The sequence below is a fragment of the Rhizobium lentis genome, assembly GCF_014200175.1.
GTDB lineage: Bacteria > Pseudomonadota > Alphaproteobacteria > Rhizobiales > Rhizobiaceae > Rhizobium > Rhizobium mulingense.
The window spans coordinates 848,263-963,605 of record NZ_JACHBD010000001.1 but is presented as its reverse complement, the minus strand read 5'-3'; the positions used below and the strand labels follow the sequence as shown (position 1 = coordinate 963,605).

Here is a 115,343-nt window from a genome sequence, read left to right as displayed (position 1 = left end):
AGATTGGAAAACTTTCTTGCGTGCACCCGGCGTTCAATCCCATCGGGCCTGCAGACGATGCCAAGTGGGTATATCTCGATCGGAACAAGGCAGAATGGGGCGACGGCTACACCAGCCGTTTGACATGGCTTGCCCGGCAGAGCGCTACAACCCCACACCCACGATCCTATCGCGGTCTGCCAGAGCTCGACTATCCGTTCCCCGACCAGGCCGTTACCGTCACAACATGCGGCCGCATCTGCTACAAGCGAAAGAAGATCAATCTCAGCCTCGTCTTTGCCGGCCGGGCCGACGGCATCAAACAGCTCGAAGACATATCTGGCTCGCCAGCTTCATGGATTACGATCTCGGATACTTCGATGACCAGACATGCAGGCTCGAATCGCTGCCGAACCCTTTCAGCGCGAAAGTGTTACCTATGTCTCAGGAATAAACAGTAACCCATGTGTCCACAATGGACCCCACGAAGGAGTGGCGCACCCGACGCGATTCGAACCTGTGACCTTTGGAATCGGAATCCGACACTGTATCCAGCTGAGCTGCGCGTGTATGCCTTTGCCGGCCTCACAATCGGCGGCATTGTCCCACATATGAGTGACGGGGCGGTGACTTGGGTGCGGCACTGGCCAAAGATCAACTGAACCGTGTCGTGCGCTTTGGATAAAAAAAGCCCCGCCAAGACGGGGCAATTAGTTGAGGATGAAACCGCGCGTCGGAAGTCAGAGGCCCGCGAGCGCAGGCATCTTGCGCGGTCTCAATGCTATAACGTTTGGCGGCCATCCTAGTTCCTGTGCGATTTAGGACAGATAATTTGCTCTCGAAGCAACGATTCCGTCCGCACAAAAGAAACCCCGCAAGAGCGGGGATCAAGGAATGGGGGTGTTTGTGAGCACAACGCATTGTGGCGCCGCAACGACTACTTTGCACAAGCTGGAAATTTTTTCAATAATATTACTTTTAACAGTTCTACGTCCACAAATGTGTTTTTCAACTAATGGATCTATTTTTGGATTTCGCACGAAAACACAAATTGACTTCTACTTGCAGTAATAATTCGTATCATTGGGGAGGGCTGCTCAGCGATCACTTGCTCACCCCAAGCATTGTATCTCCTGTACGTTGGGCGGCCACTCTCGCTCTCACAGTCAGCCACACCAATCGTTGCGCTGCTTAGGGCTCCAGCTGCGAGCGAAGCCTTCAAACCGGCGGGCCGACAGCTTCCACTGAATGTACTCGACAGCACGACGACCGCGGCCGGCGCAGTTATCCTGCGCTATGAGCCGGTCAAGGCGCAAACTCCACCGGCCGCGGCAATGCCGCAGTCATCAGGCTTTGATTATTCCTTCGGCGGCCCGCTCCGCCGCTCCAGCGCCGTCTTGCGGATGGTCTCCGCGATCTCCGGACTACTGCTCGACAATATCTGGAAATCCACGGCATAGAGCGACAGCAGCGATACCTCGGTTGCTGCGCTGACCGTTGCTGAGCGAGGATCGCCACTGATCAGCGCCATCTCGCCAAAGAAGTTTCCGGCGCCGAGTTCCACTGGATGGTCGGGTGTCGCCACGGTGACCCGCCCCTCGACAATGAAGAACATCTGATCGCCAACATCGCCCTTGCGGCAAATCACGGCACCTGCGGGGACAATGCGCGGTCGCAAGGCCCGAACGATCTCGATCAGTGCAGCGGAACCAAGCTTCTGGAACAGGGGTACGGAAGCGACCAATTGCCAGTTGCGAACGAAGTCTTGCCGGCGAACCTCTTCGTAGAAGCCGGTGGCGAGGATGCCGGCCCAAAGAGCAAAAATACCGATCCCGCTCATCATCACCAATCCGGCCAGAACTCGACCTGCAAGGCTCTGCGGGATCTCGTCACCGTAGCCGGTCGTCGACAGCGTCACGACCGCCCACCACATCGCCTGCGGAATGCTGCCGAACCTATCGGGCTGGACGTCTCGCTCGATGATATAGCCGGCCAAAGCAGCGCCAAAAAGAACGATGCCGAACACCGATGTGACGCCAAGCAGATTGCGCGATTCATTCGCGACCACCTTTGCCAGCAGCCTGAAGAAGGTCGAGTCGCGCAACGGTTTGAGAAGCCAGACGGCGCAATAAAGGTCTCGATCACGGGACCCAATGAACAAGAATGCAGCAGCCGGAACCAGAACCGCGAGCAAATCGATCACGAGGGCCGTCATCCCCCCCGACAAGCGGCGTCGTCGTGAAAGCAATGTGCCGCCCAGTTGGAGAACATAGGCCAGCCAAATTGCCGCAAGTAGCAGCTCAAAGACAAGCCTCTCCTGTCCAGTAACGCCCTGCGTCGTCAGCGCCGCAACGACCAAGAGACCGATTGTAGCGAACAGCGCGTTGAGCGGCGTCGATATCTTTGAGAAAGGCACTGCCGACATTACATACATACTCCCAACGCTCGGCATTCGTGGACAATAGATACCTTCGGGCCACACGCATGGGAACGGGGGGACTGATGCAATGTGTCTTCGCACCAAGGAATTTGGCAGCCGGAATCGCGTTACAACGTTTCACAGGGAATGTAGATCATCCGAACAACGAACGGGAGCCTGTGGCCTTGCTGACTGTGCGACGCTAACGGGGCGGCGGCTGCATCAGGCCAAACCCAATGCTGCCATTCGCTCCGAACTTACCAGCAATCGAGACTGGCTGAATCCTATTCTGCCATGCTCACCTTCCGGCGTCGATGCCCAGGTCCGGCTATTGGATAACAAGCGTCCTCTGGGTGCAAGGAGAGCGGACCTCGTTCTAGGCTCCACTGCGGAGGCATATCAGGAACGCTTCCTGTCGATGGTTAACACATTGCGTCAGCACGGCGTGGAAGCACCCGTTTGCATTTCGATCGCATCGAAATGCCTGGAACCGAGCAATGGCGGTTTCAAAGAGCATATTCCAGATAATCCGGTCGTGCGGGCGCAACTGGCGCTGTCAAGAAGCGGCCAAGGTATCCGAGAGGGCGTGGATTCCGACGCGTTGCGGCCTGCAGTGGGAGGGTGGGCCGTTTATCCGAGTTCGTCAAACTCGCAATCACGAGATGAGGTGTTGAATGGCCCTTCCAACGAGCCGCAGTTCGTCGAACTGCGTCACAAATTCATAGGATATGACAAAGAAACCAGAGAAGAACAAACCTGGAAAGCGCTCCTCAACCGTTAGCACATGCGGCATCAATAGCTTCTGAAGAGGGCGCGCTACCAGAAGGGCTGCGCACACGCCTACAAAAGCGCCACCCAGGATGTCGGTCGCATAATGATAGCCAGCATAGATGCGCGGTAGGCAAATCACGAACGTCGACCAGATGAAGCAGGCCGCACCAAGCGGTCGGGATGCGCGCCACATCGTTGTCGATACCGCGAAGGTCAGCGCGGCATGGTCACTGGGGAAGGAACTCCAATGCTCAAGCGTTTTCGGATCAACGCCCAAAGGCAGCACGAAGTCGGGATTGCCTGAATGCAGCGGCCTGAGACGCTCGGGCAGAAACAGTTGTATGAGCCGAGATAAGCCAATTCCGAAGAACATATCGATGACGCATTCGACAACAACTGGCTTCCATTTATTTCGAAAAAACCATAGAAACCATAATAATATAAAAAGAGGCAGAAATTTTACAGTGTTCAAATCGAGAAAACGAATAATGAGCTTATTCGCTATAATCGACTTGGATGAATATTGACCCATCAGCTTCATCACGAAGGTGTCGAGACTATTCAGCATCGAGAAGCCAGCCAATTGTTTGGTTTGGATGATCCATGATGTTTACTTATGTCATCGTCCCCTTAAGACCACTTCGTGCCGCCGGCGACACAGCAATAGTGCTCGACGATCACGTTCGCTCCCGGCGCTGTCGAATGCCCTTCAATACTCATTGCGGAATGATCCCCTCGTTCCAAATGGTCACCGCCCGCCAGGCGTCCGCTTGGAACAGATCTTCCTAATGTACGTTTGTGGGAAGCCTGCCCCACGGAGGACGCCATGATCAGCATCTGGGACACGAACGTCGAATTGAAGATAGATGATCGTGTTCACGTCATCAGGAACGCTAGAGAGGCGATCGCATTCTTGAAGAAATACTGGCCCGACAAGAGAAGCGCGACCTATGCGAGAGTGTGGAAGATATGCCTGGACGCGGCGAGTGGCGTTGTTCCCGATGCGGAAGCGCGATCTGCGTTCGAGGCTGCGGCGAAGGAATCCGGCATCCTTCATCAGTGAGAAACTGGATCATGCCGCCACTCAGCCCACCCTGGAAGAGTGGCAAAGGATGAAAAAGATCGGAGTCTGAATTTTAGGATCGATCGGGTTCGCCACTAAGCCATGCGCTTTCTCTAAATTTTCGAAAGTGTCGGGCCGCGCGGAGAGTCGCTTGGGAGCGGACCGGAAAACTTGCCTCCGCACGACCCAACTCTTGGATGAGGTGGATCGCCAAGGAGAAAGGCACTATGCGATCCGAAAGTACTGACTTTCTCCCGCGATCCGGTGATTTAACTCTGCTGTCCCAATGCGGTTCCGGTACGATGCCGGACAGAAAAGCCCCTCACCTGGGGGCTTTGTCGAGTGTGTGTTGGAAATGTGGATAGGCCGCAGCTCCGCGGCACTTCCGGGCCCCGAACAAGGTAATTAAAAGAAAGTTACATTCGCCTCGGCGAATTCCGCTCGGGAGAAACCCCCGCCGGGGCGGGGAGTGCCCGGAGGGGGTGGTTTTCTAAGCAGAACAGCAACTGGTTGCATCATGATAAATCTATGAGGTTATTTTTGAAATTCAGATTAATTCGATGTTAAGTTTCCTTTCGCTCTTCAAAGGTAAAGCGGTCGATTTTCGATGTGTGCGGTTCGTGACAAAAGTCCTCGCCTGGGTAACAAAAGTAAAACTGTCCCCTATTCTTTGGTATTGAAGACAAGGCCGCTCAACGATCTGGTGCTGTCATCCCAGGCATCCAATTCTCCTGTGCGTTGGGCGGCCGCTTGATCTGGTCGTGCGTAACGGGATGAAAGCGTCCGTACTCGCAATGTATCAACCGTTATACTTGGCTCTAGGCTGGACCTGCGTTGGCCTTTCCCACTAACATAGGATGTTGCGATGTCGGCTCCCAGACAGCACCTTTTAAAGAACAAGCTTCTGAACATTTTGCCTGAGCAAGACTTCGTCCCTCTTGCACCGCATCTGGAACTGGTGGCCCTTCCACGGGGCTCGATAATTGTCAAAAGAGGTGAGAACTTCGAGCACGTCTATTTCCTGGAGAGCGGCATTGCCTCTCTTGTTGCAACCACTCCCGCGGGCAACCAGGCGGAGGCGGGCGTCTTCGGGTTCGAAGGTTATGTCCCGACCACAGCCATTGCCGGTGTTGACAGCAGCACCCATGACATCAGCATGCAATGGGATGGTGAAGCCCACCGCATGAGCTATGGAAACTTCCGGGTCGCGATGGAGGAGAACCGCAACCTTTGGAAGGTCATCATCCGCTCCATTGAGGTCTTCTCGGTCCAACTCGCCTACACCGCAGTCTGCAACGCAGTCCATGACGTCAACGAGCGCTTGGCGCGATGGCTGCTGATGTGCGACGACCGCATATCTGGCAATCGGTTGCCCGTTACCCATGAATTCCTGTCCATGATGTTGTCGGTCAGGCGCGCCAGCGTGACGACGGCATTACATGTGCTGGAAGGCAACGGCTTCATCCAATCCGAGCGCGGCATTGTCGTTATCAGAAACCGCGAGGCGTTGGAAGAATTCGCTCACGATGCTTACGGCATACCCGAGTCAGAGTACCGTCGGCTGATGACCGGGCTCTTCTGAAAGACCGAAGAAACGGCGTTACCTCAGTCGGCAAAAGGATCATCAGCTACATCGGTCATTCCGCCGCCGAGACGTCGGATTCGCAGTGTCGCAGTCGACGGCCGTCAGCGAGTGCAGAGGATCAATCCAGCAATCATCGGTCAACGTACCGGCGCTCGGCCGCCTCGAGCTTGCTCCTCAGCGCCTGTTCCTGCTCATAGGTTTTGTGCGGGAAATGCTCCCATCACCACCAGCGGACCGGAATTGCCTTGGTTGGACTGTGGCTGAATCCTCCGCACTCTCGGGAGCCTTCCTCCTCGCAATAGTGCTCAAAGTGTACATTGGCGCCGGGCGCGGTCGAATGGTTGGTAATGCTCATGGCGTCTATAGCAAACTTGTTTGCACCGGTTCCCCGGCGTTGCTGATGATGCTCGAGCCATAGGCCTCGCGCGATATCACCTTGATTGCGTCGTTCGGCAGCGGAAGAGCGAGCGCCTTTGCCTCTTCCCATGGCGCGCGCATGCAAACGTCGACTTCCTCTTGCGTCAGCAGCAGGACAGGCATTTGGATCGGCTTGACGACACCGTTGGGATCGGTCGTCAGGAAGGCGTAAAGATCGTCTCTCGTTAGACCGTCTTTGACTTTCCACCCTCTTCCTTGCTGGCCGGGTCCGGCTCGGCGAATCTGGTCACTGGCTACGAGAAGTCGACAGCATCGTCCGAATGCATCAGCCGTCTTCTGCTCGCCGCTCGCAGAGGTAGTGAGTTCGTCTTTGTCGGGGAGTGGGAACCGGCTTCATGAAGCGTTCCGCCGCCGAGCTCCGTGAGCAGATGGACAAGCTGTTTATCGGCAAGCCCGCAGTCGATACCAGCAGAAAGCGCAATACAGTCTACATGCGTCCGGAGCTTGTTGCTGAGATCGAATATCTAGGATGGACTCATGACGCGAAGCTGCGACATGCGTCGTATAAGGGCTGCGGGAGGCGCAGGATCACGCCGCGGTTTATGAGATGGAATGAGAATTACAGCCTCACGCAATTGAGGCAGCTTAGGCATCGCTGCACGAAAGGAAAAATAACGATGCTGCGGGCGCTTCTGAACACACGTATGCAAGTTTGCTTAAAAGCAATTTTTCTTCTGGCAGCTATTGGGTTGAAGCCAGCAGCCGCTAGCCTCCGTGTCCTCCGCGGAACGAATTACTGGCGAAGGCGACGGTCGTCGTTGAGGCACGCGTGAAGTCGCTGTCGATCGGAGAAGCAGGTTTGTTGCCGACGGACCCCAACGATTCGACCCGGATGATACGGATCAACTGGAAATCACGCGGGTTATCAAGGGCAAATACCCACGTATGGAAGCAACCGTGTACGGGGTCGCCTTTCCCCGCCTTTATGGAACTGGCCACGATGGCGTTGATTACCGGCCTCGGTGGTGACGACACGTTCGAATGGGAACTTTCACGGAACGAACTAGGTCCTGGTTTGGAACTCTATTCGATGAACAACTGCAGCTATTACAAGTTCCCGGATGATTTATTTTCCCGCTAGTCGTCGGGTTCGTCACATCGATATTAATGCTGTTCCATCCACATGGCCATCGTCGTCCAGCTCATGCACCGGCCGATAGGTGTTCTTCTCCAGTTCATGCTATATGTCCAGAATGGACCTGAGAAATATGGCGCACCCGACAGGATTCGAACCTGTGACCTTTGGAATCGGAATCCAACACTCTATCCAGCTGAGCTACGGGTGCATGCCTGAGGCGGTTTGAATCGCCTGCCCGATGGGTGGTTCTTAGCCTAGCTTGCGGCCGGCTTCAATGGTGAAATTCTCAGAAATACCGATGCTTGCGGTTTGGCACGTGTTTTTGTGTGTCAGCCTCTCGGTGCGTATAAAAAACTCCGCCGGCCTTGCGGGCGGCGGAGCGGTCCTCGGGCGATGAGAGCTTGCAGCGCTCAGATCTGCATGGCGCCGGGGCCGGGGATGGCTTTCGGCGGCACCTTGCCGAGGATGATCATGCCGAGCACCTCGTCCTTGGTCACATCCTCGGTGCGGGCGTGGCCCACCACCTGGCCGTTCTTCATCACCGAGACGCGGTCGGCGAGGTCGAAGACGTCGTGGATGTCATGGCTGATGAGGAAGATGCCGATGCCTTCCTTCTTCAGCTGTTTGATCAACTCGCCCACCTGTGCCGTCTCCTGCGGCCCGAGCGCTGCCGTCGGCTCGTCCATGATCAGGATGCGGGCGTTGAAGAGAATGGCGCGGGCAATCGCCACCGATTGCCGCTGGCCGCCCGAAAGCGCCTTCACCGGCTCCTTGAAGCGCTTGAAGTTTGGGTTGAGGCGCCCCATTACTTCGCGGGCGGAAGCCTCCATCGCCACGTCGTCGAGCGTACCCCAGCGGGTTTTCAGCTCGCGGCCGAGATAGAGGTTGGCGGCGGCGTCGACATTGTCGGCGACGGCGAGCGTCTGGTAGATCGTCTCGATCCCGTATTTCTTGGCATCGCGCGGGTTGCGGATGTCGGCCGGCTCGCCATTGATCAGGATCTCGCCGGAGTCGCGCTTGTAGGCGCCGGAGAGGATCTTGATCAGCGTCGATTTGCCGGCGCCGTTGTGGCCGAGCAGGGCGACGACTTCGCCGGGGTAAAGATCGACCGAGGCATTGTCCACGGCGTGGATGCCGCCGAAGGCGATCGAGATGTTTTTCAGTTCCACGAGGGGAGTGCGGTGATCAGTCATGTTTGAGGCTCCTCTCACTTGGCACGGGCGCGATAGACGGTGTCGAGCCAGACCGCCACGACGAGGACGGTGCCGACGACGACGCTCTGCAGCGGCGTGTCGACATGGGCGAGAACCATGCCGGATTGCAGCGATTGCATGACGAGCGCGCCGAGCATGGCCCCAGCGATGGTGCCGGTGCCGCCCGCCAGCGACGTTCCACCGATCACGGCGGCGGCGATGGTGTAGAGCTCGTCGAGCGTGCCCTGCGAGTTGGTTGCCGCATTGAGGCGGGCGGTGGAAATCGCAGCAGCGATCGCGGCCAGAATGCCCATCAGCGCGAAGATGCGCACCGTCACCCAGCGGGTCTTGATACCGGCCAGTTCGGCCGCTTCAGGGTTGCCGCCGATCGCGAAGACATAGCGGCCGAAGCGCAGCCGGGTGGCGATGAAGGTCATGATGATGCCGACGACGATGGCGATCAGCACCGGCACGGCGATGCCGTAGGGAATATCCAGGCCGGTTTCGGGCCAGGGGATGTTGTTGGCTTCGGCATATTTCTTTGCGATGTTGATCGGCCAATAATAGCTGTTGGCGATCCAGACGGCGCCGAGGATCAGCACGCAGCTCAGGATGGCGAGGAAATATTCCGCCCACATCGGCCGGCGCGGGAAGCCGAAGCGGCGGCGCTGGCGGCGCGAGCCGACAATGCTGGCGATGACGAAGAGGCAGGCGGCGATGCCGACGATCCAGCTCCAGGTGGCGCCGATTGAGCCCTCCGCCCCACCGCCCATGATGCGGAAGGTCTGGTCCATCGGGGCAACCGTCTGGCCGCTGGTGACGAGCCAGGTCGCGCCGCGCCAGACGAGCAGGCCGCCGAGGGTGACAATGAAGGAGGGAACGTTCAGGAAGGCGATGATCAAGCCCTGGAATGTGCCGATCAGGCCGCCGGCAATCAGGCCGATGACAAGCGTAATCACCCAGGTGAAGGGGCTGTCGAAGCCGATATACTCAGGCAGGATCTTCGCCTGCGTCACGCCCATGATCATGCCGCAGAGGCCGAGCACCGAACCGACCGAAAGGTCGATGTTGCGGGTGACGATGATCAGCACCATGCCGGTCGTCATGATCGCGATATCGGTCGTCTGAACCGAGAGGTTCCAGAGATTGCGCGGGGTCAGAAACAGGCCGCCAGTGATGATGTGGAAACCGATCCAGATGATGATGAGCGCGCCGATCATGCCGAGCAGGCGTGTGTCGATCTCGGTTGCGCGGAAGAAGCGGGTCACCGGGTTGGCTTCCGCCGTTCGCGGCCCGCTTGATGTGGTGGATTTTACCATTTCGGCCATGGGTTTTGCCGTTCCCCCATTGTGTTTGGACGGCTGCGCCGGCATGCCCGAGTTGTGGGCGGCGTCATCGTCTGTTCTTCAAATGACCATCGTGATGCTTCCGGAAACCGGTCGCCTGGCGTCGCGACACCCTTCCGGCAGGGAATGCAAATCCGCGATGGTGCGGCGGGCGGAGGAACTGCATCCTTGGAGTTCGCATCCGCATCCGGCGCCGCAACGGTCTCTCCGCTGCGGCGCCGGCATTTCGTTCGAAGCTTGCTTACTTGCAGGCGGCGACCGTGCCGGCCTTCACGCCCTGGCAGGCTTCAGCCTTGGAGATCCAGCCGGCGTCGATGACGACGTTCAGATTGTCCTTGGTGATGGCAAGCGGCTTCAGGAAGACCGACTGCATTTCAACACCCTTCGGGCCCCCCTTGAAGGCCTGTGCGCCTTCGATCTTGCTCATGTCCTTGCCGCCGGCGAGGTCGAGAGCGATTTCAGCGGCGCGCTTGCCGAGTTCGCGGCTGTCCTTCCAGACCGATACCGTCTGCGTGCCAAGCGCGATGCGGTTCAGCGCCGCCTTGTCGCCGTCCTGGCCGGAAACCGGAACGGAGCCGGCGAGGCCTTGGGCGTCGAGCGCTGCGATCGCGCCGCCGGCCGTGCCGTCGTTGGAGGCGACGACAGCATCAACCTTGTTGTTGTTGGCGGTCAGGAACTGCTCCATGTTGCGCTGGGCGTTCTCCGGCAGCCAGCCGTCCGTATAGGCCTCGCCGACATTCTTGATCTTGCCGGCGTCGATCGCGGCCTTCAGCACTTCCTGCTGGCCCGAGAAAAGGAAGTCTGCGTTCGGGTCGGAGGACGAGCCCTTGATGAAGACGTAGTTGCCTTCCGGCTTCGCCTTGAAGACGCCTTCGGCCTGCAGGCGGCCGACTTCCTTGTTGTCGAAGGTGATGTAGAAGGCGGCCGGGTTTTCGATCAGACGGTCGTAGCCGACAACCGGGATGCCTTCAGCGGCAGCCTTTTCGATGGCCGGACCGATGGCGTCGGAGTCCTGGGCAAGGATGATCAGCGCGTTGGCGCCCTGCGAGATCAGCGATTCGACGTCGGTCAGCTGCTTGGCGGCCGAAGACTGCGCGTCAGCGGAAATATACTTAGCACCCTTGGCTTCGAGAGCCTTCTTGATGGCGGCTTCGTCCGTCTTCCAGCGCTCTTCCTGGAAATTCGACCAGGAAACGCCGACGACGAGATCAGCAGCCATGGCAGCAGTATGCACGGAAACAAGGATGGCGGCGCCTGCCATCAATTTCAAAATAGACTTCATAATGTCCTCCCGAGTGAGTTGCGACCGGCCCAGCCCATGCTTCCTCCGGCCACCGCGATACGCCTGTCGAGGAAAGTTCGGATTATTTTCTCGACAGTCGAGAAATTTGATGTCAGAGATTTTTTCAGCTGTCAACACTGACTTTCGGCCTCAGCCTCTTGCGGAAGGGCGGCCGGACATGCAGTGGAAATCAGGGGCGGATAAGCAGGAGGAGAGGGCGGCATTCATGCTGACCAAGTCGAGCACGGAGCTGGTCCGTAAGAGAAACAGCGTGCTCGTGCTCTCCGTGCTGCGCCGTCACGGCGCGCTCGCTCATACCGAAATTTCCGATTTCACCGGTCTTTCCTCGGCCACCATCTCGGCGATCACAGCCGATCTGGAACGCGCCCAGATCATCGAAAAATCAGAGCAGCAGGCGGCGAGCGGCCGTGGCCGGCCGCGTGTGCTTTTGCGCCAGCGGCGCGATTGCGGCTATCTCATCGTCGTCATAATCTCCTCGGACGCCGTGCAATATTCGCTGGTCGATTATGCCGGCAAGCTGATCGACCGGTTCAGCGAGGAGCGTTCGCATGATCCCTCAGGCGCTGCCCGCTTCATGGAAGGCGTGCGCGCCGGCCTTTCGCGCATCCTCGATCGCTCCCGCATCTCCCAGGAAAAAGTGCTGCTGATCTCGATCAGCAGCAAGGGCCTGGTCGATTCCACCGAGCCGGTGCTCATCTGGTCGCCGATTTTCGGCAGCGATCAGATCGATTTCGAATCGGCGCTGCGGCCGGATTGGCAGACGAAGGTCATTCTCGACAACGAGACGCTGCTCGTCGCGGCCGCGCTCGGCGCCCGTGAGGAGATCGCCAAGGGCGTCGATTTCCGTTCGCTCGCCGCGCTGTCGCTCGGCCACAGCATCGGGCTCGGAATCGTCCGGCGCGGCGGCCAGACCGGCCAGGAGGTCTCGGCGCCGAATTTCGGCCACATGCTGCACATGGCGGGTGGCGGCCTCTGTCGCTGCGGCACCCGCGGCTGTATCGAGGCCTATGCCGGCTTCTACGCGATCCTGCGCAGCGCCTTTGAAGTGCCGCTCGACACGATCCCAGCCAAATTCGTCCCCGTCGCCGAGCTCGACAAGATCGCCGCAAAGGCCCGCCAGGGCCACCGCACCTCCGCCTTCGCCTTCCGCCAGGCGGGGCTCGCCCTCGGCAACGGGCTGTCGCGCATGCTCAGCCTTACCGAACGCATGCCCATCGCCATCACCGGCCCCGGCACCCGCTATTACGACCTGCTGCGCCAGGGCATCGAAGAGGGCCTCGGCCAGTCGCATATCGTGCGCATGGAAGGCATGCCGGAAATCCGCATCGTCCCCGAAGAATCCATCCTCGTCTTCGAAGGCCATCTCAACAGGGCACTGTCGGTGATCGATCAGGACATCGTGATCTCGGGCGTTCAGGGCGGGGATTAGCGCCGAGAACTGCAGCGACGGCTAGGTTTTTCTGGCGCAACGCAACCCTCACCCTCCGTCATTCCAGGCCTTGAGCCTGGAATCCACGGCCCCCACCCTCCATCCCGCTCAACCTTGAGCCGAGCATCTACACCGCATCCCCAACAACGGGCAAATCGCGCCTCCTCTTGCTCCCTCATGTCTGTGCTCGTTACAGGAATCCATCGCGTCCTTGGGCGCGGGTGACTCCCTTCAAGGCCTTATGGGGTTCATTCACCGCGCAGACGCGCGGTGGCTGGATTCCAGGCTCAAGGCCTGGAATGACGGAGGTTGGGGGCGGGTTACTGCTAAACGAGGGGTCGGCGTTTCGGCAGGCGGGTCGCGTCCGGTGCCCGGTATAGCCGCCTTCGACCAGCAACTGCGACGCCTCATCCGCTGCGCCGGCGGCGATTTTGTTGCAAACGCAACCCTCACTTTCCGTCATTCCAGGCCCTTAGCCTGGAATCCAGGGCCGCACCCTCCGCCCCGTTCGGCCTTGAGCTGGGCATTCACACCGCCGCCTTTACCAGGCAAACGCAAAATGGCCGGGCGTCTGCCCGGCCATCTCATGCATGGTTGCCGGTCGGGAGAGGGCCGTCAGCCAATCTTGATCAGCTTGCCTTCCTTGACCGACTGCACCGCCGCATCGGCAAGCGCCAGCGCTGCGAGACCATCGGCGCCGGACGGCGAAATCTTCGAGCCCTTCTCGATCGCGGCAATGAAGGCGGCGATCTCGTTGGCGTAGGCTTCGGTGTAGCGGGTCATGAAGAAATCATGCAGCGGCGGGCGGGTGTAGCCGTCGCCGTTCGCCACCTCGATCGAAACCGGGCGCTGGTTTTCGGCCGCTGCCATGCCCTTGGCGCCATGCACTTCGATGCGCTGGTCGTAGCCATAGGTGGCGCGGCGGGAGTTGGAGATGACGGCCTGCTTGCCCGAGGCGGTCTGCAGGATCACCGAGACGCTGTCGTAGTCGCCGGCTTCGCCGATCGCCCTGTCGACGAGCACGGCGGCGGTCGCCAGCACCGACACCGGCTCTTCGCCGAGCAGGAAGCGGGCCATGTCGAAATCGTGGATCGTCATGTCGCGGAAGATGCCGCCCGAGCGCTTGATATAATCGACCGGCGGGGCGCCGGGATCGCGCGAGGTGATCGTCACCATCTCGACGTCGCCGATCTTGCCGTCGTCGATGACCTTGCGCACCGCCATGAAATGCGGGTCGAAGCGGCGGTTGAATCCGACCATCAGCTTGGCGCCGGTCTCTTCCACCACCTTGATGCAGGCCTTGACGCGGGCGACGTCGAGATCGATCGGCTTTTCGCAGAAGATCGCCTTGCCGGCGCGGGCGAAGCGCTCGATCAGGTCGGCATGCGTGTCCGTCGGTGTGCAGATGACGACCGCGTCAATATCTTTGGCGGCCTCGATCACCTGGATGGTGCGGACCTCGCAGCCATAGGCCGAAGCGATGGCTTCGGCGGCCTGCGGAAAGGCGTCCGCCACCGCAACCAGCGTCGCATTGGCGTCGCCGCTGATGGCCTTGGCGTGAACCTTGCCGATGCGGCCGGCGCCGAGAAGACCGAATCTCACTGTCATAGGAACCTCCCTTGAATTCGGAACAAATAAACCGAATTACCCAAAAACTGGAATTTTCATTCCATCTTCTCTGCGTCGCGTCAAGCCCGCGGCTCTTTCACAATTGCAAGATTCGAACTAAAGACAAGCGCGGCACAGGCCGTGAGCGGTGCGACGCATGCCGGGGGCATGTGTGACATATTGGACTGTGGGGCGCAGATGCAACTGATCGATCCGAACCATCCGGCATACCGGCGCCTCTGGGTGCGGATTGCCATCGTTGCCGTCTGCTTCAGCTGGGCCACGGTCGAGATTATCGGCGGCGATCCCTTCTGGGCCGTGATCTCGGCTTCGGCGGGGGCCTATGCCTATTATATGCTGTTCTGGACCTTCAATCCCCAGCCGACCGCCGAACCCGACGCTGATGACGACGAAGAGCCCGCGGAGCCAGCCGCGGAAAAACCGTCGAAGGACGGGCAGGTAGACTAAGATGTGTCAGCGGCCGATTCGCCGCAGCGCCTCGTCGATCAAGAGATTGGCCAGCATCATCCGCTTCGTCGCATTGTCGCGAAAGGGCAGGGCGACGCCGTCGGGGTGATTGGCCCGCGCGAAGGCGCGGCGCTTTTCACTCAGCGTCAGCGGCGTATCGGCGGCCGAGATCCCCAGTTCGGCGGCAACTTCCTGCGGCGCCGTGCGGGTCAGATGCTCGGGCATGACAGGCTCGGGGTTCGGCCCAGGCTCCGGTTTCTCCGTGAGCCCGGCGGCCGCAGCGAGATCGAGATTGTCGAAATAGGCCTCACCGACCCGCTGCGAAGCGACGGAGACACCCTGCATCACATCGAAGGCAAGCCCGGTGCCGAGGCCGGAGACGCTATGAGCTGGCGATCCGGCCTCATCTTCGGCCGTCTCGTCTTCTGCCTTCAGCCGTTCGAGGACTGATTGAAATATCGACTGTCCGAACAGCATCCCGCTTCCTCAAGAGCATTCCGTCTTCGAGCGACGGACGTGCTCCATTTTTTCACGCAATTTCCGGACGCAAAAACTGGCTGAGCATTTTTTCCCGGAATTGCTCCGGCGCGCATTAAAGGTGCAGAAGATGGCGCAGGGCTTGCGGCCTTATCCCGCCTGCTTCCGGCTTTCCTCGAGGATGATGTCGTAAAGCAGCCTTGCGCTCGGCGGCAGCGCCCGCTCGCTTGCCGCGATCAGGCTGTAAGGTTTGACGTTGATGTCGAAATCGATCGGCAGCACGCGCACGTCCGAGGCCTTGGCGCCCTGGCTCGCGAGGAAGTGGGCAACATCAACAGCGACGGGGGCGATCGCGTCGGTCTCGCAGACGATGGCGCAGGTCAGCAACAGCGAGGAGGTGTTGACGATATTTTCTGGCAGCGCCACGCCTTGCGACAGGAAGATGTCCTCGATCGTGCGGCGCAGGAGCGTGCCCGGCGGCTGAAACACCCAGTCGTAACCCCTGACGTCGGCGAGGCTGCTCACCTTCTGCTTTAACAGCGGATGGCTCTTGCGCACGATCAGGCAGGCCCGCTCGATGCCGATCTCCGTCACCTCGAACAGGCGCGGGTTGAGGTCGTCGGGGATGCGGCCGATGATGAAGTCGTGGCGGGCGGCAAGCAGCTCGCGGGCGAGCACGTTGCTGGTTTCCACCTGGATGTTGATCTCGATGCCGGGGTAAGCCTTGCGCACCCTGTTGATCGCAGGGACCACGAGGCTCATAGCCGGCGCCGTCACCGCGCCGATGAAGACAGAACCGCCCTTGCCGCTCTTCAATTCGCCGATCTCGCGGCTCGCCTCGCGCAGCTCCAGAAGGATCTTTCTTGCCCGCCTGGCAAGGGCCGCGCCGAAGGTCGTCAGCACCACGCCGCGGGCCACCCGCTCATAGAGCTGCGTCTTGGTGATTGCCTCCATTTCGGACAGCATGCGCGATGCGGCGGGCTGCGAAATGTTGAGGACTTCCGCGGCTGCGGAAATCTGTCCGCTATCTTCGATTGCGACGATCATGCGCAGGTGATTCAGCTTAAGTCCTGCCCGTAAAAGGTTGTCATCACCGAAATTGTCGCTGTGGATATCGACGTGATCCATAGAAATGGGCTCTGAAACGATCGTCATGGTTGCAGCCTCCCCGCTGCGCTCCATCAAAAGTAATACTTTTTAACGATATACCAAAATTGTTATGCACTTTACCACTTATTCTATTTGACAGTTATAGGAATCCATACCAGTTTGCCGCCGTGTGCTGGTTGGCACTCAACACGTGTGAGATCGTGGAGGAGACCTACTTCGTTTCTCACCATCTGAAGTAACTATCCAATACGGAACCTGCCACAGTTTCGGGGCGGGCGATTTTTCGTCCGCTGCTCTATTAACAAGGGAGAGAGAAATGAAATCCATTATCTCATTGATGGCTGCGGCTGCCTTCGGCGTCGCTTCGTTCGTTGCACCGGCGATGGCCGCCGACAAGGGTACCGTCGGCATTGCAATGCCGACCAAGGCTTCGGCCCGCTGGATCGACGACGGCAACAACATCGTCAAGCAGCTGCAAGCTGCCGGTTACGGCACGGACCTGCAGTATGGCGACGACGACATTCCGAACCAGCTGTCGCAGATCGAAAACATGGTGACCAAGGGCGTCAAGGTCCTCGTCATCGCTTCGATCGACGGCACGACGCTTTCCGACGTTCTCCAGAAGGCACACGATGCCGGCATCAAGGTCATCGCTTATGACCGCCTGATCCGCGACTCGGCCAACGTCGACTACTACGCCACCTTCGACAACTTCCAGGTCGGCGTTCTGCAGGCTAACTCCATCGTTGACGGCCTCGGCCTCAAGGATGGCAAGGGCCCGTTCAACATCGAACTCTTCGGCGGTTCGCCGGACGACAACAACGCCTTCTTCTTCTATGATGGCGCCATGTCGGTTCTGCAGCCCTACATCGACTCGGGCAAGCTCGTCGTGAAGTCCGGCCAGACCGGCATGGACAAGGTCGGCACCCTGCGTTGGGATCCGGCAACGGCCCAGGCCCGCATGGACAACCTGCTCTCGGCCAACTACACCGACGCCAAGGTCGACGCCGTCCTGTCTCCCTATGACGGCCTCTCGATCGGCATCATCTCCTCGCTGAAGGGCGTAGGTTACGGTACGGCTGCTCAGCCGCTCCCGATCGTCACCGGTCAGGACGCTGAAATACCGTCGGTCAAGTCGATCATCGCTGGCGAACAGCACTCGACGATCTTCAAGGACACCCGCGAACTCGCCAAGGTCACGGTTGCCATGGTCGATGCCGTCATGTCCGGCAAGGAGCCTGAGGTCAACGACACCAAGACCTACGACAACGGCGTCAAGGTCGTTCCGTCCTATCTGCTGAAGCCGGTTGCCGTCGACAAGACCAACTACAAGCAGATCCTCGTCGACAGCGGTTACTACACCGAAGACAAGCTGAAGTAAGACATCAAGCAGGAGGCCGGAGCCCGCGCTTGCGGGTTCCGGTCTTCGATTTTATGATCGCCAGGCCGCTTGGCCGAAGGCGCTGGAACTTTTGACTATGGACAACACCATCCTCGAAATGCGGAGCATCACCAAGACGTTCCCGGGCGTCAAGGCGCTGGAGAACGTGAACCTCAAGGTTCGCAAGGGTGAAATTCACGCATTGGTCGGCGAAAACGGGGCCGGCAAATCGACCCTGATGAAGGTCCTATCGGGGGTCTATCCCACCGGAAGTTATGACGGCGACATCGTCTATGAAGGCGAGACGCGCAACTTCAAGGTCCTGAAGGATTCCGAAGAAATCGGCATCGTCATCATCCACCAGGAACTGGCGCTCGTGCCGTTGCTGTCGATCGGCGAGAACATCTTCCTCGGCAACGAAAATGCCAAGAGCGGCGTCATCAGCTGGGACGAGACGTTCAACCGCACCAAGCAGCTGCTCAAGAAAGTCGGCCTGTCGGAATCTCCGAATACGCTGGTGACCGACATCGGCGTCGGCAAACAGCAGCTCGTCGAGATCGCCAAGGCGCTGTCGAAGAGCGTCAAGCTGCTCATCCTCGACGAGCCCACCGCTTCGCTCAACGAAAGCGATTCCGACGCGCTGCTCAACCTCTTGATGGAATTCCGCAATCAGGGGATCACCTCGATCATCATCTCACACAAGCTGAACGAGATCCGCAAGGTTGCCGACCAGATCACCGTGCTGCGGGACGGCATGACGGTCAAGACGCTCGACTGTCATGCCGATGAGATCAGCGAAGACATCATCATCCGCAACATGGTCGGCCGCGATCTCGAGGACCGTTATCCCCCGCGTTCGGTGCCGATCGGCGAAACCATTCTCGAAGTGAAGAACTGGAACGCCTATCACCAGCAGCACCGCGACCGTCAGGTCCTGCACAATGTCAACGTCACCGTCCGCAAGGGCGAAGTGGTCGGCATCGCCGGTCTGATGGGGGCAGGGCGCACCGAATTCGCCATGAGCCTGTTCGGCAAGTCCTATGGCCACAAGGTGTCGGGCGAAGTGCTGATGCATGGCAAGCATGTCGATGTCAGCACCGTGCGCAAGGCGATCGACGCAGGTCTTGCCTATGTCACAGAAGACCGCAAGCAGCTCGGTCTCGTGCTCAACGATACGATCCTGCACAATACGACGCTCGTCAATCTGAAGGCGGTGTCGAATGCATCCGTCATCGACAGCGTCAAGGAATCCCGGGTGGCGACTGACTATCGGTCGAAATTGCGCATCCGCTCCTCCAGCATTTTCCAGGAGGCGGTCAATCTGTCCGGCGGCAACCAGCAGAAGGTGGTGCTGTCGAAGTGGCTGTTCTCCAATCCCGATGTTTTGATCCTCGACGAGCCGACGCGCGGCATCGACGTTGGCGCAAAATACGAAATCTATACTATCATCAACCAGCTCGCGGCTGACGGCAAAGCCGTTCTGATGATCTCGTCGGAAATGCCGGAACTGCTCGGCACCTGCGACCGCATCTACGTCATGAATGAAGGGCGTATCGTTGCGGAACTGCCGAAGGGAGAAGCGAGCCAGGAAACCATCATGCGCGCCATCATGCGCTCAGGAGAGAAGAAACAATGACGCCGATCAATCAACCCATCGCTGAGCAGGGGCGTGTCGTCTCCATCGGAGACTACGTTCGCGGCAACATCCGTGAATACGGCATGTTTATCGCGTTGATCGCGATCATGGTGTTCTTCCAGATTTCGACCGGCGGCGTTCTCTTCCGGCCGCTCAACCTGACGAACATCATCCTGCAGAACTCGTTCATTGTCATCATGGCGCTCGGCATGCTGCTCGTCATCGTCGCCGGCCATATCGATCTTTCGGTCGGCTCCGTCGTCGGCTTCATCGGCGCCATCGCCGGCGTGATGACAGTGCAATGGCACATGAATTACGTGCTGGCGGGTGTCGTCTGCCTGGCGCTCGGCGCGCTGGTCGGCGGCCTGCAGGGCTATTTCGTCGCCTATCACAAGATTCCGTCCTTCATTGTCACGCTGGCCGGCATGCTGGTTTTCCGCGGCCTGACGCTGTTCGTGATGACGGCATCGGGCACCGGCACCAGCATCGGTCCGTTCCCGCCGGAGTTCCAGCTCATCAGCATCGGCTTCCTGCCCAACCTCATCGATATGGGCGGCATCAACTCGACCTCGATCGTCCTGACCGTCGTCGGCGCCGTCACCCTCTTCTATCTGGCATGGCGCAAGCGCCTGTCGAACGAGAAGCATGGCAATGACGTCGAGCCGATGGGCTTCTTCCTCATCCAGAACCTGATTGTTGCGGCCGCCGTTCTCGCACTCGGCATTCAGCTGTCGGTCTATCGCGGCTTCCCGAACGTGCTTGTCGTCATGCTCGTTCTCGTCGCGGCCTATGCCTTCATTACCCGCCGCACGACGATCGGCCGCCGCATCTATGCCATGGGCGGCAACGAGAAGGCCACCAAGCTTTCCGGTATCAATACAGAGCGGCTAACCTTCCTGACCTTTGCAAATATGGGCCTGCTTGCCGGTCTCGCCGGCCTGATCGTGGCGCTGCGCCTCAACTCGGCGACGGCCAAGGGCGGCTTCGGTCTCGAGCTCGACGTCATCGCCGCGTGCTTCATCGGCGGCGCGTCGGCCCAGGGCGGCGTCGGCAAGGTGACGGGTGCGGTGATCGGCGCCTTGATCATGGGTATCATGAACAACGGCATGTCGATCCACGGACTCGGCACCGACTCACAGCAGATGGTCAAGGGCGCGGTGCTTCTCGCCGCCGTGTTCTTCGACGTTTACAACAAGAACAAGGGCTAAGCGCCTACAGGCGCCGGTCCAGGCATTCGCAGTCATATGAAAGATGGATTCCGGCTCCTGATGGAGCCGGACAGGCGGAGCTTTTTCTGTCTTCGCCGGAACGAGAAGGATCGAAGTCGTGCTTATTTCCCAGATCAAGGGTGCCAACGGAGAGATTGTCGTCGCCGTGCGCGAGCAGGGCGGCGCGGCAAGGTCGGTCAACAACGCCGGCAGCGTCTATGCGCTGGCGATGGAAGCTGCCGACGGCGGCAAGTCGCTGGCGGCAGTTATTGAGGCCCATGGCTACGGCGAGGCCGTCGATCTTGAGAAGGCCTATGCGGAAGGGCGCTTCCTGCCGCCGATTACCCATCCCGACGCCGCTCACCTGCATCTGACCGGAACCGGCCTCACCCATCTCGGCTCGGCCGCCACCCGCGATAGCATGCACAAGAAGACCACCGAGGCGGCCGAGGAAACGCTGACCGACTCGATGAAGATGTTCAAGATGGGCCTCGAGAACGGCAAGCCGAAAGCCGGCGAAAAGGGCGTGCAGCCCGAATGGTTCTATAAGGGCAACGGCCATGGCGCGGCGGCCCCCGGCGCGCCGCTTGTCTCGCCCTCCTTCGCGCTCGACGGCGGCGAAGAGCCGGAAATGGCCGGCATCTACGTCATCGCCAAGGACGGAACGCCGTTCCGCATTGGCTTTGCGCTGTCGAACGAGTTTTCCGACCACGTCACCGAGCGGATGAACTATCTCTTCCTTGCCCATTCGAAGCTGCGCCCGGCAAGCTTCGGCCCTGAGATCCGCATCGGCGCAGCACCGGAAGATATTCGCGGCACGTCGCGCATCAAGCGCGGCGACAAGGTGATCTTCGAAAAACCCTTCCTTTCGGGCGAGGCGAATATGTCGCACACGTTCGCCAATCTGGAATATCACCATTTCAAATATGGCCTCTTCCGGGTTCCGGGAGACGTTCATGTCCATATGTTCGGCACGGCGACACTTTCCTTTGCCGACGGCATCAAGACGGAAGAGGGCGACCTCTTCGAGATCGAAGTCGCCGAATTCGGCCTGCCGCTCAGGAATCCCCTGAAGGTAGCGGCCGAAGAAGAGATTTCCGTCAAGCAGCTCTGATTTTCGAGGCCGGGCTGCGTCCGCAGCCGGGCCGTGTTTGTAAACGGTAAAGGAGGCTTGTTGAGCCCATGACCATTTATCAAAACCTGATCGCCGGCGAATGGGTCGGCACGAACGCGACGAAGAACATCAACCCGTCGGACACCAACGAAGTCGTCGGTCTCTATGCCGACGGCAGCGCCGAAGACACCAAGAACGCCATCGCCGCTGCCAAGGCCGCCTTTCCGGCCTGGTCGCGCTCGGGCATCTGGGAACGCCATGTCATCCTGAAGAAGACGGGCGACGAGATCATGGCGCGCAAGGGCGAGCTCGGCGCGCTGCTCGCCCGTGAAGAGGGCAAGACCCTGCCGGAAGCGACCGGCGAGGTTATTCGTGCTTCGCAGATCTTCGAATTCTTCGCAGGTGAAGCGCTGCGGCTCGCCGGCGAGGTCATCCCATCGGTTCGCCCGAACATCGGCGTCGAGATCACCCGCGAAGCCCTCGGCGTCATCGGCATCATCACGCCCTGGAATTTCCCGATCGCCATCCCCGCCTGGAAGATCGCGCCGGCGCTCTGCTACGGCAACACCATCGTCTTCAAGCCGGCCGAACTGGTGCCGGCCTGCTCCTGGGCAATCGTCGATATCCTCAACCGCGCCGGCCTGCCGAAGGGCGTGTTGAACCTCGTCATGGGCAAGGGCTCGGTCGTCGGTCAGGCCATGCTCGAAAGCCCCGACGTTGCTGGCATCACCTTCACCGGCTCCACAGGTACCGGGCGGCGCGTCGCCGCCGCCTCGATCGAGCATAACCGCAAGTTCCAGCTCGAAATGGGCGGCAAGAATCCGATGGTGGTGCTCGACGACGCCGACCTTTCCGTCGCCGTCGAAGCTGCCGCCAATTCCGGCTTCTTCTCGACCGGCCAGCGCTGCACCGCGTCCTCGCGCCTGATCGTCACCGAAGGCATTCACGACAAGTTCGTCGCGGCGCTGACCGACAAGCTGAAGACGCTGGTCGTCGACAATGCTTTGAAGGCCGGCACTCATATCGGCCCCGTTGTCGACGAGCGGCAGCTGAAGACCGATACCGACTATATCGAGATCGGCAAAAAGGAAGGCGCCAAGCTCGCCTTCGGCGGCGAAGTCATTTCCCGCGAGACGCCCGGCTTCTACCTGCAGCCGACGCTGTTTACCGAAGCGACCAATCAGATGCGGATTTCGCGCGAAGAGATCTTCGGACCTGTCGTTTCGGTAATCCGTGCGAAGGATTACGACGAGGCGCTTGCCATCGCCAACGACACACCGTTCGGGCTTTCGGCCGGCATCGCCACGACCAGCCTGAAGCATGCGACGCACTTCAAGCGCAATTCCGAGGCCGGCATGGTCATGGTCAACCTACCGACGGCAGGCGTCGACTTCCATGTGCCGTTTGGCGGCCGCAAGGGTTCGTCCTACGGTCCGCGCGAGCAGGGCAAGTATGCGAGCGAATTCTTTACCGTGGTCAAGACGGCCTACACGCTGGCTTGAGACATATCCGCTGACCCGGGCCGTACGAGGCGGCCCGGCAATCACTGAAGGACAGAGAAAATGAAAAAGAAAGCGGAATGGCCGCGCAGGCTGAGGTCGCAGGAATGGTACGGCGGCACGAGCCGCGACGTGATCTATCATCGCGGCTGGCTTAAAAACCAGGGTTATCCGCACGACCTGTTCGACGGCCGGCCGGTGATCGGCATCCTCAACACCTGGTCGGATATGACCCCGTGCAACGGTCATCTGAGAGAGCTCGCCGAGAAGGTGAAGGCGGGCGTATGGGAGGCCGGCGGCTTCCCGCTCGAGGTGCCGGTGTTCTCGGCTTCGGAAAACACCTTCCGTCCGACTGCGATGATGTACCGCAACCTCGCGGCACTCGCAGTGGAAGAAGCGATCCGCGGTCAGCCGATGGATGGCTGCGTGCTGCTGGTCGGCTGCGACAAGACTACGCCGTCGCTTCTGATGGGTGCGGCCTCCTGCGATCTGCCGTCGATCGTCGTCACCGGCGGGCCGATGCTGAACGGCTATTTCCGCGGTGAACGCGTCGGCTCCGGCACGCATCTGTGGAAGTTCTCCGAAATGGTGAAGGCCGGCGAGATGACGCAGGCCGAGTTCCTCGAGGCGGAAGCCTCGATGAGCCGCTCGTCGGGCACCTGCAACACCATGGGCACCGCTTCCACCATGGCATCCATGGCCGAGGCGCTCGGCATGGCACTCTCCGGCAACGCCGCGATCCCGGGCGTCGATTCCCGCCGCAAGGTCATGGCGCAGCTGACCGGCCGGCGCATCGTGCAGATGGTCAAGGATGATCTGAAGCCGTCCGATATCATGACGAAACAGGCTTTCGAGAATGCCATCCGCACCAACGCGGCGATCGGCGGATCGACCAATGCCGTCATCCATCTGCTCGCCATCGCCGGCCGCGTCGGCATCGATCTGTCGCTCGACGACTGGGACCGCTGCGGCCGTGACGTGCCGACCATCGTCAACCTGATGCCGTCGGGCAAATACCTGATGGAGGAGTTTTTCTATGCAGGCGGCCTGCCTGTCGTGCTGAAGCGCCTCGGTGAGGCCGGCCTGCTGCACAAGGACGCACTGACGGTTTCCGGCGAAACCGTCTGGGACGAGGTCAAGGGCGTCGTCAACTGGAACGAAGACGTCATTCTGCCGGCCGAAAAAGCGCTGACCTCGTCGGGCGGCATCGTCGTTCTGCGCGGCAATCTCGCGCCGAAGGGCGCCGTATTGAAGCCTTCAGCCGCCTCGCCGCATCTCCTGGTCCATAAGGGCAGGGCGGTCGTGTTCGAGGATATCGACGATTACAAGGCCAAGATCAACGACGACAGCCTCGACATCGACGAGACCTGCGTCATGGTCATGAAGAATTGCGGACCGAAGGGCTACCCCGGCATGGCCGAAGTCGGCAACATGGGACTGCCGCCCAAGGTGCTGAAGAAGGGCATCCTCGACATGGTGCGCATCTCCGATGCCCGCATGTCCGGAACGGCCTACGGCACAGTTGTTCTGCACACCTCTCCGGAAGCGGCCGTCGGCGGCCCGCTCGCGGTCGTCAAGACCGGCGATATGATCGAGCTCGACGTGCCCAACCGTCGTCTGCATCTCGACATTTCCGACGAGGAGCTGGCGCGGCGGCTTGCCGAATGGCAGCCGAACCACGATCTACCGACCTCGGGCTATGCCTTCCTGCATCAGCAGCATGTTGAAGGTGCCGATACCGGAGCCGACCTCGACTTCCTCAAGGGATGTCGCGGCAATGCTGTCGGCAAGGACAGCCACTGACAGGGCATATTCGAAGCTGGAAAAAGGCGGGCATTTCATCCCGCCTTTTTCTTTGCGCTTGCTCCGAAAATGTCTATATTTCGGTACAGATGTACAGGAGATATAGTCATGTCGAAGGTGGTCGGCGCAGCTGAGTTCAAGGCGAAATGCCTGAACCTTATCGATCAGATGCAGAGCGATGACGAAACCATCGTGATCACCAAGCGCGGCAGGCCTGTTGCGGTGCTCTCACCGGCACGCGAGGCAAACGAGCGGAAAAGCATTATTGGCGCGATGAAGGGCAGCGTCCTACGCTATGACGATCCGCTATCCCCGGCAGGCGAGCCGGAGGATTGGCAAGCCGTCCGTTGATCGTCATTGACACCCATATCCTGATCTGGGCGATGCATGACGATGCGCGTCTCGGTTCACAGGCCCGGCGCATCATCGACGAGATGACGGAGAAAAGCCGGATCCTGATTTCGGCTATTACACCTTGGGAAATCGCGATGCTTGTGCAGAAAGGACGCTTGGCTCTCGGCGAAGATGTCGGGCGGTGGATCGATAGTGCGTTGGCTCTGCCGGGAATTGAACTTGCACCAATTGAGCCATCGATTGCGGTGGATAGCGCTCGGTTGCCCGGTGCTTTTCATGCCGATCCTGCTGACCGCCTCATCGTCGCTACAGCCCGTTTCCATCGCGTACCGTTAATGACGGCCGATCAAGCGATCCTCGGCTATGGCGGGCGTGGCCACCTCCAGGTTTTTGCAGCAGATTGATTGCTGCCTGGGTGTGGAGTTTAACGCGCCGGAGTATGTGTCGGAATGCCGGATGCGCCAGTCGCCGGCTCCCCGGCCGGGCCGCAGGGGGCATAGATTCACAGTTGCCGATGTCGCTCAGCTCTGGCTCTGGTTCTGCATCTGCCCACTATCTTTCACCTTGACGGTCACCGACAGCGTTTCGCCCGGCGTGCCGATGCGCATGCCGGAGATCGGCGCGGCGTCGCGGTAGCAGAGGCCGGAGGCGATCCTGACGTAGCGGGCATCCGGGCAGATCTCGTTGGCGGGATCGAAGCCGACCCAGCCGAGACCGGGAATATGGGCCTCGGCCCAGGCATGAGTCGCCGCCTGTTCGATCTTCTCCTCCATCATCAGATAGCCGGAGACGTAACGGGCTGGGACCTGCAGGGCGCGGGCGGCGGAGACGAAGATGTGCGCGTGGTCCTGGCAGACGCCGCTCCTCTTCTCCAGCGCCTGTTCGGCCGTCGTCGCGGCGTTGCTGGTGCCGGGCTTATAGTCGACCGTCTCATGGATTGCCGCCATCAGCGCATGCATGCGGGCAAGCTCGTTTTCGCCGCCGACGCTCCTGACGAGTTCCTTGATGAGCTTGCCGCCCTTTGTTAGCGGCGTCTCGCGCAGGAAGAGCCAAAGCGGGCAGAAGCCGGTGTGCGGGCCGGTGACGCCGTTATTGTCCGCCGTCTCGACCTCGCCCTCGGCCAAGATGCGCGTCACATGCTGCACGCCCTCCAGCGAGACCAGATTGACGTGGTTGCCGTATTGGTCGTCATACTCCACCTCGGGCGTGGCGCCCTCGACGTTCAGCGACCATCCGAGCACCTTCTGAGCAGCGGTTGTCGGCGGCGTCAGCCTGAGGCGTTGCAGCGAGAAGTGCGCCGGTTCGTCGTAGCGGTATTCTGTGAGGTGGCTGATCTTCAGTCTCATGGTCTGATCCGCTTAAACGTAGAACCGGTAGCCGTCGGAAATCTCCGCGCCGAGCTGGTTGTTGCGCGAGACGAAATCCTCCAGGAATTCGTGCAGGCCCTGATCCATGATGTCGCGGATCGCACGGGTCTGCAGCGTCGTGCGGATCGCGTCGGCGGTGTCGTGGGCAGGCAGCCGCGCCTCGTAATCCTGGGCGAGATAGCCGAGATTGCTGACGATCTTTTCGTAGCAATAGGCAAGCGAACGCGGCATCTGGACGTTCAGCGTTAGGAAGTCGGCAATGTTCATCGCCCGGTATTCGCCGTCATAGGCCCAGCTATAGGCGCGGTGGGCGGAGACCGAGCGCAGGATCGATTCCCACTGCACGTTGTCGAGGGAGGAGCCGACCGCCGAGACCGAGGGCAGCAGCACGTAATATTTCACGTCGAGGATGCGGCTGGTATTGTCGGCCCGCTCAATGAAGGTTCCGATGCGGGCGAAGTTATAGAGCTCGTTGCGCAGCGTCGAGCCGTGGAAGGCGCCGCGGATGAGGCCGGCCCGACGCTTGATGACGTCGATCACTTCAGGCAGGTCGGCGGCCTTCACACGCTTTTCAAGCAGCGCCTTCAGGTCGATCCAGCATTCGTTGGTCGCTTCCCAGGTCTCCCGCGTCAGCGCGGTGCGTACCATGCGGGCATTGTTGCGGCCGGACTCGATGCAGGACATTACGCTCGACGGGTTAGAGCGATCGCGCAGGAGATAATCGATCGCATCGGCATTCGTCAGCTTAGCGTGGCCTTCGTCATAAGCTTCGCGCACGCCGGCGCTTTGCAGCACGCCATCCCAGTTGTCGTCGCCGGCGCTGCTGCGGGTCAGCGACATGCGCAGCCCGGCGTCGACGAGGCGGGCGATATTTTCGGCGCGCTCGATGTAACGGAACATCCAGTAGAGGCCGTTTGCAGTTCTTCCGAGCATCAGTCCTCCAATACCCAGGTGTCTTTGGTGCCGCCGCCCTGGCTGGAATTGACCACGAGCGAGCCCTGTTTCAGCGCCACGCGGGTGAGCCCGCCCGGTATGATCTGAACCTTGTCCGACACGAGCACATAAGGGCGCAGATCGACATGGCGCGGCGCAATCCCCTTATTGACGAGGATCGGCACGGTGGAGAGCGACAGCGTCGGCTGGGCGATGTAGTTGTTCGGCTTGGCTTTCAGTTTTTCGGCGAAATCGGCACGCTCTTTCTTCGACGCCGTCGGTCCGACCAGCATGCCGTAGCCGCCGGAGCCGTGGACTTCCTTGACGACCAGTTCCTCCAGGTGCTCCAGCACGTATTTCAGGCTTGCTGCTTCCGAGCAGCGCCAGGTCGGCACGTTTTCGAGCAGCGCCTTGCTGCCAGTGTAGAATTCGACGATCTCCGGCATATAGGAATAGATCGCCTTGTCGTCGCAAATGCCGGTTCCGGGCGCGTTGGCAATGGTGATGTTGCCGGAGCGATAGACGTCCATGATGCCGGGGATGCCGAGCGCAGAATCGGCTCGGAAGGTGAGGGGATCGAGGAAGTCGTCGTCGACTCGGCGGTAAAGCACGTCGATCGCCTCGTAGCCGCGGGTCGTGCGCATTTTCACCTTGCCGTCGATGACGCGCAGATCAGAGCCCTCGACCAGTTCGACGCCCATCATGTCGGCGAGGAAGGAATGCTCGTAATAGGCCGAATTATAGATGCCCGGCGTCAGCACCGCGACGCGCGGCTTGCCGGTGCAGCCGGGAGGCGCAAGCGAAGCAAGACTCTGGCGCAGCAGATAGGGATAGTCTTCGACGCGCTGCACCTTGTTCTCATGGAAGAGTTCCGGGAACATCTGCATCATGGTTTCCCGATTTTCCAGCATGTAGCTGACGCCGGAAGGCGTGCGGGCATTATCCTCCAGCACGTAGAACTGATCCTCGCCGGTGCGCACGATGTCAGTGCCGACGATATGGGTGTAGACGCCGCCGGGCGGGCGGAAGCCGATCATCTCGGACAGAAAGGCGACATTGTGCTCGATCAACTCGCGCGGAACGCGGCCGGCACGGATGATCTCCTGCTTATGGTAGATATCGTCGAGAAAGGCGTTGAGCGCGATCACCCGTTGTTCGATGCCTTGGGCAAGCTTGCGCCATTCGCGGGCGGAGATGATGCGGGGAATGATATCGAAGGGAATGAGCTTTTCGGAACTGTCGGCATGGCCATAGACCGCGAAGGTGATGCCGGTCTTCCGGAAGATGTTTTCCGCATCGCGGGACTTGGCAATCAGATGCGACCGGTCTTGGCTATTGTACCACTCAAAATATTTTTCATAAGGCGGGCGAGGACTTTCGTCCCCGGTAATCATTTCGTCAAATGCCAAAGGTGCGGCTCCCCTTTTTTGTTCATTTGAATACAACGCAAATTGCAATGCAAGAACCATGCGCAGTTCGTGGAAAAGATTTTGCGTTGCGGGAAAGAGGCAGAATTCCGGCCATTTGAGGTGATGCAGCAAATGGGGTTTTGCAAAGATTGCGCAAAATTTGGGCAAGTGGTGGTTTTTTCGCTCGGCGGATATTTGGGGCATGGACTTCCGACACGCTCCCTCATCCTGTGCTTGTCACGGGAATCCAGCTACACGCGTCCGCGCCGTGAATGACTTCTAAAGTGAAGAGGGTCTATCGCGCCAAAGGACTCGGGCTCACTGGATTCCTGTGACGAGCACCGGAATGAGGTAGAGTGCGGGGAAGCGCCGAAAAATCCTCAATGCGGGAACATACTGGCGAGCTTCCGACATGACTCTTTGGTCACATTGAATTGTCCAGCCATCAACGGAATTTCAAATAAGCATCAACGCTTCGCCTTTGACCGCGGCCCTCGGGTGCAGCTATCAGCACGGCGAACTCCTTTCCGCTGAGCAGCCCCATGTCCCTCGACCGCTTCGCCCCCGCCGTCTTCGTCCTGCTCTGGTCCACTGGCTGGGTGGTGGCGAAATATGCGGCGCTGCATTCCGAGCCTTTTACCTTCCTTTCGATACGTTACGCGCTGTCGGCCCTGGCGTTCCTCGCCTTTTGCGTGGCGACCGGGGCGCAATGGCCGAAAAGCCGGGCGACGGCGCTGCGGGCTGTTTATTCCGGTTTCTTCCTGCACGGGTTTTATCTCGCCGGCCTGTGGTGGGCGATCGCCAATGGCGTGCCGGCCGGCATATCGGGCATCATCGCGGCGCTGCAGCCGTTGTTGACGGCGATGGCGGCTCCGTTTCTCGTCGGCGAGCGGTTGCAACAGGCGCAGAAGCTCGGCCTTGTCTTCGGCTTCATCGGCATTGCCATTGCCATTTCGCCGAAACTCCTCGATCCGGCGACCGCCGATCTCACGCATGCGGCCCTGCCGCTGGCGATCAACCTTATCGCCATGGGGGCCGTCACCTACGGCACGCTCTACCAGAAGAAGCACTTGCAATCCGGCGACCTCAGGTCGATTGCGACGCTGCAATATGTCGGGGCACTGATTCTCACCCTGCCGCTCTCGCTGATCTTCGAGCATCAGCAATTGGACGGCACCCCGCAGGCCTTTGCCGCGCTGATCTGGTCAGTCTTCGGACTGTCGATGGGCGGCGTCGGGCTGCTGCTTTATCTGATCCGCCGGGGACAGGTCTCTCGCGCCGCCTCGCTGATCTATCTGATGCCGCCAGCCGTCGCGTTCGAAGCCTTCATCGCCTTCGGGGAACCGCTGACCGTGCCGTTGATTCTCGGCACAGTGATCGTGGTCGTCGGCGTCCATCTGACCAACCGCAAGGTAGTCGAACGCCGCAAACCCGCGGAAGCATAAATAGCAAAAGGCCGGAGAATACCCCGGCCTTTGCACTTTCAATCAACCGCTGATCAGGCGCGTTCGCGGCGCTGGCCGCCGTTGCGCGAGCCGGAGCCGCCGCGGCGATTGCCGCCATTGCCCTCGCGGCGCGGTTCGCCGCCCTGGGCCTGGTGCTGGCCGCGGTCTTCGCCGTGCTTTCGGGCCGGGCGACCGTGCGCGTGACGGTTATTGCCGCGGTGATGTCCACTCGGTTCGCCATTGGCGTGAGCGCCTTGATGTGCGGGACGCTGCGGCTTTGCCGAAGGGCGGAAGTCGGAGGTCGAGACTAGATCATTGTCGGGGCCGAGATCCGGGGTCGCTTCGCCGCGGCGCTGGCCGCGGAAATCCTCGTTGCGGCTTGTGCGTTCGGGACGCGGGCGGCGTTCCTGACGGCTGCCGCGATGCTCCGAACGGTTCGCATCGCCACGGCCTTCGCCGCGACCTTGACCTTCGCGACCTTGGCCGCCACCGCGGTTGCGGTTGTTGCCATTTCCGTTGCCGCGGCGGGGGCCGCTATTGCCGATATTGGCCGGCGGTTCGCCGCTTGCTACTGCGATGTCGATGCCCATCAGGCGCTCGATGTCACGCAGCAGCTTGGCTTCGTCCGGGGCGCAGAAGGCAATCGCGATGCCGTCGCGGCCGGCGCGCGCCGTGCGGCCAATGCGATGGACATAGGCGTCGGGCACTTCCGGGAGGTCGTAGTTGTAGACGTGGCTGACGGCAGGGATGTCGATTCCGCGGGCGGCAACGTCGGTGGCGATCAGCGTCTTGATGCTGCCGTCACGGAAGGCCTTCAGCGCCCGCTCGCGCTGGCCCTGGCTCTTATTGCCGTGGATCGAGGCGACGGAATAGCCGATATTGTCGAGGTGCTTCATCAGCTTCTCCGCACCGTGCTTGGTGCGCAGGAAGACGATGGCGCGGCCGTCGGGATTTTCGGTCAGCGACTTGCGCAGCAGTTCCGTCTTGTCGTTCTTGCCGGCGACGAAATGGACATACTGCTCGACCTTGTCGGCAGCCTTGCCCGGAGGCGTGACTTCGACCTTGACGGGATCGACGAGATATTCCCCGGCGAGATCGGCGATCGTCTTCGGCATGGTGGCCGAAAACAGCATGGTCTGGCGCTTCTTCGGCACCAGCTTGGCGATCTTGCGCAGATCGTGCACGAAGCCGAGGTCGAGCATCTGGTCGGCCTCATCAAGCACGAGATAACGCACTGTGGTCAGGGTGATGGCGCGGCGATTGACGAGATCGAGCAGGCGGCCGGGCGTTGCGACCAGGACATCGGTGCCCTTTTCGAGCTGCAGCTGCTGCTTGTTGATCGAGACCCCACCGACGACGACGTTGACGCGCAGGTGCGACTTGCGGATGAACTTCTTCAGATTGTCGGCGATCTGGTTCACCAGTTCGCGGGTCGGCGCCAGGATCAGCGTCCGCGTCGTGCGGTTGTCAGGGCGGCGCTCGTCGGCAAGCAGCTTTTCGATGAGCGGCAGGCCGAAGGCGGCGGTCTTGCCGGTGCCGGTCTGGGCAAGGCCAATCAGGTCTCGGCCCTGGAGGAGGAGGGGGATGGCCTGTTCCTGGATCGGCGTCGGCGTTTCGATGCCGAGCTGGAACAAGGTGGCGACGATCGGCTTGGAGACACCAAGCGATTCAAAATTAGTCAAGGCATAACCTTTCGGGGCGCCACAATGACTATGGCCGGAACGCACCATGCGATCCGGTTTCATTCTGGCGTCAAGAACCCCGCGTGAAGTGGGAACTTGTGAGTTGGAAAAAGCTTTCCAGCGCTTCTGGCCGCTCTTGGGAGTGCGGCGCTCTATCGAAATGCGCTTTTGTCCCTTCTTCCTGCGTTTCGTATTTTTGAGCAGGGGCACGCTCACGCGGCGGCCGGAAGGGTGAAAGCTGAGCCGCATTTGGGCTATTTCGCGTGGAAAGTCAAGTGCGGTGCACAAAAAGCCTTAGCCCGGGTTGGACGACGGCATTTTCAGGATGAAGCTTTGCGACGCGCTTTCCGCACCGTTGACAAGGATGGCGATGCGATGCTGCCCGGGATAATAGCGTCGCGTCGTGATCGGCCGCATAGCGTGGCAGCGCTCGATCGCCTGGCTCTGCCCGGGCGCAAGCATGATCGTCTTGCACTTGAATACTTTCGGCGACAGCGAGCCATCAGCCTTCACATGGTGAATGGCGTAGTCAATCATCACCGATTGCGCGGCCTTGCTGCCATTGGTCACTCGGATTGCGAAATCCAACCCTTCGCCGAACATCACCTCCCCTTTAACCAGGCGCAGTTCGCATTGGAGCGACGCGGCAGCGGCGAACCCGAAATTGGCGAGCGCCTGCGTATGGCCCTTCTTCAGGAGCGTGCGCGAAGCGTGCTTCAGCAGGCGGCGCCGCTCGGAAGAGGCACCCTTAATATGGCAGGCAATGAAGGTGGCGACCAGATCTTGATGATCCTTGGCGATATCGTTGAGGCTGTTGGCGACCGAGCGGCGGACATAATCCTCCGGATCATCCATCAGGGCGGTCAGGATCGGCAGGATCGGCGCCGGGTCCTTGATGAGCTCCGGCAGGCGCATGGCCCAGGGCAGGCGCGGCCGCGTTCCCTCACTCGCCAGCCGGCGCACATGTTGGTCGGGATCGCCGATCCAGCCGGAGATGATGGCAAGCGCCCGCTGCTGGTCGCGATGGATGAAGGGACGGATACCGTATTCGGCGGTGAAATGCGGTGTCAGCGCCTTGAGGAGATCGAGGCTGAGTTCGAAATGATTGGGGCCGCGGGCGGCAATGAACTGGTTGACCGGCAGCAGCATCCAGCCGGTCAGACCGGGCCTGCCTGACGCAGGCAGGCTTGCCTTCAGGATGGCGGCTGCTTCAGGAAAATCCTCGGGAAGCGTGGCGAAAAGCGCGTCGCGGATCAGCGCCGAGCGTTCCATCAGCTCCAGCGCCACGAGGCCGTCGGTCGCGAGCTTCACGAACCGGGCCTTCTCGAAGGAGGGCGCGTTGGCGGCGAGGCGATCGGCCATATCGCCAATCAACGCGTCATGCAGCAGGTTCTTGAGCGGTTCCGGCATTCTGATCCTCCCTCTGCGGGAGGTTTGGACCGACGCCGCCGGGAGGTCAAGCGGCGCCGGATGCGGGGGCTCTATTCAGGGCATACTTTGACGCGATAAGGCTCGCCCCAGCGATCGTGCCGCCATTCGATATGACAATAGTGCGGCCGGTAATAGGTCCGGTAGACGGGATAGGGCCGATAAACAGGGTAGGTCGGATAGACCGGATAGGCGGGGCGGGCGGCCTCCGACAGGAGAGCGCCGCCGACGACCCCGGCGGCGAGGCCGCCCCAGAAGGCATCGCGCGGGCGGGCATCGGCAGTGGTGGCGGTAGCGAGCGAGGCGCCGGCAAGGATCAGCGCGGTCAGGCCCGTCGCCATGGTCTTATGAAGAACGGACATGGTATTTTCCTCAATTTGGACTGGCTTCCATAAAGCCATTTCAAGACTCTGCCCGGATCGCGGCGGAGCGATGGCCGCGCAAGCGCTTCGAGGATTAAATTTTCGTCATGATTTCAATGGAGCGGACGTGGCAGGAAACGATCCGGGGGTTGCAGGATCGCAGCTTGCTGGTGGGGCCCTTTCAGCCGCCTGGAGCAGGGCTGCCCATATGAGCTGTCTCAAGATAGGTGAGCTGGTTCGCAAAATTGCGCTTTGCAAATTTATGGTTAAAACCTTGTTAAAAGCCTTGGCGTTATAGTCTTTGTCGTTGATATTTCATTTATTGCGGGAGCGACAATTTCTTGAAATCAGCCGGGGACATATTGGAGTTGGCTTGCCGCCGGATCGCTGATCTGGATACCCCGGCCTATGTCAAGAACAGCGAGTTGCGCTATGTCGCCGTCAACGAGGCCTATGCGAAATTCCTCGGCCGAGAGATTTCCGATTTCATCGGCAGGCGAAGCCGCGAACTCTTCGATCGCCCTGAAGAAGAGCACCGCGAGGACAAGGAGCGCCGCGCACTTGTGTTCGGCACCGAGGAGAACGCCATCTGCTTCGACGCGGCGAACCTTACCCATGAGCGCATTCAGATCGAAAGCTTCTCGCCGTCGCCGGATCGGATCTATGTGCTCGGCATGTTCGAACCCGGTGAGCGCCGCGCCACTGGCAACAGGGCTAACGGCGGCTCTCGGACTGTAAACGATTCCGGAGTCGCCGCGGATTTCGCCCAGGTGCGCGAGGCGCTGGAAAAGCTCGATTACCCGATCGGCATCTTCGCCGCAGACGGCCGCCCGCTGGTTGTCAACGCCGCTCATCGTAAGGGCGCACCTCCTGCGCCCGCCGGCGATTCGGCCTGGGGTGACAGCGTCAGCGAACTCGACGCGCTGCGCACAGTGCTGGAAGATCTACCGGTTGCGGTCTTCGTACGCGACGACAAGCATCGCCTGATCTATGCCAACAAATACTACGAGACCTTCAGCGGCGGCACCCGCTCCGAGTATCTGGGAATGACCGAACACGAGATGTTCGGGCCCGAAGGTGCTGAGCCGATCTACCAGGAAAACCTGCTGGCGCTCAGGGATGGCATTTCGGTGGAGCTCGAGAGCGAGATGCCGAGCAAAGGCGGGCACGTCTATCCCGTCATCTCGCGCGTCAACCGCGTCATCACGGCGGATGGGCGAACCTACGTCGTCGGCTCCTTTTCCGACATCTCGCCGCTCAAGGAGCGCGAGAAGGCGCTGATCGCCTCGCGCAAGCAGGAAGAAGTGCTGCACCGGGATATCGAGAGCATCCTGCGTTCGCTGCCGATCGGCGTGCTGATCCTCGATAACGACCACCGGATTCTCTACGTCAACGACGAATTCTACAGCATCTGGGAGCTGCCGCGCGAGGACCGTTTCGACGGGCGCCCCTTCATCGATGTCATTCGCCGGAACTACGAGCTCGGGCGCTACGACGGGACGCGAACGCCGGAAGAGCTCTATGCCTTTCGCAAGCACTTGTTCGAAGCCGAGGAGCCGGAGCCGATCGAGGTCGGCTGGACGGGCGGGAAATCCGTCATCTTCGACAGCCGGCGCATTTCCAACGACCGCATTCTGCTGACCTATGCCGATATTTCGGCGGTGCGCGAGCGGGAGAAGGAAATTCACGAAACCCGCGCCGCGCTCGAGCGGGTCGGCGAAATGATGCGCGATGCGACGCACGCCATGTCGCAAGGGCTTGCCATCGTCCAGGACGGCATCATCAAGATGTCCAACGAGGCGATGGCCGATATCCTGCAGATCCCGCCGCATTATATCGCGGCCGGCCAGGGCTGGCTCGGCATGTTCGAATTCTGCGCGGCGCGTGGCGATTTTCACGATGCGGCGGCCGAAATCCTGCAGGAGTGGCGCGCCAATATCGCGGCCAGGCAACCGATCTCCACCGTCTTCCATGTCGCCGGCGAGCGCTGGGTGAATATGGATGCGACTGTCAGCACTGGGCAGCATTGGGTGGCGCTGTTTACCGATGTCACCGAGCTCAAGAGCCGTGAGGAGGAATTGCGTGAGCTGCTGTCGCGCGCTGAAGCCGCCGACCGCGCCAAATCCGAATTCCTCGCCAATATGAGCCATGAGATCCGCACGCCGATGAACGGCGTGCTCGGCATGGCGGAGCTGCTGGCCAAGACCAATCTCGATACGCGCCAGAAAACCTTCATCGACATCATCGTCAAGTCGGGCAATGCGCTGCTGACGATCATCAATGACATTCTCGATTTCTCCAAGATCGATGCCGGACAGATGACGCTGCGCAAGGCGGCTTTCGATCTCACCGAAGCGGTGGAGGATGTGGCGACGCTTCTCTCCTCGCATGCCGCCGAGAAGAACATCGAGCTGCTGGTGCGGGCCGCACCCGATCTGCCCGCTGCCGTGATCGGCGATGCCGGCCGCTTCCGCCAGATCGTCACCAACCTCGTCGGCAATGCCGTCAAGTTCACCGAGCGCGGCCATGTCTTCGTCGATGTCGGCTTCGAAACCGTCGCCGGCGGCGAGATCATGGCGAATATCCGGATCGAGGATACGGGTATCGGTATTCCTCAGGAAAAGCTGGAATCGGTGTTCGACAAGTTCTCGCAGGTCGACGCTTCCTCGACCCGGCGGCATGAGGGAACAGGCCTCGGACTTGCGATCACGGCCGGGCTCGTCGACCTCTTTGGCGGATATATCAAGGTCGAGAGCCAATGGGGCAAGGGCTCGATCTTCACCGTCAGATTGCCCTTTGCGGTGGCGGCCGCCCACCTCGAGCCGAAGCCACTGCCGATCAACGTGCAGGGCGCGCGCATCCTCGTCATCGACGACAATGAGGTCAACCGGCGCATCCTCACCGAGCAGCTTTCGCTCTGGGGCTTCGACGGCGTTGCTGCCGAAGGCGGCGGCACCGGTCTTGCTATCCTGGAGGCGGCGGCCGATCTCGGTGTTACCGTCGATGCCGTCATCCTCGACTATCACATGCCGGACATGAACGGCGCCAATGTCGCCCGCCGGCTGCGCGCCGATCCCCGCTTTGTCGAGCTGCCGATCATTTTCCTGACGTCGATGGATATCTCCGGCACGGAAAAGGAGTTCGCGGCACTGAACGGCCAGGCGCATCTGATGAAGCCGGCGCGCGCCAACGTACTGCGTAACACCGTCGTCGAGGTGGTTCGCGCCCGGCGCGTGAAGCAGGCTTCGCAGGCCGAAATCACCCGGTTGCAGGCCGAAACGGCCGTGCCGGCGCCGGTGCCTGCGGCTGCGTCGCAGAAGCGGGCGGCGGAATTCGTCGACGTGCTCGTCGCCGAAGACAACGAGGTCAACCAGATCGTCTTCACCCAGATCCTGCAGGGAACCGGGCTTTCCTTCCTTGTTGTCAATAACGGGCTGGAGGCAGTCGCGGCCTGGGAGAGCCACACGCCGCGCATCATCATGATGGATGTCTCGATGCCCGTCATGAACGGCCATGAGGCAACCCGGACGATCCGCGAAAGGGAAAAGGGGCAGGGCCAGCGTGTGCCGATCATCGGCGTCACCGCCCATGCGCTCGAAAGCGACCGGGAGGCTTGCCTCGACGCCGGGATGGACGACTACATGTCGAAGCCGATCAGCCCCGAACTGCTGGAAGAAAAGATCCGGCAGTGGCTCGGCAAGGACGACCAGCAGCCGGGACGTACGAGCTACTGATCTTTCGCAATTCACGGACAGGTGGCATCGGTCACATCCTCCGCACAGTTTCCATTCCGAGAAGTTCAAGACACTTCCCGATCACTTGCGCTACCAACTTGCAGGTGGCGAGACGTGCAGGCGGATCTTCTCCGGTCAGCACCTCGCAGTCCGTGTAGAAGCGGCTGAAGGTGTCGGCCACTTGGTATGCCCGCTCGGCGATCTCGAACGGCTCAAGCCGCCGGGCAGCCTCGGATAAGGAATGGGGATACCAGAGGCATTCGACCAGCACCGCCCGTTCCGACGGATGACTGACCGAGATGGTGACGCCTGGAACGATGCCTGCTAAGGCCGCCTTGTTGAGGATCGAACAGATCCGCGCGTATGCGTACTGCAGGTAAGGCCCCGTCCTCCCCTCGAACGAGGTCATCCTGTCGATATCGAAGACGTATCCGGTCTTTCTCGGGATGGAGAGGTCGGTGAATTTCAGCGCGCCGAGGCCGACTGCAGTTGCTGAATCCTTGTCCTTTACTTTCTCGGCGGCCTTCGCAAGCGCCAGCTCGATCATCTCGCCGAGCGCCGCCGCGGAACCGTCCCGGGTTTTGAACGGCTTTCCATTCCATCCCCGGACGGTACCGAAGGTTACATGTCTCAGCTCAATCCCGTTGGCATATCCTGCCACCCGTGCAGCCGAGAAAACGCTTCCGACGTGAAGCGCTTGGCGGTCGTCGGTGCAGTAGATGATCTGTTGCGCGCCGATGTCCCGCACCCGCCGCCGCAGCGTCGCCAGATCCGTGGTGCCATATAGCGCGGCACCATCGCTCTTCCGGAGTAGAAGTGGCGGGGCGTTGTCAGGCAATTCTTCGCCGGAGACCTCGATGACCAGCGCTCCATCGCTCTCCCGGGCGAGCCCACGTGACACGAGGTCATCGAGCATGGGAGCGATCTCGGAGTGGGCGTCGCTTTCGCCCAGAAGCAGGTCGAAATGCGCGCCGAGCTGTTCGGCCGTGGCTGACACCGCTTCGAGAGAAATCTCCCGCATGCGCTTCCACGCAGCCGTGAGGATGGGATGGCCGTCCTGGAGCATGTTCGTGAGCAATCGGGCGACGGCAAGCGCGGTTTCGTCCTCGCTAGCCGCATTGCCGGACTTGTAGAGTATTCCGAGCTCCTCGACGGACATTTCGTCGAAGGAGAAGTCTTTGATGAAAGGCACGGGATCTCCGTGCTGCCAGCCGGAAGCGATGGCAGCGCCGTACAGGAGCTTGCCCATCTGGAGACCCCAGTCGCCGAGGTGAATGTCCGAGATCACGTCATGTCCAATCTCGGACAAGATGCGGCGAAGGCTTTCACCGATAACGAATGACCGGAGGTGGCCGACATGCAGCGCCTTTGCGACATTGGGGCCGCCGAAGTCGATGACGGTACGGATTGGGCGCTGTTTCTCCGCGCCAAGCGCGGGATCTCCCAGCATCGCTGATGCCTCCGCGGCAATGGTCTCGTTCGATAACCGGAAATTCACGAAACCCGGACCTGCGACGGAAACCTCGTCGAAGACGTCATTGCGCGCTGCTGCAGCGACGGAGGCGGCTAGGTCGTGCGTGTTCTTACCAGTCGCCTTGGCGAGCCGCATCATCTCATTGCACTGGAGGTCGCCGAATTCAGGCTTTGTTGACCGGATGACGGATGGGACAGCTCCGAGGCCGTTCAGTTTATATGCGGAGGCGAGTGCGGCAAGCGCTGCCGATTTTATGGACATGGGTCGTTCCCTTTGACTGCACGGCTGAAGGTTCGCTGAAGCTTGAGAGCTTTTCAGCGTCGTCGCACGGTCTTTGGAACGATATTCTCCATGTCGGGCCCCTCGAATTCGATTTGCCGATAGACCGTCTTAACGCCAATTGCAATCTTTGCGATAGGATGAATATGAGAAATCGCCACTACAAAACGTTGATTTTAGGCGCTCGGCTTCTAGGCGCAGGCCGCCTTCACGCCGCATAGCATTTCACGTTTGCCGGCGAAGCCGTGGCGGCGCTCGACGGCAAAACCTGCAGTGACGAGATTGCGGCGTACGAAGCCGGCCGCGGCGTAAGTGGCGAAAGTGCCGCCGGGCGTGGTCTTTTGATGGACGCGCCGCATCAGTTCCTCCGACCACATGTCGCCATTGCGCGACGGGGCGAAGCCGTCGAGATACCAGGCGTCGAAGCCCGGCTTCGCCGTCATGACGCCGTCGAGGGCCGGGCCGCAGACGACGCTGAGCCGCGTCTGGTTGTCGAGGTCGAGCGAGACGGTCCCATTAGGCGCTTGTGGCCAGGCCGCGGTCAGCGCTTCGCGCTCGGCATCGATCTCCGGCCAGTGCGAGAGCGCCCGGCCGATCTCTTCGCCGTGCATCGGATGGAGTTCGAAGGAGATGAAATGCAGATGCTGGCCGGCGCGATGCTGCTTCCATTGCCGCCAGGTCTCGGCGAAGTTCAGGCCGGTGCCGAAGCCGAGTTCGCCGATCACGAATGTCTGCCGACCGCTCCAGCGCTCCGGCAGGCCGTTGCCGGTGAGGAAGACGTGGCCGCATTCCAGCCGTCCATCCGTCTGGCAATAAAAATGATCGCCAAAGGCGGTGGAATAGGGCATATCGCCGTCGCGCCATTCGAGCGGCTGCGGCGCGCCAGCGCCAATCTGATCTGGGTTCACGTCTGTCATGGAAAAAGCCGATAGTCCTGTGCCGGCGTCCGGTCAATCTTCTTGCGACCTGCTGATCGTCGGCGGCGGCATCATGGGCCTCTGGGCGGCCGTCCATGCCGAGCGGCGCGGGATCAGCACCCTTCTTGCCGACGCCGGCAGGCTGGGCAGAGGTGCGAGCGGCGGCCTGCTCGGGGCGCTGATGCCGCATATGCCGGACCGCTGGTCGCAGAAGAAGCAGTTCCAGTTCGATGCGCTGGTCTCGCTCGAAGCCGAAATCGCGGCGCTCGAAGCGGCAACAGGGCTTTCCGCCGGCTACAACAGGTCCGGACGACTGATCCCGCTGCCGAAGCCGCATCTCAACCGTATAGCCCGCGGCCATTCCGAGGACGCCGAGCGCCACTGGCGGGCAGGCGAGCGCCGGTTCCACTGGCATGTGCTCGACAGGCCCGATGTAGACGGCTGGGTCGAGGCCTCTGCCGGCGAGAGCGGCTTTGTGCACGACACGCTTGCCGGCCGCGTCGCTCCCCGCTCGCTGATCTCAGTGCTCGTCGCCTTCCTGCAGCAAGCAAAACATGTGCGCATCATGGAAAACGCCGATGTTGCCGATCTCGATCCGGACCGAGGCACGGCCGCGATAGGCAGCAAAACCGTCACCTTCGGCCGCTGCATCCTGGCCGCCGGCCATCGGTCTTTTCCCCTGCTGCAGGATCTGACGCCGGGGCTGAAACAGCCTCTCGGCCAGCCGGTCAAGGGGCAAGCGGCGCTATTGAAGGCGGAGATCGATCCGGCGCTGCCGACGATCTTCCTCGACGGTCTCTACGTCGTCGCGCATGAGGGCGGGCATGCGGCGATCGGCAGTACCAGCGAGAACCGCTTCGACGATCCCGTTTCCACCGATGCCCAGCTCGACGCGCTGATCGAGGCGGCGCGCGCCATCGTTCCGATCCTTCGCGACGCGCCGATCGTCGAACGCTGGGCGGGGCTTCGCCCGAAAGCCATCGACCGCGATCCGATGATCGGCCGCCATCCCGACCACCCGCGGCTCATCGCATTGACCGGCGGTTTCAAGGTCAGCTTCGGTCTTGCCCACCGGCTGGCGGAGGCGGCAGTTTGTATCGCAGGCGATACAGATTGCGAATTTTTCCTGCCGGAAAGCTTTGCGATTTCAAGCCATATCGCTGTGGCTTCACGTTAAACGTGAATTAGGTACAGCTGTGTTTCGTTATTCTGTCATGCAAATCACCTATCTGCTTGCGCATCGGCAGCGCCCAATTTCAGCGGCGCTCACTTCCTTGATGGAGGAAATTGCATGCGCTATGCCATTTGCTTCACGCCTCCGGCGAGCGACCCGCTGTCGCTCGTGGCCGCCAATTGGCTCGGCCGAAACGTATTTTCTGGCGATATGCTGGAGCCTCCGGCCGTCCGCGGCCTCGGCATTCACGAGATCGCCTTTCATACAGCCGTGCCGCGGCGCTATGGTTTTCACGGCGTTCTGAAGGCGCCGTTCCATCTGTCCGGCGATATGTCAGAATCGCAACTCCTGCGCGATCTCATGCGTTTTGCCGGGACATTCGCTCCCTTCCAGATTTCACGTCTCGAAATTGCCCGACTCGGCAGTTTCTACAGCCTGATGCCGAGCGCTCCTTGTGAGCAGATCCAGTATCTGGCTTCGGCGATCGTCCAGGAGTTCGATCGCTACCGCGCGCCGCTGAGCGAGGCTGACATCGAGCGCAGCGATCCGGATGGATTGTCGGCGGCGCAGTTCGCCAATCTACATCGTTGGGGCAATCCTTATGTCATGGACGAGTTCCGCTTTCATATGCCGGTGACAGGCTCCATCAATGCGATCGACATGCCCCGCATCGAAGCGGCGCTGCGAACGATCTTCGAACCCGTCCTGAGGGAGCCGGTGATGGTTTCGAACGTGGCATTGATGATCGAAGAGGGTATTGGCGGTCCCTTCCGCGTCCACTCGCTGCACCCTATGGGCAAGGTCAGCGCGCGCAGGATCGCCTGAGTGGCGTTAAGCTAAGTGACTGTCCTGAAAGGATAAATTCTGCCGCGCAGTTTCCGTCTCGACATTCCGGCTGCGGATGATACCGTTCCCCGTCTTTTCAGAAGGTGATTTGATGGTATCCGAGACTTATCCGCGCAATCTCGTCGGTTATGGGCGTCAGACGCCCGATCCGAAATGGCCGGGCGAGGCACGCGTTGCCGTGCAGTTCGTCATCAATTACGAGGAGGGTGGCGAAAGCTCGATCCTCGACGGCGATCCCGCGTCCGAAAACCTGCTGTCGGAGATCGTCGGCGCGGCTGCCTGGCCGGGGCAGCGCAATCTCAATATGGAATCGATCTACGAATATGGCTCGCGGGCCGGCTTCTGGCGGCTCTGGCGGATGTTCACCGACCTCAAGGTGCAGGCGACCGTCTACGGCGTGACGCTGGCGATGGCTCGCAACCCCGAGGCCGTCGCAGCGATGAAGGAGGCCGGGTGGGAGATTGCCAGCCACGGCTATCGCTGGCTGGAATACAAGGATTTCCCAGAGGATCTCGAGCGCAAGCATATTCTCGAAGCGGTGCGCCTGCACACCGAACTGACCGGCGAACGGCCTTACGGCATGTATCAGGGCAAGCCCTCCGACAACACGCTTCGGCTGGTCCAGGAGGAGGGCGGTTTCCTCTACTCCTCCGATTCCTATGCGGACGATCTGCCTTACTGGGTGAAGGGCGTCGACGGGAAACCGTTCCTGATCATTCCCTATACGCTCGAAACCAATGATATGCGTTTTGCGACGCCACAGGGTTTCAACGCGGGCGATCAGTTCTTCACCTATCTGAAGGATGCCTTCGATACGCTTTATGAGGAAGGCCAGGCGGGCAGCCCGAAGATGATGTCTGTCGGCCTGCATTGCCGTCTGGTCGGGCGTCCCGGCCGGGCGGCGGCGCTGAAGCGCTTCATCGAATATGTGCTGAAGCACGACAAGGTCTGGATCCCGCGCCGTATCGAGATTGCCGAACATTGGCACCAGCACCATCAGCCGGGCGCGCTCTGATGCTGTCGCGCAAGGATTTCGTTTCCCGCTTCGGCGGCGTCTTCGAGCATTCGCCTTTCATCGCCGAGCGTGCCTTTGACAACGGGAGCGTCACAGAGCCGTTGACGGCATCAGGCGTGCATGCGGCGCTTGCCGCCGTCTTCCGCGCGGCAAGCAAGGAAGAGCGTCTCGGCGTGCTCCGAGCCCATCCGGATCTCGCCGGGCGCCTGGCGGTCGCAGGAGAACTCACCGAGGATAGCCGCAAGGAGCAGTCGGGAGCCGGTCTCGACCGGCTGAGCCCGGTCGAGCATGCCCGCTTCAGCGAACTCAATGCGGCCTATGTCGAAAAATTCGGCTTCCCCTTCATCATCGCCGTCAAGGGGCTCGGCAAGGAGGACATCCTTTCGGCCTTCGAGAGGAGGATCGGCAATGGCCCGGATGAAGAATTCGCGACCGCAACGGCGCAGGTCGAACGGATCGCCCTGCTACGCCTGACATCGATGTTGCCGGAGGGTGAATGAGCGAGCATCGTGCTATCGACTACCTGAATGAAATGCAGAAGGCGGCAGCCGAAGCGCTGTATTTTGTCGGCGGAATGGATGAAGCTGCCTTCGCCGAGGACAATCTCACTTTCAAGGCGGTTGCCTTCTGCCACTTCACCATCGGCGCGGCTGCATCCCGCCTGCTCGTAACCCATCCAGAATTTGCCACCGAGCATCCCACTTTGCCGTGGACGAAAATCTGCGGCACCGGCAACCGCATTCTCGAAGACGTCTTCGCCCTTGATCCCTCCGAAATCTGGGAGGCAACCTATCGTACGCTGCCGGAACTTCTTGTCGAGATCGATGCCATTCGTCACTGGCATGCCGAAGGCGAGTGAAGCCGTTGCCCGAATTTCTTGACATCCGTCCATTGACCAGATTGGCCTTCGCGCCTTTCGGCGAAGTCATCGAAGCCGATCCAGCCTCGATGCGGCTGATCAATGGCGGCACCACCGAGCGTTTTCACGCCTTGGCGGCGGCCGAGGCGGCGGGTGAGGGCGCGCGCGTCATCATCAACCTCTTTCGCGGGCAGCCGCGCAGCTTCCCCTATGCTGTCGATATGATGGAACGTCATCCTTTCGGCAGCCAGAGCTTCTCGCCGGTTTCCGGCCGGCCCTTTCTCGTCGTCGTTTCAGAGGATGAAGGTGGTCGCCCCGGCCGGCCGCAGGTGTTTCTGGCGCGCGGGGACCAGGGGGTGAATTACCGCCGCAACGTCTGGCATCATCCGCTAATGGCGCTTGGCCAAGCCTCCGATTTCCTGGTCGTCGATCGCGACGGACCAGGCAATAATCTGGAGGAGTTCTTCTTCGAAACCCCCTTTGTCATCAAAGAGCCAGCCTCATGACCGGATTGACCACGCATGTTCTCGACACCGCCCTCGGCAAGCCGGCTGCAGGCCTCAGGATCGACCTTTTCCAGCTCGAGGGCGAGATCCGCAGGCATTTGAAGACGGTCAAGACCAATGCTGACGGCCGGGTCGACGGCGGCCCGATTCTATCAGGCGAAAATATCCACATGGGAACCTACGAACTGGTCTTCCACGCCGGCGATTATCTCAGAGCCTGCGGCACGCCGCTGCCGCATCCGGCGTTCCTTGATCTCGTGCCGATCCGTTTCGGCATTGCCGACGTCACGGCGCATTACCATGTGCCGCTGCTGATCTCGCCGTACGGTTATTCCACTTATCGAGGCAGTTAGATGCGCTTTGCCGCCATCGCCGATATCCACGGCAACCACCTGGCGCTCGAGGCGGTGCTCGCCGATATTCGCGCGGAAGGCATTGAGGAGATCGTCAATCTCGGTGATGTCTTCAGCGGACCGCTGGAGGCAGGCCGAACAGCGGATCTGCTGATGCCGCTCGGCCTGACCACGGTGCGCGGCAATCACGACCGCTATCTGATCGAGCAGGATGCAGCTTCCATGCATGCTTCGGATGCGGCGGCCTATCGGCAATTGTCGCCATCGCAGCTCGACTGGCTGCGCAGCCTGCCAGTCGATGCCGTCTATCGCGGCGAGGTCTATCTCTGCCATGCAACGCCGAAAGACGACAATCTCTACTGGCTGGAGTCCGTCTCGCCGGAGGGCATTGTTTTCCCGAAGCCGATTGAAGCGATCGAGGCGCTGGCCGAGGGTATCGACCTGCCGCTGATCCTTTGCGGCCACAGCCATCTCCCGCGCGCTGTTCGTCTCTCCGACGGCCGGCTGATCGTCAATCCCGGCAGCGTCGGCTGCCCAGCCTATGACGACAGTCTGCCCTGTTACCACAAGGTCGAAGCCGGCCATCCGCTGGCCGGCTATGCTATTCTGGAAAAGGCGCCCGCGGGATGGACGTGGCAGTTCCGGAACGTCGCCTATGACAATCTTGCGATGTCGAGATTGGCGGCGGAAAACCGCCGGCCCGACTGGGCGAGTGGGCTGGCGACCGGCTGGCTGCGGTAGCCGGCCGGTTTCGCGCATGATTAAAGCGCGTCGCATCAAATTTGATTCATGCGACGCGCTTTAGCTCTTTGTTCTTATGCATGTCGTTGTCCCGGAACCGCTGTACACTTCCGACCGACATGCATTAGGAAATTAATCCTTCGGAGGTGCAGCGGCGATAACCGCCTGCGCCGGTGCGGCGGGCGCGGCCGGTACGACGGGAGAGGCGGCGGGCTTGGCGCTGTCGAGATTGCCAAGCAGGGATGAAATCGCATTATCGCCTTCGAAACCCGCCTCCTTCAACAGCTTGTCGAGGATCGGCTTGTTGGCCTGGTAGGCGAGCAACTGACCGGCCAGCCCGTCGCCCATGCCGATACCGCTGTCGCCGTTCGCGCCGCCGCGGCCGAGCATGCCACCGGTGTCGAAGATCCTGATGTCGGAGATCTTTTCGATCGGCTTGACCGCCTCGGCAAGCGCTTCGGGAATGATGCGAATGCGCTCGCGGGTGATTTCGAACTCGATGATGGTCTGGCTGAGCTTGTTGCGGGCCTCGTTGAGCAGGGCCTCGCTTTCAGCTTGAGCCCGGCCGGTTTCGAGAATGCCCTTTGCCTTGATGATCGCCGCATCCGCTTCGGCGGTCGCGAGCGTCTTGATGGCTTCCGCCTGGTCGATTGCAGCCTGCTTCTCGGCCTCGGCGCCGACCGTTACGGCAGTCGCTTCGGTTTCGGCTTTCTTGCGCGCGTCGATCACGGCGATCTGCTTTTCGCGCTCGGCAATCTCGATCGCCTTGGCGGTGCCGACCTTTTCCTCTGCCGCGATCGCGGTAGCGCGGGCCGTTTCGGCAGCCGCCTTCGCCTCGGACTCTTCGCGGCTCTTGTTGGCAACGGCGATGGCGCTTTCCTGGGCGACGATCTGAAGGTCGCGCTTGGCTTCGGTATCACGCTGCTGGACGGCGCGGGCCGCATCGATGTTCGCGCTTTCGCGGGCTTGCTTGGCAGCTGCCTCGCGTTCGGCGATCGCCTGCTCGGAGGCGATGCGGGCTTCCTCTTCGGCACGTTTTGCCGCTTGCTCCTGCTGAGCGGTTTCGGCGCGCGTCGCGGCGGATTTATTGGCGATGTCGCGTTCCTGGCTGAGCTCGGCTTCCCGCTTCGTCCGCTCGATGGCGAGCGACTGCTGGCGGGCCTCGAGATCCTTCTGCGCAATGGCGACTTCGGTGTCGCGGACGATCTCGTTGCGCTCCTTCTTGCGGCTCTCGGTGATGCGGGTCAGTGCCGCCAGACCCTGTGCATCGAAGAAGTTGTTGGCGTTGAAATGCTTGATATCAGTCTGGTCGAGGCGCGTCAGCGACACGGATTCGAGTTCGAGACCGTTCGATTGGAGATCGGCGCCCACCGCTTCCTGCACCGCCTTGACGAAATCCATGCGCTGCTCCTGCAACGCGTCGAGGTTCATCGTCGCTGCGACCGAGCGAAGGCCGTCGACGAATTTCGCCTCGATCAGGATGCGCAGTGCCTCGGCGTCATTGGTGCGGCTGCCGAGCGTCTGGGCGGCAAGCGCGATCGAGGAGGCGTCCGGCTTCACACGCACATAGAATTCGGCGCCGATATCGACCCGCATGCGGTCCTTGGTAATGAGCGCATCGCCTTCGCCGCGGCGGACTTCGAGGCGCAGCGTCTTCAGGTTTACCCTGGCGATCGAGTGGAAGATCGGCAGGACGACAGAGCCGCCGTCGAGCACGACTTTCTGACCGCCGAGACCGGTGCGGACATAGGCCTCGTCACGGCTGGAGCGCGTGTAAAGCGAGGCGAGAACAAAGCCGATGCCGAAGATCAGAACGATGCTAATGCCGGCCGGTAGAAGAATGTCGTACATCATGGCTGCTCCCTGAAAGATTGATTGCTTGCACCGATGGGGTCCACCAGTGCTGGAATGGCGATAAACACATCTGCCTTGCGATCGACGAGGAGAACCTGCGTGCCGATCTTCAGCGGCTCCTGGCCCTTGGCCGCCTTGGCTCTCAGAACATGCCAGTTCCCGTGCTGGTCCTTGACCCGGACGCGGCCGGGCAGTCCCTGATCGAGCGGCCCAAGCGACACTTCTCCGGTCCGGCCGATGAGGGTATCGAGATCAACGGCATAGGTCTCGTCGTGCGGGACGATCCGCGCCACCGTGCGGCTCGATGCCCTGACCATGGGGAAGGTGACCGTCAAGGCGGGAACGACGGCGACAGCGGCGGGCAGCGGCGCCCAGAACGCGCCGGCGACCGCCTGTACTGCAAAACCGGCAATAGCGAAGAAGCCGAGTGCCATCATCAGCAGAATGAGCAGGGGGACGCCGCCGACATTGAGCCAGGAGAGGTAACCGGCAAAACCGTCATGGCCGTTGAAATCCGGTTTTCCGAGAAGCTCGGTGATTGAAAAACCCATGACGGTCGCGAGCATCTCGATCACGGTCAGACCGGCAAGCACGGCGGCGGCGATCGCAAAGGGAAGGCATTCAGGAGCGAGAAAAAGTCCCATCGGCGTTACCGGTTATCCGCCTTGAAGCGCGCAAGGCGGGCTTCTATCGCCTGCTCGCGGTGCAATCGGTCGAGTTCGTCCAGTTCGGAACTATGGGCATGTTCGCCTGATGGAACGCCGGTCAGCCGCGAGACCGCCGCGGCGGCGCGGGCGGCGTCCGCGCCCGGCGTCGGTCTGTTGTGGCCCGCGAGAGCCTCTTCGGGATGCCTGGCGATGCTGCGCTTGAAATCGGCAAGACGGGCGTCGGCCTCGCGGCGCGTGGCGAGCACGGCCTGCAGGGCTTTCTGGCCCTCATCCACCTGGTCCCTGGCATCGGCCAGCGCCTTGTCGAGTGCTGCGATCTGGGATTCGAGATCGATCTGACGGGCGACGCCGGCCTTTGCGAGATCGTCGCGCCCGGAGGAGACCGCCAAGCGGATCTTCCCATCGAGCGCATTCATGTCTTCGGCGATTTCATCCTTGCGGCTCTGGATGCGGTATTCCTCGGCGCGCGCCTTGCCGAGGTCGCTGCGGGCCTCGTCCGCCGCCGCATCGATCTCGCGGATCGCCTGTTCGATCACGGCGATCTTGTTGACACCTTCCGCCTTGTCGATCGCCGCATTCGCGATACCCGCGATCAGGCGGCCCATGCGTGAAAGAATGCCTTCATTCGTCATGTTTTCCTCCATACGAGCGGAATTCGGCGTGACGCCGATATGAATTTCGTAATGATCCGGTCCTGCAACGAGGTAGGCCGGAAAAATGCTCTCCCATCCGCGGGAATATCCGGCGACATCGAAGGGCACGGCAACGCGTCCGTGCACCGTGGCGATGGTCAGGTCGGCGGGTCCCTTGATGGCAAAGAGCTTGTCGTCGAGTGGCAGTTGCGGCGGGTCGGCGATGGTGCCGCGATTGGTTGCGAAATCGCGAAGGCCGAGTGTCACCAGTCTTGCCGGCAGACCCGTTTGCTCGCGAACGGTTTCATAGGCAAGCTCATGCAGGACGACGAGATTGGCGCCGGCCCTGTCGTCGACGAGTTCGGTCAGGATCCCGATCATCCTGCGATACGCGGCAATGGTGTCGTCGAGCGCTTGCCGGGCCTGCTCGTCAGGAGCCAGCATGTAGCGCAGGAGCGATGGGTGCGGTGTCTTGCTCGTGATTGCCATCACGGAAACATAAAGCACCGCTTTTGTGCTTTCAAGAGAGGTGCGCGAAAAAATACAGCCTTACTTAACGTATAGTTGAAAAGAGCGAGCAGAGTTCGGCGCAGCTTCCCGGTCACGTCACAAGTGGAGAACGGATCAGCTCCGCGTTTATCGAGCGGCCGCTTGCGCCTCGCGAATACCGGCGCTGATACGGTTGATGATGGTCCAGATGAGAAATAGAGCCACCACTGCCCAAAGCCACGAGGTCCATCCCGCAAACCCGCCACCAACTCCGACATAGATGCCGAGGGCGCCGAAAAGCACCGCACGGTCGCTCTTACCCAGCGGTCCGTCGTAACGCCGGCTTGCTCCGACCGATTGGCCCAGGATGCCGGCAAATTCCGTCAGCGCCGAGAGAAATATGACCGATAATGCCGGCATCAAGCCGTTCGGATCGATCAGCGCAAAGGGCAAATACAAGGCGACATCCGACACGACATCACCAATCTCGTTCAGATAAGCGCCTAAAATACTCTTCTGCCCATGTTCGCGGGCGAGCATGCCGTCTATGGCATTCAGGCCCATGCGCAGCAGAAACCATACAGGCACCAGCAGGAACCAATGCGGAAGCGGCGCGACGCTCAGAAACAGGCCAAGTGCAACCGAGACGGCGGCGGCAATAGACGTCACTTGATTGGCGGTTATACCTCGCGCCGCGAGGGAGCGCACGAGTGGGCGAAGAATATTCTGAAATCCGGACTTCAATTGATAAATAGACATGCTACCTCAGTGAACTTTCGTGGTATCGGAAAAATCAATCCGGGCTCCGGCGGTGCAGTTCGTCGTCGTTGTGGCAAGCCCATACTTCACACTGGTTCTCGCATAAGACTTACATTTGCGACTAGACTTCTGCAATGAATTCAAATCACTGTTGCGCCAATGGTTGCAACCCATCCACCAAGCAGAATTGGAGAAGACCGTGCTGCAAACTGCCGACAGCGTGCAACCGTCCTCGACGGCCAGACCAGTGCGGGAATCCGAATTTGTGTCGTATGACGGTACTCGTCTTTTTTATCGGGTCTGGCCCGCAACCGGCGCTGAACCAAAGGGCGCAATCATTCTTCTCCATCGCGGCCACGAGCATAGCGGCCGGGTCGCGCATCTTGCCACCGAGCTCGGTCTCGATAATTTTGCCTTGTACGCCTGGGACGCACGCGGTCACGGACGTTCACCGGGAGAGCGCGGCTATTCGCCATCCTTCGCTGCCTCGGTGCGTGATCTCGATTGCTTCGTCCGCCATGTCAGCGAGACAAGCGGTACTGCTGTTGAAAACATCGCTGTTATTGCGCAGAGCGTAGGCGCGGTCCTCGCCACCACCTGGGTGCACGACTATGCGCCACAGATCCGTGCGCTCGTGCTGGCCTCACCCGCCTTCAGCGTCAAGCTCTACGTGCCCTTTGCGAGAGAAGGCATTGCGCTCTGGGAGAAGCTCAAGGGGACATTCTTCGTCAATTCCTACGTCAAGGCGAGGTTTCTGACGCACGATCCGGAGCGCATCGCTTCCTTTGAAGCCGACCCACTGATCACCCGGCCGATCGCCTCCAACATTCTGTTGCAGCTTTACGAAGCCGCGGCCCGTGTCGTCGATGACGCCCGTGCCATCACGGTTCCGACCCAGCTGCTGATCTCCGGCAGTGACTGGGTGGTGCGACACGCGCCGCAGCATCGGTTCTACGAAAACCTCGGCAGCCGCATCAAGGAGCGGCATGTGCTTGCCGGCTTCTATCATGACACGTTGGGCGAGAGGGATCGCGCGATTGCGCTCGCCGAGGTCCGCCGTTTCATCGATGCGCGGTTCGCCGAGCCCCGGGCGCCTGCTGATCTTCGCACTGCCCATGTCCAGGGCTATACCAAGGATGAGGCCGACCGGCTCGCCAGCCCTCTCGACGCCACGTCCCCACGCGGCATCTACTGGGCGCTCAGCCGTCTCAACATCAGGCTCGGCGCGCTGGTGTCGGACGGCATAAAGATCGGGGTCAAGACCGGTTTCGATTCTGGTTCGACGCTCGATTACGTCTATGAGAACAAGCCGCGGGGGCTCGGTCCCGGCGGGCGATTGATTGACAAGGTCTTCCTCGAGGCGATCGGCTGGCGCGGCATCAGGCAGCGCAAGCTGCATTTGCAGGAGCTGATCGAGGACGGGCTGCAGCGCCTGAAAGCAGCCGGCCGCAGCACTCATATGCTCGACATAGCGGCTGGGCACGGCCGGTATGTCCTCGATGCGATCGAGGCGGCTGCCGTGCGTCCCGATAGTGCGCGACTGCAGGATTATTCCCCCATCAACGTCGACGCCGGCCGCAACAGCATTGCCACGCGCGGCCTCAGTAATTTCGTGAGCTTTCACCAGCAGGATGCCTTTAACGGCGAGGGGCTGGCTGCAATCACGCCGGCTCCGGATCTCGCAATCGTCTCCGGCCTTTACGAGCTTTTCTCCGACAACGGGATGATTTCTACCTCGCTCAACGGGATCGCCCGCGCGATGCGGCCCGGTGGTCTGCTCGTCTACACCAACCAGCCATGGCATCCGCAACTGGAGATGATCGCCCGCGCCCTGACCTCCCACCGCGGCGGCCAAGCCTGGGTGATGCGGCGGCGGACGCAAGAAGAAATGGACCAACTGGTCGCCGCAGCCGGTTTCCGCAAGATCGAACAGCGCATCGACCAGTGGGGCATTTTCACCGTCTCCCTGGCGGAAAGAATTTGAGGGCAAGCCGTTGGGGCAGGCAGGTTCCACTCTTTTCCAGACGGCGACGGTCCTGAAGCGGGCGGCGCTCTGGCTCGCCGTCCTGGCGCCGTTCTTCTATCTGACCTATGGCGGCGCCAACTGGCTGGCATCGCAACGCGCTCATGTGCCGAACATCGCCTTCGCATGGGAAAGCGCCATTCCGTTCCTGGCATGGACAATCATTCCATACTGGTCAATCAACTTGTTCTACGCGCTCTGCCTGTTCATCAACACGACGCCGCGCGATGTGGATAGGCTCGCAAGGCGCTATCTGACGATCCAGATGATAGCGATTGTCTGCTTTATTGCCTTTCCGCTCGAAGCAATCTTTGTACGACCGGCCACGAGCGGTCTGCCCGGTTTCATGTTTGCCGTCCTCGGTGGCTTCGATAAGCCGTTCAACCAGGCGCCGTCGCTGCATGTCGCGCTGCTGGTGGTGATTTGGGACCATCTGCGCGGCCGGTTGCCGCGCAGGGCGCGGCTTCTCTGGCACGTCTGGTGCTTCCTGATCGGCGCCTCCGTGCTGACGACGTGGCAGCATCACGTCATGGACATACCGACCGGCATGCTGCTCGGTCTGTTTGCCGTCTGGCTTTTTCCGTGCGATGCCGCTTCCCCTCTTGCGAATTTTACTGTGAGCGGCGATCCAAAGTCGCGCCGTCTTGGCATCTGCTATCTCGGTGGCGCCGCCGCATTTCTCGGCCTTGCAGCGCTCTGCACTCCTCTATCACCCGCGGCACTTCTGTTGCTCTGGCCGGCTGTTGCGCTGGCGATCGTCGCCGTCGGATATTTCGGCGCCGGCCCGCAGATATTCCTGAAACGCGCCGATGGCCGGGCCGCGCTTGCCAGCCGCTGGCTGCTGGCACCCTACCGGCTCGGCGCTATCATCAACGTCTGGCTCTGGACACGCAAAATGCCGGCATCCGTGGTGATCGCTGATGGCGTCCATCTCGGTCGTTTTCCGCGTCGCCGCGAGGCCGACCGTTTTGCCACGGTGATCGACATGACCGGCGAACTTCAGCGCCCGAGCGGGACGCTGGCGCGCTGGTGCAGCTTTCCCGCCCTCGATCTTACAGGCCTCGACAAGATCCAGGCGCGAGCCGCGGCGGATGTCATTGAGGCTGCGCGCCATCAGGGACCAGTCCTCGTCTGCTGCGCGCTCGGTTTCCAGCGGAGCGCCTGCGTCATCGTAAGTTGGCTGGTCATCAGCCGACGTTGCGAAAATCCGGCCGAGGCGTTGCAGCTGATCGAACGCGCGGGGCGGCGTGTTTATCTGCCTGTGGAAAGTATCCATGCTGCGAAGGAAGGCGTGCAATGACGCAGTGGAAAACCGCGGCCTCCGCGACGGCGCGAAATCTCGGCCGCAATTCAATGTTCTGCGGGCTGATAGCGCTGTTGCCACTGATTGCCGGCCCGATCACCGGGGGATATCGAGGCCTCGCCCCAACGCTCGGCTGGCTCCTGATGCTGGTTTTCTGCGGGATTGTCCTTGCGCTGGCGATCCATCTTCTCTTCGATGCGCTGTTGTTTCGCCTCGTATCGAGCCATGAGACAGAGGCCGCCGGCCTTGCCGCCGTCGACGACCTGCTATCCCGGATGCAGCTTCGCAAGCCTGACGGGGCACCGCCTGGCCTCGAGAGCCGGATTGCCGGATCGCGCCGCATCGTCTGGCAGCAGCGGTTTGCGCTCGTCCTCTATCTCGTGATTTTCGCGATCCTTCAGCTCAATGCGAGCGGCGGCCAGCCGCTAGGCTGAGTGGCATGCCGTTGCGTGTCCGGCAGGTCTTGCCCGCGCCATCGGCGCGTTCAGCCGGTGCCGATTTCTCTGTTTGAGCCTTGCCACGATATGATCGACGCGTTCACGTCGTTGATGTCGCGTTTGCCGCAGAGCGCCATGGTGACGTCCATCTCCTTGCGGAGGATGCCGAGCGCCAGCGTGACGCCCTCCTTGCCCATGGCGCCGAGGCCGTAGAGGAAGGGGCGGCCGATATAGGTGCCCTTCGCGCCGAGTGCTATCGCCTTCAGCACGTCCTGGCCGGAGCGGATGCCGCCGTCGAGATGGATTTCGATGCGGCCGCCGACGGCATCGACGATCGAAGGCAGCATGCTGATCGACGAGGGAGCGCCGTCAAGCTGCCGGCCGCCGTGATTGGAGACGACGATCGCATCGGCGCCGGTATCGGCGGCTGCCCTGGCGTCCTCCGGATCAAGGATGCCCTTGATGATCAGCGGGCCGCCCCATTGCTCCTTGATCCAGGCGACGTCGGCCCAGGAGAGCCGCGGATCGAACTGCTCGTGCGTCCATGCGGCGAGCGAGGTGATATTGGAAACGTTCTTGGCATGGCCGATGATATTGCCGAAGGTGCGGCGCTTGGTCTTCAGCATATCCAGGCACCAGAAGGGCCGGGTCGCCATCTGCCAGACATGTTTCGGCGTGAATCTCGGCGGCGCCGACAGGCCGTTGCGCAGGTCCTTGTGACGCTGGCCAAGGATCTGCAGATCGGCCGTCAGCACCAGCGCCGAGCATTTGGCGGCCTTGGCGCGGTTGATGAGGCCGAGGACGAAATCCTTGTCCCGCATGACGTAGAGCTGGAACCAGAAGGGGCGCGTCGTTACCGATGCGACGTCCTCGATCGAGCAGATGCTCATCGTTGACAGCGTGAAGGGAACGCCGAACTCCTCGGCGGCGCGCGCCGCCAGCATCTCGCCATCGGCATGCTGCATTCCGGTCAGGCCGGTCGGCGCCAAGGCCACCGGCATCGACACATTCTGACCGATCATCGTCGTTTCCAGCGTTCGGTCGGTCATGTCGACCAGCACCCGCTGGCGCAGCTTGATCCGGCTGAAATCGCTCTCGTGTGGATTCGGTCCAGGCGCCTGAATCCGCATAGTCGAAAAACATTTTCGGCACGCGGCGTTGTGCAAGCTGCTTCAGATCGGCGATCGTGAGCGGAGTGGCCATGAATTGAACCTTCACATCTGAATGCGATCAGCCGGCCTAACACGAAATTTCGAGGAGCGTTACGGGAAATCGGGCGCGTCAGGCTGCTTTCCGCGGCGGATCGGTGGAAAGAGAATATTCAACGGAATGAAAGATGTTCGTACAGTCCTCGGAAGGCTTTTATTGGGGGGCAGGCGGTGTCATCGAAGCCCCGCTTTCGAAGCGACGCCCGCCACATAGGTTTCGGCGACGGCCCGGTCGTCGCCCATCGTCTGCAAGAGGAAGAGTTCCTCGGGCAAGGTCTTCACCGCTTCCAGCTTCAGCGCCATGGCCGGGGTCGCGGCCGCATCGAGGACGATGAGATCGGCTTCGGTGCCGGGGTCCAGCGTGCCGATCCGGTCGGCCAGCGACAGCGCCTCGGCATTGCCGCGTGTCATCAGGTAATAGCTTTCCAGCGGGTTCAGCCGTTCTCCCAGCAGCTGCTGGATCTTGTAGGCTTCGTCCATGGTTTTCAGCATCGAATAGCTGGAGCCGCCGCCGATATCGGTCGCCACACCGATGCGCACCGGCTTTTCGCGCCGCGCCAGCGCCTTCAGCGGGAACAGGCCGGAGCCGAGGAAGAGGTTCGAAGTCGGGCAGTGGACGGCGACCGAACCCGTCTCGCTCATGACATCTGCTTCGCGCTCCGAGAGGTGGATGGCATGGCCGAAGAGGCTTTTCGGCCCGAGCAGGCCATAACGGGCGTAGATGTCGGTGTAGTCGATCGCCTCGGGATAGAGCTCGCAGGTGAATTTGATCTCGTCGTGATTTTCCGACAGATGCGTCTGGATGTGCAAATCGGGAAATTCCCGGGCAAGGGCTGCTGTCGCCTCCATCTGCGCCGGCGTCGAGGTGATGGCGAAGCGCGGAGTGATGGCGACGTGGTTGCGGCCCTTGCCATGCCATTCCGTGATCACCTGGCGGGTCTCGTCATAGCCCATCTCGGGCGTGTCGAGCAGGCCCTGCGGCGCGTTGCGGTCCATCATCACCTTGCCGCCGACCATGCGCATGTTGCGTTTCATCGCCTCGGCGAAGAAGGCGTCGGCCGAGGCCTTGTGCACTGAGCAATAGGCGACCGCCGTCGTCGTGCCGTGGCGGATCAGCTCGTCGTAGAAATGCGTGGCGATCCTTTGCGCATGTGCGCTTTCGACAAAACGGCACTCCTCGGGAAAGGTATAGGTGTTCAGCCATTCGAGCAGGTTGGCGGCATAGGAGGCAATCACCTGCATCTGCGGAAAATGCAGGTGCATGTCGATAAAGCCGGGCAGGATCAGATGCGGGCGGTGATCGATCTCGGCCAGATCCGCGGCTGCCTTTGACTTGATGTCGGCATAGGGGCCGACTGCGGCGATCAGCCCATCTTCGATCAGCAGACCGCCATCCTCCTCGTAGAGATAACTCTGGCTATCGGCCAGGCTCAGCGGCGCCCGATGAAAGGACAGCAGGCGGCCGCGCAGGAGTGTCGTCGTCATTGTTTCTTGCCTTCGACTGCGCTTTCGAACCAGGCGACGAGCAGCTTGCGTTCGCCGGGCGTCATATCGGTCACGTTGCCGGGCGGCATGGCATGGCTGCGCCCCGCCTGTATATAGATTTCCCGAGCATGGGCGGCAATTTCCGCGTCGTTTTCGAGCATCACCTCCTTCGGCGGTCGCACGATGCCCTCATAGACGGGCTCGGCGGCGTGGCACATGGAACAGCGCGTCGCGACCAGTTGTTTGACGGCGGGAAAATGCGGATCGCCGGCGAATTGCTGGAAGGCGGGCACCACCGCCGCCGTATCCTTTTCGCCGGTTAGCAGCTTCGGCACCGTCGAAAGCCACATGATCAGGATGAAAAGGATGACGGTGACGATCCAGGTCCAGGTCGGCCGGCCTTTCCTGGCGTGCGTGGTGTTGAACCAGTGGCGGATGGTGACGCCCATCAGGAAGACCAGGGCCGCGATCACCCAGTTGAATGCCGTGCCGAAGGCCAGCGGATAGTGGTTCGACAGCATGAAGAAGATGACGGGGAGCGTCAGGTAGTTGTTGTGCAGCGAACGCTGCTTGGCGACCTGGCCGTATTTCGGATCGGGCGTGCGGCCGGCGATAAGATCGGCAACGACGATCTTCTGGTTGGGGATGATGATCATGAAGACGTTGGCCGACATGATCGTTGCGGTGAAGGCGCCGAGATGCAGGAAGGCGGCGCGGCCGGTGAAAAGCTGCGTATACCCCCAGGCCATGAAGACGAGCACGACATAGAGCACCGCCATCAGTCCCCAGGTGTTGCGCCCAAGCGGCGACTTGCAGAGCAGGTCGTAGACGATCCAGCCGAAGGCGAGCGACGCAAGCGAGATCAGGATCGCCATCGGCGGGCTGATATCGAGGACATGGCGATCGATGAGAAAGAGGTCGGCGCCGCCATAATAGACGATGCAGAGCATCAGGAAGCCGGATATCCAGGTGAAATAGCTCTCATATTTGAACCAGGTCAGGTGCTCCGGTATTTGCGCGGGCGCCACCAGATATTTCTGGATATGATAGAAACCGCCGCCATGGACCTGCCATTCCTCGCCATAGGCGCCGGGCGGCAGATGCGGGCGTTTCACCAGTCCGAGATCGAGCGCGATGAAATAGAAGGACGATCCGATCCAGGCGATCGCGGTGACGACATGGAACCAGCGCGCCGCAAAGGCGAGCCATTCCCATGCTATGGCATATTCATACATCGAATTCCCCTAACTTCCTCCGACTCGTGACATTGCGGAAATTTTGGCGGGGAGGGAAGAGGAGATTGAAGAACCGCACAGGACGCCGATTTTGGCAACGGTGGTGAACCCGGGGGGAATGGCATGATCACCGCGCTTTACAGCGATCAGTTCATCGCCGAAAACCCGCCGATGGACCGGCGGCTTGCCGCAGCGCCGGGGCGATTTTGATGACGCCGACGATCGCCGCCGACGCGCTGTTTTCCGGCGGTTCGCCGGATGCCGTGCGGGATGGCGCGGCTTTCGATCTGGTGCCTTTCGAGTTCTTTCCGCATGTGAACGATGATCCCGGTTATCTCCCTTCGCTGTTGCGCTACAGCGAGGCGACGGCAAATTACATTCTCGCATGCAGGGACGGTGAAGGTCTGATCCTCGGCAACGGTCTCGTCGAGGTCTTCGGCGCTCCGCTGATGATTTCCGATGGTTTTGTCGAAGCTGCCGATCGCGGCCGCATCGTCGAACTGCTATCCGGTGCCTAAAAGCTGCCGAGAAGGTGTGTATTATCTCTGACTTATACTCGGTCCGCTAATACAGCGGGTCTTGAAACCATGACGATCCGGTTACAATTATGTTTCAGGCCGCCGGAATGAAATAAGAACAGTGGATCAGCGGCGGCGCATTCATCGACGGAGAAGATGCCATGCGCAGCATTTTGACGTGTGTGATGATTGCATATGCGTCGCTGGCGACGGCTCATGACGCACCCTCGGGGTGGAGTTATGACCCCTATTGTTGCAACGGCGACAGTCACAATGGCGACTGCCAGATGATTCCTTCGAAAAGCGTGGCGGTGACGCCGGGCGGATATCGCGTAACGTTGCTGCCGGGCGACCACCGGCTGGTCACGCATGCGCATGTCTTCCTGCTGCCGATGACCAAAGCGATGCAATCCGGCGACGAGGACTACCACCTCTGTCTTTTCCCGAATGAGGATACGCCGCGCTGCTTCTATGCGCCGGAGATGGGATTCTGAGGCTATTGCGATGCCTGCTTCTAATCCCCGGCCGCCTTCATCTCTTCGAGGATCCAGTTGCGGAAGGCTTTGATCTTCGGCACATTGCGGCGGTTTTCGGGATAGGCGAGCCAGTAGGCCTTGCCGTCGCTGCGGGTCAGCTCGAAGGGCTGATAGAGCCGGCCGAGCGCGATCTCGGCCGTATAGAAGGCCGGGTTGAGGATGGCGACGCCATGGCCTGACATGGCCGCATCGGCTTCCACCGCCTGGGAGCCGAGCTGGTTGCGCGGGCGGCGATCGAGATCCGTGTCGGTGACGCCGGCTGCCTCGAACCATTGTTTCCACCAGATGTCGCCGGCGTCGAAGAGATCGAACTTCAGGAGATCACGCGGCTCCTTGATGCCGCCGGCCGATTCCGCCAGCTTCGGGCTCAGCATCGGGGTGAACTCAAGCCCCATCAGCCGGTGCAGCGCCAGCCCCGGCCAGTTGCCGTCGCCCCAGCGGATGCCGACATCGATCTGCTCGCGGGAAAAGTCGATGATATCGGAGGTCGCCTGAAAGCGCACAGCGATCGCCGGATGCTTCAAATGGAAGGAGCCGAGGCGCGGCGCCAGCCATTTCGAGGCGAAGGTGTGGGTCGAGCTGATGGCGAGCGTGCCTTCGACGCTGTCGCGCGCCGTCGCCATCGCGTCGTGCAGCATCGCAAAGGCTTCCGTCACCTTCGGCGCCAGCCGCTCGCCGGTCTCCGTCAGTGCGATCTGGCGGGGGCGGCGCAGGAAGAGCTGCTCGCCGACATTCTCCTCCAAGAGCTTGATCTGGTAGCTGACGGCCGTCTGCGTCATGCCGAGCTCGTCGCCGGCCTTGGTGAAATTACCGAGCCGGGCAGCGGCCTCAAAGACGCGCAACGCATTCAGCGGAAACTGTTTCGAAAGTTTCATGGATAAGTTCTCTTGATGCAGGCAGACGGTCCTTCGATTGGAATTGCAGCATTTTTGGCGGCAAACTGCAACCCATACCATCAAACTGACGAGGTGATGTCATGGATTGCTTTGCTATCGAAGAGAAGCGCTCGCAGCCGAGCGTGGGTGTGTTCAAGCGTCTCGCCGGACGGCTGGTCGGCCGTATCTGCCGGCTGCCCCGCCTCGATCTCGATGCTGCGCCTGACCGCGTCAAACGCGATCTTGGTTTCCTGGATGGACGCGATCCGTTTTACGAGGACGCCTGCAAACGATAGGCCGCCAGCGCCGTCAGGATTTCGGCGGCGGTCATTGCGGCGATCACCTCGGGGCGTTTGTCCCTGACCGCCGTGCCGCCGATCGGCAGCGTCAATCGCTCCATCCAGGCGCGTTCGCCGCCTTCGCGGGAAAGCCAGCTTGCCAAGGTTGCGCGTTTGGTTGCGGAACCGATCATGCCCGTATAGGCGAGATCCTCCCTTGCCAGCGCTTCACGGGCGATGAGAAAGTCCAGCGCATGGTCGTGCGTCAGGATGACGACTGCGCCACCGGCTGGTATATCCTTCACCAGGGCCTCCGGCATAGGCACCAGCCGGGTCTTCGCCGCAGCAGGCAGGTTGGCAAGCTCTTCGTGCCGCGTTTCGACCACCGTCACTGACAGCGGCAGCGGCGCAAGAGCTGCGGCCAGCGCCCGACCGACATGGCCGGCGCCAAAGAGATAGACTTCCGGCAGACACTCGATCTCGCTGGCAAGCCTCGCTTCCAGCTCGTCTTTCAACGTCTGCGTCAGTTGGCGGAATCGCAACTGTGTACGCCCACCGCAGCACTGGCCGATTTCGGGGCCGAGCGGGATATCCATGGTCGCCGCGCCGCCGGTTCCCGCCAGCATTTGCCGGGCATTGTGGATCGCCATGAATTCGAACTGTCCGCCGCCGATCGTGCCCCACAGCGCCGCCGGCGAGACGAGCATGAAGGCTCCGGCCTCACGTGGGGTGGAGCCTTGCGTGCCGGTGATGTCGACGAGGATGCTGTCGGGGTGGGCGGCGAGGAAGGGTTGGAGGTCGGTCATGGGAGGATGGCCGGCGGGCGCGTGCGTCGGATATCCCCCTCTGTCCTGGCGGACATCTTCCCCACAAGGGGGGAGATCAGCATGAGGCGTTGGCTTCCCAAATGGCGGCCTAAAACCGGATTTTGATAAGCGGATGTCAGGGTAATATGGGCGAAGGGCCGTCGTCTCGCCGATCTCCCCCCTTGCGGGGGAGATGTCCGGCAGGACAGAGGGGGGTACCGACTATGCCGGTTCCGTTCGAGCAACAAGCCAGCCGGACGCCTTCCCATCCTACACCCGCTTCATCCGCTCCACGGCCATCAGCACCCGTTCCGGCGTCGCCGGCGCGTCGAGCCTGGGGCAGACCTTGTAATCCGCGACACTGGCCACCGCCATCGACAGTGCCTCCAGCACCGAAATCGCCAGCATGAAGGGCGGTTCGCCGACGGCCTTGGAGCGGCCGATAGTGGCTTCGGCGTTCTCCGACCATTCGGCGAGACGCACATTGAAGATCTTCGGCCGGTCGGAGGCGAGCGGGATCTTGTAGGTGGATGGCGCATGGGTGCGCAGCCGTCCCTTGTCGTCCCACCAGAGTTCTTCCGTCGTCAACCAGCCCAGACCCTGGACGAAGGCGCCCTCGACCTGGCCGAGGTCGATCGCCGGGTTCAGCGAGCGGCCGACATCGTGGAGGATGTCGGTGCGGTCGATCAGATATTCGCCGGTCAGCGTATCGATCGAGACCTCGGTGCAGGCGGCGCCATAGGCGAAATAATAGAAGGGCGTGCCGCGGCCGGCCTTGCGGTCCCAGTGAATCTTCGGCGTCTTGTAGAATCCGGCGGCGGACAGCTGGACACGGGCGAAATAGGCTTGTTTGACGAAATCGGGGAAGGGGATCTCGCTCTCGCCGACCCGCACGCGGTTCGGCAGGAAGACGATGTCGGACGGCGCCACTTCCCATTTCTCAGCGGCAAAGGCCACCAGCCGTTCCTTGATCTGGCGGGCGGCGTCGTGCGCTGCCATGCCGTTGAGGTCCGAGCCGGAGGAGGCGGCGGTCGCCGAGGTGTTCGGCACCTTGGCGGTCGTCGTCGCGGTGATCTTCACCCGGTCGATATCGACCTGGAAGCTGTCGGCCAACACCTGCGCCACCTTGGTATAGAGACCCTGGCCCATTTCGGTGCCACCATGGTTCAGATGGATCGAGCCATCCTGATAGATGTGAACGAGGGCGCCGGCCTGGTTGAAGGCGGTCATGGTGAAGGAGATGCCGAATTTGACCGGCGTCAGGGCAATGCCCTTCTTGATATAGCGGCTGTCGCGATTGAAGCCGATGATGGCGTTGCGCCGCGCCCGGTAGTCTGACGTGTCCTCCAACTCGTCGACGACGCGGGCGATGATATTGCCCTCAACCTCCTGATGGTAAGGCGTCAGCGTGCGCCCGGAGCCCGGCTGGCCGTAGAAATTCAGCTTGCGAATATCGAGCGGATCCTTGCCGAGGGCATAGGCGATCTCCTCGATGATGCGCTCGGCGCCGAGCATGCCCTGCGGCCCGCCAAAGCCGCGGAAGGCGGTGTTGGAGACAGTGTGTGTCTTGAGCGGTTTCGAGTTCAGATGCACATGCGGATAGAAATAGCTGGAATCGGCATGGAACAGCGCGCGGTCGGTTACCGGTCCGGAGAGGTCGGAAGAGAAGCCGCAGCGCGCCGCGTAAGTGGCGTCGACCGCGTGGATGCGGCCTTCGGCATTGAAGCCCACTTCGTAATCGACCAGGAAATCATGGCGCTTGCCGGTGGCGCTCATATCCTCGTCGCGATCCGGGCGGAATTTGATCGCGCGGCCGAGCTTCTTGGCGGCGATCGCTGCAAGGGCCGCGAACTGACTGCCCTGCGTCTCCTTGCCGCCGAAGCCGCCGCCCATGCGACGCACGTTGACGGTGACCGCGTTCGATGGGATATCGAGCACGTGGCCGACAATATGCTGGATCTCGCTCGGATGCTGCGTCGAGGACCAGACGGTGACCTCGTCGTCCTCGCCGGGAATGGCCACGGCGATATGGCCTTCGAGATAGAAATGCTCCTGTCCGCCGATGCGCATCTGCCCCTTCAGCCGCATGGCCGCATTCGGCATTTCCGTTTCCGGCTCACCGCGCTGGAGCGTCATCGGGGTGATGACCAATGGGCCGCCATTGGCGAGCGCGCCATCGATATCGTGCCAGTGCGTGAGGTCGCGATAGTCGATCTTCGCTAGCCGCGCGGCGCGGCGGGCCGCGTCGCGTGTTTCGGCGATGACGGCAAAGATCGGCTGGCCGTGGAATTGAACTAGAGTTTCAGCAAGCAGCGGCTCGTCATGGCTGCCATTGGAGCTGGTGTCGTTGACGCCGGGCACGTCCTTGCCGGTGAAAACCCAGACCACGCCCGGATAGGCGGCGACCTGGGAAAGGTCGATGCTGAGGATCTCGGCATGTGCCCGGTCGGAGAGACCGAGCGCGCCGTGCAGTAGGCCGGCAGGTTCGGGAATGTCATCGATATAATCGGCGGTTCCGGTGACATGCTTGTGCGCTGAGTCATGGCGCAGGGAGCCGTGCATGGGACCGGAGATGACGACTTTGGGATTTTCGAAGGTGGACTTGTCCATTAGCCGTGTCCTTCGAGTGTGCTGATGTGGAACGAGGTTGCCTCACACTCCCTCATTCCTGTGCTTGTCACAGGAATCCAGCCACCGCGCGTCGGCGCGGTGAATGACTCTCTGAAGCGGTTAAAAGGATCTCTCGCGCCCAAGGACTTGGGCGCACTGGATTCCTGTGACAAGCACAGGAATGAGGGGGAGGAGGTGGCCGCACCGATCGCCATCAAAGCCTGAGTTCCTGACGTGCTGATTATCGTCTCCATCACGCCACCTCCTCGAACCGCTTCAGTTCCGCCGGTGCGCCGACGGTCTCAAGATAGAACCGTGTCAGCAGGTTCTTCGCCGTCAGCTGGCGATACTCCGCCGTGGCGCGCCAGTCGGTCAGCGGCTGGAAGTCGGTGTCGAAGGCGGGGCGGGCCGCCTCGATCGTCGCTTCCGTCCATGGTTTGCCGATCAGCGCGGCCTCGACTGTCGGCGCGCGCTTCGGCGTCGCCGCCATGCCGCCGAAGGCGATGCGGATGTCGGTGATGGTCTCGGCCTCGTCGAGCATCAGCAAAAAGGCGCCAAGCACGGCGGTGATGTCCTCGTCACGGCGCTTGGTGATCTTGTAGGCGGCAAAGCGGCTGGCGACCTTGGGATAGGGCACGAAGACGCTTTCGACGAATTCGCCGGGTCTGCGATCCTGTTTGCCATAGGCGATGAAGAAATCTTCGAGCGGCATTCGGCGCTGCCCTTCCAGGGAACGCAGGGTCAGCGTCGCGCCGAGGGCGATCAGCGGCGGGGGGCTGTCGCCGATCGGCGAACCGTTGGCGATATTGCCGCCGATCGTGCCCATGTTGCGCACCTGCTCGCCGCCGATCCGGTCTATCAGCCGCCCGAGCGCTGGGATCTTGCCGGAAATCGCCTCGAAGGCCCTGCTGTAGCTGACGCCGGCGCCGATGGTGACGCCATCATCACTTTCCGTCACCAACTGCAACTCGCTCAGATGGTTGATGAAAACGACCGGGCTCAGCCGGCGCATCTGCTTCGTCACCCAGAGGCCGACATCGGTCGCGCCGGCAACGATAGTCGCCTCGGGTTCCTGCGAGAGGACTTCCGCCAGAGCCTGAACAGACCCCGGAACGATCAGCCGGTCTTCGCCGCTGGCAATCCGGATGGTGCCGCTCGCCTGCATTGCCCAGAGCCGCGCGACGATTTCTGAGCGCGTCCGCTGCAGCGGGTCGAAGAGCGCGCTCGGCCGCTGCAGGCTGACTTGCTCGGCGGCCTTGACGATCGGCTCGTAGCCGGTGCAGCGACAGAGATTGCCCTGCAGCGCCTTTTCAATTTCGCGGCGGCCGGGTTTTTCCTTCGTCAGCCACAGGCCATAGAGCGACATGACGAAGCCCGGGGTGCAGAAGCCGCATTGCGATCCATGACAGTCGACCAGCGCCTGCTGCACCGGATGCAGCGCGCCGTCCCGGCCGGCCAGATGCTCGACCGTCACCACGTGCGTGGCATGCAGTGAGCCCATGAAACGGATGCAGGCATTGACCGATTCGTAAGCGAGCTTGCCGTCGGCCAGCCGCCCGACAAGCACGGTGCAGGCGCCGCAGTCACCTTCCGCGCATCCTTCCTTGGTGCCCGTCAGCCGTCGCTTCATCCTGAGAAAATCGAGAAGTGTCTCGGTCGGCCCAACATTGGCGAGCGCGATATCCTCGCCGTTCAGGATGAAGCGGATGCTCTCGTTCATGATATTCCCGGTTGTTTTTTCCAAATGGTTAAGCCGCCGTCCAGCCACCGTCAATCGAGATATGCGTTCCGGTCACCTGCCGGGCGGCGTCGCTGGCGAGGTAGAGCGACAGGGCGCCGATCTCTTCGGCCTTGACGAATTCACGGGTCGGCTGCGCCTTGAGAATGACCTCGCTCTTAACCTGCTCCTCGGTCATGCCGCGGGCCCTGGCGGTATCCGGTATCTGCTTTTCGACCAGCGGCGTCAGCACATAGCCGGGGCAGATGGCGTTCACCGTCACGCCGAATTCGGCAAGCTCCAGGGCGGCCGTCTTTGTCAGGCCTAATATACCATGTTTTGCCGCAACATAGGCGGATTTGAAGGGGGAGGCGACGAGCCCATGGGCGGAGGCGATATTGATGATGCGGCCATGCTTTCTCGCCTTCATCAGCGGGATGGCGGCGCGCATGGTGTGAAAGGAGCTCGACAGATTGATGGCGATAATCTGATCCCACTTCTCGATCGGGAAATCCTCGATCTTCTCGACATGCTGGATACCGGCATTGTTGACGAGGACATCGACGGTGCCGAAGCTCTTCGCCGCCGTTTCGATCAGGTCGGCGATCTCGGCGGGCTTGGTCATGTCGGCCGCATGATAGATCGCCCGGCCCTTCGAAACCGATTCAAGCCGCTTGACGATCGCCTTGATTTCATCGGCATTTCCGAAACCATTGATGACGACATTGTCGCCGGTTTCGGCAAAAGCGGTGGCGATCGCCAGGCCGATGCCGCTAGTGGAGCCGGTGACAATGACTGATCTGCTCATGCTGTTTTCTCCTGACATCGCGATGCTGCGTTGCAACGTTTTGGCGAGGTTATGCCCAAAGCCGGCAGGCTGGCAATTCCGCTTTATTCGCTTTTCTCGTCCGCATCCCTGTCCTATTGATTTGCCTCGAGAATCGACATGCCTCGGGAGGATTTAATGAGCAGATATGTTCTGGCGATCGATCAGGGAACGACGTCGACACGGGCGATCGTCTTCGATGGCGACATGCATGTCGCCGGCAAGGGCCAGAAGGAATTCACCCAGATCTATCCGCGCTCCGGCTGGGTCGAGCACGATCCCGAGGAGATCTGGGAGTCGGTCATCTCCACCGTCAACATGGCCTTGCGGGACGCCGGGATTACCGCGAGGGATGTTGCTGCGCTCGGCATCACCAATCAGCGCGAGACGGTCGTTGTCTGGGAGCGCGAGACCGGCCGGCCGATCCAGAATGCCATCGTCTGGCAGGATCGGCGCACCGCGAGCTATTGCGATAATCTGAAACGGCAGGATCTCGAGCGGCTGTTCACCAGGAAGACCGGGCTGCTCCTCGACCCCTATTTTTCCGGAACGAAGCTTTCCTGGATGCTCGCCAATGTGAAGGGCGCGCGTGCGCGTGCCGCAAGGGGCGATCTCTGCTTCGGTACGATCGACACCTTCCTGATCTGGCGGCTGACAGGCGGCAAGAGCTTCGTCACCGACGCGACCAATGCCTCGCGTACGCTGATGTACAATATCGCCGAAAATACCTGGGACGAGGATCTGCTCGATATTCTCAGGGTGCCGGCCGCCATGCTGCCTGAAGTCAAGGATTGCGCCGCCGATTTCGGGACGGTCGACGCCGATATCTTCGGCGCCGCGATCCCGATCCTCGGGGTTGCCGGCGATCAGCAGGCGGCGACCATCGGTCAGGCCTGTTTTGCACCGGGCATGCTGAAATCGACCTATGGCACCGGCTGTTTCGCGCTGCTCAACACCGGCGCCGATATGGTCCGTTCGAAAAACCGGCTGCTGACCACCATCGCCTATCGGCTGAACGATGAGACGACCTACGCGCTCGAGGGTTCGATCTTCATCGCCGGGGCGGCGGTACAATGGCTGCGGGACGGGCTCGGGATCATCGGCAGCGCCGCCGAGACCAATGCGCTTGCCGAGAAGGCCGATCCGACGCAGGACGTCTATCTCGTGCCCGCCTTCACCGGCCTTGGTGCACCGCACTGGGATGCCAAGGCGCGCGGTGCCATCTTCGGGCTGACGCGCAACAGCGGCCCGGCAGAGCTTTCGCGGGCCGCGCTCGAAGCCGTCTGTTACCAGACCCGCGATCTCCTCGACGCCATGCAGAAGGATTGGAAGAACAGCGGCGACGACACGGTGCTGCGCGTCGATGGCGGCATGGTGGCCTCCGACTGGACGATGCAACGGCTCGCCGATCTGCTCAATGCCCCGGTCGACCGCCCGGTCATTCTCGAAACGACCGCCCTCGGTGCGGCCTGGCTCGCCGGCAGCCGGGCAGGGGTCTGGCCGGACAGGGATGGCTTTTCGGCAAGGTGGAAACGCGACCGGCGTTTCGAGCCCGACATGGATGACAAGGTGCGGGCGGCCAAGCTCAAGGGCTGGAAGAGCGCGGTCCGGCGGACGCTGAGCGAGGGGTGAGCCGCGATCGGAACCGCACCATAGCTCTGCCGATTTCGGCGGGCGGGCCCGGCTCTCAGCGCCTTTATCTTGATAATTTTTTGATGCGGCCTGTCGGCTAACCGGTTACTCCTTCGTCATTCGGAAAGAGGAGTGACCCGATGCTTTATGCGATCCTTTGTTACGCTCACGAGGAAACCGTCTTCGCCTGGACCCAGGAGGAAGAGGCTGCCGTCATGGAGAAGCTTTATGCCGTGCAGGAGCCGCTGGCCAGATCCGGCAAGCTCGGCCCCGTCGGGCGGCTGATGCCGACGACGGCTGCGACCACCGTGCGCAAAGGCAAGGACGAGCCCCTGGTCATCGACGGGCCTTTTGCGGAAACGAAAGAGGCGCTTCTCGGCTTCTATGTGGTTGACTTCGAAACCCTCGACGAGGCGGTCGCCTTCTCGAAGCAGCTTTCATCCGTCAATCCAGGTTCCACCTCTTACGAAATTCGGCCTTTCTACGTCTTCAGGCCGGGAGATGCTGCATCATGACCGATATTGCCTGGATCGACCTTGCCCTTGGCTCGGCCCGCCCGAAGGCGCTTGGCGCGCTGCTGCGCTATTTCCGCGATCTCGACACGGCGGAAGAGGCGTTTCAGGAGGCATGTCTGAGGGCGATCCGGACATGGCCGGAGAAAGGACCGCCGCGCGATCCGACAGCATGGCTCATTTTCGTCGGCCGCAACAGCGGTATCGATGCGGTGCGCAAGCGGACGAAGCTCCAGGCGCTGCCGGACGAGGAGGTCATTTCCGATACCGAGGATGCCGAAAGCGATATCGCCGATCGGCTGGACGATTCCAATTATCGCGACGACATCCTGCGGCTTCTCTTCATCTGCTGCCATCCGGATCTGCCGGCCACCCAGCAGATCGCGCTGGCGCTGCGCATCGTGTCCGGCCTTTCCGTGCAGCAGATCGCTCGCGCTTTCCTGGTTTCGGAAAGCGCCATGGAGCAGCGCATCACCCGGGCGAAGGCGCGTGTCGCCAAGGCAGGCGTGCCTTTCGAAACGCCGAGCCCTGAGGAGAGGGCCGAACGTCTCTTGATCGTCAGCACGATGATCTATCTCATCTTCAACGAGGGTTACAGCCAGGCCGACCCCAAGCATGAGGCGGCCGCCTTCAGTGACGAGGCGATCCGGCTGGCACGGCTGATGCTGCATATTTTCCCGGCGGAACCGGAGCTGATGGGGCTGCTCGCGCTCATGCTCCTGCAAATCGCACGCCGGCCGGCGCGCTTCAGCGCCGAGGGCGAAATCGTGCTGCTTGAAGATCAGGACCGCTCTCTTTGGAACCAGCCCTTCATCAACGAAGCCCTGGCGCTGCTCGACAAGGCGCTGCGGCACCGCCGGCCCGGCCCGTATCAGCTTCAGGCGGCCATCGCCGCCATCCATTCCCGCGCGAAACGTGCCGAGGATACCGACTGGGTGGAGATCGATCTGCTCTACCGCGCGCTGGAACGCGTGCAGCCTTCGCCTGTCGTGACGCTTAACCGCGCGGTCGTTGTTTCCAAGCTGCACGGGCCGCAGCAGGCACTCGATCTCATCGATCCGCTGGGCGAGAAGCTCGGCGGCTATTTTTATTATCACGGTCTGCGAGGCGGGCTGCTGAAGCAGCTTGGCTTGACCCGCCAAGCGCGCGAAGCCTTCGACCATGCCATCGCGCTTGCCCATTCGGCGGCGGAGGCGGCCCATATCCGCCGTCAGATCGACAAGATGCAGGCAGAGGCCGCGCAGCATATCGCAAATTAAACCAGGAAAAATTGCCGCGCTGTCGGAACGGCGAAGTTCGACACGTCCTTGTAACAACCCGACAGGAAACAGGTTCACTCAAATGGAGAGCTTCGAAATGACCGCAAGCACGCAATATGAACTCACCCTGGTTCGCGAATTCGACGCCCCGCGCGAGAAGATCTACAAGGCTTGGACCGATCCCGACCTGCTGAAGAAGTGGTTCGTACCACGCCCCTGGGGCGTGGCGGAAGCGACGCTCGACGTTCGCCCCGGCGGCTCCAATGTCGTCGTCATGCAGGATCCCGAGGGCAATCAGTATCCGAACCGCGGCGTTTATCTCGAGATTGTCGAGAACGAGAAGATCGTCTTCACCGACGCCTATACCAGCGCCTGGGTGCCCGCTGAAAAACCCTTCTTCACCGGCGTCATCCTGCTCGAAGATCTCGGCAATGGCCGCACGAAGTATACGGCTAAGGCGCTGCACTGGCGCGCCGAGGACAAGGAAGCGCATGAGAAGATGGGCTTCCATGAGGGATGGGGCAAGGCTGCCGATCAGCTGGCGGAACTGCTGGCAAAGATGTGAAGCGTTGAGGGCGGCGTGGCTGAGGCCCGCGCCGTCCTCCCGCTTCACGTGCGGTGTGATGTGGCTTGGAAGATGATTCCGCTGAGGCTTGGAAGTTGTTGAATTTTAGCTTGGAATTAGGATTCGGGTGGCCAGGTGTTGCTGTCGACGCGGGGTGTTACCTGTGCCAATCTACCGGCATGAAGGGTTACGTCTACATCCTCGCATCCGCGCGCAATGGCACGCTCTATACCGGCGTGACGCGTGACCTTGCAGGTCGGCTATATGAGCATCAGAACGAACTGACGCCAGGCTTTACGTCGAAGTATGGCGTAAAGACATTGGTGTGGTTCGAGGAGCATGATTTGCTGACGACTGCGATTACGCGGGAGAAGACGATCAAGAATGGCCGCGGCAGTGGAAGCTGAATTTGATCGAGCGGGAGAATCCTGAATGGGAGGATATTTCGTTTCATCTGCTGGGTTTGTGACGAGTCTCTCGTCGCGCGGACGCGCGACTGCTGGATTCCTGTGACGAGCACAGGAATGAGGGGAGTTTCTGGCACTTACCGAGTTCAACAACAACTGCTTCATCCAATCAACATCTGATACTAATGCTTTGAATGATAAGGGATATGAGTGGCGGCGTGCGCACCTCTTGCTCCCTCATTCCTGTGCCTGTCACAGGAATCCAGCAGCGCCGTGTCTACGGCGCAGAGACTCTTACGACGCTGCAGAAGACATCACGCCAATATCGAAATTCTCGAAGCAATCCTTCCACAATTTGTGTTTGCGCTCCATCACCGCCATCCTTATCTCCGGATCGAGTTCAACAGGATTTCGATGATGGAACTGGGTCTTTACACATTCGCCGACGTCAATCCCAATCCTTCCCGCAGCAAGGGGGCGGAGGGGGCCGAGCGGCTAAAACATCTGATCGAGGAGATCGAGCTCGCCGATCAGGTGGGCCTAGATGTCTTCGGGCTCGGCGAACATCATCGGCCGGATTATGCGGCGTCAGCCCCTGCGGTGGCGTTGGCGGCCGCGGCCGTCAAGACCAAAAACATCCGGTTGACGAGCGCCGTCACCGTGCTTTCCTCCGATGATCCGGTGCGGGTCTTCCAGCAATTTTCGACGCTCGACCTGATTTCAGACGGCCGGGCCGAGATCATGGCGGGGCGTGGTTCTTTCATCGAGTCTTTCCCGCTGTTCGGCTACAATCTCGAGGATTACGACCAGCTTTTCGAGGAGAAGCTCGATCTGCTTTTGGCGCTGCGCAACAGCGAGACGGTGGAATGGGAGGGCGAGCTTCGCGCGCCGATCCGTGGGCGCGGCGTCTATCCGAGGCCGCTGCAGGATCCGCTGCCGTTGTGGGTCGCGGTCGGCGGTACGCCGCAGTCGGTGGCGCGCGCCGGCGCGCTCGGACTGCCGGTGGCGCTCGCCATCATCGGCGGCGAGCCGCGCCGTTTCGCGCCGCTTTTCGATCTCTACCGTGAGGCGGCGCGCCGCGCAGGGCAGGATCAGGCGAAGCTGAAGACCAGCATCAATGTTCATGGCTTCATCGCCGATACGACCGAGGCGGCCGCCGACCAGTTTTACGGGCCCCAGGCGGAAGTGATGAACCGCATCGGCCGCGAGCGCGGCTGGGGACCGACCAGCCGCGCGCATTTCGATCTATCGCGTGGGCCGAACGGCGCGCTTTTCGTCGGCGATCCCGAGGTGGTCGCGGAAAAGATCATCGCCCATCACACGCTTTTCAGGAACGACCGCTTCCTGCTGCAAATGGCGATCGGCCTGATGCCGCATGCTGAGATCATGCGCGGCATCGAACTCTACGGGACGAAAGTCGCCCCGATCGTCAGAAAGGCATTGACTGAAAAGGGCGAAGGGGCGAAAGCCACGGCTTGAGGCGGCCGCGCCGCGCCCGCGCAAGGCCGGAAGAGACGAATGGTTATCGCAAACGACGATGAACTGACAAAGCTCAAGGAGATCGGCCGGATCTGCGCCAACGCCATCCAGGTGATGGCGGCAGCGATGGAGCCGGGCATGACGACGCTGGAGCTCGATCGGATCGGCCGCAAGGTGCTCGAGGATTCCGGCGCGCGCTCGGCGCCGGAGTTCTGCTACCAGTTTCCCGGCGCCACCTGCATCAGCGTCAACGAGGAAATCGCCCACGGCATTCCCGGGCCACGTGTCATCCAGGCCGGCGACCTGATCAATATCGACGTCTCGGCCGAGAAGGACGGCTTCTTCGCCGATACCGGCGCTTCCTTTACGATGCCGCCGGTCAAGCCGAAAATCGAACGGCTCTGCCGCGACGGCAGGCGGGCGCTATGGGTTGGGCTCAACCAAGTGAAATCGGGTGAGCCGCTGGCAAAGATCGGCACCGCCGTCGGCGCTTTCGCCCAGAAGAACCGCTATACGCTGGTTGCCAATCTGGCGAGCCACGGCGTCGGCCGTTCGCTGCACGAGGAACCCACCGAACTCTCGACGTGGCCGGATCCTTCGGAAAAGCGCGTCATGACGGATGGTCTCGTCTTCACGGTCGAGCCATTCCTTTCTCTCGGCGCCACATGGGCCGAGGGCGGCGACGATGCATGGACGCTCTATGCCGATCCGAAGGCGCCGACCGTGCAATATGAACACACGGTGGTTGCGACACGGAACGGACCGGTGATTTTGACCTTGCCGGACGGGCGGGCGTAGGGGGGCTCTCGGGGTTTGGCGCACCCGCCTCGCCCTTCGAGGCCCCTTCGGGGCACCTCAGGATGAGGCTCTCTTGGAGGCTGCGCGTGTTTTCCAGGCCCGCTATTATAAGGGCGGCACTCTCCACCCCTCTCATGCTGAGGTGCGCAGCCCATAGGGCGGAGCCTCGAAGCACGCCGCAACACTGCTTCTTGCATCATCCGGCGTCAGCGCACCCGGTTCGTCCTTCGAAGCCCCTACGGGGCACCTCAGGATGAGGCTCCCTTGGGGCTGCGCGTGTCACCGTGAGCCCCATCCTTGGCGCCGTCCCGTCTTCAGCCGCGCGTTTGCGGCCTGCCACCTTGGAGGATTTCGGTAGCAGCGCGTTCCAATATCCCGGCGATGCGGGCGGCCTCGCTTTTCGACCAGGGATAACGCATCCTGAGGGCCGAGCGCAGCAGCATGCGGGCGGCGCGGATATCGCCGCCGTCCTGCATAAAGTCGCCCTCATCGATATCGGCTCCGTGACGATCGGTTTCGAAAACACGCTTCACATAGGCCATCTTCTCGCCGATACGTTCGAGCTTGGCGAGCGTGTGCAGGATCATCTCGCGGTTTTCCTCGACGCGGCGGCGTCCGGCCTCGGTGATGCGGTAGAGCTTCTTGGTGCCCTCATTCTCCACTTCCGCAAGGCCGGTTTCCTCGAGAAAGGTGAGTGCCGGATAAATGACGCCGGGGCTCGGCACATAGAAGCCGCCGGATCGCTCCTCCAGCAGCTTTATCAACTCGTAGCCGTGGCGCGGCTGCTCGGCGAGCAGGGCCAGGATGACGAGCTGCAGATCGCCTGCCGCGAATTTGCGGCCCATGCGAAATGCTTCGCCGAACATGCCGCCTTTAAAACCTCTCAGGCTTTTCCTTTCATCGTCAGATGTATCTTTGGCTATGTCGTAAAACATATATCGCAAGATAAGTACTTTCAAGGCGAACCGGGATTTTTTCGACCTTTCCGGAAATTGATCGATCGATCAGAAATAGTTGTTTGCGCTGCTGCGACTGCGGCGCGATAAGCGCTGTATGCTTTCCCGCCCGCCTTGCCCCCAGCCGAACCTCGCTGCTACCGCTGCTGCCGGCGCCGTTGCAATGGCGGCGGCCATGGGCTTCGGGCGCTTCTCCTATACGCCGATCCTGCCCGGGATGATGAGCGGCGTGCCGCTTTCGGCAGCGGATGCTGGCTTCATCGCCTCGGCGAATTTCGTCGGTTATCTCGTCGGCGCCGTGCTGGCGGCCTATGGCTGGGCGGCGGGGCGGGAGCGGCTGGTGGCGCTCTCGGCGCTGCTTGCCACGGCAATCCTGCTCGCGGCCATGGCCGCCACCGATTCCGTCGCGGTCTTCGCCGTCATCCGCTTCCTGGCCGGCCTCGCCAGCGCCTTTGCGATGGTTTTCACCTCGTCGATCGTGCTCAGCCACGGAGCGGCGGCCGGCAATGACCATGTGCAGGCGGCGCATTTCGGTGGGCCGGGGGCGGGTATTGCGCTGTCCTCGGTGATGGTGCTGGTGATCGGCCTCGGCTTTCACGACGGGCCGGGCGGCTGGCGCGCCGATTGGATCGGCGGGGCAATCTATTGTGCGATAAGCCTGGTCGTCGTCTACCTTCTGCTGCCGTCGGCGCCGGCGCAAAAGGTGCAGGCGGGTAAGGAGCCGGCGCTCTACTGGAGCCGGCCGATGGTGCTGGTAACCCTGTCCTATGGCCTGTTCGGCTTCGGCTATGTCATCACCGCGACCTTCCTCGTCACCATCGCCCGCCTGTCGGCAACGGGAGCTTTCGTTGAATTTCTCTGCTGGTTCATCGCCGGTCTGACGGCGGCGGTGGCGCTGTTTGCCTGGAGGCCACTGGTGAGGCCCCTCGGGCTCGGCGGCGTCTATATCGCGGCGCTTCTGGTCGAGGCGGCCGGCGTGCTGGCGACCGTGGCGCTGCCGCCTTCGGTCGCACCGCTGATCGGCGGTGCACTGTTCGGCGCGACGTTCCTCGCGATCACGGCTTACGGGCTGCAGATCGGCCGCAAGCTTTCACCCGAGAGCCCGCGGCGAATTCTGGCGATGATGACCGCTGCCTTCGGTCTCGGCCAGATCGTCGGGCCTGTTGTCGCTGGCTGGATTGCAGAGCGCTCAGGCAGTTTCACCGTCCCGACGGTGATCGCCGCCGCCGCACTTCTGGTCTGTGCCGCCCTGGTGATGCCCGTGATCAAGAAAGTCGCCTAACCGGTTACATCTCCGTAACAATCGGCCGAACCCATTGCTGCTTCCTTCGAACTGCCTTAGTTTCCGGCACAATCAGTGTTCCAAGACACTCCCGAGACTCCCAGTTCAGGAAAGCAAAGCCCCCCGTGTTTCATTCCTTTTTTCCCCAGCCGAAACCTTTCTTCATTTCGCTTGTCGTGTGGACGCTGATTTCAATCTTCGGCTGGTACTTTTTCGCTGCCGGTCTCGGCGCGTCGCTCGGCTTTGTGCCGGTTGCGGAAGACCAGCAGCCGATTGACCTTTCTTTCTTCCTGCTGCCCGAGAATGTCTGGTTCTACAGCTACTTCTTCCTCTCGGCGGTGATCTTTTGTGGCGCATGGCATCTGATAGCGCGGAACCATCCTTGGAAGCTGTGGTCGATCTGGGGGTCGGCGCTCATCATTTTCGTTACCTATTTCGGCGTCCAGATCACGGTCGTGATCAACAACTGGCGCCGGCCCTTCGGCGATCTTCTCCAGAACGCCTTGTCGAAGCAGCCGGGCATTTCTGTCGATAATTTCTACAGCCTGATGTGGGTCTTCTGTCAGATCGCGTTCCTCAGCATGTTCGTGTCGATCATGACCGACTTCTTTACGAGCCACTACATCTTCCGCTGGCGCGCGGCGATGAACGACTTCTACATGTCGAAGTGGGAAAAGCTGCGTCACATTGAAGGCGCCTCGCAGCGCGTTCAGGAAGATACCATGCGTTTTTCGAGCACGCTCGAAGGTCTCGGCATCAGCCTCATCAACTCAGTGATGACGCTCGTGGTCTTTCTTCCGATTCTTCTGGCGCTCTCGCACTACGTGACCGAACTGCCGGTCATCGGCCCTCTGGCAAATTCGCTCTTCTGGCTGGCGCTCTTCTGGTCGGCATTCGGCACGCTGCTCCTGGCGGTTGCCGGTATCAAGCTGCCGGGCCTGAACTTCCGGAATCAACGCGTCGAAGCCGCCTATCGTAAGGAACTCGTCTACGGCGAGGATCATGCGGAGAGGGCGCAACCGCTGACGGTCAGGGAGCTCTTCAACAACGTTCGGCGGAACTATTTCCGCATGTATTTCCACTACATGTATTTCAACGTCGCCCGCTATTTCTACATCCAGGCAGACGCGCTCTTCGTGGTCTTCATGCTGGTCCCGACGATCGTTGCAGGCACGATCACCTATGGTATCTTCCAGCAGATCTCGACCGCCTTCGGCCAGGTCAGCAACTCGTTCCAGTATCTGGTCAACTCCTGGACGACCATCATCGAACTGCTCTCCATCCACAAGCGCCTCAAGGCCTTCGAGGCTGCTATCGACGACGAGCCGCTGCCGGCGATCGACCAGCATTATCTGGAGCGGGAAGCTGGCATTGTTCATGTTGATGGCTGATCAGGCTGAACGGGTAGGGTCGTGGCTTTAAGGCCCGCTGTGCCGCACTGTACACCATCGCGGTAACATAAATGCGTTACAACCCTGATGTCATCTGCAGCTTGCCGCGGGCCTCGATCATCGGTATCGCTTCGGAATAACTGACGCAGGCGACATCGGTTCGATGGCAGACGTCGCTGACCAGGCGGTCCAGCGCCCGCCAATAGGCGCCGCCGTTCATCTCGACGAAGTGGAAGCCGAGCTGGAGGGGGATGCGGCTGCCGTTGTACTGGCGGTCGAAAGCCTGGGAGAACGCTGAATAGGCGCGCTGCTCGAAGGCGACGCTGTCCGCGGAATCTTCCTCGCCCTTGGAGTGGCGGACGAAGAGATTGTAGTCCATGCCGATGATCGGCTTTTCGCTCGGGCCTTCGGGGATCAGCGGCAGGCCGAAGCGGATGATGCCGTCTTCTTCGACTGGCATGGCCGGGCCTTTGGTGACGAGGCTTGCATCGTAAGTAAAGCCCGCCTTCTTTTCGGCGGCGATCATATCGGCGCCAGCCGTCGCCGCGAGATAGGGGGCGCGAAAGCCCCTGATGCCATGATCGACAAGTTCCTGCCAGCCGGCCGGCTCCTCGAGGCCGACGCTCTTCCAGGCATTCTTCAGCGTCGCCCGGAAGGTGGCATATTCGGCCGACCAGTCGGCCTCGCTCCAGAGGCGGCCGTCGAAATGACCGCAGGCATGGCTCGAGATGTCGTGGCCTTCGAGATGGGCATGCCATATATTGCCGAGCCGTTCGCGGATTTCGTCATCGCTCTGGGCGAAGCCGACATTGGATTTTCCGCGTTTCTGATGCGGCGCCTGGTAGGCCTTCTTCGCCGCCTCGTTCATCAGGAAGGTGCAGGAGAGGAAATAAGTGAAGTGGGCGCCATTTTTCGCCGCCATCCCGCGGCTTTTCAGCCAGAGCGCATTGTCGTGGGCGCCGTCGAAGGAAATGATGACGAGCTGTTTCGGCCGGTCAGCCGCCTCGGCGATAACAGGGAGGAGGAACGAAGCCGTCAGGCAAGTGGAGAGGAGAAGACGGGACATGGATACCGCGACGATTTGATCGCGGTTTCCCTCCTATAGAATTGCGGCGAAGCTGCGGTCTCAACTGGTATTTTTTCGCGTCAGCCGCTAAGCCATGACAAATTGCACGGAAGGGACCGCAATGGCACTGCTTATCGTCGGCATCATACTTTTTCTCGGTGTGCATCTGGTGCGGGTGGTGGCACCGGGCCTACGCCGCTCGATGATCGCAAGCTTCGGCGAAAGGGGCTGGCGGGCCGGCTACTCGATCGCGAGCATCCTCACGCTGATCCTCCTGATCTACGGATTCGGGCAGGCGCGTCAGGTGACCGGCGTGCTCTACAACCCACCGGTCTGGACCGCGCATATCGCGATCACGCTGATGGTGATCGCGATGATCTGTCTCGTCGCCTCGCTGCTGCCGGCCGGACACATCGCCACCAAGACGAAACATCCGATGGTATTGTCGGTGAAGATCTGGGCGCTGGCGCATCTGCTCGCCAACGGCGAGACGTCGTCGGTCCTGCTGTTTGCCGCTTTCCTCGCCTGGGGCGTCATCCTGCGCATCTCGCTGAAGCGGCGCGAGCGCGCAGGCGAGATCACGCTGCGCCCCTTCGTCTCGGCGAAATACGATCTCTATGCCGTCGTCATCGGCATCGTCGCCTGGGCGCTGATCATCTGGAAGCTGCACGAATGGTTGATCGGCGTTTCACCGCTGGTCGTGTAACGAATCTTTCATATCCCCCTTACAACCGCGGCAAAATGCGGTAGAAGGCCCGGCAATGTGCGTAGCGCACAGCCTATGGGTATTGCCGCGGCCGGAGACGAGAATGGCATTCAACGACGACAGCTTCATCCGTGAAGTCAATGAGGAATTGCGATCCGACCAGATGAAGGGCGTATGGCGCCGGTTCGGACGCTATATCATCGTCGTCGCCATCCTGATTGTCGTCGGCACCGCCGGCAAGGTTCTCTACGAATATTGGGACGATACGCGCTCCTCCAGCGCCGGCGACCAGTTCCTGGCAGCAATGAAACTCGCCGACGAGAACAAGAACGACGAAGCGCTGGCCGCGCTCGACAAGCTGGAGAAGGAAGGCCATGGCGCCTATCCGGTGCTGGCGCGCATGCGGGCTGCCACCGTTCAGGCGCAGAAGGGTGACGCCGGCGCTGCAATCGCCGCCTTCAACGAGATCGGCAAAGACAACGGCGTTCCGGCTGCCGTGCGCGATGCCGCCAAAATGCGAGCCGGCTGGCTGCTGATTGAAAACGGCTCCTATGAGCAAGTTTCGGCCGCGATCGAGGAAATGGCCGTGCCGGGCAATGCCTTCCGCCATTCGGCGCGCGAGGCACTCGGCCTGGCCGCCTACAAGGCCGGCAATATGGCGCAGGCGCGGCAGTGGTTCCAGTCGATTATCGATGACGCCGAAAGCCCGCGTCCTGTTGCCAATCGCGCCCAGATGATGCTTGATCTCATTACCGCATCCGGCAAGGCGCCCGCCGCGCAGGGCTGAGTTTAAGGAAAAAGAATGAGTTTCACGGTCGCCATCGTCGGTCGTCCGAATGTCGGCAAGTCGACGCTTTTCAACCGCCTGGTGGGCAAGAAGCTTGCGCTCGTCGACGATACGCCCGGCGTGACGCGCGACCGCCGGCCGGGTGATGCGCGGCTGATGGGCTTGACCTTTACGATTATCGACACGGCAGGTCTGGAAGAAGCCGACGAGGAAAGTCTGCAGGGCCGGATGCGCGCCCAGACGGAAGCGGCGATCGACGAGGCCGATCTTTCGCTTTTCGTCGTCGATGCCAAGAACGGGCTGACACCTGTTGATACCGCTCTTGCCGAGATGCTGCGCCGACGCGGCAAGCCGGTGGTGCTCGTCGCCAATAAATCCGAAGCGCGCGGCTCCGACAGCGGCTTCTACGACGCCTATACGCTGGGGCTTGGCGAGCCGACGCCGATTTCGGCCGAGCACGGGCAGGGCATGCTCGACCTGCGCGACGCGATCGTCGAGGCGATCGGCAAGGACCGTGCCTATGCCAAGGACGATGTCGCGGTTACCGATGTCGACATTCCGCCGGGCGAAAACGAGGCCGACGGCGAGGATGAAGAGCCGATCTATGACGACACCAGGCCGCTCAGGGTGGCGATCGTCGGTCGGCCGAATGCGGGCAAGTCGACGCTGATCAACCGTTTCCTCGGCGAGGACCGGCTGTTGACCGGGCCGGAGGCCGGTATCACCCGGGACTCCATCTCGGTCGAATGGGATTGGCGCGGCCGCACCATCAAGATGTTCGACACCGCAGGCATGCGCCGCAAGGCGCGGGTAACCGAGAAGCTGGAGAAACTTTCGGTCGCCGATGCTCTGCGCGCCATCCGCTTCGCCGAGACGGTCGTTATCGTCTTCGACGCGACGATCCCCTTCGAAAAGCAGGACCTGCAGATCGTCGATCTCGTGCTGCGCGAGGGGCGCGCCGCCGTCCTCGCCTTCAACAAATGGGACATGATCGAGGACCGGCAGGCAGTGCTTGCCGACCTGCGCGAAAAGACCGACCGTCTGCTGCCGCAGGCGCGCGGCATTCGCGCCGTGCCGATCTCCGGCCAGACCGGCTGGGGGCTGGACAAGCTGATGCAATCGATCATCGACACCGACAGGGTCTGGAACAAGCGCATCTCGACGGCACGGCTCAACCGATGGCTGGAAACGCAGCAGATCCAGCATCCGCCACCGGCCGTGTCCGGTCGGCGCATCAAGCTGAAATACATGACCCAGGTCAAGGCCCGCCCGCCGGCCTTCATGATTTCCTGCACCCGTTCCGACGCGCTGCCGGAATCTTATACGCGCTACTTGATCAACGGGTTGCGTGCCGATTTCGACATGCCGAGCGTGCCGATCCGCATCCATTTCCGTTCGCCTGATAATCCGTACGAATCGAAGAAGAAGCGGACGTAGGTTTTTGGCGCTGGTGTTTGGGACACTCCCCTCTGCCCTGCCGGGCAGAGGGAGGCCTCCTCGAACGGCATCTATTTGATCGCCGGGAACTGAAACCACGCTCTTATTCAGCGCCTCGCGCAACGCCACGGCCTCAGCCTGCAGCCGAGTGAGATCCGCCGCATCGCGGCAGCTGGCTTCCGCGATTCAGCCGGGAATGCCGATCGCCTTTTCCTTCAGGCGAATGCCTGCTTCGCTCAAGCGGATGACGACGACGCGTTCGTCCGCGCTGCTGCGCTCGCGGCTGATATAGCCGGCGCTTTCGAGGCGTTTCAGCAGCGGCGTCAGCGTGCTTGATTCCAGGAAGAGCTTTTAGCCGAGGCCGCCGACCGTTTGGCCCTTTTGTTCCCAAGCGGCCGAGCGTGTCAAGAAGCGGCTTGTAGACGCGGTTCAGCGCGTGGCCCGCTTTAAGACGGCTAAGCAGACGAAAAGGTCGAGCTTCAGCGGCTCGAGCATGGGGATCTCCAAACCGGATAATATTAATCTTGCGATAAATAATCGTAAGCGATCTTTATGCATGGCAGGTATGTCGAAATTGAAGTTGCGCGATAAATAATCGTGCGCGATATAAAAGAGCGAACATCGAAAAACGGAAAGGACCAGACAATGTCGACCATCAAGACCGCAGTTTCCGCAGCAGCACTCCTGGCAGCTTCCGCCGTCGGCGCGCTTGCCGACCCGGTGCTCGAGCCGACAACGCAGACGTTCATCGACGGTCTTGCCGGCGGCAAACCGATCTACACGCTATCGCCGGCCGACGCCCGTAACGTTCTGTCCGGCGCGCAGAAGGGCGAGGTCAAAAAGCTCGCCGCAAAGGAAGAGGATAAGGTCATCAAAACAGGCCCGACCGGCAGCATCAAGCTGCGCATCGTCCGCCCGGAACATGCCAAGGGCGCGCTGCCGGTCGTTCTCTACTTCCACGGCGGCGGCTGGGTGCTCGGCGATGCGGATACACATGACCGACTGGTGCGGGAAATCGCCAATGGCGCCGATGCCGCCGTCGTCTTCGTCGACTACGAACGCTCGCCGGAGGCCCGTTACCCCGTGGCCATCGAGCAGGCCTATGCCGCGACCAAATATGTCGCCGAGCATGCCAAGGAATTCAACATCGACGCCGGCAGGCTCGCGGTCGCAGGTGACAGCGTCGGCGGCAACATGGCGGCGGTGGTGACGCTGCTTGCCAAGGAGCGCGGCGGTCCCACCATCGACCAGCAGGTGCTGTTCTACCCGGTCACCGACGCCAATTTCGACAATGGTTCCTATAATGAGTTCGCCAATGGCCCCTGGCTGACCAAGGAAGCGATGAAGTGGTTCTGGAACGCCTATCTGCCTGACGAGGCCAAGCGCAAGGAGCCGACGGCTTCACCGCTGCAGGCATCGCTCGAACAGCTCAACGGCCTGCCGCCGGTCCTTATCATCACCGATGAAAACGATGTGCTGCGCGACGAAGGCGAAGCCTATGGCCGCAAGCTCAGCCAGGCCGGCGTCAAGGTCACCTCGATCCGCTACAACGGTACGATCCACGATTTCGTGCTGCTGAATGCGATTGCCGAAACGCCGGCGGTCCGCAGCGCGATCAAGGTCGCGAACGATACACTTCGCAGCGCGCTTCAGAAGTGAGCCGGATCAGTCCACGGACGGCAAGGGCCCGGTGGTTTCGCCGGGCTTTCTGCTTCTCGGAAGCGACTTGGCAAATTGCCAGGCCTTCTTCCATTTCGGCGTGATCACGCCATTGGCGGCGCGGATATTGTTGATGAACTGCGTCGTCGCCGCTTCCCAGGAATATTGCATGGCCAACGTGCGCGCCTTCTCGCGCGAAGCGGAACGGGCGGCAAGGCAGGCGGTGCGCAGGTCCGCATCCAGCGCCCCGACCTGACTATCCTCGCCGATAATGTCGAGCGGCCCAGTGACTGGATAGGCCGCAACCGGCACGCCCGACGCCAGCGCTTCGAGGATGGTGTTGCCAAAGGTGTCGGTGAGCGACGGAAAGACGAAGACGTCAGCCTGAGCATAGGCCTTCGCCAGATCCTCGCCGAATTTCACGCCGGTAAAATGCACGTCCGGATAACGCTGCTCCAGTTCGGCGCGTGCCGGGCCATCGCCGACCACCACCTTCGAGCCAGGCAGGTCGAGATCGAGGAAGGCCGGCAGGTTCTTTTCCAACGCGACACGACCGACGGTCATGAAGATCGGGCGCGGTAGGCCGAATGGCTCCTGTTCGAGCGGCATGGGATGAAATTGCGTGGCGTCGATACCGCGGGTCCAGGGCATCAAATTCTTGATGCCGCGGGCTGACAGCTCGCGGGCCAGGCTCGGCGTCGCGACCATGCAGCCGGCGCCGCCATTGTGGAACCAGCGTATGAAAGCATAGAGCCAGCTCTGCGGGATCGGCAGGCGGGCGGAAACATATTCGGGAAAGCGGGTGTGATAGCTGGTGGAGAAGGGCATGCCCTTGCGCAGGCACCAGCGGCGGGCGGTCAGCCCCAGCGGACCTTCGGTGGCGATGTGCACATAGGTGGGATTATGCTTTTCGATCTCGCGCGCGACGCGGCGGTAACTGGCGATCGACAGGCGGATCTCCGGGTAGGTCGGGCAGGGGATGCTGTTGAAGCGCTCCGGCGTCACCATCGAAACCTCAACGCCCATCTTCGCCAATTCGCGATTGGTGTTCTCGATCGAGCGCACGACGCCGTTGACCTGCGGGTGCCAGGCGTCGGTGACGATCACCAGCCGTTCCGGCAGATTTCCGGCGGCTGCGGCATTGGCCCAGCTCTCGCCGCTATAAGTGTTTGCCGGACGTTGCAGCATATCTCGTTTCCATCAGCGTCGCTTAGGTATGGCAACGCGCGACCCCTGGCGGGGTTCCGGATTGGCGATTCCCGCTCTCTTATTTTGGCGGAAGTGCATGATGGAAATATTACAGCCCTGTATGAGCCATTATAGGAGGTTAGGGCCGTAGGAGCCGGTAATTATGTCGACAATGAAGGGGTAGGCAAAAAGAGGAACGGCGCCGGCGGGGAGGCCGGCGCCGCTTGGGAGGTTGTTAGGCGGCAGCGGAAGCCGAACCGGAGAGCGGAACTTCCGAGATCGTCTTCAGTACCTGGGAAGCGATCTGGTAGGGGCAGCCCTGCGAGTTCGGGCGGCGATCTTCCAGATAGCCCTTGTAGTCGTTCTTGATGAAGGAGTGCGGCACGCGGATCGAGGCGCCACGGTCTGCAACGCCGTAGGAGAATTTGTTCCACGGCGCGGTTTCGTGCTTGCCGGTCAGGCGCTTGTCATTGTCCGGGCCGTAGACGTTGATGTGATCCATCAGGTTCTTTTCGAACTGGGCCATCAGCGCCTCGAAATAGGCCTTACCGCCAACTTCGCGCATGTACTTGGTCGAGAAGTTGCAATGCATTCCCGAACCATTCCAGTCGGTGTCGCCGAGCGGCTTGCAATGATACTCGATGTCGATGCCGTATTTTTCGGTCAGGCGCTGCAGCAGGTAACGCGCCATCCAGATCTGGTCAGCGGCCTTCTTGGAGCCCTTGCCGAAAATCTGGAATTCCCACTGGCCCTTGGCCACTTCGGCGTTGATGCCTTCGTGGTTGATGCCGGCAGCCAGGCAGAGGTCGAGATGTTCTTCGACGATTTCGCGGGCGACATCGCCGACGTTCGAATAGCCGACGCCGGTGTAGTAGGGGCCCTGCGGCGCCGGATAGCCCTGCTCGGGGAAACCGAGCGGACGGCCGTTCTGGTAGAAGAAATATTCCTGCTCGAAGCCGAACCAAGCATCTTCATCGTCAAGGATGGTGGCGCGGGCGTTGCTCGGGTGCGGCGTGACGCCATCGGGCATCATGACTTCGCACATGACGAGAACGCCGTTGGTGCGGGCGGGGTCGGGATAGATTGCGACGGGCTTCAGCACGCAATCTGAGCTGCGGCCTTCGGCCTGCATGGTCGACGAACCGTCGAAGCCCCAGAGCGGAAGCTGTTCCAGCGTCGGGAATGCGTCAAATTCCTTGATCTGCGTCTTGCCACGCAGGTTCGGTACCGGAGTGTACCCATCGAGCCAAATATACTCGAGCTTATATTTTGTCATCGTGACTCTCTCAATGCTACGAAGGTGAGCAAATCCGGAGACGATCTCGGCGCGCAAGCGCATCCAACCGCCAGGGGATGCACCTTTAAAAGCACGTAGCGTGCCAGTTCGGCCGCCGGTACCAGAAAAATCGCACATCAGCCGGCCGACACGCATTTCGCTGTGTTGGAAATGCCCGCTTTCCGCGGGAAAACGAATTTCGGCTTTGGAACCGGATGAAAATTTCGGCGTTAGCCCGAGGTGATGAAGTGTTGAACAAATAGGCGGACGCTGGGCGCAGAGACAGCATATCGATCAATCACAATATATGCGTGCATATATTTTATGCAATTTGCATAAACTATGTGCATCGTGCTAAGGTCGTGACGTCGAATGTTGATGCGCCGAACGGAATGGAGGCGATCTTATGCCCACCGGTTTCCATCGTGAATCCGCAACGATCTACCAGTTTCCCGTCAAGCCGGCGCGGAGCCCCAGCCGGTTCGAACGCGCCCGGCTGATGGAGCGCGAGGCAGCCGATGTCTGCGACGCGGCGCTCGACAGCTGCTGGTATCATGACGAGGCGGTTCGCGAGTCCGATCGGCCGACGAAGTCCTGATTGCTTGATTCCCACGGCAGGCAACGCCGACACGGCGGGGAGCGCCCGCGCATGGCGTTCGTATGTTCGTCGTCATGCGCGGGCTTAACGCCCCCTCAATCCGAGCTTTTCCTTTGCGACCAAGGCGCCATGCTCACTGACGACGCGGGCTGCCACCTTCGCGGCAAAGCGGGCGGCGGCCGGCGCGTCCTGGGTTTCCAGATAGCGTGCGAGGAAGGCGCCGTTGAAACTATCGCCGGCGCTGGTGGTGTCGACGACCTTCTCGACCTTTTCGGCCGGAACGAAGCTCTCCTCGCCGCCGAAATTCAAGTTGACACCGTCTGCGCCATTCTTGACCACAACGTCGAGGGCGCCTAGCGCGCGGTAGCGATGAATGGTCGCCTCGATGGAATCGTCGCCGAAATGAGCGGCCTCATCGTCAAAGCTCGGCATCACGAGCACGGAGGAGCGAGCGCCTTCACTGATCGTCGTATGCATCACGTCGTAGCTTGACCAGAGGCGTGGCCGGATGTTGGGGTCGAAAACCACGAGCTTGCCGACGGCCTTGGCGCGGCGGATTTCGGAGAGCAGCGTTGCGGCATCCTCCTGCGGCAGGATGGCAAGGGTGATGCCGGAGAAATAGATGACTTCAGCGCTTTCCACCGCCTCGCGCAGATGATCCGGATCGGCCGCCAAGCTGCGGGCGGCCGAACTGTCACGCCAATAGCTGAAGGAGCGTTCGCCGTTCTTCAGGTTGATCATGTAGAGGCCGGGCGTCTTGCCCTTGATGCGGCGGATGAGGTTCGTGCCGATACCCGCTCCGGCGATAAAAGCAGCCATCTCGTCCGACATGGCGTCGTCACCGAGCGCGGTGAAATAATCGACCGACCAATCGGGGCCAAGGCAGGCGCGGGCATACCAGGCGGTATTGAAGGTATCGCCGGCAAAGCCCTTGCGCAGCAGGCCGTCGCCGGCCTGCGAGAGCTCCACCATGCATTCACCGATCGACAGAAACCGTCTTCCGTTCACCTTGTCCTCCGGGCATTGGAGCGCCGCTGATGCAACAGGCCGCTCTATCGCTTTGAATTAATGCTCCATCCGCTGATACGCGGAGCCGCGCGGAGTGACAAGCGTCGATATTGCGAGCGCCATTGTGACAAGGAACCGAAAGCCGCCTTGGCGGTCAAGCGAAGGCGGCGATCGCGAAAGGTGTTTATTCGTGGATGGTGTAGCTGCCGAGCGCGCAAAGATCCTGCGTGTCTTCGGTGGTGTCGAGGTCCGAGTCTTCGTCGAACTCGAAGCGCATGTCATATTTGCAGACGGTGCGGCCGTCGGCGATGGTGATGTTCACGGTCTCGCCCGGATTGAGGACATCCTCGCCGAACACGTCTTCTTCCCAGCTGTTGACGCCCGTCGGCGAGCTGTAGAAGCGCGTCAGGACGGACTTGGTCCCGTTGGTGAGCTGGAATTTCAGATCTTCGGCCTGTGACGATACGGCGGAGGTGGCAATAATCGCGGCGGCAAGCACGATCAATCCGGGCAGTTTCGATTTCATATTTGCGGTTCCCCAAGCCCATGATTAGGCGGAGAAAGGCATAGCATATGCGCATCTAAATCTTTCTTAGCGGAGACTATAGATTCGGAAGTAACTGTGTTTTGGTCATTTCGCCGCAAATGAGACGTGACAAGCGCTTCGAAAAAGCGAAGGCCGCTTCATGCGGCCCTCATCCATTCACGGCCTGTCCATATGATAGCAGGCGGCCCTCTGGCCGGGCCGGACTTCCTCGGTCGGCGGCATTTCGGTGCGGCAGATGTCGGTCGCCTTCCAGCAGCGCGGAGAGAAGACGCAGCCTTTCGGCGGGTTGAGCGGCGAGGGCGGATCCCCCTGCAGGCGGATGCGGGTGCGCAGGCGCGCAAGCTTCGGATCCGGGATCGGCGCCGCGGAAAAGAGCGCCTGGGTATAGGGATGGGCGGGATGATCGAAGACGGTGGCGCAGTCGCCTGATTCCACTACGCGGCCGAGATAGAGCACCAGCACATCGTCGGAGATCAGGCGCACGACGGAGAGGTCGTGGCTGATGAAAATTAGCGTCAGGCCGAATTCCTTTCGCAGCCTGCGCAGGAGCGTAATGACCTGACCTTGAATCGAAACGTCGAGAGCCGAAACCGGCTCGTCGCAGACGATGAGCTTCGGTTTGGTGACGATCGCCCGCGCTATCCCGATGCGTTGCGCCTGGCCGCCAGAGAATTCGTGCGGATACCGGTTGATCATCTCAGGCACCAGACCGACGGCGCTCATGATTTCGCGCACGCGCTGGGTACGCTCGGCCTTCGAAAGCTTCGTTTCGAAGACCGTCAGCGGCTCGGCGATGATGTCTCCAACCGTCATGCGCGGGTCGAGCGAGGCGATCGGATCCTGGAAGATGATCTGCATGTCGCGGCGCGCGGCACGCATTTCCTCCTCCGTGAGGTCAAGAAGATTGCGTCCCTGCCAGAGGACGCGGCCCTTCTGCGATTTCAAGAGCCGCAGGATCGAGCGGCCGAGCGTGGATTTACCGCAGCCGGATTCGCCGACGATGCCGAGGGTACGGCCTTCGGCGAGATCGAAGCTGACATTGTTGACCGCAGTCAGGAAGACCGGTGGCTTGAAGAGGCCTTTCGCCGGCAGTTCGAATTGGGTCGTCAGGTTTTCGACCCTCAGCAGCGATCGCTCAGCCATGGTTCAGCAACTCCTCACGGCGCGGGAACGGGTGGTAACAAGCGGCGCAATGGCGCGGCGCCAGCGTCTCGAGCGGCGGCGGACGGTCGATGCAATCATTCTGGACCTGCGAACAGCGCGGCGAGAAATTGCAGCCCTTCGGCAGGTGCTGCAGGTTCGGCGGTCGGCCGGGAATGACGACGAGGTCGTCGACATCCTGGTCCGGCCGCGGGATGGAGGCATGCAGTGCCGCCGTATAGGGATGGGCCGGGTTGTCGAAGAGTTCGTCGACAGGCGCTTCCTCGACGATGCGGCCGGCATACATGACGGCGACGCGGTCGGCGAGGCCTGCGACCACCCCGAGATCGTGGGTGATCATCACCAGCGCCGTGTTCATCTCTGCCGTCAGATCGTTGAAAAGATCGAGGATCTGCGCCTGAATGGTGACGTCGAGTGCCGTCGTCGGTTCGTCGGCGATCAGAAGCTTCGGCTTGGTCAGTAGCGCCATGGCAATGACGATGCGCTGGCGCATGCCGCCGGAGAGTTCGTGCGGATAGAGGTGGAACCGCCGGGTCGGATCCGGAATGCCGACGCGTTTCAGCATATCGAGGGCAGCGTCCGATGCCGCGCGGGCCGTCAGGCCGCGATGAACCTCGAGCTGTTCGGTCAGCTGCCTCGAAATCTTCAGCGACGGATTGAGCGCGGTCATAGGGTCCTGGAAGACCATCGCCATGTCCTTGCCGCGGATCTGATCGAGCTCGCGCGGTTTCAGCGACAGCACGTCCTTGCCTTCGAGCAGCGCCTGGCCCGTCGTGGCGCCGTTCTTGGCCAGCAGACCCATGATGCCGAGGAAGGTCTGACTTTTGCCGGAGCCGGACTCGCCGACGATCGCGACGCGCTCGCCGCGCCGCACGGTGAGGTTCATATTCGAGACTGCCTTCACCTCGCCGTCAGGCGTCGCGAAGGTGATTGAGTAGTCGTTGAGTTCGAGCAGGATGTCTTTTTCCTGGAGCATTCTATCGATCCTTCGGGTCGAACGCGTCGCGCAGGCCGTCGCCGATGAAGAGCAGACTGAGCAGCAGGGCCACGAGGAAGCTGGCGGGGAAGATCAGCAGCCAGGGCATGCTTTCCATTGCGTCGGTTCCCTCGGCGATCAGCGTCCCGAGCGAGGTCAGTGGTTCCTGCACGCCGAAGCCGAGATAGGATAGGAAGCTTTCGGTGGCGATGATTTCGGGCACGGTCAGCGCCGCGAAAATGACCACAGGGCCGACGAGGTTCGGAATGATGTGCTTGACGATGATCTTGAACGGCCGCTGCCCGGAGGCGCGCGCCGCCTCGATGAATTCGCGATGCTTGATCGACAGGGTCTGGCCGCGCACGATGCGGGCCATGGTCAGCCATTCGAGCGCGCCGATCGCGGCAAAGAGCAGATAGACGTTGCGGCCGAAGATCACCATCAAGAGAATGACGAAAAGGATGTACGGGAGCGCATACATGATATCGACGAAGCGCATCATGATCGCATCCAGCCTGCCGCCAATATAGCCCGAGATCGCGCCGTAAAGCACGCCGATGACGACCGACACGACGGTTGCCGTCAGTGCGACCGCAAGCGAGACCCGGGTGCCGTAGAGGACGCGGGCAAGAAGGTCGCGGCCGTTCGGGTCGGTGCCGAAATAGTGGCCGGTCTCGATCGACGGCGGAATGCGGAAGGCCGCCCAGTCCGGATCCTCATAGTTGAAGGGAATGAACCAGGGGCCGAGGAAAGCGGCGAGGATCAAGAGCGCCAGGACGGCGAGCGACAGCACGGCCGCCTTGTTGCGTCCGAGCCGGCGCAGTGCATCCCTGGTCAGCGAGCGGCCTTCGGGCGCCAAGCCCTCCGCCTGCAAAAGCTCCTCAGCGAGCAGCTCGCGTTTTGCGGGGTTGAGGATCATCGGTTTCTCACTTTCGGATCGAGCCAGGCATAGGCGATATCGACGAGAAGATTCAGAAACACGATCAGCACCATGTAGAAGATGACCGTGCCGAGAACCATGCCGTAGTCGCGATTGAGGGCTGCGTTGACGAAATATCGGCCGATGCCGGGCAATCCGAAGATGCTTTCGACAACAAGCGAGCCGGTGAGAAGATAGCTTGCAGCCGGACCCAAATAGGAGACGACGGGCATCATGGCCGGTTTTAGCGCATGGCGCATGACGGTCAGCCGTGGGCCAATGCCCTTGGCCTTGGCGGTTCGGATGAAGTTCTGGTTCATCACCTCGATCATCGAGCCGCGGGTGATGCGCGAGATGCGGCCCGCATGCGGCAGGGCCAGAACGACGATCGGCAGGATCAGATATTTGATCGAGCCGTCACCCCAGCCACCGACCGGAAACCAGGCGAGGTGAATGCCGAAGATCAGCTGCAGGATCGGCGCGATGAGGAAGTTCGGCAGCACGACGCCGACCAGAATCAGCGCGCCGAGAATGTAATCCGGCGACTTGTTCTGGTAGAGCGCGCCAAGACAGCCGACGGCCACGCCGACGATGATGGCGATCAGAAAGGCAGCCGTGCCGATGGTGAAGGTATAAGGCAGACCGATCATGATCTGCTGGGCGACGGTGAAGTCCTCGCTGGCGAAAGAGGGGCCGAGATCGCCGCGGAGCAGGTCGCCGACGTAGATCAGGTACTGCTGGATCAGCGGCTTATCGAGGTTGTAGTGAACCGCAAGGTTTTTCAGGATCACCGGCGGCAATGGCCTTTCACCATCGAAGGGACCGCCGGGGGCAAGGCGCAAAACAAAAAAGCAGGCTGTGACGGCGATCCACAGAACCGGGATCGTCGATAGCAGGCGACGGAGGGCGTATTTGATCATGGTCGTGGGCCGGCCCTTCCCGCGAGAGGCGGGAAGAGCCGTTTTCCCTTACTCTTTCATCGACAGCCAGCGCGTGCGGTGGATGTCCTGGATGTTGTCGACGAAGCCTTCGACCTTCGGCGAAACGACGTTCTTCGAGACGTAGTAGTAGATCGGCAGGGCGGCGGATTCATCCAGCGCCAGCTGCTCGGCCTTCTTGAAGATCTCGGCGCGCTTCTTCAGATCCGTCTCCGCATTGCCGTCCTTGATCATCTTATCGTAATCAGGATTGGACCAGCGGCCGTAGTTCATCTGCACGCCCGTGACCAGGAGATTCAGGAAGTTGTCCGGGTCGTTATAGTCGGCAAGCCAGCCGGCACGGCCGATTTCGACCTGACCACGCTGCATCTGGTCGTAATGCACCTTGGTTTCGGCATTGACGAGCTCGACATCGACGCCGAGCGGCTTCCACATGGAGGCGATCGCCACCGCGATGCGCTTGTGGTTGTCGTTGGTGTTGTAGCTGAGGACGGCATGGAGCGGCTTGTCCGGACCGAAGCCGGCCTCAGCGAGCAGCTTCTTGGCTTCGGCGACCTTGTCCTTATAGGGCAGGTCCTTCCAGCTGACATAGGCGGGCTCGCCGTAATTGGCGGTGCCCGGCGGAACCCAGGAATAGGCCGGCAGTTCGCCGGTGCCGAGGATCTGCGGGCCGATCACTTCACGGTTGATCGCCATCGACAGTGCCTGGCGGACGCGCTTGTCGCTGAAGGGCGGCTTCTGCGAGTTGACGACATAATAATAGAGGCCGGAGAAGGGGGCGACATGCGCCTGGCCCGGCAGGTTCTTCTTCATCCATTCGTACTGATCGGTCGGGAAGTCGGTGAGGATATCGAATTCGCCGGCGCGGTAACGTTTCAGCGCGGCTTCCTGATCTTCGAGCACGAAGAACTTGGCGCCGTCGATCTTCAGGTCCTTGGTGCCGTACCACTGGTCGTTCTTAACGGTGGTGACATGCGAGCCCGGAACCCATTCGGTCGGCTTATAGGGGCCGTTGGTGACGATGTTGCCGATCTTGACCCAGTCCTGACCCTTGGCTTCGACCACGTGCTTCGGCAGCGGATAGGCCGTGTAGTGCATCAGAGCGTTGATGAAATAGGGGGTCGGATTTTCCAGTGTGATTTCGAGCGTCTTGTCGTCGATCGCCTTGACGCCAAGCTGGTTGAGGTCGGTGATCTCACCCTTGTTGATCTTTTCGGCGTTCTTGATGGTGAACTGCAGATAGGCATAATCGGCGGCGTTCTTCGGGTCGACGAGGCGCTGGAAGGCGAAGACGAAGTCTCCTGCCGTTACCGGCTGGCCATCGGACCACTTGATGCCGTCGCGAAGCTTGAAGGTGTAGACCTTGCCGTCGGGCGAAATCGTCCAGCTTTCGGCCTGGCCGGGAATCGGATTGTCCTTGGCGTCCTCGGTGACGAGGCCTTCGAAAATGTCGCCGGCAATACGATTCTCCCAATCGCCGGAAAGCTTCTGCGGATCGAGCGACTGCGGATCGCCACCATTGTGAATGTTGAGCGTGGCAGCATGCGCAGAAAACGCCAGCAATGTGCCAAGCATTGCGGAGGCGAGAAATTTTTTCGTGAACTGGTTCATCGTGGGTCCACCTTTCTAGGCTTTGCGCCTTTATTAGACATCTGTTCCCGACATTTGACCTCTTACGTGCAGGTCAGTGCGCACCTTATCGCAAAGGCTTTGCGTTGCAACCCCAAATCCGGAGGCCGGATTCCGGTTGTGGACAAGCTTATATGCGCCCTCCTCTTGCCGGATCGCGACGAACTGTCGCGGACCGTTTTGGACCGCTGCTCCAGGCTTCACCCGGTTGTCTTTTGCCCCGTCCGCTTTAGTGTGGCGGTCGCAAACGAAACAGGAGAGCTAGCCGATGGCATTGCAGGCAGGCGGGAATGCGGATTGGTGGCGCGGCGCGGTAATCTATCAGGTCTACCCGCGCTCGTTTCAAGACACCAACAGCGATGGCCTCGGCGACCTCAAGGGGATCACCCGCCGGCTGCCGTATATTGCCAGCCTCGGTGTCGATGCGATCTGGCTGTCGCCCTTCTTCAAGTCGCCGATGGCCGACATGGGCTATGACGTCTCCGACTATTGCGATGTCGACCCGATCTTCGGCACGCTCGCCGATTTCGACGAGATGATGGCCGAGGCGCACAGGCTCGGCATCAGGGTGGTCATCGACCAGGTGATCTCGCACACATCGGACCGGCATCCCTGGTTCGTCGAGAGCCGGGCGAGCCGGACCAATCCCAGGGCGGACTGGTATGTCTGGGCCGATCCGAAGCCGGACGGGACGGCGCCGAACAACTGGCTGTCGATCTTCGGCGGGCCGGGCTGGGAATGGGACGGCGTGCGCCGGCAATATTACCAGCACAATTTCCTGACCTCGCAGCCGGACCTCAATTTCCATTGCGAAGAAGTGCAGGATGCGGTGCTGGAGACGGTGAAGTTCTGGCTCGACCGCGGCGTCGACGGCTTCCGGCTGGATACGGTGAACTATTATTTCTGCGACAAGCAGCTGAGAAGCAATCCGCCGCATGAGCCCGACGAGGATGACGCCGGCCTTGATGCGCCCGACAGCAATCCGTACGGCATGCAGAGCCATTTCTACGACAAGACGCAGCCGGAAAATGTCGATTTTCTCAAGCGCTTCCGGGCACTGCTCGACCAGTACGAGGATCGCACGACTGTCGGCGAGGTCGGCGATGGGGCGCGTTCGCTAAAGACGGTCGGCGCCTATACGAGCGGCGGCGACAAGCTGCACATGTGCTACACCTTCGACCTGCTCGGACCGGAGTTCACCGCAGAGCATATTCGCGGTTGCGTCGAGGACTTCCAGAAGGTGGTGACCGATGGCTGGGTCTGCTGGGCCTTCTCCAATCACGACGTCATGCGCCATGTCAGCCGTTTCGCACGCACGGAAGAAGAGCGGCCTGTCATCGCCAAGCTCGCGATCTCAGTGCTTGCGGCGCTGCGCGGTTCGATCTGCCTCTACCAGGGTGAGGAGCTGGGCCTGCCGGAGGCGGAGCTTGCTTTCGAGGATCTGCGGGACCCCTACGGCATCCGTTTCTGGCCGGCGTTCAAGGGCCGCGACGGATGCCGCACGCCGATGCCCTGGGAGGCGGGCAAGGCGCATGCGGGCTTCACCTCGGCGGAAAAGAGCTGGCTGCCGGTGCCTTATGAGCAGGCTGCGCTTTCCGTGGATACGCAGGAGGACAGCTACTACTCGGTGCTGCACCACTACCGCAGGACGCTCGCCTTCCGGAAGAGCCACCCGGCGCTGATCGACGGCGAAATGACCTTTGTCGGCACCAACCAGGACCTGCTCGCCTTCACCCGCGAAAAGGGCGGGGAAAAACTGCTGTTCGTTTTCAACCTGACGCGCAAACCGGCCGCTTTCCGCCTGCCTGACGGTATCGTGCTCGGGGAGCCGTTGGCCATGCCGGGCTACGAGGCCGTGAACGATGCGGGTACGGTGAAACTTGCAGCCCTGGATGGGTTTTGTGCGCGGGTCAGTGGCCGCGCGAAATTGCTCGACAAGGTGAAACCTGTTGAGGGCGAATTACCGGAAGCCTGGCGGTAGGCACCCATAGTCCTGGCGCTGCTCACCCGATCAGCGAGAATTTGTCCACGTCGACCATGCCGCGGTCGGATATCTTCAGGTGCGGAATGACGGGCAGCGGCAGGAAGGCGAGCTGGAGGAAGGGTTCTTCCAACGTTGCGCCGAGCGCGAAGGCGGCCTTGCGCAAATCATGCAACGTATCGCGGACCTTTTCGTAAGGCTCAAGGCTCATCAAGCCGGCAATGGGCAGGGCGATTTCGCCGGTGACCTTGCCATCCTCCACGACGACAAAGCCGCCCTGGATCTCGCCGAGGCGGTTTGCGGCACGCGCCATGTCATCCTCGCTGACGCCGACGACGCAGATATTGTGGCTGTCATGACCGACGGTGGAGGCGATTGCGCCCTTCTTCAGGCCGAAGCCCTGGACGAAGCCGTTGGCGTGGTTGCCGTTCTTGCCGTGGCGTTCGATGACGGCGACCTTGATGATGTCGTTGGCAAGATCAACGGCCGTCTCGTTACCTTTGACGGGCAGCCGGTAGCGGCGATGCTCGGTGATGATCTTGCCCGGCATGACGCCGATAACCGGCGTTTCGCCTTCGGCGACCGGCACACCGAAATGGGCGGCGTTGACCGGCCGGGCCCTGACGCTGTCGAGGCCGATCGGAGCGACCGGTTTGCGCGTGGAAAAGAGCGCATCGGTGACGCGGCGGCCGGCTGAGAAGACCATGTCGGCGCGGCAGCCTTCCAGACTGTCGAGAACCACGAGATCAGCGCGCCAGCCGGGCGCCACGAGACCGCGATCGCTGAGACCGAAAGCGCGGGCGGCCGAAATCGAGGCGGCGCGGTAGATCGCCAAGGGCTCGACGCCGTTGGCGATTGCTGTGCGGATCATGTGATCGAGATGACCCTGTTCGGCGATGTCGAGCGGATTGCGGTCGTCGGTGCAAAGCGCGAGATATGGTGAAAGCCGCTCGGTGATGATGGGGATCAGTGCGGCGAGATCCTTCGACACGGAACCCTCGCGCACGAGGATATGCATGCCTTTGCGGATCTTTTCCAGTGCTTCCCCGGCCGTGGTGCATTCATGCTCGGTGCGGATGCCGGTTGCGAGATAACCGTTGAGGCCGTTGCCGGAAAGAAGCGGCGCATGACCATCGATATGGCCGCCCTGGAAGGCGTCGAGCTTGGCCATGCAGACGGGATCCTTGTGGATCACGCCGGGGAAATTCATGAATTCGGCGAGACCGATGACCTTCGGATGGTCGCGGAAGGGCAGGAGACGCTCGATCGGCAGATCGGCGCCTGCGGTTTCGAGATGGGTCGCCGGCACGCAGGAAGACAGCTGGACGCGGATGTCCATGATCGTCTCCAGCGCGGAGTCGAGAAAGAATTCAATGCCGGTGGTTCCGAGCACATTGGCAATCTCGTGCGGATCGCAGATCGCGGTGGTGACACCATAGGGCAGGACGCAGCGGTCGAATTCATGCGGCGTGACCAGCGAGGATTCGATGTGCAGATGCGTGTCGATGAAGCCGGGAACGACTGTTCGGCCCGATATGTCGATCTCGGTTTCTCCCGCATAAGTGCCTGATGTGCCGACGATGCGGTCGGCGCCGATGGCGATATCGGAGCGGACGACTTCGCCGGTGACGAGATCGAAGAAGCAGCCGCCCTTCAGCACGATATCGGCGGGCACACGGCCCACACCCTGGTCGATAAGACGTTCGAGTCTGCTGGTCATGGCACCGCTCACATTGCAACCGATTCCGAAGTTATAACCGATCTGCGTCGACATGCGATGCCTGCAAACGAGATCGGGCGCCGAATGGCGCCCGATCGTAGTCTCTCATATCGCGGCTCATTCGGCCGCGACGATCTTGCCGCCTTCCCACTTGTAGAGCGAGAAACTCTGCGAAGTCAGGTCGCCGGTTTCGCCGTAAGTGACCTTGCCGATGGCCGTCGGGATCTCCTTGCCGTCTTTCAGCGCGGCCGCGACGGCTTCAGCATCCTCGGCGCTGCCGGCCTTCTCGATGCCGGCCTTCAGAACTTCGACGGCGGCATAGGCGTTCAGCGTGAAGGCTTCGGCCGGAATGTTCTTGGCGGCAAGCGCATCGACGGCAGTCTTGGAGTCGGGGTTCTTGGTGGCGTCGGAGGCGTTAGTGAACAGCGTGCCGCCCGCCGCATCTGTGCCGATGGCCCAGAATTCGGTGTTGGAGAGGCCATCGCCGCCGATGATCGTCGCGTTGGCGGAAAGGTCATGCAACTGGCGGGCTAGCAAGCCGCCTTCCGGGTGGTAGCCGCCGAAATAGAGGATATCGACCTTCTCAGACTTGATGCGGGTGGTGAGCGCGCTGAAATCCTTGTCGCCGGGCGTGATCGCGTCATTGACGACTTCGGTAACGCCGCCGGCGTTCAGCGTCGCCTTGAAGGCATCGGCGAGGCCTTTGCCATAGGCGCCTTTGTCGTTGACGATGGCGATGCGCTTGTCCTTGAAGTTCTGCAGCACGTATTTAGCGGCGACTTCCGCCTGCTGGTCGTCGCGACCGCAAGTGCGCAGCACGTTGGTGAGGCCCCGCTTGGTCAGGTCGGGGGCGGTCGCCGTCGGGGTGACCATCAGCACGCCGTTTTCAGCCAGCACGTCCGAAACGGGGATCGCGACACCCGACGTCACCGGGCCGACGACGAAGCGGATGCCGTCGCCGACGACCTTGTTGGCGGCGGAAACGCCCTGCTTCGGTTCGCCGGCATCGTCGGCCAGTTCGAGGACCACCTTCTCGCCGAGAATTCCGCCCTTCTTGTTGATCTCGTCGACGGCGGTCTGAGCACCGTTCTTCACCTGATCGCCATAGGCGGCGACCGGACCGGTCAGCGGCGCGATCAGGCCGATGGTGATATCGGCATGGGCAAGCGGTGCAAAAGTGAGTGACGCGACGAGGGTCGCAGTCAATGTCTTGAGGGTCATTGTCTGTCTCCTTGGATGGGGTCTTCGACCCGCGATGAGGTGCCGCGCCGGCCTTCCCGATCATTCAACAGCCCTTCGGGGCCGTGCCAAGGACGATCGGTAACGGCGCGGTCAGCGAGCCCGCCGGCCATGTTTGACTCGGGGAAGCTCATGGCGAGATTTCTAGGAATTTTGATGAGATTGCGCAAGTTCATAACAAAATGGACGGAAATCCGGTCGATCCGACCGAAAATGTGCTTGATCGACCATCTTCTACGCTTTCAAGGATCTTTCAGAGGCGAGGTCGCATGGGCGGGCCTCCGCCGGACGAAAACACTTCCGCCCGGGTGTCTTTATCTTTCCCATTAACCGTTAGTTTGGCCAATGACAGTAGGATCCCGCGATACCCAAACACGGCAGCATTGAAAAAGAGACTACATAAAGAATTACATAAACACATCGGGACAGAGATCTGGATGCTCAAGCGTATCGATGCCGGTCAGGTGCGGATCGGAATGTTTGTGGAGGCTGTCGAGGGCCTGTGGCAGGACCCGCTTTTGTCGAAGCGCAGATTTTCCCTGCGGCACGAGGTCGATGCGGCAAAAATTCGTAAATGCGGCACCGCCAGCGTCGTCATCAATACTAGCAAGGGGCTCGACATCAACGGCCTGCCGGGTCGTGACATTGAGGTCGACATCCAGGCGGCGCGCGAGACCGTCCAGAAATCCGTGCGGTTGCTGGCGGATGCTTTCGGGCGGTTGCGCAACGGCGACGGAATCAGTGCCGATCACCTGACGCCGGTCATTTCTTCCGTCTCCAAGTCGATGGATGAAAACCCTTCGGTTTTCCTCAGCGTCACACGCCTGAAATCAAAAGACGAAGTGACCTTCCTGCATTCCGTTTCGGTGAGCGCGCTGATGATTCTTTTCAGTCGTCATCTCGCACTCGATGAGCATACGATTCAGATGCTCGGCACCGCGGGTTTGCTGCACGACGTCGGCAAGCTTGACATTCCGCTTGAGGTCCTCAACAAGGCAGGGCCCTTGGAAAGGGATGAGATCAGCTTGCTCCGTGGCCATCCGGAGAAGGGGCATGCGATCCTGTCGCGGCAGGAGGGCATGTCGGAGATCGTTCTCGACGTTTGCCGCAATCATCACGAGCGCATCGACGGCAAAGGCTATCCGCGCAGCTTGTCCGGCAGCGAGGTGAGCCTTCACTCGCGGATTGCGACGATCTGCGATGTTTACGACGCCATCACTTCGGTGCGGCCGTATAAGGCGCCATGGAGCGCCAGCGAGGCACTGAAATGGATGCTCGGCGCTGAAGGGCATTTCGATCGCCAGCTCCTGAAAAAATTTGCCCTCTGCCTTTCCGTCGCTTCTGTGAGCTGAGTTTCTTGTATCTTCAGACGAAAAGACCCGCGAGAGCATTGTCCATCGCGGGTCTTGAGGATCTTCGATCGCCTCTTCAGATGTTGTTCTGAAGGATGGTCCTGAGCTTGCCGAAAAGTTCGTCGATATGGTGCTTTTCGATGATCAGCGGCGGGGAGAGCGCGATGATGTCGCCGGTCGTGCGGATCAGAAGTCCGCTCTCATACGCCTTCAGGAAGGCCGTAAAGGCGCGCTTGGTGGGCTCGCCGGCGATCGGGTCGAGTTCAATTGCGCCGATCAGGCCGGTGTTTCTGATATCGATGACGTTGGGGCAGTCCTTGAGCGAATGCAGCGCGTCGGCCCAATAGTCGGAAAGTTCGGCAGCACGGGTCAGCAGACCCTCTTCCTTGTAGGTGTCGAGCGTGGCAAGCGCTGCGGCGGAGGCGATCGGGTTGCCGGAATAGGTATAGCCGTGGAAGAATTCGATCATGTGCTCCGGACCGTTCATGAAAGCATCATGGATCTCGGAGGTGACGAAGACGGCGCCCATCGGAATGACGCCGTTAGTCAGTCCCTTGGCGGTGGTGATCATGTCGGGCTTGACGTCGTAATATTGCGCGGCAAAGGGGGCGCCGAGGCGGCCGAAACCGGTGATGACTTCGTCGAAGATCAGCAGGATGCCGTGCTTGGTGCAGATTTCACGCAGCTTCTGCAGATAACCCTTCGGCGGGATGAGGACGCCGGTAGAACCGGCGACCGGCTCGACGATGACGGCGGCAATGGTAGAGGCGTCATGTAGCGTGACGATGCGCTCGAGTTCGCTGGCGATGTCGCCGCCATGCTCGGGCTCGCCGCGGGTGAAGCTGTTCTTGCCGGGCTGGTGGGTGTGCGGCATGTGATCGACACCGGTGAGCAGCGTGCCGAACATCTTGCGGTTGGCAACGATGCCGCCGACGGAGATGCCGCCGAAATTGACGCCGTGATAGCCGCGCTCGCGGCCGATCAGACGGAAGCGCGAACCGTTGCCCCTCACGCGGTGATAGGCAAGCGCCACCTTGAGCGCGGTCTCGACGGATTCGGAGCCGGAATTGGTGTAGAGGACGTGGTTCATGCCTTCCGGAGCGATGTCGACCAGACGGTTCGCCAGTTCGAAGGCCTTGGGGTGGCCGAGCTGGAAGGCCGGGGCGTAATCGAGTTCGCCCGCCTGCTCGCGGATCGCCTCGGTTATCTTCGGACGGCAGTGGCCGGCGTTGACGCACCAGAGGCCGGCCGTGCCGTCCAATACCTGACGGCCGTCATGGGTGGTGTAATACATGTCCTTGGCGCCGACGAACAACCGCGGCTCCTTCTTGAACTGGCGATTTGCCGTAAACGGCATCCAGAAGGCGCGAAGATCGTTCGGTGCATTGAGGCGGTTGGACATGCTGTTCTCCTGGCCGTCGACGGCCCGTTCCCGAGGGCTTGTCGCCCGAATTTTTACTGCCCGGTCAAATTATCAGGGCATCTCAAGGCGTCAATGAGAAAAGTCCCGACATGCTTCCGCTCAGAAAAACTCGCCAAAAGGCACGACCGGCAAATCGCCAGATTTGCCGGTCGTGCCGTTAAGGTTCACGTGCTGAAATATCGTTGCCGAGGCTTCGGGAGGATTCCCGGGCGGCACCGGCACGGCTGACGGTCATGTCAGCGCTATCATCAGGCCGCAGATCTGCTTCTGTTCGGAACGAGGTAGATGTCTTCGAGCGTCGCCAGAATCTTCATGACCGGCTCGGATGTGCTTGAGTAGTAGATGGTTTGGGCGTCGCGACGGGTCTTGACCAGTTTTTGCGCACGCAGTTTCGAAAGGTGCTGTGAGAGAGCCGACTGACTGAGGCCTACTTGTGCAGCAAGGACGCCGACGGCGACTTCACCTTTCACCAGGCTGCACAGGATCAGCAATCTTTTGGGGTTGGCCATAGCTGACAATAGTGCCGCCGCCACATTCGTGTGGTCAGCCAAATCAGGGGTTTCCATATTGTTATCTTCCTAATGCGAAACGTACATCATCTGTGTGATACAGGCCGTCTGCCGGAGCGGGCGGCCGAAATTAGCAACTAGGCTTGAAGATTGTATATACCTAAATTTAAGGTATCGAGTATGCTATTTTAGATATGTTTGAACAAATGTGATCGCAATCCACAGCGAGAGTTTCGAACTCGTGTCGCACCAAAAAGTCCCCGGAAATAATGTCGAAGCCCGCCGGATCTACCCCGCAGATGCGCCAAGAGCCCGATTCCGGTGCGTTTAAGCGCACTGCAAGGATGTCCGCCACATCGGGATGGCGCTCTACTAAATCTCGCACTGTTTCGGCCGCTTTGGCGGCGATCGCCTCGATTGCCGGCGATTGGATCACGAGGTCACTTCCGTCGAGATGGTAGGCGCGGCCGAAGCCGCCGTTGAGGCTCGCCTGCTCCGGTTTGAGACGGAAGAAGAGGAAGTCGGGAAAATCGATATAAAGTTTTGCCTTGGGATGGCGATCGAGAAAACGCGTGCGAATGCGCTCGTGGAAGCGATGACCATGCTCGACCGGCTCCGCCACGCATTGGGTCGTCAGCCGGCCATAGACGAGGGGATCGCCCTTGCCCGGCTCGCCGGTGAGCAGCGAGGCGCGTGGGTCCCTTGCCAGCGCCTTGGTGTGAGCCGAAAGCCTCGAAACGAGGATGACGGGCGTGCCGTCGATATCGGTGGCGAGAAGGACCCGGCTGGCGAAAGGAAAACCGGTCTCGGGGTCGAGAACGGCGATCGCCGCGTACCGGGCGGAGCGCAGCAGCACGCGGGCGAGTTTGCGGGCCTCGTCGTCGGTTTCGCGTAAGGGGGAGGGTTGATCTTTCATAACCGCTTTGTGGCAAAGCGGCTTGAAAACATCAAGCGTCCTCCTTGCGGCGATGGCGTGTAAGGCCGGCGACGATATCCTGGGCCGTGATGGTGCCGATGACCGTGCCGTTTTCCACGATGCCGATGCTGCCCGGCTGGCGGGCGAGTACGTCGAGGACATCGACGAGCGGGGTCGCGGCGCGGGCCGTGGCGCTGACGCTCATGCCGGCGGCCGTCTGGCCGAGGCCGGGCTGCATGACGTCGGCGGCGGTCAGCATGTTGATCGGATTGAGGTTCTGCACGAAATCGGCGACGTACTGGTCCGCGGGGTTCTTGACGATGTCGTGTGGCGTTCCGCACTGGATGATCCGGCCGCCCTCCATGATGGCGATGCGGTTGCCAATGCGGAAGGCCTCATCGAGATCGTGGCTGACGAAGAGAATGGTCTTCTTCAGCCGCCGCTGGAACTCCAGGAGTTCGTCCTGCAGACGGGTGCGGATCAGCGGGTCGAGCGCAGAGAACGGCTCGTCCATGAGCAGGATCGGGGCGCCGGTGGCAAAGGCACGGGCAAGGCCGACACGCTGCTGCATGCCGCCTGACAGTTCGTTGACCTTGCGGTTTGCCCATTTCGTCAGGTTGACGAGTTCGAGTTGCTCGCCGACGCGGGCTTTGCGTTCCGCCTCCGGCATGCCGGCGAGTTCGAGGCCGAAGCCGACATTTTCGGCGACCGTGCGCCACGGCAGGAGGGCGAACTGCTGGAACACCATGGAGACGGTGTGGGTGCGCAGTTCGCGCAGCGCCTTGGCATTGCATTTGTAAGGATTGACGAGGCCCGTGGTTGTGGAGACCGCGACGTCGCCGCGCACCACTGGAGCGAGCCCGTTGACGGCGCGCAGCAGCGTCGACTTGCCCGAACCGGAAAGGCCCATCAGCACGAGGATCTCGCCTTCTTCGATCGTCAGCGAGGCATTGGCGACGCCCAGCACCAGGCCGGTCGCGGCGCCGATCTCGTCGCGCGTTTTGCCCTGGTCGGCCATGGCAAGGGCGGCTTCCGGCCGGTCGCCGAAGATGATGCTGACATTCTTGAAGTCTATCGCTGTCATGCGCCGTCTCCTTCGTCGCCTGCGCGGAATATGCGGTCGAGAATGATCGCCAGGATGACGATGCAGAAACCGGCTTCGAAGCCCTTGGCGATGTTGACAGTATTCAGCGCGCGCACGACCGGCACGCCGAGACCTGGAGCGCCGACGAGAGCGGCGATGACGACCATGGACAGCGACAGCATGATGGTCTGGGTGAGACCCGCCATGATCTGCGGCGCGGCGAACGGAAGCTCGACTTTGCGCAGCACCTGGATCGGTCGCGCGCCGAAGGCGACGGCGGCTTCGACGAGGGAAGGCGGTGTCGAGATGATGCCGAGGCGTGTCAGCCGGATGGGGGCGGGGATCGCGAAGATGACAGTCGCGATCAGGCCCGGCACCATGCCGAGGCCGAAGAGGATTAGGGCCGGGATCAGGTAGACGAATGTCGGGATCGTCTGCATGAGGTCGAGCACCGGGCGCATGGCGGCATAGACCCAGGCGCGGCGGGCGGCCGCAATGCCGAGCGGAATGCCGATTACCATGCACACGAAGGTGGCCGCGAGTACGAGGGCGAGCGTCTCCGTCGTCTCCTTCCAATAATCCTGGTTCACGATGAGCAGCAGGCCAAGACAGGTGAAGAGGGCGACGGCGATCGAGCGGCGAAGCCAGAAGGCAAGCGCGGTAACGGCTGCGATGACGATCAGCGGATGGGGCTTCTGCAGCACGAAGAGCAGGCCGTCTATGGCGCTCGACAGCAGGAAGGAAAGCTGGTTGAAGAACCACTCGCCGTTCGAGGTCAGCCAATCCACGAAGGATTTGGCCCAGGGGCCGATCGGAATCTTAAATTCAGTGATCCAGTTCAAGGGCGCGCCTATCCAAAAAATTAACAATCGGACAAAAATGAAACGGGGCGGCGAGCCGCCCCATTCATATCATCAGAGACCGAGGCCGGTCTTGGCGGCCGCGAGCGCGTCGCCCTTGCCGTCGCGGGTCTTGACGCCGGCGAGCCAGGGCTCTAGCGCGGAAGGGTTTGCCTTCAGCCATTCGGTAGCCGCAGCTTCCGGTTCCTTGCCGTCGTCCAGGATCTTGCCCATGATCTGGTTCTCCATCTCGAGGGAGAACGTCAGGTTCTTCAGCATCGCGCCGACATTCGGGCATTCGCCGAGGTAGCCGGCGCGGACATTGGTGTAGACCTTGGCGCCGCCGAAGTCGGGGCCGAAGACGTCGTCGCCCCCTGTAAGGTAGGTCAGCTTGAAGTTGGTGTTCATCGGATGGGGTTCCCAGCCGAGGAAGACAACGGGCTTGCCTGACTTGTCGGCACGGGCGACCTGGGCGAGCATGCCCTGTTCGGAGGATTCAACGACTTCCATATCCTTCATGCCGAAGGTGTTCTTTTCGATCAGATCCATGACGAGACGGTTGCCGTCATTGCCGGGCTCGATGCCATAGATCTTGCCGTCGAGATCGTCCTTGTGAGCGGCGATATCCTTGAAGTCCTTGATGCCGAGCTCGGCACCCTTGGCGTTGGTGGCAAGCGTGTACTTGGCGCCGACGAGGTTGGGGCCGAAGGATTCGACCGATTTGTCATCGATATAGGGGCGGACGTCCTTTTCCTGGGTCGGCATCCAGTTGCCGAGGAAGATGTCGATGTCCTTGTTCTTCAGCGAGGTATAGGTGACCGGCACCGAGAGAACCTTGATGTCGGTCTGGTAGCCGATGCTTTTCAGGACGACGGAGGCGGTCGCCGTCGTGGCGGTGATGTCAGTCCAGCCTACGTCGGAGAAACGGACGGTGGAGCAGCTGTCGGGATCGGCGGCGAAGGCGGCGGTCGCAACGGAGAGGGCGGCGACGGCAGTTGCAGTAACGAGTTTGGATGTGCTTGTTGTTTTCATTTTAGACTCCCAGTCTTCAGGTCCCCAAGCCAATCACCAATAGCCCAGTTTGACAAGCGACCTCAGTGTGTTTGCGTCGTATCGACGGGTGCGATTGCGACGTCCGCGATTTTTTCGCAGTGTCTCGTTTTGGCGGCTTTCGTGGGTCTTTAGGTGCTGATTCTTGTGATTATCGCGGGCGCGGGGCTTTTCTTCGTGGTTGTGAGCTTTCAATAAGCCGAGCAAGGAGACATCGGATGGCAAAACTCTATTTCAACTATTCGACAATGAACGCCGGCAAGTCGACGCTCCTGCTGCAAGCCTCCTACAATTATCAGGAGCGCGGCATGCGGACGGTGCAGCTGATCGCCGCCTTCGACGAGCGCGCCGGCCGGGGCGTCATCGGCTCGAGGATCGGGCTGGAAGCGAGCGCCATCCCCTTCGAGCCACACGAAGATCTGTTCCAGCTCATCGCCGGGCTGCGCGGCGAGGGGGCGCCGATTTCCTGCGTCTTCGTCGACGAGGCGCATTTCATGACGGCAGTCCATGTCTGGCAGCTTGCCCGTGTCGTCGATCGGCTCGGCATCCCCGTCATGGTCTATGGGCTCCGGACCGACTTCCAGGGCAAACTGTTTCCGGCCTCGCAGGAGTTGCTGGCGATTGCCGACGAGATGCGCGAAGTGCGCACGATCTGCCATTGCGGCCGTAAGGCGACGATGGTGGTGCGGCTCGACGCCGAAGGCAAGGTGCTGCACGAAGGCGCGCAGATCGATGTTGGCGGCAACGAAAAATATGTCTCGCTCTGCCGCAGGCACTGGGACGACGAAATGAACGGGGCCTGGATCGCAAAGCCGGTCTGATGCGGAGCGGCTCGCCTGTTTTCTTCGGAGCCGCAAGCGGCTAGCTTGAAGCAGGAGATTCCGGGAGAGATCAGGTGCGCAAAGCCCCGCCATTCGACAATCAGTACGAAGCCGCAGGCGGCCTCGCCGAGAAAATCGCGGCCGAGGGAGCCTTTTGCGCAGCCTGCATCCGCGCCTTCAGCAGCGATGAAATACATTCGGCCGACGAGGTCTTCCTCGAACAAAAAGCCCGCTTCCAGGCCCATATCGCCGATAGCGCGGCGTTGGATGGGCTGCTTGCCGAACTGGTCTTTTCGCTCGATCGGATGACTGCAGAGGTTTCCGCCGATCTCGACAGTTTCCGCGGATTGACGCTGCGCGAGAAAATGGCCGGCTGGACGTCCCGCCAGCGAATGTGGCGCATGTATACCGAACGCGTGCGCGAGGCGCCAGTCATCGATCAGCTGCTCGACCTCCTGGCGAAATCGGACACGCTCGCCAGGCTGATCGCCAGCCAGCGCGCTGCGATCATCGAACGCCACAAGGCAGCCGAACACAGTCTCATCGGCATTGTCGAGCAACGGCGCCGGCTGGTCGATTCCATCGATATCGCCCGCCTCAAGATGAAGGAGCTCAACGCCAAGGCGCTGACGACGCAGGGCCGCATCGGCGTCTACGGCAACAGAGCGCATTGGGAGCAGATGGAGGCGGAGCGGCGGGCGCTGAAGGCGGAGGCAGAGCGCATTTCCGCCGAAGAGCATGTAATGCGGGACGACAGCCAGCGGCGCGAGCGCTTCATCGGCCTGTTCCAGGCATTCGTCGATTCACTGAACGGCCGGATCGGTGCCTGCAATGTGCTGCTGCGCAAGCTGATGATCGATGTCGAGGAGCGGTTGCTCATCTATCAGGCGCAGGTCGATACCGACCGGCCGGGCATGAAGGTCAGGATCAAGCCGGAATTCTTTCCCGATATCGCGGCGCCGATCAGGCTGTTCGAGAAGGGTATGCTGGTCGCCCAGGATCTGGAGCGGCGCAAGAGCCGCGCCGATCTCGACGCGGCAGGAAAGTTTCCTGCTTATGCAGAGCCGTTCGCGGAAACTTCGGGAACGCCGCTCATCGATACGGCCCGCAGGCCTTTCCGCTTCAGTCTGCCTTTCCGACGTTCCTGAGCCGTGAAGCGCGGTCTGCGCTGCTTTCATTCTCAAAAATCGTAGGGCTTGTGTTGTGCTCGGCCCACCGAGCGCATATGTGGATGCAACGGGGCGGCGATGTCCTACTGCATAATTCCTTAAATCAGAATCGATTTAAGGAATTATGCAGCGACTCAAAGTGCTACAGCGTCCATAGCGCGTTTGACGCGCGGCGCTGTAGTGTTCGCCTCGCCTGACAGGAGACGACGATGCTTGACCGGATAGCCGGTTTCTTCAGGCTGATCGGCCAGACGATCGGCCGCTGGGCCCGCCTGTTTTTCGCCTGGGCCTTCTGGCCCTTTCTTGCCGCGCATGGGTGGTATCAGCGCCGGAGCTGGATGGTCCGCTTGCCGGTCATCGCATTCGTAGCGCTCTTCGTCGTGCTCTACGGCTATTTCTTTTGGCAGACGCAGGTCTGGACGAATTTCAACACCGCTTTCGTCGACCAATACCGGCTTTCCGAACGCAAGGTTCCCGCCGGGCAGGAACTGCCTGTCGCCGAGGCGAGCGGCGCTGCCGCCGCCAAGACCTGCCAGCGCTCGGCCATCGTCGACGTCACGGCCGACCTGACCGATTTCAACGTCGACCAGAATGCATGGATATCCTCCATGCTGCTCTACAAGATGGGCTTCTTCGGTATCGACTGGGATCACACGCCCTTCCTCGACAATAAAGCGTCGTTCCAGCGTGGCATCAACCAGGCGGTTCGCCGGACTTCGGCGGAGCTTGTCGATACGCTCGGGCGCGTGCGCGGCACATCGGGCATCAATAATGATCTGCAGAGCGCGCGCGGCAATCTGCAGTTCGACGAACATAGCTGGTATTTCGGTCTCAATCCTTTCGGGCCAAAGACACCAACGCCCTCCTATTACCGGTCGGCGATCGGCAGCCTGCGCAAATTCAACACCGATCTTTCCGCCTGCAACGTCATTTTCGACGGCCGCGCCGACAATCTTATGCAGTTCATTGACCGCGTCGCCAACGATCTTGGCGGGACCTCCGACATGCTTGCCGAGCGCTCGGAGCACCACAATCGCGGCTGGTTCGATACGCGCGCCGACGACCGGTTCTGGTTCGCCTACGGTCAGCTCTATGCTTATTACGCCATTCTTGCCGCTGCACAGGCGGATTTTTCCCAGGTGGTGCAGGAGCGCAATCTCGGCGCGGTCTGGGGCGGCACGATGCGACAGTTCCAGGCGGCGCTCCGCATCCAGCCGGCGATCATCTCGAACGGGCGCGAGGATGGTTGGATCATGCCGAGCCATCTTGCCACCATGGGTTTCTACATTTTGAGGGTGCGCTCGAACCTCGTGGAAATCCGTTCGGTGCTCGATCGTTAAGTGCCGCGCCTCGAGGGTGGTCAGCGGGGCGGCCGTATGATCCTCGAAGCCAAGGACTCGCAGCTTTTCGACGAATCGTAGGTGACGCCAACGATGCCGCCACCGCTCGCATCGTCGCGGAAGCGGCCGATGCTGCGCACCAGTTTGTAGCCGCCAAGCCGATTGTCGTCTTGTCGACGACCGGCTGTTCGAAGCAAAGAGACCCAATTCCCCAATTTAGGGGATGACGTTCTGACTCTCGTCTGATTGCTCAGTTGATCAGCTTCAATCGAATTGCTTTTGCTACCAATTGCGTGCGGTTGACGCAATCGAGTTTTTTGATCGCGTTGGTCATGTAGGCGTTCACGGTATGATCAGACAGCGTCAGGATTTGACCGATCTCGATCGAGGTCTTGCCCTGTGCGGTCCAGCGCACGACTTCAAGTTCGCGCGCCGACAACGCATTGTGGACGCTTTCCTCGTTACGCCTGACGGCATTATATGCGTCGAGGGCGTGGAGGATGATGATCGCCAGCTCGTTGACCTCGCTCTGGCCGAGCGCGGCGCGTTCGCCGCAAAACCAGAAGACCAGGCGGCGGCCGTCGACTGCAATGGTCGGCATGGCGACCCCCGCCGGGATCGCATGGTGCAGCATCAGGGCGCGCAGTTCGGCGGGAAAGGCCTGACCATTGACGGCATCGTTGAGGTGCCACGCCAGCGGCACGGCCGACTCCCTCAACCGCAGGCCGAAAGGACAACCACGCATCATATTGGCGCGGTCGAAATCGCGGACATAGGCGGCGGGAAGCGAGCTTTCGATCAACAGCGGCTTCAGCAGGAGATCTTCCGGAGAAGGGGCGTGCATCAGCGTCGCATGAGACAATCCGAAGGCTGTTGCCACCCTGCCGAGAGCCTGCGCAAACAGGCCACGCGTCCCTGCAACTGCAAGCTCCGCCGAAAGTAACGACTGTCTTTCAGAGGTGGTCATGTAAGACATTTGTACGCCTCCGGCAGCCCCGATGTTATCGCTATCAAATACAGAAACTGCGGCGGATGCTAGTCCCAATTGCCTAATCTCGCGCCGATTAATCCGAATCGTGAAGAAATAGTCGCAATTGCGCGCGTCCCGGTTGAGTTGCCGCCGGCGCAAGTAGCGTTGTGGTATTTTGACTTCTCCTGCGGCAGGGTAGCTGTGGATTTCGCCCAGGCCGGGCAGGAAGAGAATCATGGCGGAAGAGGCGGGGCGGCGCGAGACGCCGAAATCCGGCTTGCTGCCGCCCGATGCAATTGCTAAGCGTATTCGCATGTATAACCGAGGCGACCTAATCGTGCGCTTTGCAAGCAAATTGCGTCTGAAGTATCTGCTTTTTCTGATATTACTTGTTTTTCTTCTTTTGAGCTTGCCGTTCGGTGCTGCGACCTCGCAGGCTGCCGGGCAGAACCAGCCGGCAGGGCAGCCGCCGATGCGCTTCATCCTCGTTCACCATCCCCTCTGCGTGGAAAACTGTCCGGGATGGATATCGGCAGAGGGACGCATCACCTCCGATACGCCAGGCCAATTTCGAAAAATTCTGAAAAAGATCGGCGGCCGGAAATTGCCGATCGTCTTCCGGTCCGAGGGCGGTGATGTCGAAGCCGCTTATGCGATTGGCCGGATGATCCTCAAAGCCGGTCTGGAAACGGCGGTAGGCGGCACGCGGCTGAAAGATTGCCCGGCGGACGATCTGCGTTGCAATGCCGCTATCGCAAACGATGGGACCGCGCTTGGCAACACCTATTCGGTCGGTGCATATTGTTTTTCCGCCTGTCCGCTGGCATTCGCCGGCGGTACGGAGCGTGTCGCCTCGCAATGGGCGTTGATCGGCGTCCACCAGATCACGACAATCTATAATAAGGTGCGAGTCTCTTACCGCATCGAATACAAGATCGTGAACGGCAAGAAGAAGGAAATCTCCCGCAAGGAAGTTGGACGCAAGTCAGCAGGGCAGAGCAGTTCCACCAAGCTCGGCAAGAAGGCCACCGCGGCCCTGACGGGCTACTTGAAGGAAATGGGCGTCAGCGCCGATTTGGTCGGCCTGATGATGAGCGCCACGCCTGACAGCATCAACATCGTACCGGCCGCAGATTCCCTCCGCATGGGCCTCGTGACCGATATGCTGGCCTACAACGAATGGCCCGGCATGCCTGCCTGCGGGCCGGATGTGGCGGCCGAGGCCGTCTGCCATGGCCATCGCCCGGTCGAAACGCCGGTAGCCAAGATGCCTGTGCAGGATGCGGCCGCAACCACGGGCGAGAGCCTGCCGAAAACCAGGCCGATGGACTTTCTCCTGATGTACAATGGCAATTGTCAGGAAGAGTGCATGCAGTGGATTGCTGCGGATGGAGACATCACGCCGGATACGCCGGCGCGGCTGGAAGCGATCCTGAAGACGCTCGGCGGAAGAAAGCTGCCGGTAGTCCTTCAGTCTAACGGCGGTGACATGGACGCGGCTTTCGCAATGGGGCGGATGATCCGTACGGCAGGTCTGGAGACCTCCATTGGCAGAACGCAGTTGCCGAATTGTCCAGAGCTGGATCCGCGTTGCAAGGCCAGTATCGCCAAAAACGGACCGACCAAGGGCGAGGTCTTTGCCTCCCGTGCCTATTGCCTTTCGACCTGTACTCTTGTCCTGATGAGCGGAACGCCGCGGATTGTCGGCTATTCGTCTATCGGCCTCGTTAGACCCACGACGGCCGAATATACGAAATTCCTCGCCTATTTCGACGAGATGGGCATCAATGCTGAGAGATACGAGACGGTAATGCCTGCCATATCAACTGAGCGAGGAAGGATCATACTTCCTTCTCAGGCCCTCGAACTTGGCATCATCGATGGTATCATTCCCTATAATGAAGAGCCCGGATTGCATGTCTGCGGGCCGGAGGCGAAGGAAAGTCTCCGGTGCCCCAGAAAGCCGGAGGCAGAAGCAGGCCCTGTCGCAGCCACTGTAAATTGACATCGGGGTGTGAAGGCACGCCGTAGCGGCAATCGTTATGCGCCAGATAAACACCGAGCGCGGCAGCCGCAACACACGTCGCGCTATTCACACCCTGCCGATATTTCGCTATCCCGATGAAGAGGAAACATCGGCTCCGCTGCTGCGGAGCTCGGGGGAGCATCCATGCCGTCAATCAAATCCGATATCGAAATCGCGCGCGCGGCGGCCAAGAAGCCGATCTTCGAGGTCGGAGCGAAACTCGGCATACCAGCCGATCAGCTCGCTCCTTATGGCCACGACAAGGCCAAGGTCAGCGCCGAGTTCATCGCGGCGCAGGCGGGCAAGAAAGATGGCAAGCTGATCCTCGTCACGGCGATCAACCCGACGCCGGCAGGGGAGGGTAAGACGACCACGACCGTCGGGCTCGGCGACGGGCTGAACCGGATCGGCAAGACGGCCATGATCTGCATACGCGAGGCTTCGCTCGGTCCCTGCTTCGGCGCCAAGGGCGGAGCGGCAGGCGGCGGTTATGCGCAGGTCGTACCGATGGAAGACATCAATCTGCATTTCACCGGCGATTTTCATGCGATCACCTCGGCGCACAATCTGCTGGCGGCGATGATCGACAACCACATCTATTGGGGCAACGAAGAGAATATCGACATCCGCCGCATTGTCTGGCGACGGGTCATGGACATGAATGACAGGGCGCTCAGGAGCATGGTCTCCTCGCTCGGCGGCGTGGCCAACGGCTTCCCGCGCCAAGGCGGGTTCGACATCACCGTCGCCTCCGAAGTGATGGCGATCCTCTGTCTCGCCACTGACCTGAAAGATCTGGAGCGGAGGCTCGGCGATATCATCATCGGCTATCGCTTCGACAGGACGCCGGTGCATGCGCGCGACCTGAAGGCCGACGGCGCAATGGCGGTGCTGCTCAAGGATGCGATGCAGCCGAACCTCGTGCAAACGCTGGAGAACAATCCCGCTTTCGTGCATGGCGGCCCTTTCGCCAATATTGCTCATGGCTGCAATTCGGTGACGGCGACGAAGACGGCGCTGAAGCTTGCCGACTACGCGGTGACGGAAGCAGGTTTCGGGGCGGATCTCGGCGCCGAGAAATTCTTCGACATCAAATGCCGCAAGGCCGGGCTGAGACCGGATGCGGCGGTCATTGTCGCGACCGTCAGGGCGCTGAAGATGAATGGCGGGGTGAAAAAAGAGGAGCTCGGCACGGAGGATGTGGTGGCGCTGAAGAAGGGCTGCGCCAATCTCGGCCGGCACGTTGCCAATGTGCGCCGTTTCGGCGTGCCCGTGGTCGTCGCGATCAACCACTTCGTCTCGGACACCGACGCCGAGATCGCGGCGGTGAAGGAATTTGTCTCACGGCTCGGCGCCGAGGCGATCCTCTGCCAGCATTGGGCGAAGGGTTCGGCCGGCATAGAGGAACTGGCGCACAAGGTGGTGGAACTGGCCGAATCGGGCCAGGCGAAGTTTCAGCCGCTCTATGGCGACGACATTTCGCTGTTCGAGAAGATCGAGATCGTCGCCTCGAAGATCTACCATGCCGGCGAGGTGACGGCCGACAAGGCGGTGCGCGATCAGCTGCAGACATGGGAGGAACAGGGCTACGGCAAGCTGCCGGTCTGCATAGCGAAGACGCAATATTCCTTCTCCACCGATCCAAACCTGCGCGGCGCGCCGGAAGGACATATCGTTCCCGTGCGCGAGGTGCGGCTTTCGGCAGGCGCTGGTTTCGTCGTCGCCATCACCGGCGAGATCACGACGATGCCCGGCCTGCCGAAATCACCTTCGGCGGAGCGGATTTTCCTAAACGAGCAGGGTTATATCGAAGGGTTGTTCTGATCCGGCGTGTGACACCCCAATTCACGAGATTCGCGCGACCAGCCCCTCATCCGCCTGCCGGCACCGACCCGGGTCGAGCCACGCGCCTCGACCCGTCCTTCGGACCCCCGCTTGCGGGGCGAAGGGGATATGCCGCGGGCTCTCCGTTCAGATCTACCTCTCGCGGGGCACGTCCCCTCGCCCCATTTTTACGGGAAGAGGGCTCGTCCAGGATGAGGGGCACTAAATGATCAATGACAATAACGATAGCCGCCCTTCCTATCCATCACATCGAGATGGAAATGGGTCTCGTGGGCGGCGTCGCTTTCGGGGTCCAGCACGGTGGTGAAATAGATGCAGCCGGCGGCGCTGACGGTACGCTGGAAGGCGCCGGTCAACGTCGGGTCCTCGCGGCGGGCGCGGACGGCGACGTCCTCGCCTTTCTCGAAATGGAAGCTTGCAATGTCGATGGCATTGCCGCGGGCATGCTCGGAGATCTTGCCGGTTTCAGCGCCGTTGCGCAGACGGCACATATAGGATGTTGCCTGGTTGACGGTCGTGAGGCGCCCCTGTTCCGGCAGGGCAGCGGAGGCGGCCGGGATGACGCTCTCTTTCAGCCAGCGGGCGAGGGCGAGTGCCGCCGGGCAGCGGATTGTCGCCTCCGGCTTGAGCGCAATGCCGGGCAGGGCTTCGGAGACGATGATCGGTTTGTCGATGCCACAGCCGTTGCCGTCGTCGATGCGCGGCGTGTCCTTGAAGACGGCGCCCAAGGCTCGGAGTGCGGCTGTGCATTCTGCGTGTTCGGAGTCGCTTTCGGGTTCGATCGTCAGATGTTGTTCCTCGAGCGTCTGCTCGGCAGGCGGCTTGTTCTCTTCCGCCGGCGTCTGCGGGCTTTTTAGCCCGCCCGGCGGCAGCGGCGGGCCTTGCATCGGTTCTGCCCGCTCCGGCTTTGCTTGTTCGGGCTTTGCCGGTTCGGACTTTCCGTGTTCGGTTTGGGGCGCCGATGGCTCCTTCACATCGGGCTTCGGCTGCGGCGCCGGCACATCCGCCGACGCGGGCGGCTCAGTCTTGTCGGGAAGCGGAGTAGGACTGGTCGCAGCCCCGGTGTCGGGGCGAGGTTGGGGTAAAGGACCATGCGGGGGCAGGCGGGCGCCAGCAAGAAAGGCGGTAGCGGCGAGAAGGATTGCCAGTATCGAAAGTTTTCTCAACGCATCCTATTCCCTGGTGTCGATAGCAGAAGGGATAACGCACTATGGCGGGTTTCGTTGCAATTGCGCAACGTCCTGGAAGATCATTAAAAACTTGAAAACAAGCTTCAACATAAACCAGTCGTTTATGTTGACAATCATTCTCATGTTTTTTAAGCGGCAAAAAGAAGGCGGATTTCTGCTCCGTCTTATCCGCAATAGCCCAGCCAGCCCATCGAGCGTTCGACGCGCCACGACCAGCCAGCCCGGTAATCATCATGAGAGGGTAGGTTATGATCGTCCGGCATTGGCGCTCGGTTCTAATGGTTTGCACGGCAGTTGCAGCTGTTCTTCCTGTTTCGCAGTCTTTCGCGCAGAGCGCTCCGGTCACCACGCCGGAAGCGACGGCGGATGACAGCACCGTCCTGCAGAAGATCGTCGTCAAGGGCAAGCGCGTGGCGCCGGGCAGTGTTGCCGATACGCCGCTCGCGACAGAGATCACCCAGAAGCAGCTGGAAGAGAAGCAGGTCACCAATTACGACGACATCGGCCGCAGCGTCGATGCAGGCGTCAACTATTCGCGCGCCGATGCGGGCTTTAACCTGCGCGGCCTTTCCGGCGCTCGCATCCTGACGACGATCGACGGGATTCCGATCCCTTACATCTCGAACAGCTCGCGCCAGGGTGCTTTTGCGCCTGCCAACGCCAATGGCGGCGGCGACACTTTCGATTTCGATTCGCTGTCTTCGCTCGATATCGTGCGCGGCGCGGATTCGAGCAAGGGCGGTTCGGGCATGCTCGGCGGCGCCCTCGTTCTCAATACGCTGGAACCGGAGGATCTGATCCCTGAGGATCGTGACTGGGGCGCGATCGTCAAGTCGACCTATGACAGCGAAGACCGCAGCCTCTCCGGTTCGGCCGCCGCCGCCAAGAAGATCGGCAGCACCTCGATCCTATTCCAGGGCGGCTACCGCAAAGGCCATGAGCGGGCAAACATGGGCAACAATGATGTTTACGGCGCTCTTCGCACCGAGGCGAACCCGGCTGATTTCGACCAGAACAACCTGCTTTTCAAACTTCGCCAGGAGCTGGAAGGCGGTCATCGCATCGGCTTGACGGCGGAACGGTTCCGCCGCGACCTGGAAACCGACCTGCGCCACCTTCAGGGGGGAACCAGCCCGCGCAACTTCATGATCGACAATTATGACGGTCGCGAACAGCGTGACCGCGATCGCATATCGCTCGACTATGATTATGAAGCGCAGTCTTCCGACGCGTTCTTCAGCAGCGCGCGTGCCACGCTTTATTGGCAGGATTTGAAGAAGGAAGCGGGCAGCGGGGGCCGTACGACCGCCAATGTTGCCTATGGCCGCAACAACGAGGTCGAAAACGAAACCTGGGGCTTCAGCGGCATCGCGACGAAGGATTTCGAATATTCCGGTCTCAGCCACTCCGTTCGCGTCGGCCTTGACGTCGGCGTCTCCAGCTGGAGCCAATATAGCTGGGCTCTGTGCCCCACGTCGACGACTTGCCCAACGCTGAACAATCAGGCGGAAGTTCCTAATGTGGACAGCCAGACCCTTGGGCTAGTGGTCGAAGACAAGATCGAGATCGGCAATACCGGCTTCACGCTGACGCCCGGTTTCCGCTTCGACTGGTTCAACTACGACCCCTCGACCGGCGGCGGTTTTGC

General features: G+C 61.0%; 99 protein-coding genes, 1 tRNA gene and 10 pseudogenes (2 of these 110 only partly in view). 56 read left to right on the top strand and 54 right to left on the bottom strand.

The genetic code is table 11. The features are described from left to right. Together GGI60_RS04670 and GGI60_RS31885 are read left to right on the top strand one after the other, a co-directional pair. Positions 1-123: the 3' end of a hypothetical protein gene (locus GGI60_RS04670; protein WP_183912192.1), read on the top strand. The gene continues 351 nt to the left of window position 1, outside the view; only the last 123 of its 474 coding nucleotides appear in the window; its start codon lies off the left edge, out of view; its stop codon occupies positions 121-123. A 1,073-nt stretch (positions 124-1,196) separates the two neighbouring features. Next, positions 1,197-1,292 (top strand): annotated as a pseudogene (locus GGI60_RS31885) (dihydrofolate reductase); the annotation flags it as partial. A gap of 44 nt (positions 1,293-1,336) precedes the next feature. Here the strand turns inward: GGI60_RS31885 and GGI60_RS04665 are convergent. Beyond that, on the bottom strand, positions 1,337-2,404 hold the full coding sequence (locus GGI60_RS04665; protein ID WP_183912194.1) for a cyclic nucleotide-gated ion channel: 1,068 nt from the start codon (positions 2,402-2,404) through the stop codon (positions 1,337-1,339). A gap of 317 nt (positions 2,405-2,721) precedes the next feature. On the opposite strand from GGI60_RS04665, the pseudogene GGI60_RS31880 reads away from it, so the two are divergent. Next, positions 2,722-3,002: pseudogene (locus GGI60_RS31880) on the top strand (sialate O-acetylesterase); the annotation flags it as partial. 51 nt (positions 3,003-3,053) lie between these two features. Here the strand turns inward: GGI60_RS31880 and GGI60_RS04660 are convergent. After that, on the bottom strand, positions 3,054-3,737 hold the full coding sequence (locus GGI60_RS04660; protein ID WP_183912196.1) for a phosphatase PAP2 family protein: 684 nt from the start codon (positions 3,735-3,737) through the stop codon (positions 3,054-3,056). Between the two features lie 258 nt (positions 3,738-3,995). Here GGI60_RS04660 and GGI60_RS04655 point away from each other — a divergent pair, with 258 nt between their 5' ends. Both GGI60_RS04655 and GGI60_RS04650 read left to right on the top strand, forming a co-directional pair. Beyond that, positions 3,996-4,232: a DUF982 domain-containing protein gene (locus GGI60_RS04655; protein ID WP_183912198.1), complete on the top strand. Its 237-nt coding sequence runs from the start codon at positions 3,996-3,998 to the stop codon at positions 4,230-4,232. 865 nt (positions 4,233-5,097) lie between these two features. Further along, positions 5,098-5,814, top strand: coding sequence for a Crp/Fnr family transcriptional regulator (locus GGI60_RS04650; protein WP_183912200.1), 717 nt, complete (start codon positions 5,098-5,100; stop codon positions 5,812-5,814). 133 nt (positions 5,815-5,947) lie between these two features. On the opposite strand, the pseudogene GGI60_RS31875 reads toward GGI60_RS04650, so the two are convergent. Further along, positions 5,948-6,172 (bottom strand): annotated as a pseudogene (locus GGI60_RS31875) (hypothetical protein). A 5-nt stretch (positions 6,173-6,177) separates the two neighbouring features. Then, positions 6,178-6,488, bottom strand: a pseudogene (locus tag GGI60_RS31870) (SOS response-associated peptidase); the annotation flags it as partial. Between GGI60_RS31870 and GGI60_RS04645 the strand changes: the two are divergent. Then, positions 6,478-6,811 (top strand): annotated as a pseudogene (locus GGI60_RS04645) (ATP-dependent DNA ligase); the annotation flags it as partial. The pseudogenes GGI60_RS31870 and GGI60_RS04645 sit on opposite strands and share 11 nt — an antisense overlap. Positions 6,812-7,024: 213 nt before the next feature. Then, the gene (locus GGI60_RS04640; protein WP_246720294.1) at positions 7,025-7,336 is read left to right on the top strand and encodes a hypothetical protein; all 312 of its coding nucleotides are present in this window, start codon (positions 7,025-7,027) and stop codon (positions 7,334-7,336) included. A gap of 128 nt (positions 7,337-7,464) precedes the next feature. On the opposite strand, the gene GGI60_RS04635 is transcribed toward GGI60_RS04640, so the two are convergent. From GGI60_RS04635 to xylF, 4 genes are all read right to left on the bottom strand, one after another. Then, positions 7,465-7,541 (bottom strand) — tRNA-Arg (locus GGI60_RS04635). Positions 7,542-7,743: 202 nt separating this feature from the next. Next, the gene (locus GGI60_RS04630; RefSeq protein ID WP_183912202.1) at positions 7,744-8,526 is read right to left on the bottom strand and encodes an ATP-binding cassette domain-containing protein; all 783 of its coding nucleotides are present in this window, start codon (positions 8,524-8,526) and stop codon (positions 7,744-7,746) included. Between the two features lie 14 nt (positions 8,527-8,540). Further along, positions 8,541-9,854, bottom strand: a complete 1,314-nt coding sequence (locus GGI60_RS04625) for a sugar ABC transporter permease (protein ID WP_183912204.1) — start codon at positions 9,852-9,854, stop codon at positions 8,541-8,543. A gap of 259 nt (positions 9,855-10,113) precedes the next feature. Next, a complete protein-coding gene (gene xylF, locus GGI60_RS04620; protein ID WP_183912206.1) occupies positions 10,114-11,154 on the bottom strand; it encodes a D-xylose ABC transporter substrate-binding protein in 1,041 nt (346 codons plus the stop codon). 226 nt (positions 11,155-11,380) lie between these two features. Between xylF and GGI60_RS04615 the strand changes: the two genes are divergently transcribed. Next, positions 11,381-12,604, top strand: coding sequence for an ROK family protein (locus GGI60_RS04615; RefSeq protein ID WP_183912208.1), 1,224 nt, complete (start codon positions 11,381-11,383; stop codon positions 12,602-12,604). Positions 12,605-13,219: 615 nt separating this feature from the next. On the opposite strand, the gene iolG is transcribed toward GGI60_RS04615, so the two are convergent. Next, positions 13,220-14,212, bottom strand: coding sequence for an inositol 2-dehydrogenase (gene iolG, locus GGI60_RS04610; RefSeq protein WP_183912210.1), 993 nt, complete (start codon positions 14,210-14,212; stop codon positions 13,220-13,222). A 198-nt stretch (positions 14,213-14,410) separates the two neighbouring features. Between iolG and GGI60_RS04605 the strand changes: the two genes are divergently transcribed. After that, positions 14,411-14,680, top strand: coding sequence for a hypothetical protein (locus GGI60_RS04605; RefSeq protein WP_183912212.1), 270 nt, complete (start codon positions 14,411-14,413; stop codon positions 14,678-14,680). A 6-nt stretch (positions 14,681-14,686) separates the two neighbouring features. On the opposite strand, the gene GGI60_RS04600 is transcribed toward GGI60_RS04605, so the two are convergent. After that, on the bottom strand, positions 14,687-15,157 hold the full coding sequence (locus tag GGI60_RS04600; RefSeq protein ID WP_183912214.1) for a hypothetical protein: 471 nt from the start codon (positions 15,155-15,157) through the stop codon (positions 14,687-14,689). 150 nt (positions 15,158-15,307) lie between these two features. Continuing rightward, entirely contained in the window at positions 15,308-16,312 is a 1,005-nt protein-coding gene (locus GGI60_RS04595) for a LysR family transcriptional regulator (RefSeq protein ID WP_183912217.1), read from the bottom strand. A 271-nt stretch (positions 16,313-16,583) separates the two neighbouring features. Between GGI60_RS04595 and chvE the strand changes: the two genes are divergently transcribed. From chvE to GGI60_RS04555, 8 genes are all read left to right on the top strand, one after another. Next, a complete protein-coding gene (gene chvE / locus GGI60_RS04590; protein WP_011426401.1) occupies positions 16,584-17,648 on the top strand; it encodes a multiple monosaccharide ABC transporter substrate-binding protein in 1,065 nt (354 codons plus the stop codon). 97 nt (positions 17,649-17,745) lie between these two features. Further along, positions 17,746-19,284: a multiple monosaccharide ABC transporter ATP-binding protein gene (gene mmsA / locus GGI60_RS04585; RefSeq protein WP_183912219.1), complete on the top strand. Its 1,539-nt coding sequence runs from the start codon at positions 17,746-17,748 to the stop codon at positions 19,282-19,284. After that, complete coding sequence (mmsB, locus tag GGI60_RS04580; protein ID WP_183912221.1) at positions 19,281-20,492, top strand: multiple monosaccharide ABC transporter permease; 1,212 nt, start codon at positions 19,281-19,283, stop codon at positions 20,490-20,492. The genes mmsA and mmsB overlap by 4 nt, the downstream gene beginning before the upstream one ends. 118 nt (positions 20,493-20,610) lie before the next feature. Continuing rightward, complete coding sequence (gene araD1, locus GGI60_RS04575) at positions 20,611-21,606, top strand: AraD1 family protein (RefSeq protein ID WP_183912223.1); 996 nt, start codon at positions 20,611-20,613, stop codon at positions 21,604-21,606. 68 nt (positions 21,607-21,674) lie between these two features. Beyond that, positions 21,675-23,108, top strand: a complete 1,434-nt coding sequence (locus tag GGI60_RS04570; RefSeq protein WP_183912225.1) for an aldehyde dehydrogenase family protein — start codon at positions 21,675-21,677, stop codon at positions 23,106-23,108. A gap of 60 nt (positions 23,109-23,168) precedes the next feature. Next, positions 23,169-24,908, top strand: coding sequence for an L-arabinonate dehydratase (gene araD / locus GGI60_RS04565; RefSeq protein ID WP_183912227.1), 1,740 nt, complete (start codon positions 23,169-23,171; stop codon positions 24,906-24,908). A 108-nt stretch (positions 24,909-25,016) separates the two neighbouring features. After that, a complete protein-coding gene (locus GGI60_RS04560; protein ID WP_183912229.1) occupies positions 25,017-25,259 on the top strand; it encodes a type II toxin-antitoxin system Phd/YefM family antitoxin in 243 nt (80 codons plus the stop codon). After that, positions 25,256-25,666 (top strand): type II toxin-antitoxin system VapC family toxin, encoded by a 411-nt coding sequence (locus GGI60_RS04555; RefSeq protein WP_183912231.1) that lies wholly within the window; start codon positions 25,256-25,258, stop codon positions 25,664-25,666. Before GGI60_RS04560 ends, GGI60_RS04555 begins: the two co-directional genes overlap by 4 nt. Before the next feature lie 117 nt (positions 25,667-25,783). On the opposite strand, the gene GGI60_RS04550 is transcribed toward GGI60_RS04555, so the two are convergent. The 3 genes from GGI60_RS04550 to GGI60_RS04540 are packed head-to-tail and all read right to left on the bottom strand — an operon-like array spanning position 25,784 to position 28,971. Next, on the bottom strand, positions 25,784-26,608 hold the full coding sequence (locus tag GGI60_RS04550) for a transglutaminase family protein (RefSeq protein WP_183912233.1): 825 nt from the start codon (positions 26,606-26,608) through the stop codon (positions 25,784-25,786). 12 nt (positions 26,609-26,620) lie between these two features. Next, a complete protein-coding gene (locus GGI60_RS04545; protein ID WP_183912235.1) occupies positions 26,621-27,562 on the bottom strand; it encodes an alpha-E domain-containing protein in 942 nt (313 codons plus the stop codon). After that, positions 27,562-28,971, bottom strand: coding sequence for a circularly permuted type 2 ATP-grasp protein (locus GGI60_RS04540; RefSeq protein WP_183912237.1), 1,410 nt, complete (start codon positions 28,969-28,971; stop codon positions 27,562-27,564). The genes GGI60_RS04545 and GGI60_RS04540 overlap by 1 nt, the downstream gene beginning before the upstream one ends. Before the next feature lie 542 nt (positions 28,972-29,513). Here GGI60_RS04540 and GGI60_RS04535 point away from each other — a divergent pair. After that, entirely contained in the window at positions 29,514-30,416 is a 903-nt protein-coding gene (locus tag GGI60_RS04535; protein WP_183912239.1) for a DMT family transporter, read from the top strand. A 53-nt stretch (positions 30,417-30,469) separates the two neighbouring features. Here GGI60_RS04535 and GGI60_RS04530 read toward each other — a convergent pair whose 3' ends face one another. From GGI60_RS04530 to GGI60_RS04520, 3 genes are all read right to left on the bottom strand, one after another. Further along, positions 30,470-32,146, bottom strand: coding sequence for a DEAD/DEAH box helicase (locus GGI60_RS04530; RefSeq protein ID WP_183913844.1), 1,677 nt, complete (start codon positions 32,144-32,146; stop codon positions 30,470-30,472). 246 nt (positions 32,147-32,392) lie between these two features. Next, positions 32,393-33,508, bottom strand: a complete 1,116-nt coding sequence (locus GGI60_RS04525; RefSeq protein WP_183912241.1) for a DNA alkylation repair protein — start codon at positions 33,506-33,508, stop codon at positions 32,393-32,395. Positions 33,509-33,579: 71 nt separating this feature from the next. Continuing rightward, positions 33,580-33,888, bottom strand: a complete 309-nt coding sequence (locus GGI60_RS04520) for a hypothetical protein (RefSeq protein ID WP_009991478.1) — start codon at positions 33,886-33,888, stop codon at positions 33,580-33,582. Here GGI60_RS04520 and GGI60_RS04515 point away from each other — a divergent pair. Together GGI60_RS04515 and GGI60_RS04510 are read left to right on the top strand one after the other, a co-directional pair. After that, positions 33,887-34,186 (top strand): hypothetical protein, encoded by a 300-nt coding sequence (locus tag GGI60_RS04515; protein WP_125461987.1) that lies wholly within the window; start codon positions 33,887-33,889, stop codon positions 34,184-34,186. The genes GGI60_RS04520 and GGI60_RS04515 overlap by 2 nt on opposite strands. A 43-nt stretch (positions 34,187-34,229) precedes the next feature. Further along, a complete protein-coding gene (locus tag GGI60_RS04510) occupies positions 34,230-37,622 on the top strand; it encodes a response regulator (protein ID WP_183912243.1) in 3,393 nt (1,130 codons plus the stop codon). A gap of 31 nt (positions 37,623-37,653) precedes the next feature. On the opposite strand, the gene argS is transcribed toward GGI60_RS04510, so the two are convergent. Next, complete coding sequence (gene argS / locus GGI60_RS04505; RefSeq protein WP_086156330.1) at positions 37,654-39,357, bottom strand: arginine--tRNA ligase; 1,704 nt, start codon at positions 39,355-39,357, stop codon at positions 37,654-37,656. Positions 39,358-39,566: 209 nt separating this feature from the next. Then, complete coding sequence (mnmD, locus tag GGI60_RS04500; RefSeq protein WP_183912245.1) at positions 39,567-40,292, bottom strand: tRNA (5-methylaminomethyl-2-thiouridine)(34)-methyltransferase MnmD; 726 nt, start codon at positions 40,290-40,292, stop codon at positions 39,567-39,569. Here mnmD and GGI60_RS04495 point away from each other — a divergent pair. The 8 genes from GGI60_RS04495 to GGI60_RS04460 all read left to right on the top strand — a co-directional run bounded on the left by GGI60_RS04495 (position 40,291) and on the right by GGI60_RS04460 (position 45,786). Next, the gene (locus GGI60_RS04495; RefSeq protein ID WP_183912247.1) at positions 40,291-41,469 is read left to right on the top strand and encodes an FAD-binding oxidoreductase; all 1,179 of its coding nucleotides are present in this window, start codon (positions 40,291-40,293) and stop codon (positions 41,467-41,469) included. The genes mnmD and GGI60_RS04495 overlap by 2 nt on opposite strands. A 114-nt stretch (positions 41,470-41,583) precedes the next feature. Continuing rightward, entirely contained in the window at positions 41,584-42,291 is a 708-nt protein-coding gene (locus GGI60_RS04490) for a DUF1045 domain-containing protein (RefSeq protein WP_183912249.1), read from the top strand. Positions 42,292-42,403: 112 nt separating this feature from the next. After that, positions 42,404-43,327 carry an allantoinase PuuE gene (gene puuE / locus GGI60_RS04485; RefSeq protein WP_183912251.1) on the top strand — a complete coding sequence of 308 codons (924 nt, stop codon included), beginning with the start codon at positions 42,404-42,406 and terminating at the stop codon, positions 43,325-43,327. Further along, a complete protein-coding gene (gene uraD, locus GGI60_RS04480; RefSeq protein WP_064822520.1) occupies positions 43,327-43,827 on the top strand; it encodes a 2-oxo-4-hydroxy-4-carboxy-5-ureidoimidazoline decarboxylase in 501 nt (166 codons plus the stop codon). The genes puuE and uraD overlap by 1 nt, the downstream gene beginning before the upstream one ends. Next, entirely contained in the window at positions 43,824-44,186 is a 363-nt protein-coding gene (locus GGI60_RS04475; protein ID WP_012484806.1) for a DUF86 domain-containing protein, read from the top strand. The genes uraD and GGI60_RS04475 overlap by 4 nt, the downstream gene beginning before the upstream one ends. A 5-nt stretch (positions 44,187-44,191) precedes the next feature. Further along, positions 44,192-44,692, top strand: coding sequence for an ureidoglycolate lyase (locus GGI60_RS04470; RefSeq protein WP_012484805.1), 501 nt, complete (start codon positions 44,192-44,194; stop codon positions 44,690-44,692). Continuing rightward, on the top strand, positions 44,689-45,045 hold the full coding sequence (uraH, locus tag GGI60_RS04465) for a hydroxyisourate hydrolase (RefSeq protein WP_183912253.1): 357 nt from the start codon (positions 44,689-44,691) through the stop codon (positions 45,043-45,045). The genes GGI60_RS04470 and uraH overlap by 4 nt, the downstream gene beginning before the upstream one ends. Then, positions 45,046-45,786 carry a metallophosphoesterase family protein gene (locus GGI60_RS04460; RefSeq protein WP_183912255.1) on the top strand — a complete coding sequence of 247 codons (741 nt, stop codon included), beginning with the start codon at positions 45,046-45,048 and terminating at the stop codon, positions 45,784-45,786. Between the two features lie 132 nt (positions 45,787-45,918). Here the strand turns inward: GGI60_RS04460 and GGI60_RS04455 are convergent, their stop codons facing one another. The 4 genes from GGI60_RS04455 to GGI60_RS04440 all read right to left on the bottom strand — a co-directional run bounded on the left by GGI60_RS04455 (position 45,919) and on the right by GGI60_RS04440 (position 50,188). Continuing rightward, entirely contained in the window at positions 45,919-47,640 is a 1,722-nt protein-coding gene (locus GGI60_RS04455) for a flotillin family protein (RefSeq protein ID WP_183912257.1), read from the bottom strand. Beyond that, positions 47,637-48,284, bottom strand: a complete 648-nt coding sequence (locus GGI60_RS04450) for an OB-fold-containig protein (RefSeq protein ID WP_183912259.1) — start codon at positions 48,282-48,284, stop codon at positions 47,637-47,639. The genes GGI60_RS04455 and GGI60_RS04450 overlap by 4 nt, the downstream gene beginning before the upstream one ends. Positions 48,285-48,289: 5 nt before the next feature. After that, positions 48,290-49,429, bottom strand: a complete 1,140-nt coding sequence (locus GGI60_RS04445) for a PspA/IM30 family protein (protein ID WP_183912261.1) — start codon at positions 49,427-49,429, stop codon at positions 48,290-48,292. Between the two features lie 147 nt (positions 49,430-49,576). Further along, positions 49,577-50,188 (bottom strand): CDP-alcohol phosphatidyltransferase family protein, encoded by a 612-nt coding sequence (locus tag GGI60_RS04440; RefSeq protein WP_183912263.1) that lies wholly within the window; start codon positions 50,186-50,188, stop codon positions 49,577-49,579. 199 nt (positions 50,189-50,387) lie between these two features. On the opposite strand from GGI60_RS04440, the gene GGI60_RS04435 reads away from it, so the two are divergent. From GGI60_RS04435 to GGI60_RS04425, 3 genes are read left to right on the top strand one after another with little or no spacing between them, the layout of a single operon-like run. Then, positions 50,388-52,172: a bifunctional alpha/beta hydrolase/class I SAM-dependent methyltransferase gene (locus GGI60_RS04435; RefSeq protein WP_183912265.1), complete on the top strand. Its 1,785-nt coding sequence runs from the start codon at positions 50,388-50,390 to the stop codon at positions 52,170-52,172. Positions 52,173-52,182: 10 nt separating this feature from the next. Continuing rightward, positions 52,183-53,511, top strand: a complete 1,329-nt coding sequence (locus GGI60_RS04430; protein WP_183912267.1) for a phosphatase PAP2/dual specificity phosphatase family protein — start codon at positions 52,183-52,185, stop codon at positions 53,509-53,511. Then, positions 53,508-53,948 (top strand): hypothetical protein, encoded by a 441-nt coding sequence (locus GGI60_RS04425; RefSeq protein ID WP_097665175.1) that lies wholly within the window; start codon positions 53,508-53,510, stop codon positions 53,946-53,948. Before GGI60_RS04430 ends, GGI60_RS04425 begins: the two co-directional genes overlap by 4 nt. 50 nt (positions 53,949-53,998) lie before the next feature. Here GGI60_RS04425 and GGI60_RS04420 read toward each other — a convergent pair. The 3 genes and pseudogenes from GGI60_RS04420 to GGI60_RS04410 all read right to left on the bottom strand — a co-directional run bounded on the left by GGI60_RS04420 (position 53,999) and on the right by GGI60_RS04410 (position 57,879). Next, positions 53,999-55,154, bottom strand: a pseudogene (locus GGI60_RS04420) (L-lactate dehydrogenase). Between the two features lie 179 nt (positions 55,155-55,333). Beyond that, positions 55,334-56,644: a guanine deaminase gene (gene guaD / locus GGI60_RS04415; RefSeq protein WP_183912270.1), complete on the bottom strand. Its 1,311-nt coding sequence runs from the start codon at positions 56,642-56,644 to the stop codon at positions 55,334-55,336. After that, positions 56,641-57,879: a urate hydroxylase PuuD gene (locus GGI60_RS04410; RefSeq protein ID WP_183912272.1), complete on the bottom strand. Its 1,239-nt coding sequence runs from the start codon at positions 57,877-57,879 to the stop codon at positions 56,641-56,643. The genes guaD and GGI60_RS04410 overlap by 4 nt, the downstream gene beginning before the upstream one ends. Positions 57,880-58,067: 188 nt before the next feature. Between GGI60_RS04410 and GGI60_RS04405 the strand changes: the two are divergent. Further along, positions 58,068-58,397 (top strand): annotated as a pseudogene (locus GGI60_RS04405) (peptidase E); the annotation flags it as partial. A 161-nt stretch (positions 58,398-58,558) separates the two neighbouring features. After that, positions 58,559-58,891: a hypothetical protein gene (locus tag GGI60_RS04400; RefSeq protein ID WP_183912274.1), complete on the top strand. Its 333-nt coding sequence runs from the start codon at positions 58,559-58,561 to the stop codon at positions 58,889-58,891. Between the two features lie 20 nt (positions 58,892-58,911). Here the strand turns inward: GGI60_RS04400 and GGI60_RS04395 are convergent, their stop codons facing one another. Continuing rightward, positions 58,912-59,808: a LysR substrate-binding domain-containing protein gene (locus GGI60_RS04395; RefSeq protein WP_183912276.1), complete on the bottom strand. Its 897-nt coding sequence runs from the start codon at positions 59,806-59,808 to the stop codon at positions 58,912-58,914. Between the two features lie 101 nt (positions 59,809-59,909). Between GGI60_RS04395 and GGI60_RS04390 the strand changes: the two genes are divergently transcribed. Beyond that, the gene (locus GGI60_RS04390; protein ID WP_183912278.1) at positions 59,910-60,104 is read left to right on the top strand and encodes a hypothetical protein; all 195 of its coding nucleotides are present in this window, start codon (positions 59,910-59,912) and stop codon (positions 60,102-60,104) included. Here GGI60_RS04390 and xdhC read toward each other — a convergent pair. The 4 genes from xdhC to GGI60_RS04370 all read right to left on the bottom strand — a co-directional run bounded on the left by xdhC (position 60,080) and on the right by GGI60_RS04370 (position 66,027). Next, positions 60,080-60,892, bottom strand: a complete 813-nt coding sequence (gene xdhC / locus GGI60_RS04385; RefSeq protein WP_183912281.1) for a xanthine dehydrogenase accessory protein XdhC — start codon at positions 60,890-60,892, stop codon at positions 60,080-60,082. The genes GGI60_RS04390 and xdhC overlap by 25 nt on opposite strands. Before the next feature lie 270 nt (positions 60,893-61,162). Next, on the bottom strand, positions 61,163-63,502 hold the full coding sequence (gene xdhB / locus GGI60_RS04380; protein ID WP_183912283.1) for a xanthine dehydrogenase molybdopterin binding subunit: 2,340 nt from the start codon (positions 63,500-63,502) through the stop codon (positions 61,163-61,165). A gap of 253 nt (positions 63,503-63,755) precedes the next feature. Continuing rightward, on the bottom strand, positions 63,756-65,222 hold the full coding sequence (gene xdhA / locus GGI60_RS04375) for a xanthine dehydrogenase small subunit (protein ID WP_183912285.1): 1,467 nt from the start codon (positions 65,220-65,222) through the stop codon (positions 63,756-63,758). A 28-nt stretch (positions 65,223-65,250) separates the two neighbouring features. Next, positions 65,251-66,027 carry a 3-hydroxybutyrate dehydrogenase gene (locus GGI60_RS04370; protein ID WP_183912287.1) on the bottom strand — a complete coding sequence of 259 codons (777 nt, stop codon included), beginning with the start codon at positions 66,025-66,027 and terminating at the stop codon, positions 65,251-65,253. A gap of 156 nt (positions 66,028-66,183) precedes the next feature. On the opposite strand from GGI60_RS04370, the gene glpK reads away from it, so the two are divergent. The 7 genes and pseudogenes from glpK (at position 66,184) to map (ending at position 72,697) form a co-directional block, all read left to right on the top strand. After that, positions 66,184-67,677, top strand: coding sequence for a glycerol kinase GlpK (gene glpK / locus GGI60_RS04365; RefSeq protein ID WP_183912289.1), 1,494 nt, complete (start codon positions 66,184-66,186; stop codon positions 67,675-67,677). Positions 67,678-67,817: 140 nt separating this feature from the next. Then, a complete protein-coding gene (locus GGI60_RS04360; protein ID WP_183912291.1) occupies positions 67,818-68,192 on the top strand; it encodes a YciI family protein in 375 nt (124 codons plus the stop codon). Next, positions 68,189-69,448 carry an RNA polymerase sigma factor gene (locus tag GGI60_RS04355; RefSeq protein ID WP_183912293.1) on the top strand — a complete coding sequence of 420 codons (1,260 nt, stop codon included), beginning with the start codon at positions 68,189-68,191 and terminating at the stop codon, positions 69,446-69,448. The genes GGI60_RS04360 and GGI60_RS04355 overlap by 4 nt, the downstream gene beginning before the upstream one ends. Positions 69,449-69,545: 97 nt before the next feature. Continuing rightward, positions 69,546-70,013 (top strand): SRPBCC family protein, encoded by a 468-nt coding sequence (locus GGI60_RS04350; RefSeq protein WP_183912295.1) that lies wholly within the window; start codon positions 69,546-69,548, stop codon positions 70,011-70,013. A 179-nt stretch (positions 70,014-70,192) separates the two neighbouring features. Next, positions 70,193-70,482: pseudogene (locus GGI60_RS04345) on the top strand (GIY-YIG nuclease family protein). Positions 70,483-70,837: 355 nt separating this feature from the next. Beyond that, entirely contained in the window at positions 70,838-71,899 is a 1,062-nt protein-coding gene (locus tag GGI60_RS04340) for an LLM class flavin-dependent oxidoreductase (RefSeq protein WP_183912297.1), read from the top strand. 39 nt (positions 71,900-71,938) lie between these two features. After that, complete coding sequence (gene map, locus GGI60_RS04335) at positions 71,939-72,697, top strand: type I methionyl aminopeptidase (RefSeq protein ID WP_183912299.1); 759 nt, start codon at positions 71,939-71,941, stop codon at positions 72,695-72,697. Between the two features lie 314 nt (positions 72,698-73,011). Here map and GGI60_RS04330 read toward each other — a convergent pair whose 3' ends face one another. Further along, complete coding sequence (locus GGI60_RS04330; protein WP_183913846.1) at positions 73,012-73,584, bottom strand: PadR family transcriptional regulator; 573 nt, start codon at positions 73,582-73,584, stop codon at positions 73,012-73,014. A gap of 166 nt (positions 73,585-73,750) precedes the next feature. On the opposite strand from GGI60_RS04330, the gene GGI60_RS04325 reads away from it, so the two are divergent. Both GGI60_RS04325 and sbmA read left to right on the top strand, forming a co-directional pair. Then, a complete protein-coding gene (locus tag GGI60_RS04325) occupies positions 73,751-74,935 on the top strand; it encodes a YbfB/YjiJ family MFS transporter (protein WP_183912301.1) in 1,185 nt (394 codons plus the stop codon). Between the two features lie 125 nt (positions 74,936-75,060). Beyond that, on the top strand, positions 75,061-76,326 hold the full coding sequence (gene sbmA, locus GGI60_RS04320; protein WP_183912303.1) for a peptide antibiotic transporter SbmA: 1,266 nt from the start codon (positions 75,061-75,063) through the stop codon (positions 76,324-76,326). A gap of 76 nt (positions 76,327-76,402) precedes the next feature. Here the strand turns inward: sbmA and GGI60_RS04315 are convergent, their stop codons facing one another. Next, positions 76,403-77,392 (bottom strand): polysaccharide deacetylase, encoded by a 990-nt coding sequence (locus tag GGI60_RS04315; RefSeq protein WP_183912305.1) that lies wholly within the window; start codon positions 77,390-77,392, stop codon positions 76,403-76,405. Between the two features lie 121 nt (positions 77,393-77,513). Here GGI60_RS04315 and GGI60_RS04310 point away from each other — a divergent pair, with 121 nt between their 5' ends. The 3 genes from GGI60_RS04310 (at position 77,514) to der (ending at position 80,322) form a co-directional block, all read left to right on the top strand. Next, positions 77,514-78,098, top strand: coding sequence for an NnrU family protein (locus GGI60_RS04310; RefSeq protein WP_183912307.1), 585 nt, complete (start codon positions 77,514-77,516; stop codon positions 78,096-78,098). A gap of 103 nt (positions 78,099-78,201) precedes the next feature. Continuing rightward, positions 78,202-78,885, top strand: coding sequence for a tetratricopeptide repeat protein (locus GGI60_RS04305; RefSeq protein WP_183912309.1), 684 nt, complete (start codon positions 78,202-78,204; stop codon positions 78,883-78,885). Between the two features lie 15 nt (positions 78,886-78,900). Then, a complete protein-coding gene (gene der / locus GGI60_RS04300) occupies positions 78,901-80,322 on the top strand; it encodes a ribosome biogenesis GTPase Der (protein ID WP_183912311.1) in 1,422 nt (473 codons plus the stop codon). A gap of 96 nt (positions 80,323-80,418) precedes the next feature. Here the strand turns inward: der and GGI60_RS04295 are convergent. Then, positions 80,419-80,817, bottom strand: a pseudogene (locus GGI60_RS04295) (MarR family winged helix-turn-helix transcriptional regulator); the annotation flags it as partial. A 150-nt stretch (positions 80,818-80,967) separates the two neighbouring features. Here GGI60_RS04295 and GGI60_RS04290 point away from each other — a divergent pair. Continuing rightward, the gene (locus GGI60_RS04290) at positions 80,968-81,981 is read left to right on the top strand and encodes an alpha/beta hydrolase (protein WP_183912313.1); all 1,014 of its coding nucleotides are present in this window, start codon (positions 80,968-80,970) and stop codon (positions 81,979-81,981) included. Positions 81,982-81,987: 6 nt separating this feature from the next. Here the strand turns inward: GGI60_RS04290 and GGI60_RS04285 are convergent, their stop codons facing one another. Both GGI60_RS04285 and GGI60_RS04280 read right to left on the bottom strand, forming a co-directional pair. Beyond that, positions 81,988-83,169, bottom strand: a complete 1,182-nt coding sequence (locus GGI60_RS04285) for a glycosyltransferase family 4 protein (RefSeq protein ID WP_183912315.1) — start codon at positions 83,167-83,169, stop codon at positions 81,988-81,990. Between the two features lie 235 nt (positions 83,170-83,404). Further along, a complete protein-coding gene (locus tag GGI60_RS04280; RefSeq protein WP_038690487.1) occupies positions 83,405-84,445 on the bottom strand; it encodes a glutamine synthetase beta-grasp domain-containing protein in 1,041 nt (346 codons plus the stop codon). A gap of 406 nt (positions 84,446-84,851) precedes the next feature. Here GGI60_RS04280 and gstI point away from each other — a divergent pair, with 406 nt between their 5' ends. Then, positions 84,852-85,043 carry a glutamine synthetase translation inhibitor GstI gene (gene gstI, locus GGI60_RS04275; protein WP_183912317.1) on the top strand — a complete coding sequence of 64 codons (192 nt, stop codon included), beginning with the start codon at positions 84,852-84,854 and terminating at the stop codon, positions 85,041-85,043. An 84-nt stretch (positions 85,044-85,127) separates the two neighbouring features. Here the strand turns inward: gstI and GGI60_RS04270 are convergent, their stop codons facing one another. The 7 genes from GGI60_RS04270 to GGI60_RS04240 all read right to left on the bottom strand — a co-directional run bounded on the left by GGI60_RS04270 (position 85,128) and on the right by GGI60_RS04240 (position 92,203). Then, entirely contained in the window at positions 85,128-86,051 is a 924-nt protein-coding gene (locus tag GGI60_RS04270) for a sugar kinase (RefSeq protein ID WP_183912319.1), read from the bottom strand. 184 nt (positions 86,052-86,235) lie between these two features. Further along, positions 86,236-86,577: a hypothetical protein gene (locus GGI60_RS04265; RefSeq protein ID WP_183912322.1), complete on the bottom strand. Its 342-nt coding sequence runs from the start codon at positions 86,575-86,577 to the stop codon at positions 86,236-86,238. 177 nt (positions 86,578-86,754) lie between these two features. Further along, positions 86,755-87,741: an ABC transporter ATP-binding protein gene (locus GGI60_RS04260; RefSeq protein WP_183912324.1), complete on the bottom strand. Its 987-nt coding sequence runs from the start codon at positions 87,739-87,741 to the stop codon at positions 86,755-86,757. Next, positions 87,734-88,735, bottom strand: a complete 1,002-nt coding sequence (locus GGI60_RS04255) for an ABC transporter ATP-binding protein (RefSeq protein ID WP_183912326.1) — start codon at positions 88,733-88,735, stop codon at positions 87,734-87,736. The genes GGI60_RS04260 and GGI60_RS04255 overlap by 8 nt, the downstream gene beginning before the upstream one ends. A gap of 1 nt (position 88,736) precedes the next feature. Further along, positions 88,737-89,654, bottom strand: a complete 918-nt coding sequence (locus GGI60_RS04250; RefSeq protein ID WP_183912328.1) for an ABC transporter permease — start codon at positions 89,652-89,654, stop codon at positions 88,737-88,739. Continuing rightward, entirely contained in the window at positions 89,651-90,574 is a 924-nt protein-coding gene (locus GGI60_RS04245; RefSeq protein WP_183912330.1) for an ABC transporter permease subunit, read from the bottom strand. Before GGI60_RS04245 ends, GGI60_RS04250 begins: the two co-directional genes overlap by 4 nt. Before the next feature lie 48 nt (positions 90,575-90,622). Then, positions 90,623-92,203: a peptide ABC transporter substrate-binding protein gene (locus GGI60_RS04240; protein WP_183912332.1), complete on the bottom strand. Its 1,581-nt coding sequence runs from the start codon at positions 92,201-92,203 to the stop codon at positions 90,623-90,625. A gap of 286 nt (positions 92,204-92,489) precedes the next feature. Between GGI60_RS04240 and GGI60_RS04235 the strand changes: the two genes are divergently transcribed. Beyond that, positions 92,490-94,202, top strand: a complete 1,713-nt coding sequence (locus GGI60_RS04235) for an alpha-glucosidase (RefSeq protein ID WP_183912334.1) — start codon at positions 92,490-92,492, stop codon at positions 94,200-94,202. 22 nt (positions 94,203-94,224) lie between these two features. Here the strand turns inward: GGI60_RS04235 and ade are convergent, their stop codons facing one another. Both ade and GGI60_RS04225 read right to left on the bottom strand, forming a co-directional pair. After that, on the bottom strand, positions 94,225-95,922 hold the full coding sequence (gene ade / locus GGI60_RS04230; protein WP_183912336.1) for an adenine deaminase: 1,698 nt from the start codon (positions 95,920-95,922) through the stop codon (positions 94,225-94,227). A 117-nt stretch (positions 95,923-96,039) separates the two neighbouring features. Then, positions 96,040-97,143 (bottom strand): branched-chain amino acid ABC transporter substrate-binding protein, encoded by a 1,104-nt coding sequence (locus GGI60_RS04225; RefSeq protein ID WP_183912338.1) that lies wholly within the window; start codon positions 97,141-97,143, stop codon positions 96,040-96,042. A gap of 455 nt (positions 97,144-97,598) precedes the next feature. Here GGI60_RS04225 and GGI60_RS04220 point away from each other — a divergent pair, with 455 nt between their 5' ends. Next, entirely contained in the window at positions 97,599-98,513 is a 915-nt protein-coding gene (locus tag GGI60_RS04220) for an HD-GYP domain-containing protein (protein WP_183913848.1), read from the top strand. A 76-nt stretch (positions 98,514-98,589) separates the two neighbouring features. Here the strand turns inward: GGI60_RS04220 and GGI60_RS04215 are convergent, their stop codons facing one another. The 6 genes from GGI60_RS04215 to GGI60_RS04190 form a co-directional block, all read right to left on the bottom strand. Further along, positions 98,590-99,915 (bottom strand): aspartate aminotransferase family protein, encoded by a 1,326-nt coding sequence (locus tag GGI60_RS04215; RefSeq protein ID WP_183912340.1) that lies wholly within the window; start codon positions 99,913-99,915, stop codon positions 98,590-98,592. Positions 99,916-100,184: 269 nt separating this feature from the next. Further along, complete coding sequence (locus GGI60_RS04210; protein ID WP_183912342.1) at positions 100,185-100,502, bottom strand: ArsR/SmtB family transcription factor; 318 nt, start codon at positions 100,500-100,502, stop codon at positions 100,185-100,187. A gap of 109 nt (positions 100,503-100,611) precedes the next feature. Then, positions 100,612-101,361, bottom strand: coding sequence for a HugZ family protein (locus tag GGI60_RS04205; RefSeq protein WP_183912343.1), 750 nt, complete (start codon positions 101,359-101,361; stop codon positions 100,612-100,614). A 31-nt stretch (positions 101,362-101,392) separates the two neighbouring features. Next, entirely contained in the window at positions 101,393-102,445 is a 1,053-nt protein-coding gene (gene choV, locus GGI60_RS04200; protein ID WP_183912345.1) for a choline ABC transporter ATP-binding protein, read from the bottom strand. Beyond that, positions 102,442-103,287 carry a choline ABC transporter permease subunit gene (gene choW, locus GGI60_RS04195; protein ID WP_183912347.1) on the bottom strand — a complete coding sequence of 282 codons (846 nt, stop codon included), beginning with the start codon at positions 103,285-103,287 and terminating at the stop codon, positions 102,442-102,444. The genes choV and choW overlap by 4 nt, the downstream gene beginning before the upstream one ends. Positions 103,288-103,359: 72 nt before the next feature. After that, positions 103,360-104,316 carry a choline ABC transporter substrate-binding protein gene (locus GGI60_RS04190; RefSeq protein WP_183912349.1) on the bottom strand — a complete coding sequence of 319 codons (957 nt, stop codon included), beginning with the start codon at positions 104,314-104,316 and terminating at the stop codon, positions 103,360-103,362. A 236-nt stretch (positions 104,317-104,552) separates the two neighbouring features. Here GGI60_RS04190 and GGI60_RS04185 point away from each other — a divergent pair, with 236 nt between their 5' ends. From GGI60_RS04185 to GGI60_RS04175, 3 genes are all read left to right on the top strand, one after another. Beyond that, complete coding sequence (locus tag GGI60_RS04185; RefSeq protein WP_183912351.1) at positions 104,553-105,155, top strand: thymidine kinase; 603 nt, start codon at positions 104,553-104,555, stop codon at positions 105,153-105,155. Positions 105,156-105,229: 74 nt separating this feature from the next. After that, positions 105,230-106,303, top strand: a complete 1,074-nt coding sequence (locus tag GGI60_RS04180; RefSeq protein ID WP_183912353.1) for a hypothetical protein — start codon at positions 105,230-105,232, stop codon at positions 106,301-106,303. A 230-nt stretch (positions 106,304-106,533) separates the two neighbouring features. Further along, positions 106,534-107,664 carry a DUF2333 family protein gene (locus tag GGI60_RS04175; protein ID WP_183912355.1) on the top strand — a complete coding sequence of 377 codons (1,131 nt, stop codon included), beginning with the start codon at positions 106,534-106,536 and terminating at the stop codon, positions 107,662-107,664. 33 nt (positions 107,665-107,697) lie between these two features. Here the strand turns inward: GGI60_RS04175 and GGI60_RS31865 are convergent. Both GGI60_RS31865 and GGI60_RS04170 read right to left on the bottom strand, forming a co-directional pair. Continuing rightward, positions 107,698-107,831: pseudogene (locus GGI60_RS31865) on the bottom strand (diguanylate cyclase); the annotation flags it as partial. Between the two features lie 83 nt (positions 107,832-107,914). After that, positions 107,915-108,640 (bottom strand): LuxR family transcriptional regulator, encoded by a 726-nt coding sequence (locus GGI60_RS04170; RefSeq protein ID WP_183913850.1) that lies wholly within the window; start codon positions 108,638-108,640, stop codon positions 107,915-107,917. Between the two features lie 307 nt (positions 108,641-108,947). Between GGI60_RS04170 and GGI60_RS04165 the strand changes: the two genes are divergently transcribed. Next, positions 108,948-110,639 (top strand): hypothetical protein, encoded by a 1,692-nt coding sequence (locus GGI60_RS04165; RefSeq protein WP_210314355.1) that lies wholly within the window; start codon positions 108,948-108,950, stop codon positions 110,637-110,639. Positions 110,640-110,804: 165 nt separating this feature from the next. After that, positions 110,805-112,484 (top strand): formate--tetrahydrofolate ligase, encoded by a 1,680-nt coding sequence (locus GGI60_RS04160; protein ID WP_183912357.1) that lies wholly within the window; start codon positions 110,805-110,807, stop codon positions 112,482-112,484. Positions 112,485-112,714: 230 nt separating this feature from the next. Here the strand turns inward: GGI60_RS04160 and GGI60_RS04155 are convergent, their stop codons facing one another. Beyond that, a complete protein-coding gene (locus GGI60_RS04155) occupies positions 112,715-113,671 on the bottom strand; it encodes an extensin family protein (protein ID WP_183912359.1) in 957 nt (318 codons plus the stop codon). Between the two features lie 272 nt (positions 113,672-113,943). Here GGI60_RS04155 and GGI60_RS04150 point away from each other — a divergent pair, with 272 nt between their 5' ends. Next, positions 113,944-115,343 carry the 5' portion of a TonB-dependent hemoglobin/transferrin/lactoferrin family receptor gene (locus tag GGI60_RS04150; protein ID WP_183912361.1) on the top strand. The gene runs 859 nt beyond the window's last position, so 1,400 of the gene's 2,259 nt are visible here — the first part of the coding sequence; it begins with the start codon at positions 113,944-113,946; its stop codon lies beyond the right edge, outside the window.

Coding starts and splice junctions, on each gene's coding strand:
- GGI60_RS04665 (WP_183912194.1), bottom strand. CDS start 2,404: ATGTCGGCAGTGCCTTTCTCAAAGATATCGACGCCGCTCAACGCGCTG.
- GGI60_RS04660 (WP_183912196.1), bottom strand. CDS start 3,737: ATGCTGAATAGTCTCGACACCTTCGTGATGAAGCTGATGGGTCAATAT.
- GGI60_RS04655 (WP_183912198.1), top strand. CDS start 3,996: ATGATCAGCATCTGGGACACGAACGTCGAATTGAAGATAGATGATCGT.
- GGI60_RS04650 (WP_183912200.1), top strand. CDS start 5,098: ATGTCGGCTCCCAGACAGCACCTTTTAAAGAACAAGCTTCTGAACATT.
- GGI60_RS04630 (WP_183912202.1), bottom strand. CDS start 8,526: ATGACTGATCACCGCACTCCCCTCGTGGAACTGAAAAACATCTCGATC.
- GGI60_RS04625 (WP_183912204.1), bottom strand. CDS start 9,854: ATGGCCGAAATGGTAAAATCCACCACATCAAGCGGGCCGCGAACGGCG.
- xylF (WP_183912206.1), bottom strand. CDS start 11,154: ATGAAGTCTATTTTGAAATTGATGGCAGGCGCCGCCATCCTTGTTTCC.
- GGI60_RS04615 (WP_183912208.1), top strand. CDS start 11,381: ATGCTGACCAAGTCGAGCACGGAGCTGGTCCGTAAGAGAAACAGCGTG.
- iolG (WP_183912210.1), bottom strand. CDS start 14,212: ATGACAGTGAGATTCGGTCTTCTCGGCGCCGGCCGCATCGGCAAGGTT.
- GGI60_RS04605 (WP_183912212.1), top strand. CDS start 14,411: ATGCAACTGATCGATCCGAACCATCCGGCATACCGGCGCCTCTGGGTG.
- GGI60_RS04600 (WP_183912214.1), bottom strand. CDS start 15,157: ATGCTGTTCGGACAGTCGATATTTCAATCAGTCCTCGAACGGCTGAAG.
- GGI60_RS04595 (WP_183912217.1), bottom strand. CDS start 16,312: ATGACGATCGTTTCAGAGCCCATTTCTATGGATCACGTCGATATCCAC.
- chvE (WP_011426401.1), top strand. CDS start 16,584: ATGAAATCCATTATCTCATTGATGGCTGCGGCTGCCTTCGGCGTCGCT.
- mmsA (WP_183912219.1), top strand. CDS start 17,746: ATGGACAACACCATCCTCGAAATGCGGAGCATCACCAAGACGTTCCCG.
- mmsB (WP_183912221.1), top strand. CDS start 19,281: ATGACGCCGATCAATCAACCCATCGCTGAGCAGGGGCGTGTCGTCTCC.
- GGI60_RS04570 (WP_183912225.1), top strand. CDS start 21,675: ATGACCATTTATCAAAACCTGATCGCCGGCGAATGGGTCGGCACGAAC.
- araD (WP_183912227.1), top strand. CDS start 23,169: ATGAAAAAGAAAGCGGAATGGCCGCGCAGGCTGAGGTCGCAGGAATGG.
- GGI60_RS04560 (WP_183912229.1), top strand. CDS start 25,017: ATGTCGAAGGTGGTCGGCGCAGCTGAGTTCAAGGCGAAATGCCTGAAC.
- GGI60_RS04550 (WP_183912233.1), bottom strand. CDS start 26,608: ATGAGACTGAAGATCAGCCACCTCACAGAATACCGCTACGACGAACCG.
- GGI60_RS04545 (WP_183912235.1), bottom strand. CDS start 27,562: ATGCTCGGAAGAACTGCAAACGGCCTCTACTGGATGTTCCGTTACATC.
- GGI60_RS04535 (WP_183912239.1), top strand. CDS start 29,514: ATGTCCCTCGACCGCTTCGCCCCCGCCGTCTTCGTCCTGCTCTGGTCC.
- GGI60_RS04530 (WP_183913844.1), bottom strand. CDS start 32,146: ATGGTGCGTTCCGGCCATAGTCATTGTGGCGCCCCGAAAGGTTATGCC.
- GGI60_RS04525 (WP_183912241.1), bottom strand. CDS start 33,508: ATGCCGGAACCGCTCAAGAACCTGCTGCATGACGCGTTGATTGGCGAT.
- GGI60_RS04515 (WP_125461987.1), top strand. CDS start 33,887: ATGGTATTTTCCTCAATTTGGACTGGCTTCCATAAAGCCATTTCAAGA.
- GGI60_RS04520 (WP_009991478.1), bottom strand. CDS start 33,888: ATGTCCGTTCTTCATAAGACCATGGCGACGGGCCTGACCGCGCTGATC.
- argS (WP_086156330.1), bottom strand. CDS start 39,357: ATGTCCATAAAATCGGCAGCGCTTGCCGCACTCGCCTCCGCATATAAA.
- GGI60_RS04495 (WP_183912247.1), top strand. CDS start 40,291: ATGGAAAAAGCCGATAGTCCTGTGCCGGCGTCCGGTCAATCTTCTTGC.
- mnmD (WP_183912245.1), bottom strand. CDS start 40,292: ATGACAGACGTGAACCCAGATCAGATTGGCGCTGGCGCGCCGCAGCCG.
- GGI60_RS04490 (WP_183912249.1), top strand. CDS start 41,584: ATGCGCTATGCCATTTGCTTCACGCCTCCGGCGAGCGACCCGCTGTCG.
- puuE (WP_183912251.1), top strand. CDS start 42,404: ATGGTATCCGAGACTTATCCGCGCAATCTCGTCGGTTATGGGCGTCAG.
- uraD (WP_064822520.1), top strand. CDS start 43,327: ATGCTGTCGCGCAAGGATTTCGTTTCCCGCTTCGGCGGCGTCTTCGAG.
- GGI60_RS04475 (WP_012484806.1), top strand. CDS start 43,824: ATGAGCGAGCATCGTGCTATCGACTACCTGAATGAAATGCAGAAGGCG.
- uraH (WP_183912253.1), top strand. CDS start 44,689: ATGACCGGATTGACCACGCATGTTCTCGACACCGCCCTCGGCAAGCCG.
- GGI60_RS04460 (WP_183912255.1), top strand. CDS start 45,046: ATGCGCTTTGCCGCCATCGCCGATATCCACGGCAACCACCTGGCGCTC.
- GGI60_RS04455 (WP_183912257.1), bottom strand. CDS start 47,640: ATGATGTACGACATTCTTCTACCGGCCGGCATTAGCATCGTTCTGATC.
- GGI60_RS04450 (WP_183912259.1), bottom strand. CDS start 48,284: ATGGGACTTTTTCTCGCTCCTGAATGCCTTCCCTTTGCGATCGCCGCC.
- GGI60_RS04445 (WP_183912261.1), bottom strand. CDS start 49,429: ATGGCAATCACGAGCAAGACACCGCACCCATCGCTCCTGCGCTACATG.
- GGI60_RS04440 (WP_183912263.1), bottom strand. CDS start 50,188: ATGTCTATTTATCAATTGAAGTCCGGATTTCAGAATATTCTTCGCCCA.
- GGI60_RS04425 (WP_097665175.1), top strand. CDS start 53,508: ATGACGCAGTGGAAAACCGCGGCCTCCGCGACGGCGCGAAATCTCGGC.
- guaD (WP_183912270.1), bottom strand. CDS start 56,644: ATGACGACGACACTCCTGCGCGGCCGCCTGCTGTCCTTTCATCGGGCG.
- GGI60_RS04410 (WP_183912272.1), bottom strand. CDS start 57,879: ATGTATGAATATGCCATAGCATGGGAATGGCTCGCCTTTGCGGCGCGC.
- GGI60_RS04400 (WP_183912274.1), top strand. CDS start 58,559: ATGCGCAGCATTTTGACGTGTGTGATGATTGCATATGCGTCGCTGGCG.
- GGI60_RS04395 (WP_183912276.1), bottom strand. CDS start 59,808: ATGAAACTTTCGAAACAGTTTCCGCTGAATGCGTTGCGCGTCTTTGAG.
- GGI60_RS04390 (WP_183912278.1), top strand. CDS start 59,910: ATGGATTGCTTTGCTATCGAAGAGAAGCGCTCGCAGCCGAGCGTGGGT.
- xdhC (WP_183912281.1), bottom strand. CDS start 60,892: ATGACCGACCTCCAACCCTTCCTCGCCGCCCACCCCGACAGCATCCTC.
- xdhB (WP_183912283.1), bottom strand. CDS start 63,502: ATGGACAAGTCCACCTTCGAAAATCCCAAAGTCGTCATCTCCGGTCCC.
- xdhA (WP_183912285.1), bottom strand. CDS start 65,222: ATGAACGAGAGCATCCGCTTCATCCTGAACGGCGAGGATATCGCGCTC.
- GGI60_RS04370 (WP_183912287.1), bottom strand. CDS start 66,027: ATGAGCAGATCAGTCATTGTCACCGGCTCCACTAGCGGCATCGGCCTG.
- glpK (WP_183912289.1), top strand. CDS start 66,184: ATGAGCAGATATGTTCTGGCGATCGATCAGGGAACGACGTCGACACGG.
- GGI60_RS04360 (WP_183912291.1), top strand. CDS start 67,818: ATGCTTTATGCGATCCTTTGTTACGCTCACGAGGAAACCGTCTTCGCC.
- GGI60_RS04355 (WP_183912293.1), top strand. CDS start 68,189: ATGACCGATATTGCCTGGATCGACCTTGCCCTTGGCTCGGCCCGCCCG.
- GGI60_RS04350 (WP_183912295.1), top strand. CDS start 69,546: ATGACCGCAAGCACGCAATATGAACTCACCCTGGTTCGCGAATTCGAC.
- GGI60_RS04340 (WP_183912297.1), top strand. CDS start 70,838: ATGGAACTGGGTCTTTACACATTCGCCGACGTCAATCCCAATCCTTCC.
- map (WP_183912299.1), top strand. CDS start 71,939: ATGGTTATCGCAAACGACGATGAACTGACAAAGCTCAAGGAGATCGGC.
- GGI60_RS04325 (WP_183912301.1), top strand. CDS start 73,751: ATGCTTTCCCGCCCGCCTTGCCCCCAGCCGAACCTCGCTGCTACCGCT.
- GGI60_RS04315 (WP_183912305.1), bottom strand. CDS start 77,392: ATGTCCCGTCTTCTCCTCTCCACTTGCCTGACGGCTTCGTTCCTCCTC.
- GGI60_RS04310 (WP_183912307.1), top strand. CDS start 77,514: ATGGCACTGCTTATCGTCGGCATCATACTTTTTCTCGGTGTGCATCTG.
- GGI60_RS04305 (WP_183912309.1), top strand. CDS start 78,202: ATGGCATTCAACGACGACAGCTTCATCCGTGAAGTCAATGAGGAATTG.
- der (WP_183912311.1), top strand. CDS start 78,901: ATGAGTTTCACGGTCGCCATCGTCGGTCGTCCGAATGTCGGCAAGTCG.
- GGI60_RS04290 (WP_183912313.1), top strand. CDS start 80,968: ATGTCGACCATCAAGACCGCAGTTTCCGCAGCAGCACTCCTGGCAGCT.
- GGI60_RS04285 (WP_183912315.1), bottom strand. CDS start 83,169: ATGCTGCAACGTCCGGCAAACACTTATAGCGGCGAGAGCTGGGCCAAT.
- GGI60_RS04280 (WP_038690487.1), bottom strand. CDS start 84,445: ATGACAAAATATAAGCTCGAGTATATTTGGCTCGATGGGTACACTCCG.
- gstI (WP_183912317.1), top strand. CDS start 84,852: ATGCCCACCGGTTTCCATCGTGAATCCGCAACGATCTACCAGTTTCCC.
- GGI60_RS04265 (WP_183912322.1), bottom strand. CDS start 86,577: ATGAAATCGAAACTGCCCGGATTGATCGTGCTTGCCGCCGCGATTATT.
- GGI60_RS04260 (WP_183912324.1), bottom strand. CDS start 87,741: ATGGCTGAGCGATCGCTGCTGAGGGTCGAAAACCTGACGACCCAATTC.
- GGI60_RS04255 (WP_183912326.1), bottom strand. CDS start 88,735: ATGCTCCAGGAAAAAGACATCCTGCTCGAACTCAACGACTACTCAATC.
- GGI60_RS04250 (WP_183912328.1), bottom strand. CDS start 89,654: ATGATCCTCAACCCCGCAAAACGCGAGCTGCTCGCTGAGGAGCTTTTG.
- GGI60_RS04245 (WP_183912330.1), bottom strand. CDS start 90,574: ATGATCAAATACGCCCTCCGTCGCCTGCTATCGACGATCCCGGTTCTG.
- GGI60_RS04240 (WP_183912332.1), bottom strand. CDS start 92,203: ATGAACCAGTTCACGAAAAAATTTCTCGCCTCCGCAATGCTTGGCACA.
- GGI60_RS04235 (WP_183912334.1), top strand. CDS start 92,490: ATGGCATTGCAGGCAGGCGGGAATGCGGATTGGTGGCGCGGCGCGGTA.
- ade (WP_183912336.1), bottom strand. CDS start 95,922: ATGACCAGCAGACTCGAACGTCTTATCGACCAGGGTGTGGGCCGTGTG.
- GGI60_RS04225 (WP_183912338.1), bottom strand. CDS start 97,143: ATGACCCTCAAGACATTGACTGCGACCCTCGTCGCGTCACTCACTTTT.
- GGI60_RS04220 (WP_183913848.1), top strand. CDS start 97,599: ATGCTCAAGCGTATCGATGCCGGTCAGGTGCGGATCGGAATGTTTGTG.
- GGI60_RS04215 (WP_183912340.1), bottom strand. CDS start 99,915: ATGTCCAACCGCCTCAATGCACCGAACGATCTTCGCGCCTTCTGGATG.
- GGI60_RS04210 (WP_183912342.1), bottom strand. CDS start 100,502: ATGGAAACCCCTGATTTGGCTGACCACACGAATGTGGCGGCGGCACTA.
- GGI60_RS04205 (WP_183912343.1), bottom strand. CDS start 101,361: ATGAAAGATCAACCCTCCCCCTTACGCGAAACCGACGACGAGGCCCGC.
- choV (WP_183912345.1), bottom strand. CDS start 102,445: ATGACAGCGATAGACTTCAAGAATGTCAGCATCATCTTCGGCGACCGG.
- GGI60_RS04190 (WP_183912349.1), bottom strand. CDS start 104,316: ATGAAAACAACAAGCACATCCAAACTCGTTACTGCAACTGCCGTCGCC.
- GGI60_RS04185 (WP_183912351.1), top strand. CDS start 104,553: ATGGCAAAACTCTATTTCAACTATTCGACAATGAACGCCGGCAAGTCG.
- GGI60_RS04175 (WP_183912355.1), top strand. CDS start 106,534: ATGCTTGACCGGATAGCCGGTTTCTTCAGGCTGATCGGCCAGACGATC.
- GGI60_RS04170 (WP_183913850.1), bottom strand. CDS start 108,640: ATGTCTTACATGACCACCTCTGAAAGACAGTCGTTACTTTCGGCGGAG.
- GGI60_RS04165 (WP_210314355.1), top strand. CDS start 108,948: ATGTATAACCGAGGCGACCTAATCGTGCGCTTTGCAAGCAAATTGCGT.
- GGI60_RS04160 (WP_183912357.1), top strand. CDS start 110,805: ATGCCGTCAATCAAATCCGATATCGAAATCGCGCGCGCGGCGGCCAAG.